The 115343-nt window shown below is 43.4% G+C and carries 90 protein-coding genes and 5 tRNA genes (1 of these 95 only partly in view); 61 read left to right on the forward strand and 34 right to left on the reverse strand.

Annotated elements, in window-relative coordinates; translation table 11 throughout:
• Window positions 1-137: 137 nt before the first annotated feature.
• From F0145_RS01530 to F0145_RS01580, 11 genes are all read right to left on the reverse strand, one after another.
• Window positions 138-776 carry an NADH-quinone oxidoreductase subunit B gene (locus F0145_RS01530; RefSeq protein WP_150086297.1) on the reverse strand — a complete coding sequence of 213 codons (639 nt, stop codon included), beginning with the start codon at window positions 774-776 and terminating at the stop codon, window positions 138-140.
• Window positions 757-1203 (reverse strand): NADH-quinone oxidoreductase subunit A, encoded by a 447-nt coding sequence (locus tag F0145_RS01535; RefSeq protein ID WP_150086298.1) that lies wholly within the window; start codon window positions 1201-1203, stop codon window positions 757-759. The genes F0145_RS01530 and F0145_RS01535 overlap by 20 nt, the downstream gene beginning before the upstream one ends.
• Before the next feature lie 89 nt (window positions 1204-1292).
• A complete protein-coding gene (locus F0145_RS01540; protein ID WP_150086299.1) occupies window positions 1293-1736 on the reverse strand; it encodes a CBS domain-containing protein in 444 nt (147 codons plus the stop codon).
• Window positions 1737-2186: 450 nt separating this feature from the next.
• On the reverse strand, window positions 2187-3095 hold the full coding sequence (locus F0145_RS01545; RefSeq protein WP_150086300.1) for a glycerophosphodiester phosphodiesterase: 909 nt from the start codon (window positions 3093-3095) through the stop codon (window positions 2187-2189).
• 199 nt (window positions 3096-3294) lie between these two features.
• Window positions 3295-4386: a hypothetical protein gene (locus F0145_RS01550; RefSeq protein WP_150086301.1), complete on the reverse strand. Its 1092-nt coding sequence runs from the start codon at window positions 4384-4386 to the stop codon at window positions 3295-3297.
• A 415-nt stretch (window positions 4387-4801) separates the two neighbouring features.
• Window positions 4802-5644 (reverse strand): glycerophosphodiester phosphodiesterase family protein, encoded by an 843-nt coding sequence (locus tag F0145_RS01555; RefSeq protein ID WP_150086302.1) that lies wholly within the window; start codon window positions 5642-5644, stop codon window positions 4802-4804.
• Between the two features lie 193 nt (window positions 5645-5837).
• Window positions 5838-6353 carry a GNAT family N-acetyltransferase gene (locus tag F0145_RS01560; RefSeq protein ID WP_150086303.1) on the reverse strand — a complete coding sequence of 172 codons (516 nt, stop codon included), beginning with the start codon at window positions 6351-6353 and terminating at the stop codon, window positions 5838-5840.
• 112 nt (window positions 6354-6465) lie between these two features.
• Window positions 6466-7158, reverse strand: coding sequence for a hypothetical protein (locus F0145_RS01565; RefSeq protein ID WP_150086304.1), 693 nt, complete (start codon window positions 7156-7158; stop codon window positions 6466-6468).
• A 207-nt stretch (window positions 7159-7365) separates the two neighbouring features.
• Complete coding sequence (locus F0145_RS01570) at window positions 7366-8097, reverse strand: MIP/aquaporin family protein (RefSeq protein ID WP_150086305.1); 732 nt, start codon at window positions 8095-8097, stop codon at window positions 7366-7368.
• A gap of 9 nt (window positions 8098-8106) precedes the next feature.
• Window positions 8107-9636: a glycerol kinase GlpK gene (gene glpK, locus F0145_RS01575; protein WP_150086306.1), complete on the reverse strand. Its 1530-nt coding sequence runs from the start codon at window positions 9634-9636 to the stop codon at window positions 8107-8109.
• 26 nt (window positions 9637-9662) lie between these two features.
• Entirely contained in the window at window positions 9663-11288 is a 1626-nt protein-coding gene (locus F0145_RS01580; protein WP_150086307.1) for a glycerol-3-phosphate dehydrogenase/oxidase, read from the reverse strand.
• A gap of 273 nt (window positions 11289-11561) precedes the next feature.
• Between F0145_RS01580 and F0145_RS01585 the strand changes: the two genes are divergently transcribed.
• The 3 genes from F0145_RS01585 to F0145_RS01595 all read left to right on the forward strand — a co-directional run bounded on the left by F0145_RS01585 (window position 11562) and on the right by F0145_RS01595 (window position 19639).
• The gene (locus F0145_RS01585) at window positions 11562-12326 is read left to right on the forward strand and encodes a DeoR/GlpR family DNA-binding transcription regulator (protein ID WP_150086308.1); all 765 of its coding nucleotides are present in this window, start codon (window positions 11562-11564) and stop codon (window positions 12324-12326) included.
• Window positions 12327-12562: 236 nt separating this feature from the next.
• Window positions 12563-15463, forward strand: coding sequence for a PVC-type heme-binding CxxCH protein (locus tag F0145_RS01590; RefSeq protein ID WP_150086309.1), 2901 nt, complete (start codon window positions 12563-12565; stop codon window positions 15461-15463).
• A 1422-nt stretch (window positions 15464-16885) separates the two neighbouring features.
• Window positions 16886-19639 (forward strand): nucleoside hydrolase-like domain-containing protein, encoded by a 2754-nt coding sequence (locus F0145_RS01595; RefSeq protein WP_150086310.1) that lies wholly within the window; start codon window positions 16886-16888, stop codon window positions 19637-19639.
• Window positions 19640-20096: 457 nt separating this feature from the next.
• Here F0145_RS01595 and F0145_RS01600 read toward each other — a convergent pair whose 3' ends face one another.
• Window positions 20097-20690 (reverse strand): dihydrofolate reductase family protein, encoded by a 594-nt coding sequence (locus F0145_RS01600; RefSeq protein ID WP_150086311.1) that lies wholly within the window; start codon window positions 20688-20690, stop codon window positions 20097-20099.
• 372 nt (window positions 20691-21062) lie between these two features.
• The gene (locus tag F0145_RS01605; RefSeq protein WP_150086312.1) at window positions 21063-21986 is read right to left on the reverse strand and encodes a glycoside hydrolase family 16 protein; all 924 of its coding nucleotides are present in this window, start codon (window positions 21984-21986) and stop codon (window positions 21063-21065) included.
• Window positions 21987-22647: 661 nt separating this feature from the next.
• On the opposite strand from F0145_RS01605, the gene F0145_RS01610 reads away from it, so the two are divergent.
• The 3 genes from F0145_RS01610 to F0145_RS01620 all read left to right on the forward strand — a co-directional run bounded on the left by F0145_RS01610 (window position 22648) and on the right by F0145_RS01620 (window position 24922).
• Entirely contained in the window at window positions 22648-23259 is a 612-nt protein-coding gene (locus tag F0145_RS01610) for a hypothetical protein (protein ID WP_150086313.1), read from the forward strand.
• A 289-nt stretch (window positions 23260-23548) separates the two neighbouring features.
• Window positions 23549-24064 carry a transposase gene (locus F0145_RS01615; RefSeq protein WP_150086314.1) on the forward strand — a complete coding sequence of 172 codons (516 nt, stop codon included), beginning with the start codon at window positions 23549-23551 and terminating at the stop codon, window positions 24062-24064.
• Window positions 24065-24136: 72 nt separating this feature from the next.
• Window positions 24137-24922: a DUF2971 domain-containing protein gene (locus F0145_RS01620; RefSeq protein WP_150086315.1), complete on the forward strand. Its 786-nt coding sequence runs from the start codon at window positions 24137-24139 to the stop codon at window positions 24920-24922.
• A gap of 214 nt (window positions 24923-25136) precedes the next feature.
• On the opposite strand, the gene F0145_RS01625 is transcribed toward F0145_RS01620, so the two are convergent.
• The 3 genes from F0145_RS01625 to F0145_RS01635 all read right to left on the reverse strand — a co-directional run bounded on the left by F0145_RS01625 (window position 25137) and on the right by F0145_RS01635 (window position 26846).
• Window positions 25137-25220, reverse strand: a tRNA-Leu gene (locus tag F0145_RS01625).
• 65 nt (window positions 25221-25285) lie between these two features.
• Window positions 25286-25822, reverse strand: coding sequence for an iron-sulfur cluster co-chaperone HscB C-terminal domain-containing protein (locus F0145_RS01630; RefSeq protein WP_150086316.1), 537 nt, complete (start codon window positions 25820-25822; stop codon window positions 25286-25288).
• 250 nt (window positions 25823-26072) lie between these two features.
• Window positions 26073-26846 (reverse strand): SAM hydrolase/SAM-dependent halogenase family protein, encoded by a 774-nt coding sequence (locus tag F0145_RS01635; RefSeq protein ID WP_150086317.1) that lies wholly within the window; start codon window positions 26844-26846, stop codon window positions 26073-26075.
• 97 nt (window positions 26847-26943) lie between these two features.
• Here F0145_RS01635 and F0145_RS01640 point away from each other — a divergent pair, with 97 nt between their 5' ends.
• The 26 genes from F0145_RS01640 (at window position 26944) to ftsZ (ending at window position 56012) form a co-directional block, all read left to right on the forward strand.
• The gene (locus F0145_RS01640; RefSeq protein WP_150086318.1) at window positions 26944-27984 is read left to right on the forward strand and encodes a PhoH family protein; all 1041 of its coding nucleotides are present in this window, start codon (window positions 26944-26946) and stop codon (window positions 27982-27984) included.
• 638 nt (window positions 27985-28622) lie between these two features.
• Window positions 28623-29060 carry a GNAT family N-acetyltransferase gene (locus F0145_RS01645; RefSeq protein ID WP_223815762.1) on the forward strand — a complete coding sequence of 146 codons (438 nt, stop codon included), beginning with the start codon at window positions 28623-28625 and terminating at the stop codon, window positions 29058-29060.
• Window positions 29053-31176, forward strand: coding sequence for a ComEC/Rec2 family competence protein (locus F0145_RS01650; RefSeq protein WP_150086319.1), 2124 nt, complete (start codon window positions 29053-29055; stop codon window positions 31174-31176). Before F0145_RS01645 ends, F0145_RS01650 begins: the two co-directional genes overlap by 8 nt.
• An 11-nt stretch (window positions 31177-31187) precedes the next feature.
• Window positions 31188-31961 (forward strand): enoyl-CoA hydratase/isomerase family protein, encoded by a 774-nt coding sequence (locus tag F0145_RS01655; RefSeq protein ID WP_150086320.1) that lies wholly within the window; start codon window positions 31188-31190, stop codon window positions 31959-31961.
• A 64-nt stretch (window positions 31962-32025) separates the two neighbouring features.
• Entirely contained in the window at window positions 32026-32490 is a 465-nt protein-coding gene (locus F0145_RS01660; RefSeq protein WP_150086321.1) for a sterol desaturase family protein, read from the forward strand.
• Between the two features lie 6 nt (window positions 32491-32496).
• On the forward strand, window positions 32497-33384 hold the full coding sequence (locus tag F0145_RS01665; protein WP_150086322.1) for a MerR family transcriptional regulator: 888 nt from the start codon (window positions 32497-32499) through the stop codon (window positions 33382-33384).
• 454 nt (window positions 33385-33838) lie between these two features.
• Window positions 33839-34354: an RNA polymerase sigma factor gene (locus F0145_RS01670; protein ID WP_150086323.1), complete on the forward strand. Its 516-nt coding sequence runs from the start codon at window positions 33839-33841 to the stop codon at window positions 34352-34354.
• Between the two features lie 88 nt (window positions 34355-34442).
• Window positions 34443-35921 (forward strand): phytoene desaturase family protein, encoded by a 1479-nt coding sequence (locus F0145_RS01675; protein ID WP_223815763.1) that lies wholly within the window; start codon window positions 34443-34445, stop codon window positions 35919-35921.
• 137 nt (window positions 35922-36058) lie between these two features.
• Entirely contained in the window at window positions 36059-36895 is an 837-nt protein-coding gene (locus tag F0145_RS01680; RefSeq protein ID WP_150086324.1) for a phytoene/squalene synthase family protein, read from the forward strand.
• Between the two features lie 7 nt (window positions 36896-36902).
• Entirely contained in the window at window positions 36903-37433 is a 531-nt protein-coding gene (locus tag F0145_RS01685) for a hypothetical protein (RefSeq protein WP_150086325.1), read from the forward strand.
• Window positions 37433-38128 carry a lycopene cyclase domain-containing protein gene (locus tag F0145_RS01690; protein WP_150086326.1) on the forward strand — a complete coding sequence of 232 codons (696 nt, stop codon included), beginning with the start codon at window positions 37433-37435 and terminating at the stop codon, window positions 38126-38128. Before F0145_RS01685 ends, F0145_RS01690 begins: the two co-directional genes overlap by 1 nt.
• 5 nt (window positions 38129-38133) lie before the next feature.
• Window positions 38134-38979, forward strand: a complete 846-nt coding sequence (locus tag F0145_RS01695; RefSeq protein WP_150086327.1) for a 4-hydroxy-3-methylbut-2-enyl diphosphate reductase — start codon at window positions 38134-38136, stop codon at window positions 38977-38979.
• A gap of 122 nt (window positions 38980-39101) precedes the next feature.
• Complete coding sequence (locus F0145_RS01700; protein ID WP_150086328.1) at window positions 39102-39782, forward strand: fatty acid desaturase; 681 nt, start codon at window positions 39102-39104, stop codon at window positions 39780-39782.
• 560 nt (window positions 39783-40342) lie between these two features.
• Window positions 40343-40810: a division/cell wall cluster transcriptional repressor MraZ gene (gene mraZ, locus F0145_RS01705; RefSeq protein ID WP_150086329.1), complete on the forward strand. Its 468-nt coding sequence runs from the start codon at window positions 40343-40345 to the stop codon at window positions 40808-40810.
• Window positions 40810-41712, forward strand: coding sequence for a 16S rRNA (cytosine(1402)-N(4))-methyltransferase RsmH (rsmH, locus tag F0145_RS01710; protein ID WP_223815764.1), 903 nt, complete (start codon window positions 40810-40812; stop codon window positions 41710-41712). Before mraZ ends, rsmH begins: the two co-directional genes overlap by 1 nt.
• Before the next feature lie 120 nt (window positions 41713-41832).
• The gene (locus F0145_RS01715; protein WP_150086330.1) at window positions 41833-42273 is read left to right on the forward strand and encodes an FtsL-like putative cell division protein; all 441 of its coding nucleotides are present in this window, start codon (window positions 41833-41835) and stop codon (window positions 42271-42273) included.
• A complete protein-coding gene (locus F0145_RS01720) occupies window positions 42257-44359 on the forward strand; it encodes a penicillin-binding protein (RefSeq protein ID WP_150086331.1) in 2103 nt (700 codons plus the stop codon). The genes F0145_RS01715 and F0145_RS01720 overlap by 17 nt, the downstream gene beginning before the upstream one ends.
• Window positions 44359-45822, forward strand: a complete 1464-nt coding sequence (locus F0145_RS01725; RefSeq protein ID WP_150086332.1) for a UDP-N-acetylmuramoyl-L-alanyl-D-glutamate--2,6-diaminopimelate ligase — start codon at window positions 44359-44361, stop codon at window positions 45820-45822. The genes F0145_RS01720 and F0145_RS01725 overlap by 1 nt, the downstream gene beginning before the upstream one ends.
• A gap of 101 nt (window positions 45823-45923) precedes the next feature.
• On the forward strand, window positions 45924-47147 hold the full coding sequence (gene mraY / locus F0145_RS01730) for a phospho-N-acetylmuramoyl-pentapeptide-transferase (protein ID WP_150086333.1): 1224 nt from the start codon (window positions 45924-45926) through the stop codon (window positions 47145-47147).
• A 110-nt stretch (window positions 47148-47257) separates the two neighbouring features.
• The gene (gene murD / locus F0145_RS01735; protein ID WP_317133163.1) at window positions 47258-48610 is read left to right on the forward strand and encodes a UDP-N-acetylmuramoyl-L-alanine--D-glutamate ligase; all 1353 of its coding nucleotides are present in this window, start codon (window positions 47258-47260) and stop codon (window positions 48608-48610) included.
• 49 nt (window positions 48611-48659) lie between these two features.
• Window positions 48660-49859, forward strand: a complete 1200-nt coding sequence (locus F0145_RS01740; RefSeq protein ID WP_150086335.1) for an FtsW/RodA/SpoVE family cell cycle protein — start codon at window positions 48660-48662, stop codon at window positions 49857-49859.
• Window positions 49843-50958, forward strand: coding sequence for an undecaprenyldiphospho-muramoylpentapeptide beta-N-acetylglucosaminyltransferase (gene murG / locus F0145_RS01745; protein WP_150086336.1), 1116 nt, complete (start codon window positions 49843-49845; stop codon window positions 50956-50958). The genes F0145_RS01740 and murG overlap by 17 nt, the downstream gene beginning before the upstream one ends.
• A complete protein-coding gene (gene murC, locus F0145_RS01750; protein WP_150086337.1) occupies window positions 50955-52367 on the forward strand; it encodes a UDP-N-acetylmuramate--L-alanine ligase in 1413 nt (470 codons plus the stop codon). The genes murG and murC overlap by 4 nt, the downstream gene beginning before the upstream one ends.
• Window positions 52351-53118: a cell division protein FtsQ/DivIB gene (locus tag F0145_RS01755; protein ID WP_150086338.1), complete on the forward strand. Its 768-nt coding sequence runs from the start codon at window positions 52351-52353 to the stop codon at window positions 53116-53118. The genes murC and F0145_RS01755 overlap by 17 nt, the downstream gene beginning before the upstream one ends.
• A gap of 9 nt (window positions 53119-53127) precedes the next feature.
• A complete protein-coding gene (ftsA, locus tag F0145_RS01760; protein ID WP_150086339.1) occupies window positions 53128-54456 on the forward strand; it encodes a cell division protein FtsA in 1329 nt (442 codons plus the stop codon).
• Window positions 54457-54479: 23 nt separating this feature from the next.
• Window positions 54480-56012: a cell division protein FtsZ gene (ftsZ, locus tag F0145_RS01765; RefSeq protein ID WP_150086340.1), complete on the forward strand. Its 1533-nt coding sequence runs from the start codon at window positions 54480-54482 to the stop codon at window positions 56010-56012.
• 74 nt (window positions 56013-56086) lie between these two features.
• Here ftsZ and F0145_RS01770 read toward each other — a convergent pair whose 3' ends face one another.
• The 4 genes from F0145_RS01770 to F0145_RS01785 all read right to left on the reverse strand — a co-directional run bounded on the left by F0145_RS01770 (window position 56087) and on the right by F0145_RS01785 (window position 60305).
• A complete protein-coding gene (locus F0145_RS01770) occupies window positions 56087-56611 on the reverse strand; it encodes an NADPH-dependent FMN reductase (protein WP_150086341.1) in 525 nt (174 codons plus the stop codon).
• 151 nt (window positions 56612-56762) lie between these two features.
• Window positions 56763-57518 carry a succinate dehydrogenase/fumarate reductase iron-sulfur subunit gene (locus tag F0145_RS01775; RefSeq protein WP_150086826.1) on the reverse strand — a complete coding sequence of 252 codons (756 nt, stop codon included), beginning with the start codon at window positions 57516-57518 and terminating at the stop codon, window positions 56763-56765.
• A 153-nt stretch (window positions 57519-57671) separates the two neighbouring features.
• Window positions 57672-59585: a fumarate reductase/succinate dehydrogenase flavoprotein subunit gene (locus tag F0145_RS01780; protein ID WP_150086828.1), complete on the reverse strand. Its 1914-nt coding sequence runs from the start codon at window positions 59583-59585 to the stop codon at window positions 57672-57674.
• Window positions 59586-59633: 48 nt separating this feature from the next.
• Window positions 59634-60305, reverse strand: coding sequence for a succinate dehydrogenase cytochrome b subunit (locus F0145_RS01785; protein ID WP_150086342.1), 672 nt, complete (start codon window positions 60303-60305; stop codon window positions 59634-59636).
• 229 nt (window positions 60306-60534) lie between these two features.
• Between F0145_RS01785 and F0145_RS01790 the strand changes: the two genes are divergently transcribed.
• Window positions 60535-63279, forward strand: coding sequence for a T9SS type B sorting domain-containing protein (locus tag F0145_RS01790; protein ID WP_150086343.1), 2745 nt, complete (start codon window positions 60535-60537; stop codon window positions 63277-63279).
• Window positions 63280-63485: 206 nt separating this feature from the next.
• A complete protein-coding gene (gene fabD, locus F0145_RS01795; RefSeq protein ID WP_150086344.1) occupies window positions 63486-64367 on the forward strand; it encodes an ACP S-malonyltransferase in 882 nt (293 codons plus the stop codon).
• Between the two features lie 243 nt (window positions 64368-64610).
• Here the strand turns inward: fabD and folK are convergent, their stop codons facing one another.
• Complete coding sequence (folK, locus tag F0145_RS01800; RefSeq protein ID WP_150086345.1) at window positions 64611-65099, reverse strand: 2-amino-4-hydroxy-6-hydroxymethyldihydropteridine diphosphokinase; 489 nt, start codon at window positions 65097-65099, stop codon at window positions 64611-64613.
• A complete protein-coding gene (locus F0145_RS01805) occupies window positions 65100-65954 on the reverse strand; it encodes an alpha/beta hydrolase family protein (protein WP_150086346.1) in 855 nt (284 codons plus the stop codon).
• 264 nt (window positions 65955-66218) lie between these two features.
• Between F0145_RS01805 and F0145_RS01810 the strand changes: the two genes are divergently transcribed.
• A complete protein-coding gene (locus F0145_RS01810) occupies window positions 66219-67196 on the forward strand; it encodes a polyprenyl synthetase family protein (protein WP_150086347.1) in 978 nt (325 codons plus the stop codon).
• A gap of 316 nt (window positions 67197-67512) precedes the next feature.
• On the forward strand, window positions 67513-67680 hold the full coding sequence (locus F0145_RS26050; RefSeq protein WP_190277443.1) for a hypothetical protein: 168 nt from the start codon (window positions 67513-67515) through the stop codon (window positions 67678-67680).
• A 39-nt stretch (window positions 67681-67719) separates the two neighbouring features.
• Here the strand turns inward: F0145_RS26050 and F0145_RS01815 are convergent, their stop codons facing one another.
• On the reverse strand, window positions 67720-68970 hold the full coding sequence (locus tag F0145_RS01815; RefSeq protein WP_150086348.1) for a peroxiredoxin family protein: 1251 nt from the start codon (window positions 68968-68970) through the stop codon (window positions 67720-67722).
• A 166-nt stretch (window positions 68971-69136) separates the two neighbouring features.
• Here F0145_RS01815 and F0145_RS01820 point away from each other — a divergent pair, with 166 nt between their 5' ends.
• Together F0145_RS01820 and F0145_RS01825 are read left to right on the forward strand one after the other, a co-directional pair.
• Window positions 69137-69364 (forward strand): hypothetical protein, encoded by a 228-nt coding sequence (locus tag F0145_RS01820; RefSeq protein ID WP_150086349.1) that lies wholly within the window; start codon window positions 69137-69139, stop codon window positions 69362-69364.
• Between the two features lie 178 nt (window positions 69365-69542).
• Complete coding sequence (locus F0145_RS01825; protein WP_150086350.1) at window positions 69543-71849, forward strand: aconitate hydratase; 2307 nt, start codon at window positions 69543-69545, stop codon at window positions 71847-71849.
• A 138-nt stretch (window positions 71850-71987) separates the two neighbouring features.
• Here the strand turns inward: F0145_RS01825 and F0145_RS01830 are convergent, their stop codons facing one another.
• Window positions 71988-75272 (reverse strand): S8 family serine peptidase, encoded by a 3285-nt coding sequence (locus tag F0145_RS01830; RefSeq protein ID WP_150086351.1) that lies wholly within the window; start codon window positions 75270-75272, stop codon window positions 71988-71990.
• 529 nt (window positions 75273-75801) lie between these two features.
• Here F0145_RS01830 and paaN point away from each other — a divergent pair.
• The gene (paaN, locus tag F0145_RS01835) at window positions 75802-77469 is read left to right on the forward strand and encodes a phenylacetic acid degradation protein PaaN (RefSeq protein ID WP_150086352.1); all 1668 of its coding nucleotides are present in this window, start codon (window positions 75802-75804) and stop codon (window positions 77467-77469) included.
• 78 nt (window positions 77470-77547) lie between these two features.
• On the opposite strand, the gene F0145_RS01840 is transcribed toward paaN, so the two are convergent.
• Window positions 77548-77850, reverse strand: coding sequence for a sll1863 family stress response protein (locus tag F0145_RS01840; protein ID WP_150086353.1), 303 nt, complete (start codon window positions 77848-77850; stop codon window positions 77548-77550).
• Window positions 77851-78155: 305 nt separating this feature from the next.
• The gene (locus tag F0145_RS01845) at window positions 78156-78974 is read right to left on the reverse strand and encodes a hypothetical protein (protein ID WP_150086354.1); all 819 of its coding nucleotides are present in this window, start codon (window positions 78972-78974) and stop codon (window positions 78156-78158) included.
• A gap of 633 nt (window positions 78975-79607) precedes the next feature.
• Between F0145_RS01845 and F0145_RS01850 the strand changes: the two genes are divergently transcribed.
• On the forward strand, window positions 79608-80024 hold the full coding sequence (locus tag F0145_RS01850; protein WP_150086355.1) for an organic hydroperoxide resistance protein: 417 nt from the start codon (window positions 79608-79610) through the stop codon (window positions 80022-80024).
• Between the two features lie 85 nt (window positions 80025-80109).
• On the opposite strand, the gene sucC is transcribed toward F0145_RS01850, so the two are convergent.
• From sucC to F0145_RS01870, 4 genes are all read right to left on the reverse strand, one after another.
• Window positions 80110-81300: an ADP-forming succinate--CoA ligase subunit beta gene (gene sucC, locus F0145_RS01855; protein ID WP_150086356.1), complete on the reverse strand. Its 1191-nt coding sequence runs from the start codon at window positions 81298-81300 to the stop codon at window positions 80110-80112.
• 238 nt (window positions 81301-81538) lie between these two features.
• Window positions 81539-82630 (reverse strand): glycoside hydrolase family 113, encoded by a 1092-nt coding sequence (locus tag F0145_RS01860; RefSeq protein WP_223815765.1) that lies wholly within the window; start codon window positions 82628-82630, stop codon window positions 81539-81541.
• Between the two features lie 255 nt (window positions 82631-82885).
• Window positions 82886-84802 carry a DUF3857 domain-containing protein gene (locus F0145_RS01865; protein WP_150086357.1) on the reverse strand — a complete coding sequence of 639 codons (1917 nt, stop codon included), beginning with the start codon at window positions 84800-84802 and terminating at the stop codon, window positions 82886-82888.
• On the reverse strand, window positions 84803-86779 hold the full coding sequence (locus F0145_RS01870) for a DUF3857 domain-containing protein (RefSeq protein ID WP_190277444.1): 1977 nt from the start codon (window positions 86777-86779) through the stop codon (window positions 84803-84805).
• Window positions 86780-87259: 480 nt separating this feature from the next.
• Between F0145_RS01870 and F0145_RS01875 the strand changes: the two genes are divergently transcribed.
• Entirely contained in the window at window positions 87260-88342 is a 1083-nt protein-coding gene (locus F0145_RS01875) for an SPL family radical SAM protein (RefSeq protein ID WP_150086359.1), read from the forward strand.
• 74 nt (window positions 88343-88416) lie between these two features.
• Here the strand turns inward: F0145_RS01875 and F0145_RS01880 are convergent, their stop codons facing one another.
• Complete coding sequence (locus F0145_RS01880) at window positions 88417-90438, reverse strand: alpha-amylase family glycosyl hydrolase (protein ID WP_150086360.1); 2022 nt, start codon at window positions 90436-90438, stop codon at window positions 88417-88419.
• A 564-nt stretch (window positions 90439-91002) separates the two neighbouring features.
• Here F0145_RS01880 and F0145_RS01885 point away from each other — a divergent pair.
• Together F0145_RS01885 and F0145_RS01890 are read left to right on the forward strand one after the other, a co-directional pair.
• Window positions 91003-93414 carry a TonB-dependent receptor gene (locus F0145_RS01885; RefSeq protein ID WP_150086361.1) on the forward strand — a complete coding sequence of 804 codons (2412 nt, stop codon included), beginning with the start codon at window positions 91003-91005 and terminating at the stop codon, window positions 93412-93414.
• Window positions 93415-93553: 139 nt separating this feature from the next.
• Window positions 93554-94813, forward strand: coding sequence for a PepSY-associated TM helix domain-containing protein (locus F0145_RS01890; protein WP_150086362.1), 1260 nt, complete (start codon window positions 93554-93556; stop codon window positions 94811-94813).
• 54 nt (window positions 94814-94867) lie between these two features.
• On the opposite strand, the gene frr is transcribed toward F0145_RS01890, so the two are convergent.
• The 3 genes from frr to F0145_RS01905 all read right to left on the reverse strand — a co-directional run bounded on the left by frr (window position 94868) and on the right by F0145_RS01905 (window position 96969).
• Entirely contained in the window at window positions 94868-95431 is a 564-nt protein-coding gene (gene frr / locus F0145_RS01895; RefSeq protein ID WP_150086363.1) for a ribosome recycling factor, read from the reverse strand.
• A 188-nt stretch (window positions 95432-95619) separates the two neighbouring features.
• The gene (gene pyrH, locus F0145_RS01900; protein ID WP_150086364.1) at window positions 95620-96327 is read right to left on the reverse strand and encodes a UMP kinase; all 708 of its coding nucleotides are present in this window, start codon (window positions 96325-96327) and stop codon (window positions 95620-95622) included.
• A gap of 138 nt (window positions 96328-96465) precedes the next feature.
• A complete protein-coding gene (locus F0145_RS01905; protein ID WP_150086832.1) occupies window positions 96466-96969 on the reverse strand; it encodes an acetyl-CoA carboxylase biotin carboxyl carrier protein subunit in 504 nt (167 codons plus the stop codon).
• 154 nt (window positions 96970-97123) lie between these two features.
• Here F0145_RS01905 and F0145_RS01910 point away from each other — a divergent pair, with 154 nt between their 5' ends.
• The 18 genes from F0145_RS01910 to fusA all read left to right on the forward strand — a co-directional run.
• Window positions 97124-99619: a M1 family metallopeptidase gene (locus F0145_RS01910; RefSeq protein WP_190277446.1), complete on the forward strand. Its 2496-nt coding sequence runs from the start codon at window positions 97124-97126 to the stop codon at window positions 99617-99619.
• 300 nt (window positions 99620-99919) lie between these two features.
• Window positions 99920-100002, forward strand: a tRNA-Tyr gene (locus F0145_RS01915).
• 95 nt (window positions 100003-100097) lie between these two features.
• Window positions 100098-100170 (forward strand) — tRNA-Gly (locus tag F0145_RS01920).
• 78 nt (window positions 100171-100248) lie between these two features.
• Window positions 100249-100320 (forward strand) — tRNA-Thr (locus tag F0145_RS01925).
• Between the two features lie 94 nt (window positions 100321-100414).
• Window positions 100415-101602, forward strand: coding sequence for an elongation factor Tu (gene tuf / locus F0145_RS01930; RefSeq protein ID WP_150086366.1), 1188 nt, complete (start codon window positions 100415-100417; stop codon window positions 101600-101602).
• Window positions 101603-101721: 119 nt separating this feature from the next.
• Window positions 101722-101794, forward strand: a tRNA-Trp gene (locus F0145_RS01935).
• Window positions 101795-101824: 30 nt separating this feature from the next.
• Complete coding sequence (gene secE, locus F0145_RS01940) at window positions 101825-102016, forward strand: preprotein translocase subunit SecE (RefSeq protein WP_150086367.1); 192 nt, start codon at window positions 101825-101827, stop codon at window positions 102014-102016.
• An 11-nt stretch (window positions 102017-102027) separates the two neighbouring features.
• The gene (gene nusG, locus F0145_RS01945) at window positions 102028-102585 is read left to right on the forward strand and encodes a transcription termination/antitermination protein NusG (RefSeq protein ID WP_150086368.1); all 558 of its coding nucleotides are present in this window, start codon (window positions 102028-102030) and stop codon (window positions 102583-102585) included.
• 108 nt (window positions 102586-102693) lie between these two features.
• On the forward strand, window positions 102694-103137 hold the full coding sequence (gene rplK, locus F0145_RS01950; protein WP_150086369.1) for a 50S ribosomal protein L11: 444 nt from the start codon (window positions 102694-102696) through the stop codon (window positions 103135-103137).
• A 15-nt stretch (window positions 103138-103152) separates the two neighbouring features.
• Window positions 103153-103842 carry a 50S ribosomal protein L1 gene (gene rplA, locus F0145_RS01955; RefSeq protein WP_150086370.1) on the forward strand — a complete coding sequence of 230 codons (690 nt, stop codon included), beginning with the start codon at window positions 103153-103155 and terminating at the stop codon, window positions 103840-103842.
• An 11-nt stretch (window positions 103843-103853) separates the two neighbouring features.
• Window positions 103854-104396, forward strand: a complete 543-nt coding sequence (gene rplJ / locus F0145_RS01960; RefSeq protein ID WP_150086371.1) for a 50S ribosomal protein L10 — start codon at window positions 103854-103856, stop codon at window positions 104394-104396.
• 39 nt (window positions 104397-104435) lie between these two features.
• A complete protein-coding gene (rplL, locus tag F0145_RS01965) occupies window positions 104436-104816 on the forward strand; it encodes a 50S ribosomal protein L7/L12 (protein ID WP_146894492.1) in 381 nt (126 codons plus the stop codon).
• 150 nt (window positions 104817-104966) lie between these two features.
• Window positions 104967-108839 carry a DNA-directed RNA polymerase subunit beta gene (gene rpoB / locus F0145_RS01970; protein WP_150086372.1) on the forward strand — a complete coding sequence of 1291 codons (3873 nt, stop codon included), beginning with the start codon at window positions 104967-104969 and terminating at the stop codon, window positions 108837-108839.
• Window positions 108840-108920: 81 nt separating this feature from the next.
• The gene (gene rpoC, locus F0145_RS01975; protein WP_150086373.1) at window positions 108921-113234 is read left to right on the forward strand and encodes a DNA-directed RNA polymerase subunit beta'; all 4314 of its coding nucleotides are present in this window, start codon (window positions 108921-108923) and stop codon (window positions 113232-113234) included.
• Window positions 113234-113554 carry a DUF3467 domain-containing protein gene (locus tag F0145_RS01980; protein ID WP_150086374.1) on the forward strand — a complete coding sequence of 107 codons (321 nt, stop codon included), beginning with the start codon at window positions 113234-113236 and terminating at the stop codon, window positions 113552-113554. Before rpoC ends, F0145_RS01980 begins: the two co-directional genes overlap by 1 nt.
• A gap of 96 nt (window positions 113555-113650) precedes the next feature.
• Window positions 113651-114073, forward strand: coding sequence for a 30S ribosomal protein S12 (gene rpsL, locus F0145_RS01985; protein WP_150086375.1), 423 nt, complete (start codon window positions 113651-113653; stop codon window positions 114071-114073).
• Between the two features lie 17 nt (window positions 114074-114090).
• Complete coding sequence (gene rpsG, locus F0145_RS01990; RefSeq protein WP_146894487.1) at window positions 114091-114558, forward strand: 30S ribosomal protein S7; 468 nt, start codon at window positions 114091-114093, stop codon at window positions 114556-114558.
• 6 nt (window positions 114559-114564) lie between these two features.
• Window positions 114565-115343, forward strand: partial view of an elongation factor G gene (gene fusA / locus F0145_RS01995; RefSeq protein ID WP_150086376.1) — the beginning only. Its footprint extends 1321 nt past the window's final position; only the first 779 of its 2100 coding nucleotides appear in the window; its start codon is at window positions 114565-114567; its stop codon lies off the right edge, out of view.

Consider the following 115343-nt stretch of genomic DNA (forward strand, 5'->3'; position numbering starts at 1 on the left):
TTATTATTAAGAAAAATTGTGTTCTGTCTGGTTAGTAATTAGTTAAATATTGGACATAACCAGGAGTCCTGCTCCGAAATATTGGAGCAGTTATATTTTAAAAGAATATTTATATTCAGGCTTGGTGAAAGCCGGGATTATACTTCGTCCGGCGAGCGGAATTCAGTCATTTGCTGCCTGCGTTCCTCTTTCCGGGCTTTTACATCTATTTTCTCCGGCCTGATAATTCCCTGTTCGCCTACAGTCCAGCTGAGCGGCCTTTTTTCTTTTCCCACCGATTCCGACAACAGCACCAATCCTTCCATAAATGCATCGGGGCGGGGTGGGCAGCCTGGTACGTACAAGTCAACTGGTAAGAATTTGTCTACGCCCTGCACCACACTATAAATATCGTACATGCCGCCAGAGTTGGCACAAGAACCCATCGAAATAACCCAGCGGGGCTCCATCATCTGCTCGTGCAGCCGTTTAATAATAGGCGCCATTTTTATAAAAACCGTACCCGCAATAATCATCACGTCGGCTTCCCGAGGCGTGCCCCGGATTACTTCGGCGCCAAAACGAGCTAAATCGTATTTAGGCGTCATGCTGGTGGCCATTTCTACAAAGCAGCAGGATAACCCAAAGTGGAAGGGCCACATGGAGTTTTTCCGGCCCCAGGCTACCAGACTCTGCACCGAACTCAGCATAATGCTTTGCTGAATTGTTTCCTCAAAAGACCCGGTACCTTTTACCGTATTAGCCGGAGTATCCGGTTTACTTAGCCACCATTTCATGCGGTTTGTCTTTAAGGGTTAGCTTTTTGTAGGCCTGCAATATTTTTTGGCCGTCCGGACCAAAATCCAGGGCTCCGTTGCGCCATTCGTAAATTAGCACTACTACCAGGATGGCAATAAATACCAGTACCCCAATGTAGCCGTACCAGCCCAGTTCCTGAAAAGCAATAGCCCAGGACAAGATAAATACGGTTTCGACATCGAAGATGACGAAGAGCATGGCTATGAGGTAAAACTGCGAGGAAAAACGGAGACGCGCCGAACCGGTACTGACAATGCCGCCCTCGTAGGGTTCGTTGGTGGCTCGTTCTTGGTGCCGGCCGCCCAGCACATAAGAAACGAGCAGAATAATGCCTACCAGGCTAAAGACAATAGCCGCGTATAATAATAAAGGCCAGAATAAAGGACTGCTTGTGGTGGTGCTCAAAACAGATTCCCCTCCCGGGAATCGTTTGGATTTTGGTTATATCATAAAAGTGAAAATATATGAAGACACACTGATTTATTATAAAATAATCAGCGACCGGAAATATAATGTTCTAAATCTTCAATAATAATTCTTTGCTCATCCATAATAAACCGCACCACATCGCCCATCGAAATAAGGCCCACCAGTTCGCCTTTTTCCAAAACCGGTAAATGCCGGATGGTGCTGCTGGTATTGGTGTTGGTCATTATTTTCATGCAATCTTCTATGGTGGTATCGAGCGTAACCGTGGCCGGGTGCTCGCTCATAATTTCTTTTACCAGCGTTTCTTTGGAGGCTTTGCCCCGCAATATTACCTTGCGGGCATAATCCCGTTCGGTAAATATCCCAATAAAATGGCCGTTATCTACTACCAGGAGGGCTCCCAGATTATTCTCAACCATGAGTTCCAACCCGTTGTACACGGTATCGTTGGGGCTGATAGAATAAACAATGTTGCCTTTTTTTTGTAAAATATTCCTAACCTTACCCATATTGCCTCTCCTCCTAGAGAGCTTAAATTATAAATATTAATGGAGTATCGTATTGCTGCGGTACAAATTCAGAGTTTAGGAACTGGTTAGTTCAAGATAGTATAATTTTTTTATTAAATGCAAATTTTTTAATAAATAAATATTTTGCAGCAGAAATATAGCTTATTATGCTGGCTACCATAAAACCCCTGCCATAAATAAGAACATAAAATTTTGCCTGCTTACCAGGCATTTTGAAAATCCTGGAATGCCGGAGAAATTTCCGGCCCCGAAGAGGTTACAGGCAAATAACAGCATTAAGTAATTACCTGTTTTTCTAACATAAAATAAACAACCTAGCCCGGAAGTTTAAACTTGCAATTACAGCTAATTTAATTATTTGCCTTACTGCAATACGCTAGCCCAACCACGTGCATATTCCTTTAATATTTATTGCTGCCGGCTTTATTTTTATTGGGCCGCTACCAGCAAATTCGGGTAGTCCGAAATAATGCCGTCTACGCCTAAGGCTTTTAGGTTGGCAATTTCTTCGGCGGTGTTGGCCGTCCAGGGCACTACTTTCATGCCCCGCTCGTGGCATTCTTTTACCAAATTGGCGTTTACCAGTTTTAGATTAGGGCTGTAAACTGTTGGTGTAAAACCTAGTTCCTGTAAATTTTCGGCTACCGATTTATTATGCTGCACCAGAAAAGAAGTTCTGACCTGCGGATATTTTTGGTGCAGTACCTGTAGCGTGCGCAAATCGAAAGATTGAATAATTACCCAAGGTGTAATTTTTTTCTCCTGAATAACCGCCATCAGCAATTTTACAAAATTCTCGGGGTCGGGGTGCAGGCGGTTATCGCCGGCTGGTTTACTTTTGGTTTCGATGTTGTAAAAAACCGGCGGTTTGTTTTTCGCTTTCAGGTAAGCTTGTACCGAATCAATTAATTCGGCCAGCCGTGGAATATAGGTTTTTAGTTTTTGCTGTTGCGGAAAGCCCGTATGAAATTTAGAACCGACATCAAAGCGGCGAATTTCAGCGTAATCCATTTGGTAGAGGGCCATGTTTTCGGCTTCTTCTTTACTTATCTCTTTCCCATCCGGGCTCAGCATAAACAAAGGGTTAATGTGGGCATCGTGGGCCAGCACTACTTCTTTGTCGCGGGTAATGTGGGCATCCATTTCGAGGGTAGTAACGCCCAGGTCAATGGCTTTGCGCATGGCCGGAATGGTGTTTTCGGGCATTAAGCCGCGGGCGCCCCGGTGGCCTTCGGTACTAAACTGGGGCCAGGAAGCTTGGTGCTTAGAGGTACTGGGGCCGTTTTTGCAAGCGGCGGTAAAAAGAATAATAAAAGCAAGGCTTATTATATTTTGCATATTAAATTTTCGGGTTGACTTTAGGCCTTCTTCAATTTTGCTATATACTTACTGTAGTTGGTTATAAAGGATAAAAAAAATTGAATTAAGATACAATTTAGCGAACCAAAATTTAATAAGAAGTAAGTTTAAGAAATTTAATCTTACTTAAGTACTGAGGGTTGCTTTTAATTGGATGTACGCTATTCAAAAAAACAACTTATTTGGTTTTGGCAGAGGTGTTGCCAAATGTAACGTTTAAAGCTGCCATTACGCCGGCTAAGCTAGGAAACCTGATTTCAAAATTTATTCTTTTAGCATAACTAACCCCTGCCCCTACTGTGTAACTTTTGGTCATGGGAGAATCAATGGAGGGCCAATGAAAACCAGCATGAGCAAAAGGTTGAATTTTTGATTTGCCAAAATAAGAACCGGCCAAAGCACTTAAATGATAGCCATTCGCCCTGTGTTCTGAACCTTTTTCCTGATTTTTATATCTATATTGATCCAACTGAATTAAAAAATACCTGTTAAAAAAGTGCCTGGGTAAAACTACTTTAAAACCAATACCAACTGTAGGCGTGAGATAATCTAAGGTTGTTCTTCTAAAAATGCCAGAATTAATTACAGCATTGTAAATTGGTTTTTCTGCTTTTGTTTCTTGCTTTATTGTTTCTCCTTTGCATCCATGGTATTTGGTGAGTAATTGTTTCAGCGCTGATTCTGTATAACTTAATGAGTTTCTGATTTCTAATGATTCACAATCGTTTAGTAAGGATTTCAATTGGTTGATATATTGTTTAACTTCTACCGTATATGAATTCCCGTCTCTGGAAGTGGAATAATCGTAATTTATTAATTCAGATAAAACCGAGTCTTTCTGAATAAAATAACGGGTTTTGCGCTCTTCATCCACCAGCATCAGAAGGGATAAAAGATTTCCTTTCTGTATTTCATGCAGGAAAAAGGTGCTGGAAACGGAACGGGCTATTCTATTTGTATTCTCAGTTAATATTTCTGAATAATAATTAAGGTAAATATTTTTGGAAAAGTACCATGAACCTTTTGAGGGTAAATAAAAAGAATGCACTTCGTTAGCCTGATAAGTATGCATTGTTGCACCTAACTCGGCTTTAAATTCAACTTCATTTGGGCTTCTATCTGTATCATAAAAGTTTATGTACCCATTTATTGTGTCACCTGGTGCTTTTACTATTCTGGCTGGAATTAATTCAGATTGAGCCTGTGCCTTGTAGCAATAGCAAAAAAAGAATACAAGTAAAACCACGTATGCTTGGTAGCAGTTTTTCATGTTTATTAAATATGTTATAAATTGATGTAAATTAGGAGTGGTATTTTTAACAAGTGCAAATATATTAATATTATAATATATAACAAATGATAAAAATAAAAAATGTACAATATAATTAATATATTTTAGCGAGGGAATATGATGGTAATAAGCTAGTAATTAATGATTAGAAAGGGAGGATGGCGAATTAAAATACTGCCGGGTAACCGCAGGGTTATAATTTATAAAATTGTTAAAGGGCGTGCTGAATGCCAGAGGTATACACCTAAATTTGTAAACCAACAATATAATGTAAAGCAGGAAATTGCAATTTAATATAAAGCCAGCAAGAGGAGGCTTTATAAACCTCCTCACTCAATAGTAATCATGGATATTATTGGTTACTGGTAATGACCCAATAATACGAATAAAAACTCTAGTAACTTAACTGGCTGAAATAATTGGGGTAGTCCGTAATAATGCCGTCTACACCTAAAGCCTGCAGGGCTTTCATTTCTGATACATCGTTTACCGTCCAGGGCACGCACTTAATGCCGCGGGCATGACATTTCTTTACCAACTCGGCAGTAACCATTTTGTAATGCGGGCTGTAAATGTGCGGCTGAAACCCAATTTGCTCCAGGTTTTGCTCAAACGTCATTTCTTTTTTATCGGTCAGGAAGCCAATAATTACCTCCGGGTAACTGCGGTGTACTTCTTGTATTTGCCGGATATCGAAAGACTGGATGTAAAAACGGCTGTTGGGTAGTTTGCGGCTGTTTACCACCTCCATTACGCGCTTTACCAGGGTAGCCGGGTCGGGCTGGTAAACCCCATCGTACTGCGGGTTGGCTTTTATTTCGATGTTATAAATAACTGGCTTTAATTTTTTACTGGCGGTATAATTATCTACCGAATCGATTAACTCACTCAAGAGCGGCATGTAGGTTTTTAAGTTCTGCTGCTGCGGAAAAGCCGGATAAGGTTTAGAACCCACGTCGAACTTTCTTATGTCAGCGTAATTCATCTGGTGCAGCACGTATTTTTTAGCTTCATCCTTCGGAATTTCTTCGCCGGTGGGCAGCAGCATATAATTGGGGTTTACATAAGGGTCGTGGGCAATTACTACCTGCTGGTCTTTGCTAATGTAAACATCCACTTCCAGAATATTGGCCCCGGCATCTACGGCTTTGCGCATACCCGGAATGGTGTTTTCAGGCATTAAGCCGCGGGCACCCCGATGGCCTTCTTTGTAAAACGCAGGAAAGCTTTTTTGCATAACTACAGCCGGCGATTGGGTTTTACAAGCAGTATTTAAAAGCAATAATAAACAAGGCACTAGTAATGGTAAGCAATTTTTTTTCATGATATTTTTAAGAACTAATTTTTGAATTTACATTTAATCGAAGCTAGTCAGGCGCTTATTGCTACTAGGGTGTAAGGAATATTTTTTCAACAGCAACTTAGCGTGTTTAGGCAGCTTTAGCCAATATTTTCTCATAGGCTTTTCTGGGGCTGCCTCTAAAATATACCTCGCCACAGTAAGTGTAGCCCGATTTTTCAAAAGTTTTCATCATGGCCAGGTTATCAAAATTGGTGTCGGCTTTAATGCTGTAGATGTCCTTACTTCGGGCATACGCCTCTATAAATTCTAAAATAATTTTAGCTAAACCTTTCCCTATATATTGTTCCGAAATGGCTACCCGGTGCACCACTACAAAATCATTATTGGTTAACCACTTGCCTTTAATTTCAGCGTAAGCGGGTTCGTCGTTAATTAACACGGCGCTATAGCCAATAATTGCGTCGCCATCGGTTAAAACAAAGCCGGTACCTTCTTCAATATCTTTTTGGATTACTTCCGGATTGGGATAGCCATCTTGCCATTGATTGCTACCTTCCGATTTTCTGCGAAGGATTGCGCTTTGCAATATTTCCCATATTTGAGGGATTTCAGCAATGGTAGCTTTTCTAAAGTGATAATTCATTATTGGGATTTATGGTATTTTAATTCTTTGTGATTAATGGTTACTAATTGGTCACTTGTATGTCGATCGTGCAGCGAAGCAAAGGTTTTGTATATAAATTTTGTATGCTATTTTATTGTTGGAAAATGATACCTACAATTTTTTTATCAGAATCTTTTGAATCAATTGTAACGCTGAAATCAGTATTTTGCTTTTCCCTAACAAGCACACCTGACATTCTTAATAACTCTGTAAATTTGTTTCCTGCTTTGCCTGGAGCAAGTGAATACCCTTGAATAACTAAATCTTGTACTTTTCCATATACAGAGTCAACCTCTAAACAAGATTTTCTAAATTTATCAATTTCAGTATCATAGCCTTTTAAGAATCTATTTTTAAGTAAATTAAATTTGCCTGTTTTTAGGATATTTGATGTTGATTTAAAAACCTCCATTGAGGATGTAACAATTTCTAATTCCTCAACGGGAAATTCATATTTTGATTCAGTGCCATTAAATTCAACTATTACTCTTATAAAATTATATTTACTTCTTTCCTCAGGAGTAATTGTTGAATAAAATAAATAAGCAATATTCGAAGCCGGGAAACTTAGATCATCATAATGCGACAAATCCGCATCGGAAAGTTTTACTTCAAAGAAACTTCCTTGTAGCTCTTCCTTATCAGTAGAGACATTCTTACCTATGCTCCACTCAACTTTCCCTCCATAAAAAGACAATATCTTATCAATCGATTCAGATTCTTTTTTTGACGTGCAAAATTGAAAAATTATAGTAAGAAGAATTATGGTTAATATTTTCTTCATATCAACATAGCGTACAACTTATGAAAATACGGAAATATTCTGTTAGCTCTCCAGAATCAAAAGATAATTGGAGCTAGGCTAACGAATATACCTTATATAAATAAGAATAGAGGAAAGAAGAAATATTTCATTCTTCTTTCCTTTCTGAATGCCAAAAAATACACCGACAAAATATTAGTTTACAGGTTTAGCTTGCTCCAACAGCCGTTAAGCTCTTAAAAATAAATATAGCACCGCTGCCAAGCCGGCACCTAAAATGGGACCAAAAATAGGCACCCAGGCATATTGCCAATCGCTGTGGCATTTATTTTTAATCGGGATAAGCGTATGCACGAGTCTTGGACCTATATCGCGGGCCGGGTTGATGGCATAACCGGTGGTGCCACCCAGCGACAAGCCAATTGCCCACACAATAAAGGTTACCGGCAAGGCTCCCAGCGAACCCATCCCAATCGGGGTTTTCTGATCGCCCATTTCGGGGGTGGTAACATAATAAATAGCAAAAATAAGGACAAAGGTGCCTATCATTTCGCTGAATAAATTGGCATACGGATGGCGAATGGCCGGACTGGTACAAAAAACTGCTAATTGCAAAGAGGAATCATCGGTGGTATCGAAGTGGGGTTTATAGAGCAACCAAACGATGAGCCCTCCCAGAATGGCGCCGCCCATTTGGGCCAGTATAAATAATGGTACCTGCGCCCACTCAAATTTACTGGTAAAGGCCAGACCTAAGGTAACGGCCGGGTTTAAATGCGCCCCACTGTAAGGCCCCGCAATTACTACGCCGGCGAAAACCGCCAAAGCCCAGCCGGTGGTAATTACCATCCAGCCGCCGCTGTTGCCTTTGGTGCCTTTGAGTACCACATTCGCGACCACCCCATTACCCAATAATATTAAAATAAATGTTCCTATAAATTCGGCTGTAAATGCGGACATGTCTGTTTCTTAGCTGATGGTGGCGGATGAAGATTCCAGTTCGGGTTCGTTGTCGCGGGCCCAGGCGCGGGCGGCTTTTACGGCTTTAAGCCAGCCTTTGGTATGGGTTTCTTTCGGGAAATTACCGTCCGGCTGGTATTGCTTACTTATTTGCCATTGCTCCTGAATTTCTTCGGTGCTTTGCCAGAAACCGGTGGCCAGGCCGGCGAGGTAAGCGGCCCCAATGGCGGTTACTTCGGTAATGGCTGGTTTTACCACCCTAGTCTGCAATAAATCGGCCTGAAACTGCATTAATAAATTATTAGCGGTCGCGCCGCCGTCAACCCGTAATTCTTCAATCTGCACCCCGGCATCGGCTTCCATGGCTTTTAATACTTCCATGGTTTGGTAGGCAATGCTTTCTAAAGAAGCGCGGGCAATGTGGGCAGCCGTAGTGCCGCGGGTTAAACCCACCATGGTGCCGCGGGCGTGCTGATCCCAATACGGAGCACCCAAACCTGCAAAAGCCGGAACCATGTAAACGCCGTCGCTGCTTTTTACTTTCTGCGCCAGTTCTTCTACTTCCGCCGAATGCGAAATAATGCCCAAGCCATCGCGCAGCCATTGTACTACCGCTCCGGCAATAAAAATACTGCCTTCCAGCGCGTACTGCACCTGCCCGTTTATTTTCCAGGCCACGGTGGTTACCAGTTGGTTATTCGATAAAATAGGCTTGTCGCCAATATTCATCAGCATAAAGCAACCGGTGCCGTAGGTGTTTTTTACCATACCGGGTTTGGTGCACATTTGCCCGAATAAAGCGGCCTGCTGGTCGCCGGCAATACCCGCAATAGGAATGCGGGTAGAGAATAAATTGGTGGAAGTTTCGGCCACTACTTCGCTCGATGATTTTACTTCGGGCAGCATACTAACCGGAATATCGAACAGCGCTAATAATTCCTCGTCCCAGGCCAGGGTATGAATATTAAATATTAAGGTGCGGGAGGCGTTGGTAACATCGGTTACGTGGGTTTTGCCATCGGTCATTTTCCAGATGAGCCAGGAATCGATGGTGCCAAAGGCCAGGTGGCCGGCTTCGGCTTTTTCGCGGGCACCCGGTATGTTTTCCAGCATCCACCGCACTTTGGTAGCCGAAAAATACGCATCTATTACCAGGCCGGTTTTTTCCTGAATCATGGTGTCGAGGCCTTGCGCCCGCAGGCTATCGCAATATTCAGCGGTGCGGCGGTCCTGCCACACAATGGCATTGCAAATGGCTTCGCCGGTGCGGCGGTCCCAAACTACGGTGGTTTCGCGCTGGTTAGTAATGCCAATGGCTTGTATATCGCTGGCGTGTAAATTAGCTTTCAGAATTGCTTCGGCGGCAACGCCTACCTGCGTCGACCAGATTTCGTTGGCATCGTGCTCTACCCAACCTGGTTGCGGATAAATCTGGGTAAATTCTTTTTGGGCCATCGAAACAATGGCTCCTTGCCGGTCGAAAACAATGGCCCGGGAACTGGTGGTGCCCTGGTCGAAAGCCAAAATATATTTGCTCATGCTGCTTAAGTTTTAAGTATTTTAATTTAGTAAGTGGTAGATAGCGGTTGTATGGGTATTTGGGGTTCAAGTAAATAATTTTCGGCCAATTGGGTAAATTCCAGCAATTGTTTTTCTTGCCAGGCTAGATCATAATCTAACTCACCAGCCATCAGGGCAGCTACCTGGGGTGCCATTTTCATAGCCGCCCGGGCATCTAAAAACAAAATGCGCAGCCGGCGGGCCAGCACATCTTCCACCGTCCGGGCCATCTCGTTCCGCACTGCCCAAACTACTTCGGCTTGTACCTGCGGAAAATCCGGGTGCAGGGTTTGGCCCAATGCCGGTTCGTAATTTATTAATTCCCGGATAAAAGCCCTATCGCTGCCGTAAATATTTAAAGAATCATTTTTTACCTTCTCCGTAAAATATCCATGAATTTTGAGGTTGGCGGTTGAGCAAGGTGTTTCGGGCAGGTGCGCTACGGTAATTGCTTCGTCTACGGTTTCTTCGGCCATTTTGCGGTAGGTCGTCCATTTGCCACCCGTAATGGTAATGAGCCCGGAATCGGCTACGATTAATTTATGGCTGCGCGATATTTCTTTGGTGCTGTTGGTATTTTTGGTAGGCGCGGCCAAGGGCCGGAGGCCGGCAAAAACGCTTTTTACGTCGGCTCGGGTGGGTTTCCGCACCAAATATTTACCGGCGGTATCCAGAATAAAATCAATTTCGGTTTCGAGGGCGGTAGGTTCCAGGCTGTTCTGGTTCAGGGGCGTATCGGTGGTACCTACTAATAAATGCTGATGCCAAGGTACCACAAATAATACCCGGCCGTCCGGGGTTTTGGGTATCATCAGGGCGTTTTCGCCGGGCAAAAAAGAGCTGTCCAGCACCACGTGTACACCCTGGCTGGGCCTTACCAGCGGTTTGGTAGCCGGAGCATTCATTTGCAAAATATCGTTTACAAACACCCCGGTCGCATTTACAACGGCTTTGGCCGGCAGATGATAAATTTCTCCGGATTCCAGTTCCTGGGCTTGTACGCCGGTTATTTTGCCGGTATTATCTTTCGTTAAACCTGTTACTTTGGTATAATTTAAAACTACCCCGCCTTGCTCGGCGCAGGTTTGGGCCAGGTTTATCGCCAGCCGCGCATCGTCAAACTGCCCGTCGTAATAACGCACGCCACCCTTCAGGCCCTCGGTATTAATATTAGGTAAGAGCTGTTTTACTTTTTTGCCCGAAAGTAAACCCGTTTTGTTTAAGCGGTATTTCCCGGCCATTAAATCGTACACGGTCAGGCCTACGCCGTAAAGCATTTCGTTCCACCAGGAATAATTAGGAATAACAAACGACTGAATATTTACCAGGTGCGGCGCATTCTGCAGCAATAAACCGCGTTCGTACAAGGCTTCGTAAACCAGTTTTATATCGCCTTGGGCCAGGTAACGCACACCACCGTGTACCAGTTTGGTGCTGCGGCTGGAAGTACCTTTCGCAAAATCGGATTGTTCCAGCAGCAACGTTTTAAAGCCGCGGGCCGCCGCATCTACCGCTACTCCCAAGCCGGTTGCGCCGCCGCCAATTACAATAATATCCCAAACCGGGGTGTTTTTTACTTCCTGCAGAAACAGTTCGCGCCGGAAATTTGCTAAACCTGATGCGGCTTTCATTTAATATTTAATTAATAATAATATTTTATTTCTTTTTATTTCGTTTTAAAGTAAACGGAATATTTTGCAAGAACAAAATGAAAGTTTAAATATTATCCGTTTTGCGTAATTATGGGTTTGTTGTTAGAAGATTAATAATTATGATTTAGGCGTTAGCCGGAACAAACTACTCCGGATTGATTATGTAGCTGATTTTTGTGTTTGAAAAATTATCTTTTCTCTTTATTAAATTATTTATTTCCTTTAAGTAAATTTAAGTTTAAACGGCCACTTATGATTAACCTTACAGAAAGGCACCAGCACATACTTACAATATTACAGCAAGAGGGGCAGGTTAATGTACTGGATTTGTGCGACGAGCTGAGTGTTTCGTCGGTAACCATCAGAAAGGATTTGAAACTGCTGGAAGATAAAGGGCTGCTGTTCCGAACCCACGGCGGCGCTACCCAGCATAATCCGTATACTATTGATAAATCGGTTAACGAAAAGGAAAGCATCCAGGCCACCGAGAAAGCCCGCATTGCCAGTGCGGCTGCCAAATTGGTAGAACCCAACGATTCTATATTAATTGCTTCGGGCACCACGGTACTGGCACTGGCTAAAAATATTAAACCCAAGAATAATTTAACGGTCATTACTTCGGCCCTGCCTGTAGCCCTGGAGTTAATTCGTCACCCCGAAATAGAAGTATTGCAGTTGGGTGGCTTGCTGCGCCGTAATTCCTCTTCGGTTACCGGTCCTTATTCCGAAATTATTCTGGCCGATTTTTCGTGCAGTAAGTTGTATTTAGGTGTGGATGGCATTGATCTGGAATTTGGCCTGACTACCACCAATGTAATGGAAGCGCATTTAAACCGGCAAATGATTAAAGTGTGCCAAAAAACCATTGTACTGGCCGATTCTTCTAAATTTGGCAAGCGCGGCTTTGGCCGCATCTGCGGTTTCGACGACATTGACCAGATTATAACGGATAAAGGCATTTCGGACCATATAATTCAGGCGCTGGAAGGAATGGGGGTGAAGGTAACCGTGGTATAACGATTATTTTTGGTTTTGCTTTATTATAAATATTAGCCTGGTAAAGAAACTGTTTTATAAGGTTGCTATTTTTCAGGCCAGCTAAAATAACGGCCCAAATAGCTAATTATTATGGTATTTATTATGGTATTTAATTTATCAGTTTGCTTTTGAGCAGGATTAATTAAAGAATCTTCATATTTTTACCCAGCAGCAATATTGTTATCGCATTATCCACCACAGCTAAATAAAATAAAATGAAAGTAAAATGGTTAGCGGCCGGCCTCTTATTTACGGGCATTACGGCATTCACGCTAAAAAACGATTATGAGTTAAAACTCGAAGAAAAGTATCTTTCGGAAGAAACTAATTTGTATTTACCCGAAGACCTGGAAGCTACTTTGTGGGCGGAATCGCCAAAGTTTTTTAACCCCACCAACATGGATGTGGATGCCAAGGGCCGCATCTGGATTACCGAAGCCGTAAATTACCGCCTCTATAACAACAAACCCAAAGGCCGTTTAACGCACCCCGAAGGCGACCGGGTGGTAATATTAGAAGATAAAGACGGCGACGGCAAAGCCGAAACTTCTAAAGTATTTGTGCAGGATAAAGATTTGGTAGCACCGCTGGGTATTTCGGTTATCGGCAACAAAACCATTGTATCGTGTGCGCCTTCGGTTATTGTGTACACCGACGAAAACGGCGACGATAAACCCGATAAAAAAGAAGTTTTCCTGACCGGTTTCGGTGGCCTGGACCACGACCACAGCTTGCACGCTATGTTTGCCGGACCCGATGGTAAATATTATTTCAACGCGGGTAATGCCGGTCCGCACGTAGTAACCGATAAAGCCGGCTGGACATTGCGCTCCGGTAGTAATTATACCGGCGGCTCGCCTTATAATAAAGAAAACAAAGGCAACATGGTAAGCGACGACGGTAAAGTTTGGGTGGGCGGCATTGCCATGCGCGTTAACCCAGATGGTACCGGTTTAACCGTGTTGGGCCATAACTTCCGAAATTCTTATGAACTCACCCTCGATTCGTTTGGCAACATGTGGCAGAACGACAACGATGATGACGGGAATAAAGGCGTACGGGTATCTTATTTAATGGAAGGCGGCAACATGGGCTACGCGAGTGCCGATGGTACCCGCCGCTGGCAAGCTGATCGCCGGCCCGATCAGGAAATCATCACTGCGCACTGGCACCAGGAAGATCCGGGTGTGTTGCCCTTAGGCGATAATACCGGCGCAGGTTCACCAACCGGGGTGGCCTTTAACGAAAGCGATTTACTCGGCGAAAAATACCGGGGCATGCTGCTGGCCTGCGAAGCCGGCCGCAACGTAGTGCTGGGCTATCGCCCCGAAGCCAAAGGCGCGGGCTATGCGTTGAACCGGCTTAACTTTATTACTTCTTTAAGAGAAGGAGATGTAGAAGATGCCAAAAGCCGGGCCAACGAAGACGAAAAAACCAAGTGGTTCCGCCCCAGCGATGTGGTAATTGGTACTGATGGCGCTATTTACGTAGCCGACTGGTACGACAGCATGGTAGGTGGTCACCGCATGACCGATACCACCGGTACCGGGCGTATTTACCGCATTGCCCCGAAAGGTAAAAAATTAACTTCGCCTAAAATTAACCTTAAAAATACTAAAGGGCAGCTAGCGGCCTTATTAAACCCGGCCGTAAACGTGCGCAATGCCGGTTTTGTATTACTGCAAGCCAAAGGCGATAAAGTGGTGAAAGACGTGCAAAAGCTTTTAGCAGACCGCAACCCTTACCACCGCGCCCGCGCTACCTGGTTATTGGCTAACTTAGGCCCCAAAGGCGTAGCCGCAGTAGAAAACTTGCTGAAAGACAATGACCCCAATATTCGGATGACTGCTTTCCGGGCTTTGCGCCAGGTTAAACCCGATATTTTACCGTATGCCCAGCAACTCAGCAAAGACCCATCGGCCACAGTACGCCGGGAGGTAGCGGTGGCCTTGCGCGATATGCCGCTGGAGAAAATTCAAAATATTGCCGTTGATTTAGCCAGCCAGTATGATGGCCAGGACCGGTATTACCTGGAAGCTGTAGGTTTAGCTTTAACCGGTAAAGAAGAAAAAATATACCCTGTACTACAAGCGCAGTTAGGCGGCGAACCATTGAGCTGGAACCCGCGTTTTGCTGACTTAGCCTGGCGCTTGCACCCCACCGCGGCAATACCAGCCTTAAAACAACGCGCCGGTGGTGCCAGCCTTACCGATGATCAACGGAAAAAAGCATTTGTAGCCTTAGGGTTTATTAAAGATCAGAAAGCCGTAGATGCCATGGCCGATTTAATGGCCAGCGATGTAAAAGGCGTAAAAGACCAGGCTATTTGGTGGCTGAATTATCGCAAGGCCAACGAATGGAGCAACTTTAATATGCCAGCCAACTTGCCGGCGCCTCCGGTAGCTATTAGCCCCGAAATGCAACGCCGGATGTTGTTTATGAAAACCCGGTTGCTGAACAACGAAACCGCAATGGCCGATAAAATTACCGCTGCTACCGCTATGGCTAAAGATAAAGTAGGCGGCGAAATGCTGATAGGTTTAGCTGCTGAAAAGAAGTTGTCGCCCGAAATAATTGCGGAAGTGAGCAAGGTAATATTTACGAACCCCGATCAGGCCGTTCGGGTATTAGCCAGCGATTACTTTAAGAAACCAGGTGGCAACACTCCTTTGTCTATTCCTAAAATTGCCAAAATGCCCGGCGAAGTTGTAAAAGGCAAAGCGGTGTTTCAGAGCAAATGTACTGCCTGCCACCGCGTAGGTAAAGATGGCAACGACATTGGCCCCGAGTTAACCGTAATTGGCAAAAAGTTTGAGAAAAACGGCTTGTTAGATGCCATTGTAAACCCCAGCGCCGGTATGGCTTTTGGCTACGAGTCGTGGCTGATTACGAAAAAAGACGGTACCACCGCCTCTGGCTTCTTACAAGCTGACGGCGAAACCGTGGTGCTGAAAGGCATGGGCGGCCAGACGTATAACATCAAAGCTGCCGATATTTCCTCGCGCAAACAATTCTCGACCAGTATTATGCCGGAACCAACGGCTTTGGGTTTAAACGAGAAAGATTTAGCTAATTTATCGGCTTATTTACTTACCCTAAAAACCGATCAGAATTAGTAAGTAAAGGCTGACTTATACAAGAACCGATCTGGCACCTGAATTAGCCAGAGCGGTTTTTTTATGCCCTAAGTTTAGGGGAAATACAGGCTGGTTTTCCGGCAAAAGTATAATAGCGGTTTGTCTGGGTTTGTGAATCAAAAAGTAATTAGGGAGTAATTTCTGAGTAGATTATTCCGATAATTTCCGGTTCTGTTTTTAAATAACTTTGCTTGAGCTTACTTGGGCTTTGGGGAAATTGGTTATGCTGTTAACCTCTAACTAATGGCAATATTTTTTTACTTTTCTGAGCGTTTACCAATCATTGGTAAATGCCTCCTTCTTAGTTTGTGTAAAGCTTAAAATACAAACCTGCCAATTGTAGTTGAACCCTGATTTATGGGAGATTTTAATAGGGTATAAAATTAACATTAGGTTTAACACTCAAAACGAAAGCCTTCAATTTATTACTAGCATCACTTCCGGCTGCTTTCTAAAAATAGCTAACAGAATTTTTTTCGGCTTGTCAATATTTTTCGGGGAAGTTCAGTCTTCTGACTGGGGAAATAATTAGCGTGATTTCCTGAGTAAGATAAATAAAGTACAATTTTGTTAACTTAGCTTGTTCAACTGAAATCCGTGTTCAGTATTTTATTATAATATAAATTTAATAAGCTGTTTCTTTTAAAAGGATTACTATGTGAGGCTTGTTCCTTAAGTTAATATTAAGGATAAAAATGTATCGTATATTGTATTATTCTAATTAGTATTTTGGCTTGGCTGAAACCTTAAGCTAATTATTCTTCTGATATTGATTTAGCTGTTGTAGCTACAATAATATAAAATGAAAAAAATTTAATAAAATCTGATATTATTAGGAATTAATATAAATTAAAGTTAATAATTTTAGTTATTTCAAAGTTGGGCCTTTATATTTGCTCGGCTAAAATGTTTAATATTATATATTAAAAATTTAATATTTATTGTTTGGCTTACTAAATAATTGTGTTTATTTGGTGATAGTTAAAGATAAGATGAGCTGAAATGGAGGTATTTCTACTTTATTAGAAAGGCATTAAAATGAATTGTAATTTAATTTTTTAATAAAGAGGAAATAATTGAAGGTAGATTAAAGTGAGTTGTACAATAGATTAAAAAATTTTAATACAATTTTAATACAATTTTAATCTCGCTTAAAAAGTTAACCTATGCCAATAATAGCTGAGTTTGCAAAAGTAATAAAGGGAAGTTTATCCGCCGCAAGGGGAAGGTTTTTAACCCTTACAGGAAGTTTTCGCACCAAAAACGCTGGCCTATTAAAATTCTCCTTAACAAGTTTATCCCTTCCGGATTTTCCGCCAAACTTTAAATATCGGGCCTTTAAGTACCCGAAACACTTAAACCATCAACTTAAATAAACTGAAAACCACACGCTAAATTACTATGAATAGAACCACTTTTACTTTACTGCTAGCTTTGCTGGTTACGTTATTGCCAGATTTGGCTTTAGCGAATAACGCTGGCCCCAGACCACGTACTATTGTAATGACCGATGGCGAGATTGATGATCATAGTTCGATGATTCGGTTTTTGCTGTATACCTGCGATGTTGATTTACAAGCTATAATTGAAACGAACTCGTTGTTTCAGCGCCACGGCCATAGCCGGGAAGATTGGCTGGAAAAACAAATATCGGCGTACGAGCGGGTTTACCCTAATTTAGTTAAACACAATCCTAATTACCCAACGGCCGATGAAATCCGGCGTAAGAGTTTTGTAGGCGATGAAGACCCGAACCACTTGGGGGGCTTATTGTATTTAGAAGAAAAGCCGGGCCATAAAGTGGTATACATGCCCGATAACTGGCCCAACACACCGGGCTCGGACCGGATTGTGGAGGTATTGTTAAACCCGGACCCCAGCCCAGTGTATATTCAGGCTTGGGGTGGTGGCAACACGGCGGCCAAAGCTTTTTACAAGCTAAAAAAAGAATATCCGGCTGAATACGACCGGGCTATCTCGAAAGTTGTTATGTATAATATATGGTACCAGGACGATGCCGGAAACTATATTGAAAGGCACCACCCCAAGGTTAAAATGGTATATAACAGCTCTTTTTTCGGGTCCTGGGATTACAACAGCTTACCGCATACGGCACAATTTATAGCCCACCACGTTAAAAATAATCATGGCCCGCTGGGCGCGCTTTACCCGCAATTGTACGTGAGCGAAGGCGATACGCCGGCTTTTTTATACATGGTAAATAATGGCTTGCGCAACCACGAAAATCCACTTTTTGGCGGCTGGGGTGGCCGGTTTACCAAAGTGCCTAATCTGGCCAATGTTTACGTTGATGCCCGCGAAGATGGCGACGAGAAAAGATCTTTAAAAAGATGGATTAACCAGGCCAATGCCGATTTTCAGGCCCGTATGGACTGGTGCGTGGCTTCCAGCTTTAAAGGCGCTAACCACACACCCACTATTAAGGTTAATGTAAGCGATAACCTGACCGTGAGAGGCGGACAAACCATTACCTTAAACGCCGACGGCACCACCGATCCGGATGGAAATAGCTTAAGTTACCGTTGGTGGCAATACCAGGAAGCCGGCACCTATCCCAACGCCGTAACTATTCAGCGGCATAACCAAAAAGCGGCCAGTTTGGTTGCGCCAACCGTTACTAGTCCGCAAACCGTGCATATTATTTTAGAAGTAACCGATAACGGATCGCCGGCTTTGGTATCTTATAAACGGATTGTGGTAACGCTTACGCCGGGTTCAGCACCCACGCCAGCCCCGGAACCAACTCCGGCACCTGCTCCCACGCCCGCTAACTGTTTGGCTACCGGTACCATCCTGCGCGAACAATGGAATAATATTTACGGTACAGCAATTGTAGCTATTCCGCTAAATAATGCCCCATCCAGCACCAGTCAGCTTACCTTGTTCGAAGGGCCTACGAATGTTGGCGATAATTATGGCAGCCGGATTCGCGGGTATATTTGCCCGCCGCAAACCGGTGATTATACTTTCTTTATTTCCGGCGACGATCACTCGGAATTATGGCTGAGCACCGATGAAAATCCAGCGAATAAACGGAAAATTGCCGATGTAACGGGCTGGACAGATCCACGGGAGTGGAATAAATATTCTTCGCAAAGATCAGCGGCTATTCGGTTAGAAGCCGGGAAACGCTACTACATAGAAGCTTTACAAAAAGATGGCTCCGGTGGGGATAACCTGGCTGTAGGCTGGCAATTGCCTAATGGTACCCAGGAGCGACCAATTGCCGGCAGCCGTTTAGCGCCGTTTGCGGTTACATCTACACCGCCGCCAGCGCCCACGCCACCACCTGCTCCTGCACCAGCCCCAGCCCCCGTAAATTGCACCGCTACCGGTACCATTTTGCGCGAACAGTGGAATAACATTGGTGGCAATGCGGTATCGTCTATTCCGGTAAATAAAACACCCAACAGCACTAGCCATTTAACTTTATTTGAAGGTCCTACGGATATTCAGGATTACTACGGCAGCCGCATACGGGGTTATGTTTGTCCGCCGCTAACCGGTAATTATATTTTCTTTATTTCCGGCGACGATAATGCAGAACTTTGGTTAAGCACGAATGAAAAACCAGAAAACAAGCGCAGGATTGCGGATATAAATGGCTGGACCGCGCCCCGGGAATGGAATAAATATTCCTCTCAAAAATCAATGGCTATCCGGTTAGAAGCTGGTAAACGCTACTACATTGAGGCTTTGCATAAAGAGGCTTATGCCGAAGATAACCTGGCAGTAGGCTGGCAATTGCCGGATGGCGCTTTAGAACGACCCATTGGCGGTAACCGCCTGGCACCCTTTGTACCTGTTAATTCTAATGTTGCATTGTCTGGTAAAAGCCCCGAAACTACGTTGCAGGATCAGGTAGCCGAAGTCAGTGAAACCTTTGATGCTTATCCAAATCCATTCGGGAAGGCAGTGAATCTGTCTTTTACCTTATCCACCGACCAAACCGCTATAGTGGAAATATACACCTTGCAAGGCGTTTTGCTCGAAACAATTTATAAAGCAGAAGTTAAAGCCGGAGGGTTAAACGAAGTGCTATGGGATGGCCGTAATTACGCCAACGGCGTTTACCTGGCCAAGCTCACGTACGGCAACCAGGTAATGCATAAACGATTGCTGTTACAACGCTAGCCTATTATTAAAATAGCTTATTAGCAGGCCAGTTAGAAGTAAAACTAACTGGCCTGTTTTTTTTAGCAGCGTAATATTGGTATTTATACCATTAGAAAACGAAACTTACGCTTAGGTGTTTACTACTGGGTCATCCTGAGCTTGTCGAAGGATCTAGCACAACCAAATAAAAGTAGTTTTAGCAAATTCGACAGATGCAACAAGACCGCTATATTTTAAACGCAGTACCTAAATAATAATGGTAATATAATGCTGTGATAGAACCTTCGACAAGCTCGGGATGACTGCAATATTTTAAGCGTAATACCCTGGTATTAATTTTATAAAAGAGAAGCTTCTTTTATCGTTAAAATATCAATCTCGGGTAGAACAAATATTGCTTCCTGCGTTATACAATCAATATTTTCTTTCGGGAAGTAAGTCTCGTTTTGAAGTTACTGCCAGTATATTATTTACCTTAAGCCCCAGCAGTACCCGTCTTTACTTTTCCGGCTCGCTGATAATTGGCAATAATTATCCCACTGGGAGTAATAGTACCTTCTGTTAAGGTAAATGCTGCCGGAATCGGGCCACCGTCGAACAATTTTTTCCCTTTCCCAAGAGTTAATGGGTAAGTTATGAGCCAGAGGTCATCTACCAGGTCATGTTTAAGTAGTAGCTGAATAAGCTTACTGCTGCCCCAAACCTGAATGGGAGCACCATCCGAGTTTTTAAGATTTTGAATAGCTGTCATGCTGTTAAGGAAAACTGAATTTTCCCAGTCCGATTTTTTTAGGGTGGTAGACAGGACGTATTTCGTGACCTTATTAATACTTGGCCAGCCACTTGCATGCGCCGTCCAATAGTTCGCCCAAATTTGGAAGGTTTTTCGGCCCAAAAGAAGATCCGCAGGTTGCATGAGCTTTGCCATAACCTTATCAGAAACTTCGTCTTCAAAAGGGGCAACCCAACCACCGTATTCGAAACCGCCGGATGTATCTTCCTCAGGACCTCCGGGCGCCTGCATTACGCCATCTAACGTAATCATGGATATGACAATTATTTTTCGCATATTATTTTACCTCCAATTATAATTTATATTGTAAAAGCTTACTCAAAATTGGTTTTGTGCTAACCCAAATTTCGCCAATATAAATTAGGTAAGTGCAGTACAAATGCGACAATATGAGGGCTAAATGCGAAAAGTATTTATTGGCTTGTGTAAACCAGTAGCGTGGTTGCTAGGGTACAGTGTTAATGTAAAATCACTTAAAGATGATATCTTAAAAGCTTAGGCAAGCCGGTATAAAAGCTTAACAGAGCTAAGTCCGTTATTCTGCAGAACTATTAAAATTTTACAGGATAACGGACTTAGCTTAATTTTTTATGAAATAGCTTTTATGCTATCAGGTAATTTAAATCAACCGGCCAGGTATTTATTGGTTTATTTAGAAGTAAAAACCTTTACCCAATCTACGTAGAGGGTGCCGGTAGCAATTTTAGATGGGTCGAGGTTGGAGAAAAATTCGCCGCCAACGGCCAGATTTAACGTAATTTTTTCTGATTTACCAAACAAGCTGGGAATGTAACCGCCGCTGGTTTTAACTTCTACTACTTTGCCATCCAGGTAAGAAGTAAGTTTATTTTGCTCCCAAACCATTTCGTAAACGTGGTAACAAGTAGTCAGGTCAGCGTCAGCGGTAATATAGCCGGTGGCATTCCGGACTAAATTGTGGTTGGCTGTTTTGCCGTAAAAATAATTTGTTTGGTATTTAGTAGGTTCTTGTCCGCGGGCTTCTACTATGTCAATTTCGCCTTGGGTGGGCCAGGGGTCGCCGTAGCTCCAGAAAGCCGGCCACAAGCCGTAACCACTAACTAATTTTAGCCGCGCCATTAGGCGTACTTTAGGGGTAGTGGCATTAGCCGATACGAGGGTTTTACTTTCTATGCGGCCGGAGGTATAGTTAAAGGTTTTGGGTGTGGCATCATAAGGTGTAGTAGCGCCGGTTACAGTTTCTTTTTTAGCCGTAATAGCCAGCACGCCGTTGGCCAAGGTTAAATTTTGGGGTTGGTAATATTGCAGCTCATTATTAAAAGCGCCGCCCGTCCAAATATTCCATTTAGAAAGGTCCGTATCAAAATTATCTTCAAAAATTAACGTCCAGCCGGAGTTGGTGAGTGTAGTATTGGCTACATCAAAATTGCAAACGGTGGGCGCTATTGCGGGAGGGGTAGTGCCGGGCTTGGCTTCGGCTACCGCGTCCCCAACTGGGGTTGCCTGAATTGCCGGTGAATCTTTTTTGCAGCCGACAGCAGCCAGCAGGCACAACAACAGAAAAGCAGTTTTTCCGGGTAATAAACAAGACATAAGTGGGTAGCTAAAAATTGTAGGATTTAAATATAAATGATATAAATTTTTAATGCAAGTCTGCTGGTTGCATACCGCTTTGTATTTTATACCAGAATGAATTATGGCGTTTAAAACACGAGAAAAGCGGATTTCGCAACTCCTTCGTTCCGAAATAATTTTATTTGTAGTGTGGTAATCAGTTACTTTTAAAATATTTCAGATTCTGCAACATACCCAGGTCTTGTTGTGTCAGGGGAATCTACCTTGTTATCTGGTTCTGTATTAAGCGCAGCGTTAACTTGAACCTAAAATATTTGCTGGTTTTTAACTGTCAGGCTGTCCAAAAATTCCTTTTACCTGTACCCACCAGCGCAAAGCTGACGAAAGGTGCTGTGAAATTTTCTATATTATTCCTTAGCCGGACGGCCACAATGATAACACCTGACACGGCAGAAATATTAAAACGGAAAGGCATTCACGCAGCTACACTTTTTACCATTCATATAATAACGTTCAGTTTTTGATTAATCGGGCTTAGATAATACTATTTTTAGAGGTAAATACTTAAACAGGTAAAGAAAAATACTTAAAATAATTAAATTTTATACAGCTCATTTGGTGAGTAAATTATACATTAAAATATTATAATTATATTAGAACCAATTTTAGCGGATTACAAATGAGAAAATATTTATCGGTTCTGATTATAGTTATAATAATTGGTTTTGCTTTAGGGTGTGAAAAACAAGAAAAAACAATTTATAACAGCACCGTAACTTACGAAGCAACATGCCTGGCTGGTTATGAGGGCAAGGCTGTAACCAAAACAGAAGAAGCAACATCAACCATAAGCCAGCAAGATGCAGAAGAAAAAGCGTTATTAGCTGCCAAAGAGGCCGCCGAAGCAGAATTGGTATGCAACCAAATTGTTGAAGAAAATACTACGGGGGCGGGAACTACTTCGGGTAGCACCACCGGAGGGTCCACATCTGGTACTACTGCGGGCACCACACCTGGTGGTAATAATAATGGCAATAACGGTAATGGTAACGGCAATGGAAATAATGGTAACGGGAATGGAACAACTTCTGGTAGTACTACCGGCGGAACAACATCGGGTACCACATCCGGAACAACCACTGGCGGAACAACCAGTGGTAATAATGGCAATGGTAATAGTGGGAACGGCAATAGCGGTAATAATGGCAATGGAGGTAATGGAAATGGCAATAATGGTAACGGTAATAGCGGGAATGGGAATAATGGTAATAACGGGAAGGGCAAAGGCTAAACATCTGATACTACTGTTGGAACAACAACTGTAAGTGCTTATGCCTCAACTCTGTTTATTATCTGTACTCCTAACCTTCAAAGTTGTAAATTATAACCATTAATTGCTATGGCAGGTGCTACCTCTAACCAAATTAAAAAAGCATAGTATATTAATTGCCCTTCACAACATCCAATCTCAATCTTTAAGCTAACCTTAATTCTTCGGCTATTTCTGCCGTGTCAGGTGTTATCGCCTGATACCAATCCTAACCGGCTGGCGTAATATTCTTAACTGAACTAAGTCTGCCATGATAACCGAACATCCGCAATTCTTCACGGCCACCATTCTGGAATGGAAGCATTTGTTAAAGCCGGATAAGTACAAGGATATTGTGATTGGCAGCCTGAAGTTTCTGGTACAGCACGAGCGTATTTTCTTGTATGGTTTTGTCTTGATGCCCAACCACATTCATGTAATTTGGCAGATGCGGGAGCATGTAAAGAGCGCCGATGTACAAAGAGATTTCCTGAAGTATACTGCCCAGCAAACTAAGTTCGATTTGCAGCAAAACCACCCTGCTGTGCTGGAGCGGTTCCGGGTTAAGGTGAAAGACCGCTCGTACCAGATATGGGAGCATCGGCCTTTGTCCGTTCCGTTGTGGTCAACTAAAGTACTGGAGCAGAAACTAGATTATATCCACCGGAATCCGGTGCAGGAAAAATGGCAGTTGGTGGACTTGCCGGAAAATTACTACTACTCTAGTGCGAGATTTTATTTATTAAATGTTGATGATTGGGGATTTATTACGCATTATGGCGAGTGAGTGTCAGGTGATAACACCTGACACGGCGGGAAAGTAATTTTCTAATTTAATTCTTGTTAAAACTAAAATTAGATGGATTTAAAGAGTGCGTATTTAGAGAATCTAGGAACACCTCCCAACAAGGTTTATAAGTTTTTTACATTAAATGAAAATTTTTATAAAACAATTTCAGGCCATTATTTTTGGTTGTCTAAACCTGCAGATTTTAATGATCCTTTCGATTGTAATCCACACCTTATAACTTTTAAACCTACTAAACAAGCAATAAAGCTTCTGTTTAAATCGCAACCTCTTGAAGGTACTAGGAGGCAAAGACGCAATACATTAAAAGGATATTTTGCACAGCCTGAAAAAATTAAAAAGATTCATGATGAGTTAAAGTTCGAAATGAATAATGTGTGGGGGATTTGTTGTTTTACCAAGACTTATAAAAATATACTGATGTGGTCGCATTATGCAAACAAGCACACTGGAGTTTGTTTGGGTTTTGAACCAGCTTTATCCCCAGATACATTTCTTATTTCTAATGTTAAATACACCAACCATTTTCAACCTATGGACTATGGTTCCCAAAGGCAAGTTGCTTTATTTAATATGTTTATCACAAAATCAGAGGATTGGAAGTATGAAGAAGAAATGAGGCTCGTGGGTCATCAAACTGGGAAATGGCCTTTCCCTAAGAAAGTTTTAAGAGAAGTAATATTTGGCTGCAAAACTTCTAAAGAAGACAAGAAGAAAGTATTAGAATTTTTGAAGGCAAATGGCTATGATAATGTAATTTATAAACAAGCCACAATGCGAGAAGATAGTTTTTTATTAGATTTTAAAGAACTAAACGATATTGATCAAATTAATTAGAATTATGGAAACTGCATACTTCTGCCGTGTCAGGTGTTATCACCTGACACTTAAAATGTTTGCTATTTATTCGTTAATATATTCTTTCCTATAATATCAACCAATCAAAAACTCAAATATTTAAATAAAGCTTTTTATAATACTGAGTTAATAGCTCCGGCAAATTTTCCTGAAAACAAAAAAGCCTTGCAAGTTATTAACTTACAAGGCTTTGTACCCAGAGCCGGGGTCGAACCGGCACATCCGTGAAGATATTGGTGTTTGAGACCAACGCGTCTACCGATTCCGCCATCTGGGCAGGTAGTCACTAATCCGAAAGTACCCAGAGCCGGGGTCGAACCTATTAGATTCTGCGACGCTGTTTTACGTTCGGGATGCAAACTTAGATAAACTTTCCTGAATTCGCAACAAGTATTTTTTCTTTAAATAGTAAGTTTTTATCTGTTGCAGGGCCTCGTCGCGCGTAAATCCCTCCAACATAGGGTATTGGTTCAGGGTAGGTAATATATCGGCATCTAAGGTAGCGGCAATGCCGGTGGCTTCCTGGCTTACTTTGTTAAAAGCAGCTTCGTCGTAGTCAAACTCCAGTTCCATGAGTTCTTCGTTCAGCTCCATCATTTCCATCAGGAAGTCGGAGGGAAGTTCGTTGTTTTTGCCTTCTTCCAACAGGCCGTGCTGCTCCAGCAAATATTTCATGCGCGCATCGGGGTTGCTCAGGGTGCGGTAAGCGTTGGTATTCAGCGTCGAGAGAGCCAATATTTCGCTTTGCTTTTCAGAAGTTTCGTTCGCGTGAAAGTCCGGGTGAAACTGCCGGCTCAGCTCGTAATATTTTTGTTTAATCAGTTTTTCGTCGGGCAAAAAGCTTTCCGGTATGCCGTAAAACTCGAAATAATTTTGCATGTTTTAGTCTTTAGTAATTAGCTGTTAGCTTCTGTAATGATTAAAACCGATAGTACGCAGAAGTTGGTAATATAAGTTTAAACCTAGTAACAGAAATTCATTTCTGTCATTCAGGAGGAACCTATTTAGCAGGCAGCCAAAAAGTTTGCTCCTGAATGACAGATGTGGTTTTTTAGCCTGAAAAACAAAATGTATGTAAATATAGCACGCCAGCAGTAACAACCAACAACTAACAACCAGCAACCAAATATTATTCGGCCGGGTAAAAGTTTATGTCTACGCGCGAATCGTAATGCAGGCCGAGCAATTCGGAGGCATTGCCTTTGTTGATGCCGATGGCCAAACGGCCGGCGCTGGTTAAAACGCATACGCAATCGCCTTCGTCTACGGTGTTGTAATTGGGGCTGATACGGTCTACGGTTTCGCGGCCAAACGTAATGGTAAGCTGGCGATCGTGGCCAATGGCATCAATGCTGTCCTGGGTAATATCGGTTATCAGGTTGCCATAGTGGTCTACGTGAATTACGTGGCCGGTAATGCTGTGGTCGCTGAGGCGGAGCTGCCGGTTTAAAAGTTCGCGCATGCCGCTGGTTTCCTGCCCCAACTCCCGAATATCGCCGCCCTGGGCCAGAAAAGCGGCTGCCGGGCCCAGCACGTCTTTGGCCGGGTGCGACAATACGCCGTTTACTTCCAACTCTACTACCAGGTCGGGCTGCGAATCAGTCAGTAATGACAAAATGCCATTATCGGCCGCGACAAAATAATGGTTTTTGTACTTAATGGCCTGGTACCGCCCGTCAACGCTGCCCTGCGAATCTACGGCTACCAGGTGCACCGTTCCTTCGGGTAAATCCTGGAAAACAGATTGTAGTACGTAGGTGCCGTGGGCAATATTAAAAGGCTCTATTTGGTGCGAAATGTCCAGAATTTGGGCGTGGGGGCTAATTTTAAGAATACTCGCCTTCACCGCTGCCACGTAGTGATCAGTATATCCAAAATCAGATAAAAACGTAATCAGAGGCATAAAGACGAATTAAATTTGCACAATATTTGTTAATTGCAAAAGTAGGAATATTTTAGAAGAATTAAATTCATTCATAAAGCTAACCACCTGAACTAATTTGGTAGAAAAAGTTATAACCCTGGAAAATATATCCCTGATAGACTTTCTGGGAATTGAGAATCAGAATATTAAGCAACTCGCCGCTGCTTTTCCGAGCAGCAAGATTATTTCGCGGGGCAACGAAATAAAAATTCAAGGCAAGACCCCCGAAATAACCAAGATTAACGAGATTCTTTCTTCGCTCATCGAGCATTATCATAAATTTGGCAAAATAACCCACACCAACGTGGATAAATATATATCGCCGGATCTGGATGCCCCAGACGAAATTCCGCATCCTACGGCACAGGATGTTTTGTTGTACGGCAGCAAAGGCGGTGTAATTAAGGCCAAAAGCCCGAACCAGCAGCGCCTGGTAGATGCTGTAGATAAAAACGATCTGGTGTTTGCACTAGGGCCGGCCGGTACGGGTAAAACTTATATTTCGGTGGCGTTGGCGGTGCGCGCGTTAAAAAACAAAGAGGTTAAGAAAATTATTATTTCGCGCCCCGTGGTAGAAGCCGGTGAAAACCTGGGCTTTTTGCCCGGCGACATGAAAGATAAAGTTGACCCGTATTTGCGCCCGATTTACGATGCCCTGGAAGACATGATTCCGGTAGAAAAGCTGAAATATTATTACGAAAACAAAATAATAGAAATAGCACCGCTGGCGTATATGCGCGGCCGTACTTTGAACAATGCGTTTGTGTTGCTCGATGAAGCCCAGAATACCACCCCAATGCAGATTAAGATGTTTCTGACCCGCATGGGCCCGAACTCGAAAGTAATGATAAACGGCGACCGCTCGCAGATAGATTTACCAACGAAGCAAAAATCGGGTTTAATAGAAGCCATACACATTCTGCGCGATGTAAAAGGCATTGTAATGGTAGAACTGAAGCCGGAAGATGTGGTGCGCCACCGTTTAGTACGCGAAATTATTGAAGCTTACACCAAAGCCGAAGAAAGTGCCCTGAGCAGCAATGGGAACCAGCGGGAAAAAGATTATCGTCCCCGCAACAGTTACCGCACCGCCGAGAGCGCCAATACCGGCGAATAAATTTTAATATTATTTAACCTGTCATTCCGGTCCGGAATTATTTTGCCTTCAGCAGAATATTCCCGGACCGGAATGTTTTTTTATGTAAATAGTACCAGCCAATATTTATAGTGTCAGGCAATATTTAAGAGTGTTGAGCAACTACTTAACTATTAAAAAAAAAAGAGGTTTAAGCAATCCACATTTGTTATTCAGAAGGAAAATTGTTCGCTACTTGCTAAATAGTTTCCTACTGAATGACAAATGTGGGAGGGGAGATCTCTATGCGAGAGGAAAGAACGCTAAATCAAACACTTTTATTCCTTGTGTACGCCAGTAAATATTAATACAGAATAGCAACAGCTACGAAGCAAACTACATCAGTTTGGGCAATGAGGGCCTTTCAGGTTTCCGGTGCGCAGCATTCCGACGGAGGAGGAAAGGAAAGATGAGCAGCCCGAATGACCAAACGGGGCCTCGCGGCCTTGAGCAAACTTAGGCTCATAAATACTGTAAGCACTTAAACATTGAAAGATGTAATCTTTCAAAAGATAAAACCTTTCAAAAATTAAAAATATTTCAAAAGACAAAACCTAAATCACTATTTCACAAAAGAAAATATTTTACGTACTCCAATCTTAAACAATTATTCAAACCAAGTGCAAAACTTAATCCTGGTAAGTAAAATAGAAGATATCCGCGACTTAGACGCTGCCTTTACCATTCGCGAAAAAGTTTTTGTAGAAGAACAAGGCGTGCCCACCGCAGACGAATACGACCAATACGAAAAAACAGCGCACCATTATTTAGCTACCAGCAATGGCGTACCCTGCGGCGCGGCGCGTTGGCGTCAAACCGAGAAAGGCATAAAACTGGAGCGATTTGCCGTATTGCCCGAATACCGGAACCAGGAAGTAGGTAGCCACTTGCTGCATAAAATTTTGCAAGATGTAAAAGCCGCACACCCTGATAAAGAAATATACCTGCACGCCCAATTGCCGGCTGTTTCGTTTTATGCCCGCCAGGGTTTCGAAACCGTTGGGGACTTATTTACCGAATGCGACATTGACCATTTTAAAATGATTTTGCGTGATTAGGTGGGGACCTTATCCTTTCTTACGCATTATTTTTTTCTTTAGCGCCGGCATCGTTATTTACCTGCAGGCCGATAAATATTCTTTTGCCACTAGTTTACTAGCCGGGCTTTTACTTTTTATTTATGTACTACTTTATTTCCTCTCCCGGCAAAAAAAATCAACCAACCTGAATAATCTGGTGGGTATTACGGGCATGTTGTTGCTTGTTACGGCGGGTTATGTGTTTACCCATGTTTTCACTTTTCGGCATCAGCCGGTAAATTTAAACCACCCGCCCGGCACCATCAGCCATTATGTGGGCGTGGTAGATGATTATATTACCCAAAAACCTGCCTCGGTTAGTTCTACCATTTTAGTAAAAGCTGTAAAACGGGCAGGGAACTGGCAACCGGCGGCGGGTAAAGTACGACTTACCATAAAGCGGGAGCAAGCAAATATTCCTTTAAGCTATGGCGCCGTATTGCTGATAAAAGGCCAGCCCGAACCTGTAAAACCACCCCTGAACCCCGCCCAATTCGATTACCGCCAATATTTAGCCAACAACCAGGTTTATTTCCAGTATTATTTATCAGGACCTTATTTCATGCAGATAGGTTACGAACCCGGTAATATTTTAATGGCCTGGAGCATTGCTGTCCGGAATAATATGGATGCGCGGTTGCGAGCCGCTATGCCTTCGGACCGCGAATACGGCGTAGCGGCGGCCCTGCTGCTGGGTATAAAAGATTATTTGCCCGAAGATATTAAAGCGGCTTATTCCCAGTCGGGTACCATGCACGTGTTGGCAGTTTCGGGTTTGCACGTTGGGGTAATATTTTATATTCTTAATTTTTTTCTGGGCCGCTGGAGCCGGCAACGTGGCTTTAAATGGTTCCGGTTTTTGGTGTTGCTGGGTATATTTGGCATGTACGCTTTTGTTACGGCTTTGTCGGCGTCGGTGCTGCGGGCGGTGGGCATGTTTTTATTGCTGGTAGCCGCCGAAACTTTCCGGCGACAAACCAATATTTACAACACGCTGGCGGCAGCCGCTTTTTTTCTGCTGCTCTACAACCCTTACTTTTTAGTCGATGTGGGTTTTCAGTTGTCGTTTCTGGCGGTGCTGGGTATTTTGTATTTCAGCCCGATACTGGAAAAACCGTTGGCTCCCGAAACTTACGTGGCCCGCTTTGTCTGGAAAATGCTTTGTGCTTCGGTGGCGGCCCAATTGACTACGTTGCCGCTCACGCTTTATTATTTTCACCAGTTCCCGGTTTATTTTCTGGCAGCAAACTTAGTAGCAATTACCCTTTCGAGTGTAGCCCTGGTGGTGGGTTTGGGTTTGCTGGCGCTTTCTTGGCTCCCTTTGGTGCCTATTTATTTGGGTAAAGCTTTGTCCTGGCTGCTCTGGCTGATGCACGAAAGTAATTCCTGGTTGTTGCAAGCGCCCTTTCCGGTAATAAATAATATTAATTTAACTACGGTACAAACGTGGCTGCTGTATTTATTGCTGGTTTTCCTGATTTTGTTTTTCGCCCGGAAACGTTTGGTCTATTTTGCTTTTTTCAGCGGCTTGCTGGTAGTTTTCTCCGGGTTAAAAATAATGGCGGCCGGTAAGCGCCAAAATAACCAATTGCTGGCAGTATACCAGGTGCCAAAAGCTACGGCCCTGGCTTTTATTTCCGGTGAACAAGGGCAATTGTTAGCCGACAGTACTTTCTATGCTAATCCTAAAAACCACCAATATATTATTCAGCCGCATTGGCAGGAACTGGGCATTACCAAGCAGCACACCAATACGCTCGGGAATAATTTACCTGGTTCTATTGCAACAATGCTGCTGCCCGATGGTAACCAGTTGCTGCAGTGGCAAGGTCTTAAAATATTGCGTTGTATTAAATCGCCGCGAGCTTTACTGGTGCAACAAGTTAAACCTGATTTTATAATATTGTCGCATCGGCCTTACCTGAACCTGGATGAACTAACACCTGTATTAAAAGGCACTGCTGTAATATTAGATGGCACGAACAGCCTGCGTTACCAGGAACAAATAGAACAGTTGTTAACCAAAGCCGGTGTTATTTGTTATAATGTAAATAAACGCGGCGCCCTGTTACAACCGGTACCGCTGAAATACTAAAATCAGGAATAATGGATTACGTACAGTACCGAACCGCCGAACGCATTGCTTACATTACTTTAAACCGGCCCGAAAAACGGAATGCCTTAAACTTTGAAGTAGTGCGCCAACTCAAGCATGCTTTTGACTTTGCCGAAAACGACGAAGCCTGTAAAGTAATTGTACTGCAGGCTACCGGCGAGGTGTTTTGTGCCGGCGTAGATTTAGCGTACATGCAAACCCTGGCCCAAAACACCTTCGACGAAAATTTGTACGATTCTTCGCACCTAATGCAATTGTTCCGGCAGATTTATACGCTTAAAAAAGTGGTTATTGCCAAAGTACACGGGCACGCCATAGCCGGAGGTTGTGGCCTGGCTTCTATTTGCGATTTGGTATTTTCGGTGCCAGAGGCCCGGTTTGGGTATACCGAGGTAAAAATAGGTTTTGTGCCGGCCATTGTAAGTGTTTTTCTGCTGCGCAAAATAGGCGAAGCCTGCACCAAACAATTATTATTAACCGGCGATTTGGTGTCGGCGGCCAAAGCCCAGGAAATTGGGTTAATTAATTACATAATACCAGCCCCCGACCTAAACCAGGCTGTAGACGACTTTGCCCGGAAACTTTGCCAGGAGAATTCGGCCCAGAGCATGGAAATGATAAAAGAAATGCTGTACCGGTTGCCCGATATGAAGCTGAACCGCAGCCTGGATTATGCCGCCGAGATGAATGCCCTGGCGCGCGGTACCGCCGATTGCCAGCGCGGCATGGCCGCCTTTTTACAAAAAGAAAAATTCTGGTGGTAGCATAGATTAAATTAAAATTAAATTAATATTAAAAACATATTAAATACTTAATGGTTGTATAAATATGCTTGCCAATATTTGCATTGTAGTTTTTACATTTTTGCTCATGGAGGGGGTGGCTTGGTTTACCCATAAATATATATTGCACGGTTTTCTGTGGTTTTTGCACCGGTCGCACCACGTGCGGCACAACCATGCGTTTGAGCGGAACGATTTATTTTTTTTATACTACGGCGTGCTGGCAATGCTTTTTTTTATTTACGGCAGCGAAAACATGGATTACCGCTTCTGGATTGGTACCGGTATTAGTTTGTATGGTTTAACTTATTTTCTGGTGCACGATATTTTTATTCACCGGCGGATTAAAATATTTAAAAATTCATCTAATACTTATTTAAGAGCGCTTAACATTGGCCACAAAGTACACCATAAAACTTCCGGGCGCGATGGCTCCGAGGTTTTTGGGATGTTATGGGTACCGGCAAAATATTTTGCACTAGCCCGCAAAAAGAAAACTAAGATTAAATAAAGAGCAGTGGCGCAATATTCGATTAGAGACCTGGAACATTTGTCTGGCATTAAGGCGCATACGCTCCGTATTTGGGAGCAGCGGTACAATATTTTGCAGCCTAAACGCACCGAAACCAATATCCGGTTCTACGACGATACCGACTTAAAACATATTCTGAATATTTCTTTCCTGAACGAACAAGGCTATAAAATTTCCAAAATAGCCAAAATGTCGGAGCAGGAGCTGGTAAACGAAGTGCTGGTGCTAACCCAGGCCAATGTGGCATTTCCGCAGCAGTTAAATGCTTTGTTGCTGGCCATGATAGAAATGGACGAGCAGAAATTTGACAAACTGCTGACCACTGCTATTCTGCAAAAAGGTCTGGAAAAAACCATGCTTGAGGTTATTTGCCCTTTTCTGGTAAAAACCGGGTTGTTGTGGCAAACGGGTAGCATTAATCCTTCCCACGAACATTTTATAAGTAATCTTATCCGTCAGAAATTATTTGTGGCGATTGACGGACAGGTAATTCCGGACCAGCAAGCGGCGCAGCGTTTTTTATTATACCTGCCCGAAGGCGAGCTGCACGAAATAGGCTTGTTGTTTAGTAATTATGTTATTCGCAACCGGGGCAATCATGTAATGTACCTGGGGCAGAATTTACCTTTCACCGACCTGGAAACCTGCGTACATTATTACAAACCACACTTTATATGCACCGCTTTTACCTATATGCCCGAACGCGACAAGGTACAGGAATATATAAATAACTTATCGGCCTTAGCTGATGAAATTATTGTATACCTGGCCGGAAGCCAGGTACAGTTCGGGCACATAAATTTCCCGTCTAATATTATTAAAATTTCTTCTTTACCAGAATTTATCGGGCATATTCAGGACGTTTCTAAGTAAGTTGCCGTTGGCAGATGGTTTAAGCACCTAACGCAATATTTTAGAGCGGTTGGTTATTGGCACATTTCTTCACTGGCTTTCGTAAATATTCTTTCGTAAGTAGCTAGCCTCAGCTATTGCCGTAATAAATTATATGCTAAAAATTAGCGGCAACTACCTTTAAGGTTTTGTACCTGTTCTACTTCTTCTAACTCTTTACTAATAATTTTTTCTGGTTCTGCTACCTGTTGTCTGGTACCAGCGTTAAGTAGTATAAATAATTTATTTGCTTAAAATTCAATAATTTACAGTTAAACATGCGTATAAACCCGTATGTAAATTCTTAGTAGCACGTGCTTAAAGCCACTTAAATAATAATCTGTTTAATTATTTAAAAATAAAGTTAAACAATAAGAAACTTATTCAGTTTATTTTAGTATAATTGTTTAACTATTGGCTATTAACCATAAACAGGATGACTGCAATTGAATTCACCAACCAGGTGCAAACCCTATCTTACTCCTTAAAGCCCGTTGCTCTTAATCTCACCCGCGATCTGGACGATGCCAAAGACCTCATCCAGGAAACACTGATGAAAGCCTTGTTGAATAAAGAGAAGTTTAAAGCCGGTACCAATTTAAAAGCCTGGCTTTATACTATTATGCGCAACTCTTTTATTAATAATTATAATAAAATTACCAAGCGCAGCACTACGCTCGATAACACCGATCAGATTACTTTTCTGAACACCGACGACCGGTTTGTGGCCCAGAACAGTGCTACCGGTAGCTTTGCCATGAACGATATAAACAAAGCCATTGAATATTTGAGCGAAGAATACCGGACGCCTTTTATGATGTATTACACGGGCTTTAAATACCTGGAGATTGCCGATAAATTGCAAATTCCGATTGGTACCGTAAAAAACCGTATACATATCGCCCGGAAAGAATTAAAAGAAATGCTGCGGGTGTATAATCCGGCGGTTTAAGGCTACTTTAGCCAAGTTTATATTTACCTGATTAACCTTTAGTGGGTAAGGTTGCGTAATCCGGTGTTCTTAAGATAAGATTTTTTATATGGCAGTGCAGAAAAAAGTAGTTGTAATTGGGGCCGGCTTCTCCGGCATGGCTGCAGCTACCAGTTTGGCACAACAAGGGTTTCGGGTTACGCTCCTCGAAAAGCACGATCGGCCGGGTGGCCGGGCGCGTTCTTTTACCGCCCAGGGTTTTACTTTCGATATGGGCCCAAGCTGGTATTGGATGCCCGATGTGTTTGAAAAATATTTCAATAAATTCAACAAAACTACCGCCGACTTTTACGCTCTCCAACGCCTGGACCCTTCCTACACCATTATTTTTGGGGAAGATGATTTTATGCCCATTCCGGCACAACTAACCCAGGTTTATAGTTTGTTCGAATCGCTGGAGCCCGGCAGCAGCCAACGGTTAAAAACTTTTCTGGACCAGGCTGCCTATAAATACGAGGTGGGCATTAATAAACTGGTATACAAGCCTGGCCGCTCCGTAACCGAATTCCTGGACTGGCAACTGCTGCTGGATGTTTTCCGGTTAGATGTTTTTCAATCGATGCACCAGCACGTGCGGAAATATTTCCGGCACGAAAAAATAATTAAGCTAATGGAGTTTCCGGTTTTGTTTCTGGGCGCATTGCCCCAAAACACGCCGGCCCTGTATAGCTTAATGAACTACGCCGATATTGCCCTGGGTACCTGGTACCCCAGAGGAGGCATGTACAAAATAGTAGAAGGCATGGAAGCGCTGGCTAAAGAACAAGGTGTTGATTTTTGCTATAACCAGGAAGTTACCTCTTTTAACTCTGAAGGCGGAAATATTAACCAGGTAATTACGGCCACCAACACTTTCGATACCGATATTGTGGTAGCCGGAGCCGATTATCATCACGTAGAAGAAAAGTTGCTGTTGCCGGCGCAGCGCAGTTATTCCGAAGCTTACTGGCAAAAGCGGGTGATGGCGCCTTCGTCGTTAATATTTTATTTGGGCATTAACAAACGCCTGGAAAATTTGCAGCACCACAACCTGTTTTTCGACGAAGATTTTGAGCCGCATGCCCGCGAAATATACGAGAACCCAAAGTGGCCTACCAACCCGTTATTTTACGTATCGGCGCCGTCGCAAACCGACCCCACGGTAGCGCCCGCCGGTTGCGAAAATTTATTTGTTTTAATTCCGGTAGCCCCCGATTTAGAAGATAACGAAACTACCCGCGAAAAATATTACGATTTGGTAATGCAGCGGCTGGAAAGGTTAACCAAGCAATCTATTCGGGAACATGTAATATTTAAACGCAGCTACGCGCACCAGGATTTTATCAGCGATTATCATGCTTTTAAAGGTAATGCTTACGGCTTGGCCAATACGCTAATGCAAACAGCTATTTTAAAGCCGGCGTTGCACAGCAAAAAGGTGAAAAACTTATATTATACGGGTCAGTTAACCGTGCCGGGGCCCGGGGTGCCGCCTTCGCTTATTTCGGGGCAGGTAGTAGCCCACGAAATTGGTTTGGCTTATTCTTAGGGCAGGGGTTAAGCTGTTTGGGTTAATAAATTCCCAAACCATTTAACTAAATAGCAGTTACTAGGTTTTAGGGTAGGCGTGTAAGCGGGCAGGGTAATATTTTAAATTTAATTAGTGTACTTAAATAATATTGGCCCATGATGGCGTTATTTGACGAGACGAGCTACAAATGCAGTAAGCTGATAACCCAGCAATACAGCACTTCTTTTACGTTGGGCATTAAAACCCTCGATAAAAAATTTCATTACCCCATTTACGGTATTTATGGTTTTGTGCGGTTCGCCGACGAAATTGTAGATACCTTTCATGCGCATAACAAAGCCGAACTGCTGGATGATTTTGAAGCCTGCACCTACGAGGCTATCCAAAAGCGAATCAGCCTGAATCCGGTACTGCATTCTTTCCAGGCGGTGGTACACGCGTATAATATCGACCTTTCTTATATTGATGCTTTTCTGAAGAGTATGCGCATGGATTTGCTGGACCAGCGCTACGACAAAGATTTATACGATGAATATATTTACGGCTCGGCCGAAGTAGTAGGTTTAATGTGTTTGCGGGTATTCTGCGAAGGCGACGAAGCTTTGTTCGATAAGTTAAAAGAACCGGCCCGCAGCCTGGGTGCCGCTTTCCAGAAAGTAAATTTTTTGCGCGACATGAAGAGCGATTACAAAGAACGGGGACGGGTATACTTTCCTAAAATAGATTTTGCTTCGTTCGATAACGATTGTAAAGCGGCCATTGAACAAGATATTCGCCACGATTTTGACGAAGCTTACAAAGGTATTTTGCAACTGCCTAAGTCGGCGCGCATGGGCGTTTACTTAGCTTATATTTATTATTTAAAGCTTTTTCGGAAAATTCAGCACCTGCCGGCAGCCCGAATTCTGTCGGAACGCGTAAGAGTACCCGATAACACCAAGCTGGCGTTATTGGTAGGTTCTTACCTGCGTTACCGTTTCAACACCATATAAATTTATCGTGCATTTATTACTACTTACGCTCAGCTTAACCTTTATCAGTTTTTTTTTACAAACCGAATATACGTACCGGGTACAGGATTTGCGCAAACTTTACGAGAAAGGAACCAAAGACAAAGCTACTTGCGAGAAGCTGGCCCATCACCTAAAGCAATATAAAGGCCAGGACCCAGTAGTGCTGGGTTTCGAGGCCGGCGTGCAGGGCATGATGGCCAAACACGCCTGGAGCCCTTATGCTAAAATTAAACACTTGCGTACTTCGGCCCAAATATTTGAAGAAGTTATAAACAAACATCCGCAGGTTGCCGAGGTGCGGTTTCTGCGATATTCGCTGGAGTTTTTTATACCGCGCTACTTAAACATGAGCGAACACCTGGACGAAGACAAGAAAATATTTCTGGATCAACTTTTCCGCTACCCCAACTCCAGTATAGATGCCGATGTTTACCGCAGCATCCGGGGATTTTTGTTGAAGCACCCCGACCAACTGACGGAACAGGAGAAAAAACAGCTCTATAACCTAAAAGCCTGATGTATATTTATTTGTACTTAAACTTATTTACCATTTTTTTCCCGTTGGTCTTGTCTTTCGATAAGCGGGTAGCCTTTTACAAAAATTGGCCTCACCTGTTTCCAGCCATAACCATAAACGCGCTGATATTTATTATCTGGGATATTTATTTTACCCACCTGGGCGTGTGGGACTTTAACCCTGAATATTTACTGGGCATTTATTTCTTTGGACTGCCCCTGGAAGAAATATTGTTTTTTATTACGGTGCCTTACGCCTGCGTATTTATTTACGAGTGCCTGAATGCCTATATTCCCAAAGATTTCTTTCGACCTTATGCCACCGGATTATCCGTTGCGTTGGTTTTAATGTTAATTCCTCTGGGTTTATTTTTTCTGCCGCGGCTGTATACTTCTATTACTTTTTTGGGCTTAAGTATAATGCAATTACTGCACTACCGGCTTTTAAAAAACCAGGTTTTAGGTAGATTTTACGTAGCATATTTCGTACATTTAATACCGTTCCTGCTGGTAAACGGGGTATTAACCGCGTTGCCGGTGGTGCTTTATAACAATAATTATAACCTGGGCGTGCGCCTCACAACCATCCCCATCGAAGACACCATGTATTCGATGCTAATGCTTTTAATTACCATTTCGATATACGAGTGGCTGCGGCGCCGGAAGGCTAAACAAAATAATGCTTTAGTGGTTTAAAAAATATGTATAACCTCAACGTCCAAATCGACCCAAATTCCGGCTTTTGTTTCGGTGTTATCTACGCCATTCAAATGGCCGAAGATATACTGGATGAGCAAGGCTATTTATATTGCCTGGGTGATATTGTGCACAACGACGAGGAAGTAGAGCGCCTGGAAAAACGGGGCCTGCGCATTATTGATTACGAAACGTACAAAAACTTACATAACGAACACGTACTTATCCGGGCGCACGGGGAACCACCTTCTACTTACCAGATTGCTCTGGAAAATAACTTAAACCTGATTGATGCTTCGTGCCCGGTAGTATTAAAGCTGCAAAACCGCATTAAAACTTCTTACGACAAGCAAGAGAAAATATACATTTACGGTAAGCACGGCCACGCTGAGGTAAAAGGCTTGCTGGGCCAAACCAATAACAATGCGGTGGTATTCGAAAATATTGACGAATTGCTGCAACACGAGCTACCCCAAAATATTACCCTGTATAGCCAGACCACTAAAAGTACCAATAGCTTTTACAACATTAAGAATTACCTCGAAGAAAAAGGCTACGTGGTAGATGCCAACGATACCATTTGCCGGCAGGTGTCTAACCGCGATAAAGATTTGCGCACCTTTGCCAACCGCTTCGATAAAATTGTGTTTGTGTCAGGTACCAAATCTTCTAATGGTAAGGTACTCTACCAGGTTTGCAAAGACACCAACCCCAACACGTATTTTGTTTCGAAGGTAGAAGAACTTTCGCCAAACATGTTCTCGCCCGGCGATTCGGTGGGAATTTGTGGCGCTACTTCTACACCCATGTGGCTAATGGAAAACGTGCGCGATGTGCTGCTGGCTTATTAAATATTTAATTTAAATAAGAGGAGCTTTTAATAAAACCCTCCGGAAAGCTGAAAATTGGCTTAGTAAGAATTAATAACGAACCAGATTTGTTGGTTGCTTAAGGCCTGTCTGGAATATTAAAAATGGATTATTTGCAAAAACATAAAGGTGCCGTAATTGCCACGCTGGTTATTTTAAGTTGGGGTTTAAGCCTCTGGTTTTTGCTGCATTTTCCGGTTAATATTTATTCGCCGGTGCCTTACCTGTTATTATTGGTGCAAACCCATTTGTATACCGGTTTATTTATTACGGCCCACGATGCCATGCACGGCGTAGTTTCCCGGAACAGAAAAGTAAATAAAACTATTGGTACGCTGGCCGCGGGTTTATTTGCTTACAATAATTTTAACCGGTTGCTGCCTCGCCACCACGCGCACCACCATCATGTAGCTACCGGCCAAGACCCGGATTATCACGGCGGTAATTTCTTTATCTGGTATTTCAGTTTTCTTAAAAATTACATTACCTGGCAGCAACTGGTGTTAATGGCCATCACTTTTAATGTACTTAAACTAATATTCCCGGCCGAAAACGTTATCTTGTTCTGGATGATACCGGCTATTCTGGCTACTTTCCAGTTGTTTTATTTTGGTACCTACCTGCCGCACCGCGGCGAACACGCTTCCGATAACAAACATAAATCGCATACCCTGGCCAAAAACCATACCTGGGCATTTATTAGTTGTTACTTTTTTGGCTACCATTACGAGCACCACGACAAGCCTTACATACCCTGGTGGCAGCTTTACAAAGAGAAAAAATAAGTACCTGTTGCCAACCAGTTTTTCTTCTTTCCTATCCTAATTATTCCCCTGATTAGTAATTATTTAATGCCCGATTTTGCCCATTATTCTTTTTCACTAAAGGCAGAATAATCCCTTAATATATCCGTAAATATACTTACGCGCCTCCTTTATTTCTGCTGGTTTATAATTGGTTTTAACCGGTAAATTTTATTCTTTTTTGTTGTTGTGGGCTGTTATTCCACAAACCGGTAATTTTCTTTCCACTTCCTCCACTTTGCCCCACTTTGGTATTGACAGATTAGATATTTCTGATTATAATATTGGTAAATATAATTAAAACATTGATAGTCAATTGTTTAACTTGATATAGCTTGTTTGTGGGTGTTTTTGCCAGTTGATTGCCCTTGGGAAAACTAGGGTAAAAGTGTGAGTGAAATTGTGGATAATGTGTATAAGTGGGGTTGATAACCATAATTTATCCACAAAGTGGTAAAAAGTGGGAGAACGAGGTTGACTTAATTTTTCTTATCCGTATTTTTGTTTACTCCGGAATCTACCCGGAAGACAAAAGGCCCTGTATGAACTTTCTTTCCGGCGAATACGAGTGTAAGCTAGACCCGAAAGGAAGATTGGTTTTACCTGCAAAGATAAAAGCCAATCTGCCCGAGGAATCTGGCAACCAGGTGGTGCTGACCCGGGGGTTTGAGCCGTGCCTGGTACTGTATCCGCAGGCGGCCTGGAAAGTGATTTACGACAAGGTGGCTAGTTTGAACGAGTTTAACGAAGAGTACCGGAATTTTCAGCGGAATTTTTTCCGGGGTAATACCGAAGTAGAACTGGACAGTGCCGGCCGGTTTATTTTGCCCCGTACCATGGTGCGCTACGCCGAAATAGAAAAAGAAGTAATTGTGGTAGGCTTGGGCAATCGCGTTGAAATCTGGAACCCCGACAAATACGAAGACTTCCTGATTAAAGATCAGCAAGGATTCTCGTCGTTGGCTCAGAAGTTTTTAGGCGATCAACCTTTAATTGAACCCGGAATATAATGGCGTATCACAAGCCGGTTATGTTGCAGGAGTCGGTAGAGGCCCTGGCCATAAAGCCCGAAGGGGTTTATGTAGATGTTACGTTTGGCGGTGGCGGCCATTCGGCCTTAATAGCGAGTAAGCTTACCACCGGTAAATTATTTGGTTTTGATCAGGACCCGGACGCGGAAAAAGAAGGCGAAAAGCTAGAAGCCAAGACTTTTACGTTTGTGAAAGCCAACTTCCGGTACCTGAAAAAATACCTGCGCCTGTACGGGGCCAAGCAGGTAGATGGCATTTTGGCAGATTTGGGCGTGTCGTCGTACCAGTTCGATACTTCCGAAAGAGGTTTTTCTACCCGTTTTGATGGGCCGCTGGATATGCGCATGGATAAAGCGGCTGATAAAACCGCCAAAGATATTTTAATGACTTACGCCGAAGAAGACTTGCACAAGTTGTTTGGGATTTACGGCGAAGTAAAAAATGCCCGGACGCTGGCCCGTACGATTGTTTTAAAAAGAGCCTCGCAGGAAATCGAAACCATTGGGCAGTTTAAAGAAGCCATTGCGGGCTGTATGCCCAAAGGCAAAGAAAATAAATATTTGGCGCAGGTATTTCAGGCGTTGCGCATGGAAGTAAACGACGAATTAAAAGCCCTGGAAGAAATGCTGCTGCAGACGGCAGAAGTATTAAAACCAGGAGGGCGCCTGGTCGTGATTTCCTACCACTCGCTCGAAGACCGGCTGGTGAAAAACTTTATCCGGCAAGGTAAATTCTTCGGCGAAGTAGAGAAAGATTTGTACGGCAACGAAATAAAGCCTTTTGCTTCGGTATTCCGCAAACCCTTAACTGCTTCGGCTTTAGAGCTGCAGGAAAATAACCGGTCGCGGAGTGCCAAATTGCGGGTAGCTGAAAAGTTATGAGTATGCTATAAAAAAGAATCTGGTAGCAGGTTATAAGTAATAAATTGAAGCAGGAGAACTGGAGAAAAGAGAATAATGGAAGACTTAGAACTTACCAAATACCAACTAAAACTGTAAATAATGGCGGCAAACACAGTACAAGAAAGACCCCGGGTACAGCGTAAAGTTAACACGCAGCGCCCAGTGCCCCAGGAAGAGCCGGCGCGGCAGCGCCCGGAGCGGCCAAAAGGGACGAGTATTTTTGAGTTGCTGGACCGGTATACCAAAATGGATGCCTTGTTTCAGTATGGCTTGCCGGTTAAATATTTACCTTACATTATTTATTTAATGATAGTTGCCTTGTTTTACATTGGCAACACCCACTACGCCGAAAAAACAATCCGGAAAATTGATAAAATAAAAAGCGAAGCCGAAGATTTACGCGCCGATTACACCACCCTGGCCGCCGATTACATGGAAGCCAGTAAGCAATCGGAAGTAGCTCGTAAGGTAATGCCCTTCGGAATTGTGGAAAGTTCTTCACCACCTTACCAGATAGAAGTGTATGGCGAAGAATATTAAGAAATCTATTGTTACCCGGGTGCGGGTAGCATTTTTGGCTATCTGCCTGTTTGCGGTGGCCATTGTAGCCAAAGTGGTGCACGTGCAGTTTTTCGAGGGTAAAAAGTGGGCGCAGCTGCAAAAAGAAAGTCGCATGATTTACCTGCCGGTGTATGCCACCCGGGGCAATGTGCTATCTGATAACGAGAGTATTATGGCCACTTCTTTGCCGTTCTACCGCGTTGCTTTTGACCCTACTATCTGCGACGAGAAGCATTTTAACAAAGGCATTGATTCCTTAGCCCTTCTATTATCCCGATTTTACAGAGACAAATCCGCCGAAGGTTACCGCCGCAAAATAAAAAACGCTCGCTTGGCTAAACGGCGTTACATCCGTATTCACAGCCGCCAGTTAAATTACCAGGAAAAAAAGATGATGGCCTCCTGGCCTATTTTCCGGGAAGGTAAAAACAAAGGCGGCGTTATATTCGAGAAGGTAGATAAGCGTTTTCGTCCGTTTGGCACCTTGGCTCAGCGTACCATTGGCCGCATTACCGAAGATAAAAAAGGCTCTGGTTTAGAATATACTTACAACAGCTACCTGGCGGGTAAAGACGGCGAAGCTTTATTTGAAAGAATGGCCGGCGGTAATAAACCAATTTACAATGCTACCGATGTAAAGCCGCTGCCAGGCTATGATTTAAAAACTACTATTGATATTAACCTGCAAGACGTAGCCGAAAATGCCTTGTACAAAGCGCTGGTAGCCAATAATGCCCAGTACGGTTGCGTGGTTTTAATGGAAGTAAAAACCGGTGAAATAAAAGCTATTGCCAACTTAGGCAAAGCCGGCGAAGGCGTTTATGTAGAAAACTACAACTACGCCGTTGGTAACCACGGCCGTACCGAGCCGGGCTCTACGTTTAAGCTGGCTTCTATGATGGCCCTTTTCGAAGAAACCAACCTTACACCATCCGATACCATAGATACCGGTCACGGCCGCCAGTTAATTGCCGGTAAAGCCATGGGCGAAGCAACCGGCGGTGGTTACGGCAAAATATCGGTTGGGCAGGTTTTCGAGAAGTCTTCGAACGTAGGTACGGCCAAACTTATTGAGCAGCATTTTGGTACGCAACCCCAAAAATTTGTAGATTATTTGCACGAATTTGGCTTGTCTAAGCCTTTGGGTTTCCAGATGCACGGCGAGGCTAAACCTTTTATCCGGACGCCGGCAGATGTAAGCTGGAGCCGGACTTCTTTGTCGCGGATGTCCATTGGCTACGGCCTGAAAATTTCGCCCTTACAAACCCTGGCTTTTTACAACGCAGTAGCAAATAACGGCATTAAAGTTACCCCCATTATTGTAAAGGAAATCCGGAAGGGCAGTACGGTAATCGAAAGTTTTGATGCGCAGGATTTTAACCCGACCCGCATTTGCTCCGAAGAAACCGTAAAAAAATTGCGCGTGTTAATGGAAGGCGTGGTAGAGCACGGTACCGGTAAACACGTGAAAAGCCAATATTACAAAGTGGCCGGTAAAACTGGTACTTCCTGGAAAATCAAAAATGGTAAATACATAAAAGATTATTCCACTTCGTTTGCTGGTTATTTTCCAGCCGATAATCCTAAATATTCCTGCATTGTAATTATTGATACGCCCAAAAGCGGCCGGATTTACGGTGGCGATGTGGCAGCGCCGGTTTTCCGGGAACTGGCCGATAAAGCCTATGCCCGCGATTTAAGCCTGCATAAACCTTTGGCCACCCGGGTAATTACCGACCGTCAGAAATTGCCACCGGTAAAAGCCGGCAACCAGGAAGAATTAACCTTAATCACGAATAAATTAGGTATCAGCACGCATAACAAATCAGAAGAAGAATGGGTGAAAGCCGATTCGCAGGGCCACTCGCTGATTTGGAAATCTAATAAACTCATGGTAGGGCGCGTGCCCGATGTTGCCGGCATGACCTTGCGCGATGCCCTTTTTGTACTGGGTAACCAAGGCTTAAAAGTGCAAACCGAGGGTAAAGGCCGGGTTCAGGCGCAATCGCTGGAGCCGGGTACCCCCATTAAGAAAGGAAGTATTATTACTATAAAATTAAGTTAATGCCGCTTTTATCCGCTCTGCTTGCAGAAGTAAAACCCATAGGGGTAGTTGGTTCCGAGGCGGTAGAAGTACTTGGCTTAACCTTCGATTCCCGCCAGGCTGCCGTCGGTATGGCTTTCTTTGCCATCCGGGGGGTACAAGCCGATGGACACGCGTACATGGCTAAAGCCGTGGAAGCCGGTACAGCTGCGGTTGTCTGCGAACAACTGCCCGAAATATTGGTGCCGGAAGTTACTTATGTGCAGGTGCGCGATAGTTCCGAAGCCATGGGCTATATGGCGGCGGCTTTTTACGGACATCCGGCTAAGCAACTAAAACTGGTAGGCGTAACCGGTACCAACGGCAAAACCACCTGCGTTACGCTGCTGCACAAATTATTCCGGGAGTTAGGTTACCAGGTGGGCATGTTATCAACGGTGCAAAACCAGATAAACGAAACCGTTATTCCGGCTACCCATACCACCCCCGATGCCATTAACCTGAATAGTTTGCTGGCCCAAATGGTAAAAGCGGGCTGTAGCTATTGTTTTATGGAGGTAAGTTCACATGCCTTGGTGCAGCACCGGGTAACGGGTTTGCAATTTGCCGGGGCTATTTTTACCAATATTACCCACGACCACCTCGACTACCACAAAACCTTTGAAGAATATATCCGGGCCAAGAAGTTGTTCTTCGATAACCTGACGAAAAACGCTTTTGCTTTGGTAAACGCCGATGATAAACGGAGCAGCGTAATGCTGCAGAATACCAAAGCCAAAACCTATACTTACGCACTCCGCACTTTTGCCGATTTTAAAGCTCGCATTCTCGATAATTCCATTCAGGGATTGCAACTCGAAGTAGACGGGAAAGAAGTTTGGTGCAAACTTATAGGTACGTTCAACGCCTATAATTTACTCGCGGTTTACGGGGCCGCGCATTTATTAGGCGAAGATCCGGATGAAGTGTTAACCGTACTTTCCAGCTTGTCTTCGGCGGCGGGCCGCTTCGATTATATTGTATCGGATACACAGATTACCGGCATTATTGATTACGCCCACACGCCCGATGCGCTGCAAAACGTGCTGAATACCATCCGGCAGATTCGCCGTCCCGAGCAACAGGTAATTACGGTAGTGGGTTGCGGCGGTAACCGCGACGCGGCCAAGCGGCCCATCATGGCCGATATTGCCTGCCAATACAGCGACCGCGTAATTTTAACTTCTGATAATCCGCGGTTCGAAGATCCGCAGGAAATATTAAACCAAATGCAGGCTGGCGTAAAACCTACCGATTTAAAAAAGACCTTAACCGTGGTAGACCGGAAAGAAGCGATAAAAACGGCCTGTGTACTGGCCCAAAACCAGGATATTATTCTGGTAGCCGGCAAAGGGCACGAAACTTACCAGGATATTAAAGGTGTAAAAACCGATTTTGACGATAAAAAAATATTAGCCCAACAGTTTCAGGTACTGGGGAAATAAAAACGGAAAACAGAATTGTTACAGGTTGATTTCTGAATAAACAAAAAAAGTGGGTAAGAGAATTTTCTTCCCAATCAGAGATTCAACATTAAACAGAATAGATGCTTTACTACTTATTTAATTACCTCGAAGAGAATTTTGATTTTTTTGGCGCCGGGGTATTTCAATATATATCTTTTCGGGCGGGCATGGCTACGTTGGTATCGTTGCTGATTGCCATGATATTTGGTGGCCGCCTGATTAAAATATTGCACCGCAAGCAAGTAGGCGAGAGTATCCGGGATTTAGGTTTAGCCGGACAAATGGAGAAAAAAGGTACCCCCACCATGGGCGGTATTATAATTTTGCTGGCTATTCTGGTGCCCACCTTGCTTTTTGCCCGCCTCGATAATATTTATATTATCCTGATGCTGGTTTCTACGGTTTGGCTTGGCATTATTGGTTTCCTGGATGATTATATTAAGGTATTCCGCAAAAACAAAGAAGGTTTAGCCGGTAAGTTTAAGGTTATCGGGCAAATTGGTTTAGGGCTGATTGTGGGCTATACCTTATTTGTGAGCGACGATGTGGTGGTAAGGCAGTACGTTAACGGGGCCACCGGTGCCTTGTCGGCGGTAGATGCTTCGCCTACTTACCTCGATGTAAAATCCATGATTACGAGTATACCGTTCCGGAAAAACAACGAATTGGATTACTGCACTATGTTCTCGTTTGCCGAACCCATATTCGGGCAATGGGCCTGTTTCCTGTATATTCCTTTTGTAATTGTAATTATTACGGCCGTTTCTAATGGTGCCAATATTACCGATGGTCTGGATGGTTTGGCGGCTGGCACTTCGGCTATTATTGGATTAACGCTGGCGGTTTTTGCCTGGATATCCGGTAACACCATTATTGCCGATTACCTGAATATTATGTTTATCCCGAACTCCGGCGAACTGGTAATATTTTGTACAGCCTTTGTGGGGGCTTGCATTGGTTTTTTGTGGTACAACTCGTACCCGGCGCAGGTTTTTATGGGCGATACCGGTAGTTTGGCCATTGGGGGCATTATTGCGGTGCTGGCTTTAATTGTCCGGAAAGAGCTGCTGATTCCGATTTTATGCGGCATTTTCCTTGTCGAAAATTTATCGGTGATGCTGCAGGTAAGCTACTTTAAATACACCAAAAAGAAATACGGCGAAGGCCGGCGTATTTTTAAAATGTCGCCGTTGCACCACCACTACCAAAAAGTAGGCTACCACGAATCCAAAATTGTTTCGCGGTTCTGGATTGTAGGCATCATGCTAGCGATTTTAAGCTTAGCTACATTAAAATTAAGATAATTAAGTTGTCTGTTGTTAGTTGTCGGTTATCAGTTTAAAAAGAATACTTGATACTGATTCATATAAAACCAACAACTGACAACCGATAACCAATAAACCAAAAACGAATTATGATTGCGATACTGGGAGCCGGCGAAAGTGGAGTAGGAGCGGCCCTTTTGGCAAAAGCCAAAGGGCTATCGGTTTTTGTATCGGATATGGGTACTATTAAGCCGGCTTATAAAGAACAACTGCAAAAAGAAAATATTCCTTTTGAAGAAGGAACGCATACGTTCGAGCAAATTTTAACGGCCGATGAAATAATTAAAAGCCCCGGTATTCCGGATAAAGCCGAAATTATCAAGCAGGCGAAAGCCAAAAATATTCCAGTTATTTCGGAGATTGAATTTGGCGCGCGTTACTCAAAAGCGAAATTTATTTGTATAACCGGCACCAACGGCAAAACTACGACCACGCTGTTAACTTACCATTTGCTAAAAACTGCTGGTTTTAACGTGGAGCTGGCTGGCAATATTGGCGAGAGCCTGGCGGAAAAAGTAATTGAAGATACCGCGGAATATTATATAGTAGAGTTAAGCAGCTTTCAACTGGATACCATGTTCGGGTTTAAAGCCCATATTGCTATGCTGCTGAATATTACCCCGGATCACCTGGACCGTTACGACTATAATATTGGCAATTATGCGCAATCGAAACTGCGCATAACCCAGAACATGGCGCCCACCGACTTTTTTATTTACAACCAGGAAGATGCTTTAATTCGGGAGCACTTGGCAAAAGTAAATACCCAGGCTACGCTGGTGCCATTTGCGCTGCAACCATCCGGCGAGGTTAAAGCAACTTATACCAACAGCAATATTGTAACCGAAGTAACCGGCAAGCCCGAAAGTATTGATGTTTCGGCTTCGCCTTTAATTGGTAAGCATAACCAGTACAATACCCTAGCAGCAGTTACGGCGGCTTTGCTGGCTGGTGCGGAAGCATTTCGCATAGAAGAAGGTTTAGCAACCTTTAAAAATGCGGAACACCGGCTGCAACCGGTAGGCGAAGCCAATGGGGTTACTTTTATCAACGATTCTAAGGCTACCAATGTGGAAGCTGTTTGGTACGCGCTCGAAGGAATTAAGCAGCCTATTATTTGGATTGCCGGCGGCACGGACAAAGGCAACGATTACGAACCTTTAAAGCCTTTGGCAAAAGAAAAAGTAAAGGCCTTGCTCTGCCTGGGTAAAGATAATACAAAGCTGCTCCGCGAATTTGAGGGAGTAGTTCCGGTTATCCAGGAAACGCAATCGGTAGACGAGGTGGTGGAGCAAGCCAAAGCCCTGGCCCAGCCCGGCGATGTGGTGCTGTTGTCGCCGGCTTGTGCCAGTTTCGATTTATTCCAGAATTATGAACACCGGGGCCGCAGTTTTGCCGAAGCCGTGCAGAAATGGGCTTTAAACCAAAACACGATGCAATAACAGGTAAGGCTGATTTAAAATAATAGTTTAACAACTACAGACTAAAGTTATGACAAAAGTAAAAGGCTGGTTGCAGGATAATCTGAAGGGAGATCCGATTTTGTGGGGAATTGTAATTGCTTTTTCACTCATTAGTATTCTGGTAGTGTATTCGGCCATTGGTACCCTAGCTTACCGCAAAGGGCAGGGCAATACCGAGTTCTTTTTATTTAAGCACACCGGGCTGATTGTAGTGGGTTTAATATTTATGTGGTTTGCGCATAAAATTAATTACCGCTATTATTCCCGCTTGTCTTTAATTGGGTTACTCTTATCGGTGCCTTTGCTGTTGTTTGCCTGGAAATTTGGTACTACCGTAAACGAAGCTTCCCGCTGGATTGTCATTCCGGTAATTAAGCAAACCTTTCAGCCTTCTGACTTAGCCAAACTGGCGCTTATTACGCATTTAGCGAGTATGCTCTCCAAGCGGCAATTGAATATTGATAATATTAAGGAAACTATTATCCCGATGCTTTTCTGGGTAGGGTTAATCTGCGGATTAATTGCCTTAATGAATATTTCTACCGGACTGTTGCTGTTCCTGACTTGTATGCTGTTGATGTTTATTGGCCGCGTACCGATGAAATATATCATGATGCAGATCTTGGTGGGGGCTATTGCGGGTTCGTTGTCGTTGGCATTGGGGCAACGGATGAACACAGCGATTAGCCGGATTGAGAATTTCATGGACAAAGACGAAACGGTGTTCCAGTTAGAGCAGTCCTACATTGCCATTGCTACCGGCGATATTTTTGGTAAAGGCCCGGGCAAAAGCGACCAACGCAACTTCTTGCCACTTCCTTACTCCGATTTTATTTATGCCATTATTATAGAAGAATACGGCTTAATTGGCGGGGTGCTTGTCGTCTTTCTGTATTTGGCCTTTCTCTATCGAGGCATGGTGGCAGTCTCCCGAAGTTACGGTGCCTTTGGAGGACTGCTTTCGGCGGGTTTAAGTTTTAGTTTGGTTATTCAGGCAATGGTAAATATGGGCGTGGCCGTTGGTTTAGGGCCCATTACGGGTTTGCCGTTGCCGTTGCTCAGTATGGGGGGGACCTCCCTGATATTTACCGGTATTTCAATTGGTATTATTCTCAGCGTTAGCCGCAGCGAGGCCGAATTAGCAGCTTCGTCTACCAAAGGCAATTCGCCGGGCAATATTAAAACCAATTTTTCGTCCAAAATGGTAGCCCATGTGTCCAGCAACTAAAAAGATTAACCGGGTTATCATTAGTGGTGGCGGCACGGGCGGGCATATATTTCCGGCGGTAGCCATTGCTAACGAAATTAAGCAGCGCAACCCGGCAGCCGAAATATTATTTGTGGGCGCTAAAGGCCGCATGGAAATGACCCGCGTGCCCGAAGCCGGCTACAAAATTGTGGGCTTAAATATTAGTGGTTTGCAGCGACGCATTACTTTAGAAAATTTGTCTTTCCCATTTAAGGTTTTTTCCAGTATCCGAGCCGCAAAGAAAATAATTAAAGATTTTAAACCCGATGCCGTGGTGGGGGTAGGTGGTTATGCCAGTGCGCCGGTTTTATTTGCCGGTACTTCGCTAAAAGTGCCCAGCTTAATTCAGGAGCAGAATTCTTACGCGGGCATTACAAATAAATTATTGGCCAAACGGGTCGATAAAATTTGTGTGGCTTACGAAGGCATGGAAAGTTTCTTCCCGGCTCAGAAGTTGGTTTTAACCGGCAACCCGGTGCGACAGGATATATTATCTAAAGAAGATAAGCGGGCCGAAGCCTTGACTTATTTTGATTTGAAGCCGGACCGCAAAAATATATTGGTTATTGGCGGCAGCTTAGGTGCCCGCACCATTAACCAGGCTACCGAAGCTAGTCTGACTCAAATCAAAGGGGCTGGTTATGGCTTAATCTGGCAAACTGGTAAATTTTATCATAACCAGGCGCAAACTGCTACTGATAATTTAGGTGATTCGGGCATAAAGGCATTTGATTTTATCCGGCGCATGGATTTGGCTTATGCCGCTGCCGATGTTGTTATTTCTAGGGCCGGAGCGCTATCTATTTCGGAGTTGTGCTTGGTAGGTAAGCCGGTTATTCTGGTACCATCGCCGAACGTAGCCGAAGACCACCAAACCAAAAATGCTTTGGCTTTGGTGAAAAAAGATGCGGCGGTGCTGATAAAAGATGATGAAGCTGGCGAAAAATTATACCCGGCGGCTTTAACCTTAATGGCCGATACTAGTCAGCAACAAAAGCTGAGCGCTAATATTTTAAAACTGGCCCAACCGCAGGCGGCTACGGCTATTGTAAACGAACTTTTAAATATTCTGCCTTGAAACTAGCAGCCTATAAATATATTTATTTCCTCGGGATTGGTGGTATTGGCATGAGTGCCATTGCCCGCTGGTTCCGGTCGCAGGGCTATCCGGTTTGGGGCTACGACAAAACCGAGACCCCGCTAACCCAAGCCCTATCGGCCGAAGGTATTCTGATTCATTACGACGACAATATCCAGAATATACCGGCCGAGGTAAAGGAAAACAAGGAAGCCACGCTGGTAATATTAACGCCGGCAATCCCGAAAGAACACCAGGAATGGCATTATTTACAAGCGGAAGGTTTTACTATTAAAAAACGCTCCGAAGTATTAGGCCTGATTACCCAAAGTGCTTATACTGTGGCGGTAGCCGGTACGCACGGCAAAACCACTACTTCTTCTATGGTGGCTCATTTGTTGCACCAGGCGGGCGTTAATGCTTCGGCTTTTCTGGGCGGCATTGCCGTTAATTTTAACTCTAACTTGGTACTGGCCCCGGATAATACCGCTCCCGAAACGGTAGTGGTAGAGGCCGATGAGTACGACCGGTCGTTTTTACGCTTGTTTCCGGATATCGCTATTGTAACTTCCTCCGATGCGGATCATTTAGATATTTATGGTGATAAAGAAGAACTAATCAAAAGCTTCGGGGACTTTATTAGCCAAATCCGGCCCAATGGCTATTTAATATTAAATGAGCAGGTAGATAGCCGGGTGGTGGCCAAAATTGATCCGTCGGTAAAAATAATCCGGTACGCTTTTGCGCAATCTGAGGTGAGTGCCACAGCAGTAACGGCAGCCGGTAGAACCTTTACCTTTTCTTTAAAAAGCAGTTTAGGCAATATTCCGGGTTTAGAACTGCGAGTGCCGGGTTTTCATAACGTAGAAAACATGTTGGCCGCAGCTACGGCCGCGCAATTAGTAAAAGTAACTGCCGAACAGATCAGAATGGGGGTAAACACCTACGAAGGGGTTCACCGCCGGTTCGAGTACATTGTAGATAAAGGTAAGCCTATTTATATCGATGACTATGCCCATCATCCCAGCGAAATAGATGCCTTTATCCGGTCGCTGAAAGCGCTCTATCCGGGCAAAAAACTAAAGGTAATATTTCAGCCCCACCTGTACACCCGCACCCGCGATTTTGCCGATGCGTTTGCACAAAGTTTGAGCCAAATTGATGAGGTTGCCTTACTGGAAATCTACCCGGCGCGCGAAAAACCCATTCCGGGCGTTACAGCGCAACTTATCCTGGAAAAAATAAATGGACCAAAAAAATATATTATTTCTAAGGAAGAAGTACTGAAAAGTATAAAAAATAATAACGATATTGATATTCTGGTAACTGTTGGCGCCGGCGATATTGATACGCTTGTGAAGCCCATAAAACAACTTTTAGAAGGCCAAAACTATGTATCGGAAGCGTAAACTTATTTTCTTGTTGTTTTGCATTTTTCTTCTTAGCCTGATTGGCGGCCTGGTGTTTTTTGTAAAGAAGCAACAGGAAAAAAGAATAGTTGAAAAGATATATATTACTATTGATAATGAATACAATAATTACTTTATTAGTGATAGAGAAGTTAAAAGTATTCTAACCCAGTACGGTACCAGTAAACTCGAAGGGTTAAATATTAAAGACATAAACCTGAAGCAACTGGAGTTGCGGATAAAATCGCACAAGTTTGTGCAGGATGCACAGGTATACCGCGATTTAGCCGGAAATATAAATATTAAAATTAAGCAAAACCGGCCTCTTGCCAGAATCGTACACCCCGATTCTGATAAAGATGTTTACATTGATGAGAACGGAAATATTCTGCCGCTGTCCGAAAGGTTTACGGCCCGGGTTATTCCCATCACTAAAGCTGAAAATTTACCAAGTTTAAATAAAGGTTTTTTTCAGGATTCAACGGGTAAGTCGTATCTTGCGCTCTTAAAATTTATCGAGCAGGATAACTTCTGGAAAGCGCAACTTGCCCAGATGCATATTGACGCAAAAGGTAAAATCTCTTTTCTGCCCCAGGTTGGTAACGAAACCATCGAATTTGGGAAGCCAGAAGACATTGAACAAAAATTTAAAAAGATTTTAATCTTTTACCGCAAAGTGCTCCCAGCTATGGGGTGGGATAGGTATCGGCGTGTGAACGTGGAGTTTAAAGACCAGATCATCTGTGAATAAAATATAGATATGCAAAACGACAAAATTGTAGTAGGCCTGGATATCGGAACAACCAAAATTTGTGTGTTGGTTGGCCGCAAAAACGAGTTTGGCAAACTTGAGATCCTAGGCATGGGTAAAGCGGTTTCCGAGGGTGTTGTCAGGGGCATTGTCAGCAACATCGATAAAACCGTCGATGCTATTAAAAAAGCCATTAAACAGGCAGAAGAGCAATCCGGCATTAACATCGGGATTGTTAACGTGGGTATTGCCGGTCAGCATATAAAAAGCTTACAACACAACGGCAGCATTACCCGCCTTTCTACCGATCAGGAAATTACCGTAGACGATGTAAACCGGCTAACGAATGACATGTACCGCCTGGTTACCCCGCCGGGCAGCGAGATTATTCACGTAATGCCGCAAGATTACAAAGTAGATTACGAAGAAGGTATTGTGGACCCGGTTGGTATGTCGGGTGTGCGGCTAGAAGGCAACTTCCATATCATCACGGCCCAGTCTAACGCCATCAACAATATTAACAAATGCGTAAACCGGGCTGGCTTAGAAATTGAAAACCTGATACTGGAACCTTTGGCTTCCAGCATGTCGGTTTTAAGCGAAGAAGAGAAAGAAGCTGGTGTAGCCCTAATTGATATTGGGGGCGGTACCACCGATTTAGCTATCTTTAAAGACAATATTATCCGGCATGCCGCAGTTCTTCCATTTGGTGGTAACATAATTACTTCCGATATTAAGCAGGGTTGTATGGTAATGCAGAACCAGGCCGAACAATTGAAAGTGAAATTTGGCCGGGCCATTGCTGATGAAGCTTCTGAAAACGAGATTGTTTCGATTCCGGGCCTGCGCGACCGGACCCCAAAAGAAATTTCTTTGAAAAATCTTGCCTATATTATTGAGGCAAGAATGGAAGAAATTATTGAACTAGTTTACTCAGAAATTGTTAGAAGCGGATACGCAAACAGCCTGACGGCGGGTATTGTTGTTACGGGTGGTGGTTCGCAATTACAGAATTTAGTGCAGTTGGTAGAATATTTAACCGGTTTGGATGCCCGTATTGGTTATCCGAATGAGCATTTGGGTAAAAGCAAAATTGATGCGGTAAAAAGCCCAATGTACGCTACCACCGTTGGGTTGGTATTGTCGGGTTACCGTTCTTTAGACGACCGCCTGACCCGCTATACGGAGATTAAACACAGCGAAACCCGCACCAATGAGCAGCGGATAGTACCAGCTAAAGATAAACAAAGCTCTGGTGGGGGCGATTTCTTTAAAAAGATTTTAGATCGTACCAAAGGTTTACTTATTGATGACTTTGACGATAAACAAAACTACTAATATTTAAAGCAGCAGATCAAGACATGGCTTTTTCAACCTATAAGTTTGATATACCTTCCCAATCTAAGTCCATCATTAAGGTGATTGGCGTTGGGGGAGGCGGCAGCAATGCGGTAAACCACATGTATAACCAAGGCATTAAAGATGTCGAGTTTGTGGTTTGTAATACCGATGCGCAAGCCCTTAAAAGCAGCAGCGTACCCAACAAGCTGCAGATTGGGGTAGACCTGACCGAAGGGTTAGGTGCCGGAGCCAATCCGGAGCGCGGAAAGCAAGCAGCCCTGGAAAGCAAAGAACAGATTCGGGAATTACTGGGTAATGATACCAAAATGGTATTTATTACGGCGGGTATGGGCGGAGGTACCGGAACGGGTGCGGCCCCGGTAATTGCCAAAGTAGCCAAGGATCTGGAAATATTAACCGTAGGTATTGTAACGGCGCCTTTTATGTTCGAAGGTCGCAAAAAGCGGGTACAAGCCGATAACGGTATTAAAGAATTAAGCGATAGCTGCGATACCGTATTGGTAATTCTAAATGATAAGCTGCGCGAAATGTTTGGCAACCTGCCTATTAGGCAAGCATTTGCCAAAGCCGATAATGTCTTGAGTACTGCTGCTAAAAGTATTGCCGAAATTATTACCGTAACCTCCGAAGTTAACGTTGACTTTGAAGATGTTAAAACAGTAATGAAAGATTCTGGTGCGGCCGTTATGGGCTCGGCTACCACCGAAGGCGAAAACCGCGCCTTACGCGCCGCCGAAGAAGCGTTATCTTCGCCGTTGCTGAACAACACCGATATTCACGGGGCTCAAAAAATATTGCTATCCATTATGTCCGGCGACCAGGCCGAACTGGAAATGGATGAACTGACCGAAATTACAGAATATATTCAGGATAAAGCCGGCGAAGAAGCCGAAGTAATATTTGGCCACGGCATTGATTCTTCTTTAGGCCAGAGCATACGGGTAACCGTTATTGCTACCGGTTTTGCCCGGGAAGGTACCAGCATTGTGCAACCGCAACCGGCTAAAAAAGTAGTTTCTTTAGATTCTGATCCGTTAGCTAATATTTTTGAGCCAGCGCCAATTGTGCGTCGGGAAGAACCAGTTGCGCCACCTGCACCCGCCCCGCGGGCTGTAGAGCCGCCAGTACAACCACAAGCGCAGCCGCAACCTGAACCTGTAAAGAAGCAGCCGGAGCCAACCCGGGTAGTAATGGATCTGGAATCTTCGCCGGGTAAAAACTTTAACCAGGATTACCAGGAGCCTTCGCGCCCGGTAGCTGAGCCTACCCGCATTGAAGTTGACCCATACGAAGCCGAGCGAATGAGCCTGGAGGCCAAAGCGGCCGAAAGAAGAAAGCGTTTACAACAACTAAGCAGCGAAGTTACCAGCGAAGCCATTAAAGAAAAGCTGGAAGTACCCGCTTACTTACGCCGCAATGTAGCTTTGGAAAATGTTGCCCCGTCATCGGCCCGCAATATTTCGCGGTTTAACTTAAGCGACGACAACGATATTTTAGGCGATAATAAATTTCTACACGACAACGTAGATTAATTTAATATAAGTAAAAAAGTAAAAGCCTGACCAGTTAATCTGGTCAGGCTTTTACTTTTTAAAGGAGGTATATTTTAGAAGGTTACAAATTGATCAATTTGTTGCTGCAATAAATCTAGGTACAAGTTATTTGTAACGCGGCCGTGCTCCATATTCCGGTGAATGTGCATCAGGCGAGGCTTGGCGGCTAATACGTGCATTCCCATATAATTCAGTACATCCGTCAGGTGGCTTAATGCCAGAGAGCCGCCCTGGGTACCCGTAGAAACACCCACCAAAGCGCCTTTTTTATTCCGGAAACTGTTGGGGTAACTTAAGCCATCGATAAAAGTTTTTAAGATTCCGGGGAACGAACCATTATATTCCGGCACGATAAATACAAATTTCTCTGAATTCTCGACCATGCTGATTAGTTTATTAAAAGCCGGGTTTTTGCCACTGTTGCTGTACAAGGCTGTGGTAATAAAATCAGCCGGAACTTCTAATAAATCGAGGATTTGGTGCGCAATGCCCATTTGCTGCAATAGCCCGGCGTAGATAGAAGAAATAACACGGGCGTTAGAGTTAGGACGATTGGTGCCGGATATGATGGTTATCATAGTTAAAGAAAGTACTTGTAAGCCTTACATAAAACTGATCCGGGTAGATAATGTTGCAATTTTAACCAGAAGCCAGTATTATTTGCGTTGCAGAAAAAAGAAAAGCGAGCTGATTGGCCCGCTTTTCTCAGATAGTATAAACAATTAATAGTTATCCAATATTATCGGAGGTGGCCTTCGCCATAATATATTCGCGGTTAAGCATAGCAATATTTTCTAGCGAAATACCTACCGGACATTCAGCGGCACACGAACCAATATTGGTACAAGAACCAAAACCTTCAGCATCGTGCTGGGCCAGCATGTTTTCTACGCGGGTTTTGCGCTCTACCTTACCTTGCGGCAACATAGCTAATTGCGAAACTTTGGCACTTAAGAACAACATGGCCGAAGCATTTTTACAAGCCGCCACACAGGCACCACACTGGATACAAGTAGCCGCATCAAAGGCTTTATCAGCAATAGATTTCGGAATCGGAATTTCATTGGCATCAGGAACGCCGCCGGTATTAACCGAAACATAACCGCCTGCCTGCTGAATCCGGTCCAAAGCTGAGCGATCTACGCTTAAATCTTTGTGTACGGTAAAGGCATTGGCCCGCCAGGGTTCTACCACAATGGTATCGCCGTCTTTAAATTTGCGCATGTGCAATTGGCAGGTAGTAGTACCTTTTTCCGGCCCATGAGCCCGGCCATTAATGTACATGCTACACATGCCGCAAATGCCTTCCCGGCAGTCGTGGTCAAAAGCGATTGGCTCCTGGCCTTGCCGTAACAAATCTTCGTTTAAAACATCAAACATCTCCAGGAAAGACATATCCGGAGAAATTTCATTTACTTTATAAGTTACCAGCTGGCCCGGCGTGTTCGCGTTCTTCTGTCTCCAAACTTTCAGAGTCAGGTTCATGGGCGTGCTGTTTGGGTTATTACCTGCCATATATTTAATTAGAAATTATGAATTATGAATTAGAAATTGGTCAGAAATGAAAGATGCCCGGAAAAAACCCAAAGCCTGTTATTCATTTCTAATTTTGAATTTCTAATTTTTAATTATTAAACCTTATTTATAACTACGTTGCGTTAACTTCACGTTTTCGAAGGCCAGCGGCTCTTTGTTTAACTTGGCTTCTGATTCTGGTCCGGTATATTCCCAGGCCGCTACATAGGCAAAGTTTGCATCGTCGCGTAAAGCTTCGTTTTCCGGGGTCTGGTATTCTTCGCGGAAGTGACCGCCGCACGATTCATTGCGGTGTAAAGCATCGGTTACCATTAATTCGCCCAGCTCTATAAAGTCTGCCACCCGGCCAGCTTTCTCAATGGTCTGATTCATGTCTTCGTTTACACCGTACAGTTTAACGTTGCTCCAGAATTCTTTGCGCAAGGCTTGTATTTTTCCTTTGGCATACTGTAAACCTTCGGCATTACGGGCCATACCGCAATAATCCCACATCAGCAAACCAAGCTCTTTGTGAAACTCATCTACGGTTTTAGTACCGTTTATTGATAACAGTTTCTGGATGGTTGCCCGAACTGTGGTTTCGGCTTCTTTAAAAGCAGGATGGTCAACGGGTACTTTGGCAGCCGGCATTTGGGCCAGGTAATCGCCAATGGTATAAGGCAGTACAAAATACCCATCGGCTAAACCTTGCATCAGCGCCGAAGCACCCAAGCGGTTGGCACCGTGGTCGGAGAAGTTGGCCTCACCGGCCGCGTATAAGCCGGGGATGGTTGTCATTAAATTATAATCTACCCACAAACCACCCATGGTATAGTGTACGGCTGGGTAAATGCGCATGGGCGTTTGGTAAGGATCTTCGCCGGTAATTTTGGCGTACATCTCAAACAAGTTACCGTATTTCTGACTTACTTTATCTAATCCGTCGCGTTTAATGGCATCGGAAAAATCGAGGTAAACGGCTAAACCGGTTGAACCCACGCCGCGGCCTTCGTCGCAGGCTAGTTTAGCGTTACGAGACGCCACATCGCGCGGCACCAGGTTACCAAAAGCCGGATATTTGCGCTCTAAGAAATAATCGCGTTCGTCTTCCGGAATATCTTTAGCTAATCGTTTATCGCCTTTGGCTTTAGGTACCCAAACCCGGCCATCGTTTCGCAACGATTCGGACATTAACGTTAATTTAGATTGATACTCGCCGGAAACCGGAATACAGGTAGGGTGAATTTGGGTAAAGCAAGGATTACCAAAGAAAGCCCCTTTTTTATAAGCCCGCCAGATAGCCGTGGTGTTAGAACCCATAGCATTGGTAGACAAATAAAATACGTTGCCGTAACCACCGGTAGCCAGTACCACTGCGTGGGCACTATGCGATTCGATGTGGCCGGTTACCAAATGGCGGGTTACAATGCCGCGGGCTTTGCCATCTACCATTACTAAATCCAGCATTTCGGTGCGCGGGAACATTTGCACTTTGCCGTAAGCAATCTGGCGATTCAAGGCACTGTAAGCCCCTAATAATAATTGCTGACCGGTTTGGCCCCGGGCGTAGAACGTACGCGAAACCTGCGCTCCACCAAAAGATCGGTTAGCCAATAACCCACCGTATTCACGGGCAAATGGTACGCCCTGGGCAACGCATTGGTCAATAATATTAACACTTACTTGAGCCAGGCGGTAAACGTTGGCTTCGCGGGCGCGGTAGTCACCGCCTTTAATGGTATCGTAAAACAAACGGTAAACGCTGTCGCCGTCGTTCTGGTAGTTTTTAGCGGCATTTATACCGCCCTGCGCGGCAATACTGTGGGCGCGGCGGGCGCTATCCTGAAAGCAAAAAACTTTTACATTGTAACCCAGTTCGGCCAGGGTAGCCGCCGCCGAAGCACCCGCTAACCCCGAACCTACTATAATAATATCGTATTTACGCTTGTTGGCCGGGTTAACCAGCTTTACATTGAATTTATGTTTTTCCCACTTCTCTGCTAAAGGGCCAGCAGGAATTTTGGCATCTAATGTCACCACCTCAGGAATCTTGGCATCTAATATCATACAGTAAAACCAAAAGGATTAATATAAAAAGAAGAAATAAAGCGGCATGGCGGCAAAACCAGCACAAACTACAATGGAGAAGAAATAACCAAATGCTTTTATAGCCGGGGTATATTTCTTATGGTTTAAACCCAACGTCTGGAAAGCACTCTGGAAACCATGAATCAGGTGGAGCGCCAAGGCTATCATAGAGATAACATAAAGGGCTACGTACCACCAATGGCTAAAAGCCTCAATGGTTATTGCATATAAGTTTTTATTGCCGGCCGCATCTAAACCCAGCTCCCCAAACTTTAACTTAAAGTAAAAATTATAAAGGTGAACTAATAAAAATATGAATATCACGGTGCCTAATAACCCCATATTCCGCGACGACCAGGCGCTGTTTTCTTCCAGCTTATTTACCGCGTATTTAACGGAACGGGCACTCTGGTTACGACGGGAGAGCGTCCAGGCCTCGTAAATATGGAGCACAAAACCTATTAATAAAATTATTTCCATAGCCCGGATTAACGGGTTATGCGTCATGAAATAAGTATAAGCGTTAAAGGCTACACCTTCATCGTTAGAAAATAATTGTAAATTACCAATCAGGTGAACAACCAGGAAGGAACAAAGAAACAAACCGGTAATGGCTACCAGCAATTTTCGGCCGATGGTACTAGATAGTGCTTTTGTAAACCAACTCATTTGTTATTAAAAATAAATCTGAAAAAATACACTTTTATGAAAGCCAAAGGTAATTCCCGACCTTTTATAAAACAATATTAAAAACCTATTTTTAAACAATCTAAATTACATATCGTTATGAAAATATTCCTACCTTAATAACCGCTAAAACCGTAAACTTGTTTGCCAGATAGGTGATATTGAATAATAAGGAAATACTATTTCCGTTATTGGTACATAACTGTTTTCTATGCACGTACATATACCTTTTAAGAGTTTTTTTCTTTTCTGTGTTTTCTGTGTTTTGCTGTTAGGTTTAAATCAGAAGGCCCAGGCTACCCACATCCGGGCCGGTGAGATTATTGCCAAATCCATGGCCGATTCGTTAGGCGATCCTTTTTTGTATCGGTTTAAATTAATAACCTTTACCGACTTTGCTTTAACCAACGCCGATAACCCCACGGCTACTATGTTTTTTGGCACCGGCGACAAACAAACCGTTGACCGGCACGAACGGCGGCAGGTGCGCTCCGATACCTACCGGAGCGTTTATTATTTCTTTTACCGGTTTCCAGGGCCGGGCAGTTACACGGTAACGTACACCGAGGTAAACCGGGCCATTCGGGTTATGAATATTGGTAACTCCGAGAACCAAAGCGAATTATTGCGTACTACCATTACCATCGACCCTTTTATCGGGCAAAATACATCGCCGGAATTAAAAGTACCGCCGCTCGATTATGCTTCCTGTAACCAGCCTTTTGTGCATAACCCCGGCGCTTACGATCGCGACGGCGATAAACTAATTTTTAAATTTGTTCCGCCACAGCGCAACACCTCCGGCGACCAAAATAACCCGGTAGCGGGGCCGGTGGCCGATTACCGGGTATTAAATGATCCGTCTTTTGGATGTTCAGCGGCGCCAAACGGCGGCCCCTCTACCTTAACCATCGACCCCAATACCGGCCAGATTACCTGGAACTCACCTTGCCAGCAAGGCGACTATAACGTAGCTTTTGTGGTGGAAGAATACCGCAATGGCCGGAAAATAGGCGAAACCCTGCGGGATATGCAGATTCGGGTACGGTGCGGCCAAAACAAGCGGCCTATTTTACAGGTACCCCGCGATACTTGCGTTATTGCCGGTAGCAGTGTAACTGGTATTGTGCGGGCTTCCGACCCCGATAATAATCCTTTAACCTTGGAAGCTTTCAGCGGTATTTTGCCGCCGGCTACCTTTAGGGTTAACGGCAATACCGGTACTTTTAACTGGAATACCGTTTGCGGCGATGTACAGGCCGAACCTTACCAGGTTGTATTTAAAGTAACCGATAACCCCGGACCCAATGAATTGCCTTTAACCGATTTGCAACCCTGGAATATTCGGGTAATTGGGCCGGCCCCGGAGAATTTTGAAGTAACACCAATAGGCCGTAATATTACTTTAAACTGGGATTCTTATACTTGCCAGAATGCTTCTAAAATATATATCTATCGCCGCGAAGGGAACTCTAACTTTGTGCCGGGGCCATGCGAAACCGGTGTACCGGAATCGGCGGGTTTTACCAAAATTGGAGAGGTTAATGCCAACGTTACTACCTACACCGATAACGGTGGCGCTACCGGTTTAAAGCGCGGAGTAACTTATTGCTATGTTATTTATGCGGTTTTCCCATCGCCGAAGGGTGGCGAGAGTATTGCTACTTTGCCGGTATGTACCATGCTGGAAAATAACATGCCGGTACTTACGCATGTAACCGTACAAACCACCGACCCTACCAATGGTAGTATATTGGTGAAATGGGTAAAACCGATTGAAGGCCTGCAAAACCTGGTGCGGCCGCTGCAATACCGCTTATTGCGGGCAGCTGGTGGCTCCGATAATTTTACCGAAGTTTTCCGCACCAATAATATTGATGAAACCAGTTTTCTGGATACCAATATTAGTACCTCGGCCGGTGCCGGCGATGTAAAATGGATTTACAAACTGGAGTTTTACCACAATCCGGGCGGAACGTCCGAAATGGTAGATACGGCTGTTACGGCTACCAGTGTGCAGCTAAAAGCCACTACCCAAACCTCTACGGTTTCGCTGGCCTGGACCTATACGGTGCCTTGGGACAATAGCAAGCGGCCGCATTATATTTACCGGAAAATGGCCAACGGTGCTTACGAGCTAATTGACAGTACCAGCGCTACAACCACGCGGGGCGAATACGTTGACCGGGGAACCTTTAAAAATACCCCGCTAAAACAAGGCGTGCAGTATTGTTACTATGTTACTACCAATGGTACGTACAACAACCCGCGGCTACCCGATCCGCTCCTGAACAACAGCCAGGAGTTTTGTGTAACCTTACGCGATACCATTCCGCCTTGTCCGCCGGTACTCAGTATTGATCCGCTGGATTGTGATGCTTTTGTAAAGAACCCAACCACACCACCTTACCAGAATGTGTTAACGTGGGTGCCTAATACCAGTCCGGAATGTGCGCAGGATATTAAATATTACACGGTTTATTTCCGCTCGCAGGATACCGAAGAAGCGCAGTTCGATTCTATTAACTTTACACCTAATAATATTACCACTTTTACCCACAGTAACTTACAATCGTTTGCGGGTTGTTATATGGTAACGGCTACCGATTCGGCCGGCAATGAGAGCAAGCCTAGTAATATTGTTTGTAAAGAAAACTGCTTCTTCTTCCAACTGCCTAATATTTTTACGCCTAACAACGATGGCAAAAACGATACTTTCCAGCCAGATCCGCGTTCGTTGTTTATCCGGTCTATTAAGTTTACGGCCTTTAGCCGCTGGGGCGAAAAAGTGTACGAAGGCGCCGACGACCCACGTATAAACTGGCAAGGCGTAAATAATGCCGGTAAAAAACTGGCCGATGGCGTTTATTATTATTTGGCCGAAGTAGAATTTATTACTTCTAATCCGCAGAATGCGAAGAAAACCTACAAAGGCTGGGTAGAAATAGTGCGCTAGGGCCTCTATGGTATAAAAATTAATAAATTACTTAAAAGCCGGTGCTAGTACAGCGCCGGCTTTTTATTTGTTCATCTTAAGTATTATCTATTATTTTGTTCTGGTAATTTCGGAAGCTGGCAAATGCTGATATTCCCGTTTTAAAAGAATACCCCGACAATTTCTTCTGCTAACCGTACAGTTAACCTAAAATTTAAGCATAAACTATGAAAGCATATATTTTCCCCGGACAGGGCTCTCAGTTTCCGGGTATGGGTCAGGAATTATTCCTGCAACATCCGGAGGCCAAACAATTATTTGAATTAGCCAACGAAATATTAGGTTTTTCTTTAACCGATGTAATGTTTGCCGGCACCGAAGTAGACCTGAAGCAAACCAACGTTACCCAACCGGCAATATTCGTGCATTCGGTGGCGCAGGCTGCAGTTTTACAAAATTTTAAACCCGATATGGTAGCGGGCCATTCGTTGGGCGAATTTTCGGCATTGGTAGTAAATAAAGTGCTGCGCTTTGAAGATGCATTGCAACTGGTTTCCAAAAGAGCCCAGGCCATGCAAGCCGCCTGCGAAAAAGAACCTTCTACCATGGCCGCCGTGCTGGGCCTGGATGATGCAACCGTAGAAAGAGTTTGTGCTGAAATTACAGACGAAATAGTAGTACCGGCCAATTATAATTGTCCGGGGCAGTTGGTAATATCGGGTAGTATTAAAGGAATAGAAATTGCCTGTGAAAAATTAAAAGCAGCCGGTGCCAAGCGGGCTTTGGTGTTACCGGTAGGCGGAGCCTTTCACTCGCCGCTGATGCAACCCGCCGAAGAAGAACTGGCTAAGGCTATTTACGCGACTACTTTTGCCACGGGAATTTGCCCGGTTTACCAAAACGTAGATGCCCTTCCTTACACCGATCCGGAGCAGATTAAAGAAAACCTGATAAAACAACTTACCGCACCGGTTCGCTGGACCCAAACCATCCAGAATATGCTGCAGGATGGCGCTACTGAATTTATTGAGTGCGGACCCGGTAAGGTATTGCAAGGGTTGGTGAAAAAAATAAACAAAGAAGCGGAAGTAAGCAGCGCCGGTGCTTAGTTTTGCTTACTAAGAGTCTTTTCTAAAGAATATAAATAGTCAAAAAGAGTAGCCTTATTTAATAATTATATCTGTTGTTAGGCAAATATTATATGTAAGGAGTTTAAGCAACCCAATCTTGTCATTCAGGAGGAACCTATTTAGCAGATAACCAAATAGGTTCCTCCTGAATGACAGAGATGAGTTCCTTTGCCTAACACATCGCTTATAAGAATATATTTATTATAGAAATCATAAAATAGGCTACTCTTTTTTATAGATTACCACAGGCAAATTATCCGGGCATTCGGCTAGTAAAACTTTGTTGGTTTTATTTAATGCCGGATGAACAAAGTCAGGCGCTAATTCTACTAAAGGCATTAAGGCGAAGCGCCTGTCTTGTAACCGCGGGTGCGGAATAATTAAATAAGGTAAGTTTAGTGCCAGGTGGTCGTAGTACAAAATATCAATATCAATTACCCGCGCGCCCCACTTTATTTTCCGTTCCCGGCCTAATAATTTTTCAATTAAATTAATTTGGGTTAAAAGCTCCTCGGGCGTTAATGCGGTAGAAATTTGCAGTAATTGGTTTAAAAAAGCAGGCTGATCTTCCAGGCCCCAGGCGGCCGTTTCGTATAGCTGCGATTTTGCCTTAACTGCGCCAACAGATAATGCTAATTGCGTAGTGGCAGCCGTTAAAAAATATTCCCGATCGCCTTGGTTGCTGCCGAGTAATAAATAAGTAATTGGCATTTAAAAAGCTTTAAAAAAAGAAATGGTTTTATCGGCGGCGTGTTGGGCAGCGGCAGGTAAGGTTGTATGCGGATAAGGATGGGAACCCCCGAAGCTATGATCGCATTTAGTAATTATTTCCAGCGCAGCATCTGGTTTGTTGGTTTTTAAATCGTAAGCCATTTGCAAAGGGAGCGTTTCGTCGTGGGTACCGTGGATTAACAGCAGCGGTTGGGTCATATGGCGGGCGGCGGCCGGAATACTTAACTTTTCTTTGTTCGCCAGAAAATCTTCTACTAATTGGTAATACAGCGGCAATAGTTGTTTGGTGCGCATATTTTCTACGTGTAGCACGCCCTCTTCTTTCCACTTGGCTATTACCTGCGCCGGCCAGCGGTTTTCGAGGTCGCTAATGGCGGCCCAGGTAGCGGTGGCTTTAATTCGAATATCCTGTGCCGAGGCCAAAATAGCTAACCCGCCGCCGCGGCTATGCCCGATTATAAATAGCTGGTTTAAGTTTATTTCATTCGCCGGTACAGCACTTTTATTGGTGTATAAATAATCTATTAAGGTGCTAACATCGGTTAATTCTTTCGAAAAGTTGTTTTGCGCAAATGCTTCCAGGTCTAGTACATCGTCTTCGGTAAGAGTGCTGCCGTTATGCGATAAATTTAATTTAATGAAAACAAACCCAGCTTCGGCAAAATAATCGGCTAGTAAGTTAAAGTAACCCCATTCTTTAAACCCTTTAAAACCATGAATAAATATGACCACCGGCTTAGGTAAATTATTGGGCTGCAAACGGGCATCGGCCCGTGTAGCCCGGCCGTGAGTTGGCGTTATCGTAAAATCTAGACGTTGGAGCGGTGCTGGCATATTTAAGCAAAATAATTTATTACCTGACTTAATATTAAGATTTTTGGGTAAAGATAAAAATATTAAGGTTGCGGTTTTTTGGGATTATTAGTACAATTTTAAATAAGTAACCAGGTAAATGCAGCTAACGGATAAGGTTAATATTTAGCTAAAGAAAATTTATGCAGGAATTAAAAGAGCAGCCTGCTTGCCTAAACAATAAACTTAGTGCATAAAAAACTGTTTGGATTCGAGGTGCCTACCTAGTAATATTGTGCCCCGGACATGCGCGTAACCCTAAAAGATATCCAAGCCCCTATTGCAACGGAAATGGCGGAATTTGAAAAAAAATTCCGGAGTTCGATGCAATCGCGGGTATTGCTGCTGGATAAGATTATGGGCTATATTGTAAAGCGCAAAGGCAAGCAAATGCGCCCCATGTTTGTTTTCTTTTCGGCCAAGCTTTTTGGCAGCGATATATCCGAAGCTACTTACCGCGGCGCCGCCTTAATAGAATTATTACATACGGCCACGCTGGTGCACGACGATGTAGTAGACGATGCCAATTACCGCCGCGGTTTTTTCTCTGTAAATGCGCTCTGGAAAAACAAAATTGCCGTTTTAGTGGGCGATTACCTATTATCGAAAGGCTTGCTGTTGTCGTTGCAAAACGATGATTTTGATTTGCTGAAGATTGTATCGAATGCGGTAAAAGAAATGAGTGAGGGCGAGCTGTTGCAGATTGAAAAAGCCCGCCGGCTGGATATTACTGAAAGTATTTATTTTGATATTATTCGTCAGAAAACTGCTTCTTTAATTGCTTCGTGTTGTGCAGTGGGTGCTTCTTCAGCGGGTGCCGATGCCGAAACGGTGGAAAAAGCCCGGCTCTTCGGCGAAAAAGTGGGCATTGCCTTCCAGATTAAAGACGACTTGTTTGATTACGGCACTGCTGAAATTGGTAAGCCCGTAGGCATTGATATTAAAGAAAAGAAAATGACGCTGCCGCTTATTTATGCGTTGCAGCAAGCCGATTGGTTTACCAAGCGCCAAATGATTTATCATGTTAAAAACAACAATGGTAAAAATGAAGTGGTAGCCAAGGTTATTCAATTTGTAAAACAATCAGGAGGCTTAGATTACGCCATTAGCCAAATGAATAAATACGCCGAAGAAGCGCTGCAAATATTGCACTCGTTCGCGCCTTCTCCTTCGCGCACTTCTCTGGAGCAACTTATTTCTTATACCATCGAACGCGAGAAATAATAACTATTTATTCACTGCCATTCGTTGTTATTTAATCCCCGGCTAGCTCCATCTTCTTTAAATCTTAAGTAACCTTTTCTTAAATTTTAAGTAGCGCAGCTATCAATTATTTGTTACATAATTAGCAATAATACCCTTGTTTAAAAGCAGTTAATCTGTTAAAAGCTTATTAAACAGTATATTGAAGATGTTTATTTAAACAAATACTATGTTACTTTTAAGTAAACACTGTCCTTTTTGTGCAATATATTTCTTAGTAAGTTTATACTATCAAAATATTCAAACAGAATAGTTTGGATGGTAATTTTAGTTTAGCATGTTCATTAAAAGAGTTATATCCTTCATTTTAATTTTCCTGATAGTTTTTACCTTACAGGTAAAAGACAAGGAAGTAAAGGGTATTGATTCTTTTGCAGTAATAAAAATTCAGAATGCCATGAAGGTGGCCGAAGAAGAAACAAAGCTCCCCAATATGCTGTATTAATTTCTTTAGTTGAAATATTCTGCGAGTTTCGGCAAGTGTTTATTCCTGTAGCAATTTCTGAATGGTTTTTTCAAAATCCTGCACAAATTCTTCGTAGTAGTGGCCGGTGCCCGGTCCCGAAAATCCTGTATGAATCTTCCTGACAGCACCTTTTTTATCCAGAATAATGGTGGTAGGAAAAGCCATTACGTGGTTTAGCATCGGGAGCGTTTTGGCCGCCGATTCTTTGTCGCGCGTGCCGGCTACTAACAACGGGTAATTAATCCCAAACCGGCTTTTTAGTTTCTCTAACCGTTTTTTTGCTTTCTCAAACTCGGGGTTTTGTTCGTAAGCCAGGCCAATAATTTCGAGCCCTTTATTTTTATTTTGGTTATAAAAAGGAGCTAGGTAAGCTGTTTCGTCCATGCAGTTGGGGCACCAAGAGCCCATGAGTTGCAACACCACTACTTTGCCTTTAAACTGAGGGTCTGCGAGTGAAACCTTAGTGCCGTTTAAATCCGGGAATGTAAAATCCAGTTTGGAGTAGCCAGGTTTCAGGTAGGTTAAGGTGTCGGCAGCGGGTAAAACAGCATTTTCGTTGCGCATAGCAAGCCAGGTACTGCGGCCGGTTTTGCCGGAAAAAAAATTACCTTGCAGTTTACCTTCACCATTGGGCGAGGCTTTAAATAAATAAGCGTGGGAACCATCGAACGTAGATAAACGCAGTTCGTCGCCGCTCACTTCGCCATCGAGGTAGCGGTAATCGCCGGTAGCGCTCAGAAAAGTGCCCGATAAATGATTGCCCTGCTGCGTAAATACCCCAATGGCTTTTTCTTCAATTCCTTCTTCATCTTTAAAAACTACATCCCATTTACCAGTATAATTTTGCGTGGGGGCAGCGGGGTTGCGCGAAAAGCGGTATTGCTGATCGTGCTTCGCGCTAAATTCCACTTCATAAGGTTCGTCTAGGTTATATCTAATCCATTGGCCTTTCAGGCCATCTTCCTGGTTGTTGATATGGGCTTTTAGGTCTGCATCAAAAATATGCAACGGTATTTTTACGGAGTCGCCGGTTACGGTAATTTCATCGAGTAATATTTTTTCGGAGCCGTTTACCAGGTACGCAATGGTTTTACCGGTCTGGTTTTTAGTTACTTCCAATAAAAAAGGTAATTCCTGATTCGAAATAGTGAGCACACCGCGCCAGGTACCGGGTTTTAAGGTTTTATTTTTTGGCTGACACGCCGCCGCAAATAATATTAACAGGCCAAGATTAACACCAGCGCTTATATATTTAAATAAGTTGTTCATGTATCAGAAAAATAGATTAGTAGGACTAAGCGAACAAATTGTGGCCGCAAAAGTAAAAGAATACTACTTTATTTAGAAATTAATAGCTGCCGCGCCCGTGCTATTAGATTCGGCTTTAATTCTTAATTGTACGTAAAACCTAACACTTATACATAAATGAGAAATTATGAATCCTGATACAACTCCAAACCCGATTGAGCCGGATAAAATAACCAACGCTGATGAAAGCAAAGAACTGCCCGGCAATAATTCTGAAATACAAGCTCCCCGGCAAACCGACGAACTGGATACCCATTACGAAGGCGTACGGGAAGCGGGCAATGTAGCCGCCGAAGACGAAAAGGAAACCGATAAACTGGATGGCAGTAATGTAAACAACCTGCGCACCAAGTAAGTACGGCTAAGCAGGGGGTTACAATGTAATACTTATTTGTTTTTATTTTAAATAAGAAAATAGGATTACATTAAATAGCACTTTTATATCTGGTTATATATATTTGCGCAAATTTAAATGGGCATGTACTGGTTTTTAGTTGCTTGCCCAACAGTACAAACCTTCAAAACCAATAATTATGGCATTTGATATAGAAATGATAAAGACGGTGTATGCCGGACTTGGCGCGCGTATAGCGGCTGCCCGGACAGCAGTAGGCCGTCCGCTTACCCAAACCGAAAAAATTCTTTACGCACATTTATATAATGGCAACGCTACCCAGGCGTTTGAGCGCGGCAAGTCTTACGTAGATTTTGCCCCGGACCGGGTTGCCATGCAGGATGCTACCGCGCAGATGGCATTGCTGCAATTTATGCAGGCGGGTAAACCGCAGGCAGCAGTTCCGTCTACGGTACACTGCGACCACTTAATTCAGGCCCGCGACGGCGCCAACGAAGATTTAGAAGTAGCCGTTACCGAAAACAAAGAAGTTTACGATTTCCTGGCTTCGGTTTCAAATAAATATGGTATTGGCTTCTGGAAACCAGGGGCCGGTATTATTCACCAGGTAGTATTGGAGAACTATGCTTTCCCGGGTGGTATGATGATTGGTACCGACTCGCATACGCCTAATGCCGGTGGCTTGGGTATGATTGCCATTGGGGTAGGCGGTGCCGATGCCGTAGACGTAATGGCCGGTATGGCCTGGGAGTTAAAATTCCCGAAAGTAATTGGGGTTAAGTTAACCGGCCGCATGAGTGGTTGGACTTCGCCGAAAGATGTAATTCTGAAAGTGGCAGGTATTTTAACTGTAAAAGGTGGTACCGGCGCTATTGTAGAATATTTTGGCGAAGGTGCCAACAGTATGTCTTGTACTGGTAAAGCTACCATCTGTAACATGGGTGCCGAAATTGGCGCTACCACTTCGGTATTTGCTTACGACGGCAAAATGCGCGATTACCTGGTAGGAACTGAGCGGGCCGATATTGCGGACTTAGCCGACCAAGTGGCCGAGCACCTGCGGGCTGATGATGAAGTTTACGCCGATCCGGCCGCTTTCTACGATCAGTTAATTGAAATTAATTTATCGGAGTTGGAGCCGCACGTAAACGGACCATTTACGCCGGATGCCGCGTGGCCAATTTCCCAATTTGCCGCGGCGGTTAAAGAACACGATTGGCCGGCTAAGTTAGAAGTAGGTTTAATTGGTTCTTGTACCAACTCTTCTTACGAAGATATTACCCGGGCAGCTTCTATTGCTAGCCAGGCTGTTGAAAAAGGCTTAGCGGTTAATGCCGAGTTTACCGTAACGCCCGGTTCTGAACTGGTGCGGTATACTGTGCAACGCGATGGCTTGTTAGATACTTTTGCCGAAATGGGTGGTGTAGTATTGGCGAATGCCTGCGGACCATGTATTGGCCAATGGGCGCGTCATACCGATGATCCTAAACGCAGAAATTCTATTATTACTTCTTTTAACCGGAATTTCGCTAAGCGGAACGATGGCAACCCCAATACCCACGCTTTTGTGGCTTCGCCCGAAATTGTAACCGCGTTTGCGATTGCCGGTGATTTAACCTTTAATCCTTTAACTGATACATTGGTAAATAAAAACGGTGAAGCCGTTAAGCTGGATGAGCCAAGAGGCGTTGAACTACCGGTTAATGGTTTTGCGGTTGAAGATGCTGGTTATGTTGCGCCGGCCGAAGAAGGTAGCCAGGTTAATGTGATTGTAGATCCGCAATCAGACCGTCTGCAATTGCTCGAAGGTTTCCAGCCCTGGAATGGTAACGATTATAAAGGCTTACGTCTGTTAATTAAGGCCCAAGGTAAATGTACCACCGACCATATTTCAATGGCTGGTCCTTGGTTAAAATACCGCGGACACCTGGATAATATTTCGAATAACATGCTGATTGGTGCTACCAATGCTTTTAATGGCGAAACCAATAGCGTGAAAAACCACACGGTACAAGGTACGCCTTACCAGGAAGTCCCAACCGTAGCCCGGGCCCTTAAAGCAGCCGGTATTGGTTCTATTGTGGTCGGCGACGAAAACTACGGCGAAGGTTCATCGCGTGAGCATGCGGCCATGGAGCCTCGCCATTTAGGTGTTAAAGTGGTACTGGTAAAATCTTTTGCCCGTATTCACGAAACCAACCTGAAAAAGCAAGGTATGCTGGCTTTAACTTTTGCAAATAAAGCCGATTATGATGCAATTCAGGAAGATGACCTGATTGACGTAGTTGGATTGTCCGGGTTCGCTCCAGGCAAATCTTTGCAAGTAGTATTGCACCACGCCGATGGCAGCACCCATACTTTCGAGGTTAACCATACTTACAACGAAGGTCAGATTGGCTGGTTCAGAGCCGGTTCGGCGCTTAACCTTATCCGGATACAAGGTGCCGCTACCCAAGCCAACCAGGTTTCCGGTCAGAAAGCTTAATAATTAATAATATTGGTTAAATAAAAAGGCCCTCCGCAAGAGGGCCTTTTTATTTAACCAATTTCCTGATTTCAATTAGAATATTTTGCACGCCACCAGTAACATGCCAACAGCCAGCGTTTATAGTAGTTAGGCTAATTACAAATACTGAAACTTTTGGCGATAAATACCATCTTTACCTCTAATTTGAAGCACATACATACCTTTAGCCAAGCCAGCTAGCTTTAAGCTATGCAAACCGGTTCTGGTTATGGCTTGTTGTTTCACTACGGTACCCATCAGGTTAATTACTTCCAACGTAACATTGTTGCTCGTAGCTATATTGGCAGGTATCTGAATAAATAATTGATCTTGGGTCGGGTTAGGATACACCACAAAATCGGCGGCTTGCCAATTATTACTGAAATCCAGGTATTTAATCTGAATATTTTGCGTGAGCGAATCAACACAACCTTTATTATCTGTTACCACCAGTTTAACGTTATAGCTGCCAGGTTGCTGATATTGAATAGTTGGCTCTTTTGACCGGCTCTCGCCTTTGTCGCCAAAGTACCAGTGCCAGCTAACGGCCTCGGGTGTTTGGTCTTTAAAATTTACCAGGCCATTAAGCGCCAAAGTTTCTGGATTAGGATTGTAGGTAAACGCCACACTGGGCTTTTGTACCTGAATTTTTACGGGTACTAACGGACTTTCGTAAAGCGAATCGGCATTACTCACGTAAAGAACTGTGTTGCTGTTGAGGCGAGGTGTCTTATAGCTAACCCCAGAACCCAACACCGTTTTCCGGTCTGCATCGGCATAAAATTTAAATTTGGAGCCATTTTCCGGGGATATAACCGAGGGAGTGCCCGGGCAAATAGTATCGTTTTGCAGCACGGGAGTAGGACTGATTTTTACCTCTATGTAGCGGGCTTTAGCTGCGGTAGCGCTTTTTTGCAGATCTTCTAAATTATCCCCGGCTAATATGGCAAAGGCTACCGTTACGGTTTCACCGGAGGCTAAGTACGGGATTCGGGCGCCGGTTACATCCGATACATCGTTGCCTTGGCCGTTTAAACCGGCGCTACGGTTTTTATCTGGGGTGTTAGACAAAGCCCGGTATTTTTTTACATCACTAAAACCGTCCGAAAGGCTAATATTATCGGTTGGGCCGTACAGGTTATCGATGGCATAGTGGGTAGCCGGTAAATCCGACAGTAATTTAACCCCGGCATAAACATTGCGGCGGTCTACGTTATACACATAGCCCATTTGGTGGTCTGGGTCCCAATCGGCTGCATTCCGGAAAGCCCCATCAATATCCCAATCGGTGTACATGCCGGCATACAAGTTCTGAAACGGCTCCAGGGTGTTATTCGTGATCTTGTATTCCAGCACAACAAATTTATGATTAGGGGCATTTTTCCAGGCATAGGCCCGGTAAGATACGCGTACGCCAGCCGTATTAGTAGACGGAAATGAATCTTGAATGGCTCCTTGCGCGGCTATATCGGCAAACTTTGGATTAGGAATAAACCGAACGCCTGCTACTTTCGAAAAATTATTATCTGATTCGAACAAATCGTTACGAATATTATCCGATACGCGGCCCGGTGTAGTACCAATCATAATACCCCCTTCGGCTAACAGCGGATTACCTTTTTTGTAAAATATGCCGTCGCCTTGCTGGTAATCTAACCCGTTGTAGCCAATATTACCTTTACTGGTTATACTTACGCCCAGGTTATTAATATTAATGGTAACAAAATCGGGGTTAGCGGCAATTTTAAAATATTGATAATCTGTGTAACTGCCATCGGCATAACCGTACCGGAAATTCAGAACCGAATTTAGCGGTATATCGGGGTTTATATAAATAACAAAAGGATTGCTGGCATTGGTAACAGAAGCGCCACTCGCAATTGCCCCGCCCGCAAAACTATTTTGCAGAATAGTTACGTACGGCGAAGTACAGGTTAAAGTAACCTGCAGGTTTGCTGTAGCCGCTAACACGTTCTGGAAAGTGCCGGTAATTTTTAAAGTATCGCCGGCCATCAGGCTATTTCCTTTGTTAAACTTGTTCTCTATATTCCGGACCGATTTGGTGTTGGTTTCGGATAAAGCCCGGTATAAATTAAGCCGGCCACGGCCCAGTCTTTCCTGAAAAGGCGCATTTGTTTGTATGTGGTAAATATCATCGGTGGTTAGGCGAATTTGCTCGGCAACCTGCATAGGCGTATAATGCGGAAATTGCTTGCTGACCAAAGCCGCGGCCGCGGCCACAATAGGAGCAGCAAACGATGTGCCGTGGCCATAGGTGTATTCATTATTTTTGGCACCTGTGGTCGTAACGGATAGGCCCGGCGCCATCAGATCTACTTTATTGCTGTAAGTATGGAAAGATACCCGGTTATCGCTCGGATCGACGGATGTTACTGAAATAACGTTATCGTAAGAGGCTGGGTAAAAATCAAAATCGCCGTTGGTGTTACCAGCTGCCGCTACCACAATTGCTTTTTTATTGATAACCGCATAGTTAATTATGTCCTGCTCATAAGCCGAACTAAATCCTGGTGAGCCCCAGGATAAATTAATTACTTTACAGCCGTGGTCGGCGGCATACACAATGGCTTCGTAGCCCGCAAAATTGCCTTTGGCTTTAGAGTTGAAAACTTTTATAGGTAATACTTTACAATTATAGGCTACGCCAGCCAAGCCTTTACCATTATTTGCTTCCGCCGCAACAATTCCAGTTACAAAAATACCGTGTGCATTGGCATCAGCCGTTGGGTCATTGTCGTTATCGCCCAAATCCCAGCCATGAAAATTATCAACGTACCCGTCGTTATCGTCATCTATGCCGTTAATCGGGTCAGCGTAGTTATACTTTATTTGCTTCTTTAAATCTTCGTGGTTTAAATTAATGCCCGTATCCAGCACCCCAATTACCACCGTTGAATCGCCCGTTTGAATATCCCAGCCTTTATAAGCTTTTATGGTTTTAAGATAATACTGTTTTCCCTTCAGCGAATCGGCCAAGGGGTCATTCGGCATTTTGAGTAGTTCGGGAATATTTACCGGCTCTACGTAACTTACCACCCCAGTACTTAGGAGCAAAGCCTTAAGTTTATTAAAAGTAACCCCCGGATTGTATTCCAGTTCATAAAGCAGGGTTAAGTCTATTTCGCCGGGTTTAAGAAATGGCTGCGGCAAAGCTCTCGGAAACTTTTGCTTTAACGTATGCGGCTGAATAGGCGAGAGCAGTTTTTTTACTTCCTGTAAAAAATAGCTCTGTAGCTCATAGTCTGATTTTAACTTAAAAATAAGGGTATTAGGCTTTGTTTTAGGTGCTGGTGCCACTGGTACCTGAGCCGAACAAAGCAAAACCGAAAATGTAAAAGCAATAAGTAAAAGTGTTCTGGTAAAAAAGAAATGGGTAAACATTATATCATACCTGCTAACTATAAAAATCAATTTTTAAATTATTCTTTTCGCCGGCTTTAATCCGGAGAAGCGTTAATTAAGATTACACCGTCTACACAAATTTGTTACATTAGCCAAGCACAATATTTAGATTAAATATATTAAAATGCTAATATACTAAAGTGTTACATACTTTCCCAATAAAATTTAATTTAATAATAAAATACTAGAATTTATTTAAATATTCTACAGACCGCAATACTTTATCAGTAAAATATTGAGGCGTTTGTTAATCAGGTAGTTTTGGTTTTTATTTTGCTGCTGCTACTAGGCAGATAGTCGTTTAACTAAAGCTGCGTTTTATCCTGTTTTGCAGGCACTTGCTAGTTCTATTTGTTTTCTTTGGTAAATATTCTTTATCAAAATTCCGGAAAATTCGTTTACTATAATATTCCTATTTTACCTGTGCAACAAAAAATATGAATGCAGCTAACACATTTTTCGCGGGCATTATTTTTTGGCTTTCCTCTAAATTAATTTAGCATGTTGTATGATAGCGTTACAAGACCAAGAGAAAACCCTGAAAGAAGCAATTAATGCTTTGCATCACCGGACTTTTTTTTCTTATTTCCCGGAAAACCCTTCGCCGGATGTTTACGGACCGGAAGCAGATGCAAAAGGACGAGAAAAATTCAACAATTTATTAGGGCAACGGTATAAAGAATTAAAACAAGCAGAGCCGGAGGCCTGGGTAGGGCAGGAAGAATCGCCGTATACGCAGGAAGCTTTGGGTATAAAATATCCATATTTTAGCCCGGCTACGCTGGTAAATAATGCGCAGGAAGCTTTTCATCAATGGCGTAAGGTGCCAGCCGATACCCGGGTAACCGTTTTATTAGATTCGCTGAGCGGTCTGCAAAATCGTTTTTTCGAATTAGCTTATGCTACCATGCACACCACCGGGCAAGCTTTTATGATGGCGTTTCAGGCATCGGGACCGCACGCCGCCGACCGGGCACTGGAAGCAATTGCCACCGGCTACGAAGAACTAAATCGCTTTCCAGAAGAGGCCGATTGGGAGAAACCTATGGGTAAGTATAACCTGAAATTGCAAAAATCCTGGCGGGCGGTGCCCAAAGGGGTAGCGTTGGCCATCGGTTGCTCTACTTTCCCGACCTGGAATACGGTGCCAGGTATGTTTGCCAGCCTGGTAACCGGTAATCCGGTAATTGTAAAGCCCCATCCGAAAAGTGTTTTGCCCATGGCCTTGGTAGTAGCCGAAGTACAGCAAGCATTAATTAATCATAACCTGAACCCGCTTATCTGCCAGTTGGCCGCTGACCCCGACGACCGACTAATTACCCAAGAATTAGCAGAGCATCTGGCTGTGAAAGTAATAGATTATACGGGTAGTACCGCCTTTGGCAATTACCTGGAAAGTTTGCCCGGAAAAATAGTTTTTACGGAAAAAGCAGGGGTTAATTCTGTTATTCTGGAATCGGTGGTAGATTTGGACAAAGTAATGCAAAACCTGGCTTTTTCCATTTCGCTTTACTCGGGCCAAATGTGTACCGCGCCGCAAAACTTTTTTATTCCCGCAACGGGCATTAACGTAAACGGAGAACAAGTGCCTTATGAGCAGGTTGTACAAAAATTTGCCGATGCGGTAAGTTCGCTCATTAATAACCCGAAGGTAGGGCCGCACGTGTTAGGAGCCATTCAGAACCCCGGTACCGTAGCGCGCGTGCAAGCAATAGAAAAAATGCCGGGTAAACCAATATTAACTACCTGCGATGTCGCCAATCCGCAGTTTGCCCAGGCCCGGTTATGCTCGCCGGTAATTTACGAAGTGGCCGCCGCCGATAAAGAAGTGTACAACCGCGAATTATTCGGGCCAATAGCGTTGGTTATTAAAACCCATAATACGCAACAATCCATAGCGTTGGCCAAAGAAATGGCACTGAACCACGGGGCAATCTCTTGTGGCGCTTACACTACCAATCCGGAATTAAAAGAACAGATTAAAGACGAAATGAGCCTGTCCGGAACTCCGGTTAGCTTTAATTTAACCGGCAATATTTACTTAAACCAGCATGCTAGCTTCTCCGATTTTCACGTAACTGGCGGTAACCCGGCGGGTAATGCGTCTTTTACTAACCCTGAATTTGTAGTAAAGCGATTTACCTGGGTAGGATTCCGGGAACTGGTTTCGGAATAAATTAATCTGGAACACTATTTAATTACAAAGCAAAAGCCAGCTTTTTAGCTGGCTTTTGCTTTGTAATACGCTTAAGTATTACTCCCATATTTTTTTTATATCGTTGGCTAAGCCTTCAATTCCATTTTTTATGTCAGTCCAGGTGTTGGTGCTGGTGTCGTTGGCCGAGGCATTTAATTTTTCGGCAATCAAACTCCGCTTTCGTTCTAAGGCTGCAATGTGCTCATGATAAGTATGGTTTGAGTCGGCGGCGGTAGCATGAGCCCGGCCCTGCAATATTTTTATCTTGCCATCTAGCTCTTCCAGACTTTTTTTGATTTCGTCATGGCTCAAATTTTCCGGTGCCCGTACACTTTCTGGTTTTGGCGGATATGATGTCATATGTATGCTACTTTTAGTTTAGTTAACTTTAAAATAGAGCTGCTTCTGTGTTGTAATAGCAGAACCAGCAATTATAGTTATTACTTACATTCCGGAAAAAAGATTTATGAAGTAGTTAAAATAACGCTTTACTGGCACGTTAAAAAAGTTGCAGCACCATATTAGCCACCTAAATTACTGGTTTTAGTTAGCTAAAATAATTTTACCGGCTGCATAAAAAAATAACCTGTAATATGTTTACAGGTTATTTTTTTAACTAATTAAGAATATTGCTGGCTAGGTAATTTACAGTTCCCCGGAAAAACTTATCGGCAGGTTGGGTATTCGGTTTCTACAACAGTGGTAACCGGAGTGCTGTTTGTAGAAGCTGTGGTTACAACTTTGGTTTGTTTGCCGGAAGCATTGTAGTTGCGGCTAACGGTATAGGTTGTTTTAACACTGCCATCGGGGTTATAAACTTTATAAGCCGTTGCATTATTTTTACTAAAATTTAAGCCCGCAGAAGATCGGCTAACATTCTGCGAGATTTGCAAATTTTTTAAAGTGTTGGTTAATAATTTGTCATCGTAGCTAGTGTACTCTTCTTCTAAATATTCATTACCGCCAGCCGGCTGAAAATAAGTTTTGGTTACGTTATCGTTCTCGTTATACTCATAACGCCAGTGCACGCCAAAGCTGGAAACAATTTTAGAAACCTTTTCATTGTCGTAGTAATAAAGACGGGTTTGAATTAAGTTGTGATTCCCGTCTTCCACTTTGTAATTATCGGTCTGGTATAATTTGCCATCGTTGTAATAAGTAAAAGTAGTTTCGTACTGCGCTACAGGCGTATTATTTTCTCCGGTTACTTTCTCAAATATTTTTAATAATCTGCCTTTGCTGTCGTATTCCGGTAAGCTCTCGGTTTTCTTTCCATCAAAGTCGTAGTGCGTTAATTTGGCAAATTCGTCGCCTTTAAAAGCGTATTCATTTAATAAAACGCGCTTGCCTTGGTAGTTCGTCCATTCTTTTTGAGTAGCGCAATCTGGTCCGGGCGTTAGGTTATTAAAATTATTATCCTGGCAAGAAGTAAAAAATAAAGTTGCCAAAAATATGGCAACCATGAGCGTAGTATTTTTTTGCATAATATTAATTAGTTAAAGTTATTAGGGTTACTGGGTAAATTAGGTTATTTAAAAAAGAGTTAAATTTTGGCATTGATTATTTTCCAAATTTTGGAAAGTATGTTTATAAGTTTTATTATAGTGGGTTGCTCTAATATAAACAGTATTTAAGTTTTGTACTCACAAATTTAAATATATTATTTCTCGGGGCATTATTATTTTATAATGATTCTGTTATATATGTATGGTACTTAGTAACCGAAAAGATTAATAGAGCAATTTTGCTTATTTAAAGATAACTGCTGCAAGTAAGTCAAACAATAGTTTATTTCATATACTTATTTATACGTATATTTATATGTAATGTTTGCTTTTTAGAATATTTCTGCAAAAAATAGTTCTAATAAAAGTGAGTAGCTGTGGTTGTAGGCTTATAAACTAAGAGCAACAGTTGTGAAATATTAATGCAGTGCTAACGTAAGTTTTGGGTAGCAGTATTACTTCATTCTAAAGTCTTTAGTTGTTTTCGTTCCTTTACTGGGTAACCATTTTCTGGCGAAAGCAAATGCTGCTTTAAACCGAAATTCCTGCGGTGCGGTAAACAAAATATCCGGAATAGAGTTAAGCTATAACATTTAACTTAAATAAATTGCTATGAAAACGTTATATACGGCAGAAGTAACGGCCACCGGTGGCCGCAGCGGCCATGTTGTTTCATCAGATGGTGTAATAGATATGCCGGTTACCGTACCCGAAGGGTTAGGAGGGAAAGGCGGTAGTACCAATCCGGAGCAATTATTTGCTGCTGGTTATGCGGCTTGCTTCCAGAGTGCTTTATTATTAGTAGCTGGCAAAGATCGTATTCGGTTAGAAAAAGAATCTACTGTAACGGCCCGGGTAAGCCTGAACCAACTAGATACCGGCAATTATGGATTGAGTGTAATCCTGGATGTGGATTTAAAAGGCTTGGATAAAGAGCAAGCTAAGCAACTGGTACACCAGGCGCACGAAGTATGTCCTTATTCGGTAGGTACCCGCGGCAATATTAATGTAGAACTGAACGTAGTATAAGAAGAAATAATTTTAGTACTGAACCTAAATAAAAAACCTCTCCAGTTGCCTGAAGAGGTTTTTTATTTATGAGAATAAATATAGGTTAAGCTAATACTTCTTTAACCCGGTCGGCAGCATCTTTTAATAATACCGCTGAGTAAACTTTCAGGCCAGATTCATCTATAATGCGGGCGCCTTCTTCGGCATTGGTGCCTTGCAACCGCACAATAATAGGAACCTGAATATCGCCAATATTTTTGTAAGCTTCCACAACGCCGCTAGCCACCCGGTCGCAACGTACAATACCACCAAAAATATTAATCAGGATAGCTTTTACATTCGGGTCTTTTAAAATAATTCGGAAACCGGCTTCTACGGTTTGGGCATTAGCGCTACCGCCTACATCCAGGAAGTTGGCCGGCTCGCCACCCGAAAGCTTAATAATATCCATGGTAGCCATAGCCAGACCGGCGCCGTTAACCATACAACCTACGTTGCCATCGAGCTTTACGTAGTTCAGGTTATGGGCACTCGCTTCTACCTCCAAAGGATCTTCTTCGTTAAAATCGCGCAGATCTTCAAAGGTCTTGTGCCGGTACAAGGCGTTATCGTCTAAATTAACTTTAGCATCAACGGCTAATATTTTGTTGTCCGAAGTTTTTAATACCGGGTTAATTTCAAACTGCGAGGCATCGGTATCTTCGTAAGCGCGGTACAGGGCCTGAATAAATTTCACCATTTCCTTAAAAGCTTCGCCTTCTAACCCTAAGTTAAAAGCTACTTTGCGCGCCTGGAAAGGCTGCAGACCAACCCGCGGGTCGATCCATTCTTTCAATATTTTTTCCGGAGAGTGTTCGGCAACTTCTTCAATGTCCATACCGCCTTCGGTACTAGCCATTATTACGTTGCGGCCTTTCGCCCGATCCAGCAGAATACTCAGGTAATATTCTTTAGGCTCCGACGGACCTGGATAATAAACATCCTGGGCAATTAAAACTTTATGTACGGTGCGGCCTTCCGGGCCAGTCTGGTGTGTTACCAGGTTCATGCCCAAAATAGCGTTGGCGTGTTCCCGCACTTGGTCCAGGTTTTTGGCCAGCTTAACACCACCACCTTTACCGCGACCACCCGCGTGTATCTGCGCTTTAACTACGTGCCAGCCCGTGCCAGTTTCGGCGGTTAGGCGTTTGGCGGCTTCTACTGCCTGGTCCGGATTGCGAACCACAATGCCCTCCTGTATACGTACGCCGTAGTTTTTTAATATTTCTTTACCTTGATATTCGTGTATGTTCATAGGTTCAGGTTTTATCCGGCACGAATGTAAAATATATTCCCTTTAAATTCAAACAGTAGTTCGTTATTCGTTAGCCGTTAATCGTTATTCGTTGTCCGATATATTTTGGTTTACTGTTTTCGTCTACTAGTATTCTGTATCAAACTTTAACTAATTTTCCATTGGTTCAGAAAAGAAAAATCAGTTTAATCTCCAAAACCGGATAACGAACAACGATTAACGGCTAACGAATAACGAACTACTGTTTTCCGTACCACTGCGCTAATATTTGCGCGGCTGGTTTATTTTGCGGGGTAAAATCACCGTGATATTGGCGGTTTTCGCGGAGGCGCGGGTACCATTTCCAGATGTACATGCCCCTAAACCAAGGCTGGTGCCATACCGTCTGGAACATGGCTTCGTAGCAGGCAGCCTGGGTACTAGCGGCTTGGGGTAGTTCGGGTTGGGCGCCGCGTTCCGGCCATTTCCAAGGCTCTATACCGGCATCCGGGGTGCTTTTGTAACCGGCTTCGGTAAAAACAATGGGCTTCTGGTAGCGCCTGGCTATTTTGGCCAAGTCTGGTAAATGCTGTTCCCAGCCTTTTTTTAATTCTTTTAGCGTCGGATTATTTTTCTTAGTAAGCGGAAAATAAGCTTGTACGCCAATAAAATCCAGCTCATCCCAGAATTTTATTTGCTCATACTCCAGGTACCAGTTAGCGGCATACGTCAGTTGGCCGCTATATACCTTCCGGATATCTTTAATTAAATCGCGCCAGGCTTGCTCATGCGTAACTGCCGGTTTGTGTAGTTCGGTGCCAATGCAAAAGGCTTCAATTTGTTCTTGCTGGGCTAGTTGCGCGTAGTGCAAAATAAAGGTCCGGTAATTGCGGAACCAGTCCTGCCACTCCGCTTCACTATTCATCTCAATATCGCCGAGCCATTTGCCAGTGCGGTCGTGTAACCAGATGTGCGGCTTGAGCAACGTTTTAATACCTAATTTTTTGGCTTGGCGGGTTGTATTAATAAGTCCCAAATCGCTTTCGCCCCAATAAGCCCGGTTAGCACGGGTGTTTAATCTAACTTCCGGAGAATTATAGGCCGCTTGCCAGCCAAATGGTGTCTGGGAAATCCACTCGATATTATTTTGTTTCAGCGCTTGTAATTGCTCCAGGGTTACCGAGTCGGCGGCTACCCAACTTACGCCGCGCATTAATTCTGGTCGGTTAGGTAGGGCAAATGCTGTCTGCTGATTACTCATAGGGGCATCCGCAGCAAAGTACTTTTTGCAAATAAAAGCAAAACTCAGCAGGGCTAAGCCAATCAGCAGAAAGCTGCTTTTCCGGATCATTTATTTCAACTATTTTGAGCTGTCTAATATATAAAATATTGAGGCTTCGTGCTAATAGTTCTTATATTTTCAGGTTTTGCTTTCAGCAATTTGAAGCATTTATTTACAAGCGCCGCAAAATATAAAGAGAGCTTGACGGAATTGGAGGTAAGTAGCGGTAGCATAAAAATGCCATTCCTTTAATATTTACTCCGAGAATTATTGATTAAATATTAAAGGAATGGCACGGATAAGATGATTGAATATTATTTCTATTTATTTCTTTACTAAAACAAATTTTTGTGTGTCCGTATCCACCACTTTTTTAAGCATGCTGTGTAGTTTGTCGTATGCTTCGGGCGTAAATTCACCTTCTTTTAGTAATAATTTGCGGGAATAAATTAATTGCCCACTAGAAACCTGAACCGAAGTGGAAAAAGAACCCAGTTCGTTTTGCAGGGTAACGGGCTCCGGAATATAATCGGGCTTGAAACCAGCCGGCAGGTTAAAAGTAAAAACGTCTTCGTCGTAAAAGCCGCGGGTAATGCTCACTTTCTGTTTCCGGTTCCGGACTTCTTTGGGTACATTTAAATTGCGGGTAAGGTGGTAAACCGGTACCACCAGCATATTATTATCAATATTCCCGTACCCGGCAGCTTTTATTTCCATTTTTTCGGTCAGGTGGGGTTTGCTGGTTTTTTGCGGCTCCAGGGTATATTTAATTATTTCCAGGTTGTTGATGGGGTATATTTCTTTGAGTAAATCCGTACGCTCTTTACCAGCTTTCAGAAGCAAGTGGTCGCGGTTGTCGTACTGCGAGCCTTCGTAACGGGTTTCCAATTGCCCTTGCAGCAAACCTTTTTCGTCGAGGGTGAAAGTAGCTTGCCGTATTTGCCGGTTTTGTTCCGGGGCGTAGCCGCTGGTGCGGGCAATTACCCCGCCATTTTCGGTATAAAGTAAAACCCGGCGCTTATCGGTAAAAGTGCCCATATAACCCATCGGCGCCTCCCGACTGGTACACTCCAGCCAAATAGTATCTTGCGCTACCGGTACGCACAAAATGGCATGGTTGCCCTGGAAAGCACTCGCAAAATCGGGTAAATAACTTTTCCGGTCCGGGCCGGCATTAACCTCGGCATAATGCGCTTTTATACCAGCCGCACTAAGCAAACTACGGGTGTAATTAGTCAGGGCTTTGCAGTCGCCGTAACCCAGCCGATCTACTTCTTCGGCTTTCATGGGCTGCAAACCGCCAATGCCTATTTGCACACTTATGTACCGGTTCTTTTGCTGCGTATATTCGTATATTTTCCGGATTTTCTCTTCCGGGGATTTAATATTTTGCACCAAAGCAGTAACAGCGGCAACCGTTGCCGGCGACAATTTATCGCGGCCCTGAAGCAAATTATCGTAAGCCCATTTGCCGTATTCCTGCCAATTGGTAAATTTACCCGTTATGCCTTCGTACGAAAAAGTAACCGGGGCAATCTCTACCATGGTCATATATTCCTGGGCCGGCGGGCTAAACGGTTCGCTTTTAATAGCCGGTAAGTTTTGGGTGTTCCATTCCAGCGTTCTAGCATCCGCCGTGCTGGTTTCTTTCCGGGGTGTTTTTAAATTAAATTCTTTGAGCCGGGTTTCGAAGCTGGGTTTCGAAATAAATTTATAACTGCTGTTTTCTACCGCAATATCCAAAGCTTTTTGCGGGTGCCAGTCCGGGAAATAGAAGGTATGCTTAAAACGCAACTCGTATTCGTACTCGATGGTGTACGGGTAGAAGTTTAACCGCGGCGTGTAATGCTTTACCCGGTCATCTTCAAACAACGAAATATCGCTGATAGCGCTTACATCCTGAAAATCCGAAGCTGCTAATTTCTTAATAAGCTTACCGGTATTATCATAAACGGCACCCTTCAGGTTTTTGAGCTGCCGCGATTTATCGTAGAAAACAGCAATATTGGCGTATTCGGCCCCATTGCTGTTGAGGATGGTAATGGCTTCTTTGTACCGAAATATTACCTGATCTAAATCTTTTACCTCGGTAACGCTTTCCTGCACCCGCACTACCGCATTGGCATACGCTTGTAAAGATTTAGGTATTGCGGCTGCATCGTAAGATATTGGCGGGGTGGCAGCTGTAAGGTTAAAGCAAACAACTCCGCAAATCAGCAGAAAAAGAAATAATTTACGCATTTAAGCTTTTTTATTAAAAACCAGATTTGTTTTATAAGACTGCACAATTTTATTGAAGAGTTCTTTCAGGTAAATATATTCTTCGGAACTGTAAACCGGTTTGCTCAACGAAATCATACTGGTTACCACCACCTTGTTGCCAATATTTTGTACACTAAAAATAAAGCGTCCGCCACCATTGGGCAAGGCCAGGGTTACCGGAGTAGGTAAAATGGCCAATTCAAATTCGTTGGGGTATTGCAGATTTATGGTTAAGGTTGTTTCAATGGGGGCACCTAAGTCAACGGGGTAGGTTCGTTCCTTTGCAGTAAACGGGTTCTTTTCCCAGCTTTCCATAAAGAAAGGATTCAGAAACAGCTTGTTCTTGTTTAAATTATCGAAACCTTCTATGCTTACTTCAAAGGTCTGCGATAAAGCTTTGTCTAACGTTTCGAGGTTATTAATATCGTATTTTACTATTTTAATTTTACTCCATTTTTCATCCAGCGACTCAATGTACTCGTCGTGGTTGTTAAAGGAATTAATGTGTTTCCGATCCTGCAGGGCATCGTAACCGGCCGAAGAGTTAACAACTTTGCCTTTAAAGCTGCCATCCGTTTGTAAACTCAGGTCCATGTAAATGGTTTGTTTTTGCTTTTCGGTAGGCAGAATGTCCAGCCAATACGAAGCACCTTTTTCCGGAAAAGCCCGGCCTTTGCCGTTGAGGCAGCGGATGGGCAACATGCCAAACGAAACAAACGGATCGGTCGCATCGAGCAGGTAGCTTTTGCCCCCAATAGCAACCCGGGCCACTACATAATTAAAATCACTAATTACCGGGTGAATATCAATAGGCAAGCCGTTTTCGCGGGTCGATAAAATAACTGGTTCGGTTTTAAAACCGCCCATATTTAAAGCTGCTATGAGCGATAAATTTATATCGCCTACGTTGCCGGTTTTGCTCTCGTAAGCTTTTTTAATGCCAAACTCAGAATATTTGCCGTAAGTATCGTTCCAGCGGTACCAGCCTTTAATAAAATCGAATATTTTCTGGGCTTTTTTGAGCGAGTCGGTTTCGGCAGCAATTAAAGCTGTTAGGTTCTCGCGGAAAACATCTTTGCCCTTGCGGAGTTGGCCGCCAAATTTGGCATCGTTACGCAGTTCCAGGTCTACGTCTTTCCATTCCTTGGTTATTTTTTCTTTGCGGCCATCAAAATATTGCAGTTCTTTCAACTCAAAATATACCGCCGATAAGAAGTTGCTTTTGGCCGTCATGTACTCTTCTTCTACGAAAGCAGGAATATTGGCCATAGCAAATTTGTACAAAGCGCAATCGGCTTTGTGGCCGCCACCGGGCGTAAAGCAATCTTTTAATAATTCGGAATCTTGCTTGTCGAGTTTTCTGGCACCGCGCAGCGTAATATTGTATAAATAATTACCCGGAATTTTCGCCCAATATTCGCTGTGCATTTTAGGAATATCCGACTGAAACTCCCACGACCGAAAGTTGAAGACAAACGGCGACTCCAGGGTATATTTTACTTCTATTACGCAGCCCTCCTGAATATTAGGTAAAGTAAACTTTACCAGGTCCAGGTATTTAGATTTGTTTTCGGTGAAGGTTTTGCGGCTATCTAGCTTAGTTTCTTCTACCTTGCCGTTTACCAGGTTATAAGTAGAAGCCTGAATTTTATTAACTTTTTCGCTTTTGCCATTTTGTTTAAACAGCGGGATGGTAATATTGGCTTGGTCGAAAGCTTTGCTATTCAGGATTTTAATTTTGACGTGGTAATTATGCAATAAATTATGATCGTTGCTATTGTCGATGTATGATTCGCCGAACTCCTGCAATACCACCGCATTGGACGTAGTATCTTTATCATACTCCTTCATCTGAAGCTGAAATAATGCAATTTGGCCAAACTGATAGCCACTTTCCTGAGCCTGCGCCGTTAAGAACAAAAGAAGTAATAAGGGAGTGAGTAGCAGTTTAGCCATGCCGAACATTTTAGGGTGAAATTTTAAAAGGAAGTGGTTGTGTTCTAAAGAATATTCAATTATCAGGAATACAAATTTCGGAAAAGATCTATATATAACAATACCTATTAATAGGTATATTATTAAAAATTTAAACTGCAGAATAGGAATATACCTTTGCCCAGGAAAAGGTATATTTTGGAGAAACTCTAGTTTAAGAACCTAAAAAAATTAAATTTTAGCTTTAATAAAGAGCAAAATGTTTAGCTGGTTTTATTTAAATGGCTGATGGTAAATAGTTTATAAACTGCTAAGTTGCCAGTCAAAAATAATTTAAAAATATTGTTAACCTTTTGAATATCAAATACATACAAAGTAGTTGTGATTGAGCAATTCCGAATTATATAGGGCTGGTGTTTGTTAATTCTGTAGCTGCTCGGTAGCCTTTTTTACAGGTTTTTACCGGGGCAAGAAAACAGATTTGCAACGAAAAAGATTAGGATGATAGCTACTTCCGAGAAGGTAAATATTGCAACAGAGCCCCATTCGGCTAAATTGTGGATGCCCAAACAAGTACTGATAACCCCGGCGGCGCTGGATGAACCCTGGGGCCAGCAAATATACAACCGGGTGAAAGCCTTAAACCTGCCGGTGCAAGAACTAAAGCAAAACCGTTTAATAAATTTACGCGGCGAAGACGAGCGGGAAACTTACCGCAAAGCCAAAAGTACGCTGGCTATTGTTACGGCCCCGGCTAGTGCCTTAAAGCTACAACCAATACCGCCCTCCGCTGATTACCAGTTTCATTTGGCCGAGGGTTGTCCGGCGCATTGCCAATATTGTTATTTGGCGGGCAGTTTGCAAGGGCCGCCGGTTATTCGGGTATTTGCCAATTTACCCACTATTTTAAATAATTTACCCTATTACAAAAAGCCCGGTCAGGTAACTTCTTTTGAAGCTAGTTGTTATACCGACCCACTGGGAATTGAGCATTTAACTGGCTACCTGGCCCAAACCATTAAATTTTTTGGCGAACAGGAAAATATGCACCTGCGTTGGGTAACCAAGTACAGCCAGGTAGATAGTCTGCTGAATTTGCCGCATAACAACCACGTTCGGCCCCGTTTTAGTTTAAATACCGATTTTGTTTCGCGGCGGATGGAAGGCGGGACGGCTGCGATAGACGAGCGCTTGGCGGCTGTGCGCAAAATGGCTCTACCTAAGGCGCTGGGTGGCGGTGGTTACAAGGTAGGTTTGGTAATTGCGCCCATTATGCCCTTACCCGATTGGGAAGAACAATATACCCAATTGCTGGATAAGTTGGAGCAAACGCTGGATTTTGATTGTGATATAACTTTTGAATTAATAAGCCACCGGTTTACGCCGGGCTCCAAAGCTATTTTGCAGGAGTGGTACCCCAATACCAGCATCGATTTCGACGAAAGTACCCGCTCACTAAAGTTTAATAAGTTTGGCGGGAAAAAGTTTGTGTACAATGCCGTTACCATGAACAGCTTGCGCAGCTTCTTTTACAGCGAATTAAAGCGACGGTTTCCGGAAGCGCCAATTTTGTATTGGACGTAAACCTTGGATTTGGATAGCGTAAAAAAGAAATGCAGGCCAAGCCTGCATTTCTTTTTTAGAACAAATATTAAATATTAATTCTGTCGCTTTAATACCAAAGCCGTGCGGTTGGTAATATATAAGCGCAGTTTATTTGCTTTATCCTCGCTGAAAGATTCGTAGGCAATATCGTCGGCTATCCGGTTAAAGCCACCAAATTCCGGCCGATCCGAATTTAAAATAATGCGGTAAGAACCGGCGGCTGGTACCCAGAGTTTATAATCCGGAATAGAGTTAGTCGGGCTAAAATTGAAAATGAAAATCAGGCCGCCCCGTTCAAAAATTACTACTTTGTTCCGGGTATCCATGTTTAACTGCCAGGCTGCCGGCGCAGATAATACTTTGTTTTCGCGTATAACCTGGGTCATGACCTGGTCGAAAGCACCAAAATATTTATACTTCAGGTCCGGGTTATCTATCAGGCTCCACTGCCGGCGGGCGTGTTTATAGCTCCAATTATTGCCTAAACGCGGAAAATCAATCCATTCAGGATGGCCAAACTCGTTGCCCATAAAGTTCAGGTAAGCTTCGCCGCCTAACGTTATGGTAAATAACCGGATTAATTTGTGGATGGCAATGCCCCGATCAATAACCAGGTTCGGGTCGTCTACGCTCATGTGGTAATACATTTCCTTATCCATGAGCCAGAAGGCTAAGGTTTTATCGCCTACCATGGCTTGGTCGTGCGATTCGGCGTAGGCTACGGTTTTTTCTTTGTACCGGCGGTTGGTAAGTACGCCCCACATTTCGTAAATATTCCAGTCTTCGTCGCGCTGGTGTTTCAGCAGTTTTATCCAGTAATCCGGAATGCCCATGCCCAAGCGGTAATCAAAGCCAACGCCGCCATCTTCAATGGTACGGCAAAGGCCCGGCATACCGCTCATATCTTCGGCAATGCAAATGGCGCCGGGTTTTATCTGGTGCACCATGGTAGTAGCCAATTGCAGGTAAGTAATGGCGTGTTTATCTACCCCGGCCCGGAAATACCGGTCATAATGGTCGAAAGAAACACCTTCGCCGTGGTGCTGGTACAACATAGAAGTAACACCATCGAACCGGAAGCCGTCGAAATGAAATTCTTCGAGCCAATAGCGAATATTCGAAAGCAAAAATTGCCGTACTTCTTTTTTACCGTAATCAAATACCCGCGAGTCCCAGGCGGGGTGGAAACCCTGCGGTCCCGGATGAAAATATTGGTGCCCCGAGCCGTCGAAATTTACCAATCCTTCGGCTACGTTTTTAACGGCGTGCGAATGCACCACGTCCATAATAACCGCTATGCCCAGCTTGTGCGCTTCGTTTACCAGGTGCTTTAAATCTTCGGGAGTGCCAAAGCGCGACGAAACCGCAAAAAAGTTAGAAACGTGGTAACCGAAAGAGCCATAATACGGATGTTCCATTACGGCCATTAACTGAATGCAGTTATAACCATTGGCATGAATGCGGGGCAAAGTATTTTGGGTAAATTCCTGAAAGGTGCCAATGCCTTCTTTTTCCTGGGCCATGCCCACATGGGCCTCGTAAATAATGGGCTCCGTAATACTAGCTACGTTAAAGTTTTCGTCTTGCCAGGTAAAAGGTTCCATTAACCAAACCTGGCCGGCAAAATCATAGGTATCGGGGTTTTGCACAGCCCTTCTAATGTAAGGCGGAATGCGATCGAGGTTACCGTTAGCCGCTTTTATGTGTACCTTCACCCAGGAGCCGGATGTAAGCGTGTTAGCATATTCGGCATCGGGCAAAAATATTTCCCAGTAGCCCCGGGCGTTTACATTTAAGGGGTGCGACTCCCGGTTCCAATTATTAAAATCACCAATTAAATATAAGGCATAAGCCGCCGGCGCCCACTCGCGGTACCACCAGCCTTTTAGTTCCGGGTCATAATTCAGTCCTAAATATTTATGGGCCTGGGCATATTGCTCCAGCGAGCCGTATTCCTGTTCAATATTTCTCTTAACCTGCTTATAAGCTGCCTGACGTTCGAGCAAATCCGGTTCGTAGGGTGTAAGCCAGGGATCGTCTTTAACCAATTGCAGGGCCGGTGATACTTTTTCCATAGTTGTGTTGCTTGTAAAAGAACTTGCTTGAATAAACGAATTATTTCCGGAACAAGATAAGTTTTTATCCGGATTAGCTTGTTTTATACCGGAAAAATAAGAAAAGCCTGTTCGGTTTAAAACCTGGTGAATAAATGAATATTAAGTATTTGATTAAAAGTGCATCTGGTTACAAGGATCAAGTAAGTTTAACAACTTAAGTATAAAACTTGAGCTTCGGACTAGAAGCAATTGGCTTGTATAGCTACAAATTTACGCCGCTGCCCTAATTATCATTTATTCATAGCATTAGCCTTGAAATACGAAGCGCTTATTGCTGCAACTGATGAATATTGGTGATTAAGGCTTTTGGTTTAACCACTTCTTAAAGGCATCAACAGCTACAGGGTATCTAAAAATAAAGAAGATATATTTGAACTTTTTATTTGGATTAATTCTAAATAGGGATTTACTTTGTCGCAGTTTATAATTAATCTAAATAAAATTAACTAACCGCTGCCAACTATGGAATGCACTAGTACCCCTAATCGCATAACCTATTTTATAAATTTAATAATCTTATTTATGGCCTTTGGAATTACTGCCAAAGCCCAAACTTTTGCCATGAACGATGGCAATATTTTAACCGGTACTATTGCGGGCGAAGTTAAGACCAACGACAACAGCCCGGTAGGATTTGTGAATGTAATGGTAAAGGGTACTACCAAAGGCAGTATTACAACTGAAGACGGTAAATTTCAGATAAGAAATATTAAAGAAGGTACTTATACTTTAATTGCTACTTACGTGGGTTTGCAGGCCCAGCAAATGGAAGTAACCGTAATAGCCGGCCAAACCAGCCAAATAAACTTTGTTTTGCCGCATAGTTCGCAGCAGTTAAACGAGGTGGTGATAACTGAAAAACGGAGTATGAATAAAAGGCCGGTGAGTGTAGGCAAAATTGCTATTAACCCTTTAGATATGCCGCAGAGTATGGCGATAGTGGGCAGCGAAATTATTGCCGAACAGCAGGCTTCTAAACTAAGCGATGTAATTAAAAACGTGAATGGCGTGGCTTTGGGTACTACCCGGGGTTCTACGTCCGAAACATTTTTTGCACGCGGCTATAATTTAGGCGCCAACAATATTTTTAAGAACGGTGCCCGTTCCAATTCGGCGGTAATACCAGAAGCCAGTACTTTAGAAAGGGTAGAAGTATTAAAAGGTAGTGCGGCTTTGCTTTATGGCAACGTAAGCGGCGGCGCGGTAATAAACATGGTTACCAAACAGCCTAAATTTGAATACGGCGGCGAAGTATCTATGCGGGCGGGTAGCTTTAATTTATACAAGCCCATTGCCGATGTTTACGGCCCGATTACCCAAAACCTGGCCTTCCGGTTAATAGGTACTTACGAAACTGCTGAAAGCTACCGCAAAGGTGTAGAATCGGAGCGTTTTTATGTAAACCCTTCGTTGCTATATAAATTAGGTTCTAAAACCGAGATTTTAGTACAAGGCGATTATTTAAAAAATGATTTTACTCCGGATTTCGGGATTGGCTCTGTAGGTAGCCGCATCCCAACTAATATTTCCCGGTCTGCTTTTTTTAACACGCCCTGGGCTTATAACAAAGTAGAGCAAACCACCGCTTCGGTTAATGTAAACCACCAGCTTAACCAAAACTGGAAACTGAACTTTGTCGGCTCGCGCCAAATATTCAACCGTAATTATTTTTCTACAGAACGCATCCAGGCCAATGCCAAAGGCGACTGGGGCCGGAACTTGACCCGTTCTAAAATTGCCGAAGATTATTATACCGGCCAGCTTAACTTAACCGGTACAGCTAAAACCGGTTCTATCAGCCATACTTTATTAGTAGGTGCCGATGCCGAAAGTTATTTAAATACATCTCATACTTTTAATTTAAAAACGGCTTACGACTCTATTAATATTCTGGACCCAACTAAATTTATTCCCCGCACCGACGAACCAGATAGCCCGATTAAATCGCGCACCGAAACCCCAACTTACCGCTTTGGTACTTATATCCAGGATTTAATTAGCTTATCTAATAAATTTAAAGTGCTGGCCGGTTTGCGATGGTCTTACCAGAAAGTTGCCGTAGCTAAAATATACGATGTTACCTCCAACGAAGTAACCAAAAGCACCACCGCCCTTACCCGCTACGACCGCGCGTTTTCTCCCCGCATTGGAGTAGTTTATCAGCCGCTTACCAATACTTCATTTTTTGCCAGCTACTCTAACAACTTTACGCCCAATACCGGCAAAGATGTGTACGAGCAAAACTTAAGACCATCTATTATCGACCAATACGAAATAGGGGTTAAAAACGACCTGCTGAAAGATAAGTTATCGGTAAACGTAACCTTGTACAAAGTAATAAATAACAACCTGGCGCAGCAGGCGCAGTTTTTGGCCGATGGCGTTACCATCAACACCGATGCTACCATTAAGGAAATGACCGGCCAAACCACCAGCGATGGAGTAGAAGTTGATTTAAACGGTTCTATTGTTTCGGGACTTAATTTCCTGGCTGGTTATAGCTATAACTTTATGCGGTATACCAAAACTTCCGGCGAGAATGGCAGCTATTTAGAAGGCGAACGGTTAGTAAGCAATCCGGCGCACACTGCTAATGCTACCTTGTTTTACACGCTTCAGCAAACGGCGCTTAAAGGTTTAAAAGTGGGCGTATCGGGTTTTTATACCGGCGAACGTAATGCCGGCTGGAATACTGCGCACGTAGTAAAATACCAGAACGATGGTACGGTTGCCAGATCTTTAAATTATCGTTTAATTCCGGTAACCGGGTTCACCACGTTTGATGTGTCTTTGGGTTATTCTTACAAGCAACTCTCATTAATTGGTAAATTATCTAACATTACCAACGAGCTTAATTATTTGGTTCACGAGAATTACAGCGTAAATCCAATACCACCTCGCCAGTTTGTAACCACGGTTTCTTACCGGTTTTAAATTAGGCAGCAATTTAATTTACATGGTTTCCGGTATTGTATGAAAATGCAATACCGGAAATTTCGCATTTATAATAATTCACTTAGAGCATGTAAAATAATCCTTTAAACAGTTTTAATTTTTATTATTTAAGGCGCACATGAAAAAGTTTTTCCGGGTTATACACCTTTACCTGAGCCTGGCGGCGGGTATTGTTATTGCAATTGCTTGCTTTACGGGGGCAGTGCTGGTGTTCGAAAAAGAGCTACAGGAAGCATTTAACCACGACCGTTATTACGTTAACCCAACCGGGCAGCGCCTGCCGCTGGAGAAATTGGTGGCAGTGGTAAAAGAAGAAGTACCCACCGGGAAAGTCGCCTCTGTTAAAGTATATACCAATCCGGCCCGGACAGTAGAAGTTGGGTTGATAATGCCCGAGAAAAATGAGGAAGGCGCGCGTGGGCACGGACCGGAACAGGCGAAAGCAGAAAAACAAAGTGGTGAAGGTAAAAAAGATAAAGGCGCTCCGGGTGGGGGAGAAGCTAAAAAAGGCGGTGGCGGCCGACCCAGCCATACCGCGTTTATTGATCCGTATACCGGCCAGGTACAAGAGCTTTATACTTACCGCGAAACTTTCTTTTATACCATGTTCTCGTTGCACCGGTGGTTACTGGGAGGCCAGGATAGTATAGGAAAATTAATTGTGGGGGTATCTACTTTTATATTTCTGTTTATTTTAATTACCGGTATTATTTTGTGGTGGCCTAAAACCCAGAAGATACTGGCGCAACGCTTAAATGTTAAACTAGATGGTGGCTGGAAACGCCTGAACCACGATTTTCATATTGTGCTGGGTTTTTATTCGGCAATATTTCTTTTTGTTTTTGCATTTACGGGCTTGGCCTGGTCGTTTAAGTGGTTTAACGATGGCATTTACAAAGTAACCAACTCCGACATGAAGCCCCCTGAACCTCCCGTATCGCAATTTCAGACTGGTTTGGCCCCGGTAAATTTTGATGCGGTATTACAAGCTGCCACGCAAAAAATCAAGAATACGGAGTTCTATAATATTGCGGCGCCTAAAGATTCTGCGGGTATTTATTCGGTTACAGTACACCAGCCCGGCCGCCAGGAATCCGCTACCGATAATTATTACATCGATCAGTACAGCGGGCAGGTAATTGGGGCTTTAAAGTTTAACGATAAAAACTTGGGGCAGCGGGTACGATCTACTTTTAAACCGGTGCATACAGGAGCAATATTTGGCCTGCCTTCCAAAATTATTGCTTTTATTACTTGTTTACTGGGTGTTACTTTCCCGGTAACCGGGGTAATATTGTGGCTAAACCGGTTGCAGAAAAACCGCAGGAAAAAGCAGAAATTTATGGCTCCGGCCCGCAGCAAAACCGCCAGGTTATAATAAAAAAAGCCTCCTGTTGTAAAACAGGAGGCTTTTTTTATTATTGGCAATTAATCAGATGGTCATAATTTCTGATTCTTTTTTACTTAATAGGTCGTCTACTTTTACAATGTAGCTATCGGTTAGTTTTTGCACCTTGGCTTCGGCATCTTTAACAGAGTCTTCGGCAGCGCCTTCTTTCATGAGTTTACGCAACGAGTCGTTTACGTCTTTCCGGATGTTGCGCACGCGTACTTTACCGCTCTCACCTTCCGATTTGGCTTGTTTTACCAGGTCGCGGCGGCGTTGTTCGGTTAGGGCCGGAATATTTAACCGCACGCCATCGGCTTCCTGTAAAGGCTGAATGCCTAAGTCGCTGTTTTTAATGGCTTTATTAACTTCCCCAATCATGTTTTTTTCCCAGGGCTTAATAAAAATGGTGCGGGCATCGGGCGTACTGATGTTGGCAATTTGCGATAAAGGAGTAGCGGTACCGTAATAATCTACCCGAATATCGTTTACCATAGCCGGAGAGGCTTTGCCCGCTCTGATTTTACTTAATTCGGCGCTGGTATGCTGCAACGCTTTCTGCATCGATTCTTCGGCTTCGCTCAGGTAAAACTGAATTTCTTCTTCCATATATATTTAGTTGTCCGTTCGTTTCTGATGTTGGCGACCCTTTAACAATAGCTTTTATTACTTGGTTGGGCCTAAGTTGTTTTCAAAAAAACAATATTTTATTTTAAAAGAAAAGTAACTCCTAAAGAACTCTTCTTTGGGTAAGTTAATTGGTACTGAACCGGTTTTTATTAAAGTTCGGAAATTATTTAAATCGAAACCAGGGTGCCTACGCTTTCGCCGTTGGTTACCCGCCGCAAATTACCGGTTTTGTTCATGTCGAAAACAATAATAGGTAATTCGTTTTCGCGGCATAAAGTAAAGGCCGTCATATCCATTACATTGAGGTTTTTCTCAAACACATCCTGGAAAGTAAGGTTATCGTAGCGTACGGCGGTTGGGTCTTTTTCCGGGTCGGCGGAATAAATGCCATCTACGCGGGTACCTTTTAATACCACATCGGCTTCAATTTCGATGGCGCGTAAGCTAGCGGCCGAGTCAGTGGTAAAATAAGGGCTGCCAATACCGGCCCCAAAAATAACTACCCGGCCTTTTTCTAAATGGCGCATGGCCCGCCGCCTGATATAAGGCTCGCATACCTGCTGAATATTTATACCCGAAAGTAAACGGGTATGCACCCCGGATTTTTCCAAAGCACTTTGTAAAGCCATGCTGTTAATTACAGTAGCCAGCATACCCATATAATCGCCTTGTACGCGGTCTAAGCCCATTTGCTCGGCCTGCGAACCCCGGTAAATATTGCCGCCGCCTATTACCACCGCCAGTTCTACACCCGTATCTACTACGTTTTTAATGTCTTCGGCGTATTGCAGAAGCCGATTGGTATCAATGCCGTATTGTTGGTCGCCCATTAAGGCCTCACCGCTAAGCTTTAAAAGAATCCGTTTGTATTTCACGCTTATATATTAGAAGTTATTTTTAACGTTTAATTTCAAGTTGTTTTAACTTAATATTTTAAATGGCCGCACCTGCCAGCACGTTAAGGCTTAATAGCGTTTCGGTTTCATACGGAAGTCCGCCATTATTGGTGCCATTTACGCTTGAAACAGAATAAGTACCTGGTTTTTTTCAACATTATCGCGCAGGTTTACTTTTATTGTTTTTACAACACCATCGCCCGGCGATTTTAAAATATTCTCCATCTTCATGGCTTCCAGCACCAGCAGCGGATCGCCTTTTTTTACTTCCTGGCCCGGTTCTACTTTAATAGCCACAATCAGGCCCGGCATAGGTGCTTTTATTTCGTTTACTTTGTGCACGTTGGTCTGGGTCATGCCCATTTGGTCCAGCAGCAAATCAAACCTGTCTTTTACCGTAAGGCTGTGCAGGTGGCCATTTATTTTAATTAAAAAGGTTTTGGTTTGGTAATCGGCCTGCACTAACTCTGCGTTGTACGAAATATTATCTTTAATAATATGAAAAACGCCGGGCCGGATTACGGTTATATCCCACGCAAAAGGAGTAGCATTTACAAGTATTTCGGATTTATTAAAATCAATCTGCCATTTTTTATCGTTAGCAGTTATTACTTGTAGCATACCCATGGAATATTTTTCGGGTTTAAAGTTAGTTTAAATCTAAAAGTAATTTTACAAATTGGAGGCAAATATAAAATATTACTTTATGAATTATAAGCTTTTTGGGTTAGTAGGGTATATTACCGTGGTTGGGCTTTTTATTAGTTGTAAAAGTATGAGAGCCCCAATGCCCAGTGTTGCCGCCGTGGCGCCCTTGGGTGTAAATACTGCCCCAAAACCTGACTCTGTACCCGGTGGCGTACCGGTTTGGGTTGCTAAAAAAGGAGCCTATAATCCATCGGCCCGGCAGTTACACGATTTAATTCATACTTCTTTAGCTATCCGGTTCGATTGGCAAAAGCAATATGCCTACGGCCAGGCTACCCTTACCTTAAAACCTTATTTTTATCCGCAACAAACCCTGGTGCTCGATGCCAAAGGTATGGATATTCAGGCGGTGCAACTAATAACTTGTGGCAACCCCAAAAATCTGAAATATACTTACAACAAGGCCCAACTTAATATTACGCTGGATAAAACCTATACCCGGGCCGAAACTTATAAAATATTAATTAAATATACCGCTAAACCCAACGAACTGGAAGTTAAAGGCAGTGCGGCCATCACTTCCGACAAAGGCTTGTACTTTATTAATCCGCTGGGTACCGACCCAAACCGGCCGCGCCAAATCTGGACGCAAGGCGAAACCGAAGCCAACTCGGTTTGGATGCCTACCATCGACAAGCCAAATCAGCGCATGACCCAGGAGTTTTTTATTACCGTAGATTCTAAATATACGACACTCTCGAACGGGCTGCTGGTTAGTTCTAAAAATAATACCGATGGTACCCGCACCGATCACTGGAAACTAAATAAACCGCACGCGCCTTACCTGGCCATGCTGGCGGTAGGGGAGTTTACCGTGGTACCCGATAAATGGCAGGGCAAAGAAATAAATTATTATGTAGAGCCGCAGTACCGGAATACGGCCAAAGCCATATTCGGAAATACACCGGCCATGCTCGATTTTTTTAGTAAAAAGCTGGGTGTTGATTTTCCGTGGGAAAAATATGCCCAGATTGTGGTACGCGATTATGTATCGGGCGCCATGGAAAATACCACGGCTTCGGTGTTTATGGAAGACTTGCAGGTAAACCGGCGGGGCTTACTCGATGCCAACTGGGATTATATAATTGCACACGAGTTATTTCACCAATGGTTCGGCGATATGGTTACCCTGGAATCGTGGGCCAATCTGCCACTGAACGAATCTTTTGCCAACTACAGCGAATATTTGTGGGAAGAACATAAAAACGGGAAGATGGCCGCCGATGTGGCTGGTTTAAAAGAATTAGACCAATATTTAGCTGAATCCAAAACAAAGCAAGAACCTTTAATCCGGTACCATTACCAGGATAAAGAAGATATGTTCGACAGCCACTCGTACGCAAAAGGTGGCCGGGTATTGCACATGTTGCGGAACTACGTAGGCGATGACGCCTTTTTTACGGCGCTCAAAAATTATTTAACAACGCACCAATTTACAAGTGTTGAAGTAGCCGAATTGCGCATGGCCTTTGAAGATGTTACCGGCGAAGATTTAAACTGGTTTTTCGACCAATGGTTTTTAGCTCCCGGGCATCCGCAGCTAAGCGTGCAGCATACCTACCAAAATGGCAAGTTAACCGTAGGTGTGCAGCAATTACAGGACTCAGCGTATACGCCTATTTACCGTTTACCCCTCAATATTTCGGTTTGGAATAAAAATAAACGCACCGATTACCCGGTAGAAATAAACAAAGCTTACCAGACTTTTACCTTCGATGTAGCCGCTGCTCCCGAGTTAGTATTGTTCGACGGCGACCAGCAACTCTTGGGGCAGGTAGCCCACCCCAAAACCAATGCCGAATTAATATACCAGTTTAGCAACGTAAAGCAGTATGTGCCCAAGCGGGAAGCTTTACAAGGGTTAAAAACCAAAGTTAACGATCCTAAAGTGCTGGCTTTGTTTAAAACGGCTTTGCAGGATGAGTTCTGGCAAATTCGCAGCGATGCCTTATTGGCTTTAGAAAAATATGCCGGCACCGACGAAAGTTTAATAAAACAGGTGCAGCAGCTAGCCCTGAAGGATGCCAAAAGTACCGTACGCACCGATGCACTAACCATGTTGGCCACGCTGGAAAAAGCTGATAACATAAATATTTACAACCAAGCTTTAACCGATAGTTCTTATGCTGTGGTGGCGGCGGCTATCGATGGGTTGGTTGCAGCCAAAGCAGGTAATCAGGCAGAACGTTTAGCTGCTTTTGAAAAAGAAGATTCGCGCAAACTGATGCGGGCGCTCTCTGGTTATTACGCTTATTTTGGCGGCCCTGAGAAATATGACTGGTACCTGCAAACTTTAGACATTATGCGGGGCGAAGAAATGTTCTTCTTTCTACAGAATTTTGGCGGATTCTTAATGAAAATAGCGCCGGCCGAACAGAAAAAAGCCATTGCCAAACTAGAAAATATTGCCCGCCACCATGATACTTATTACGTGCGGTTAGGGGCTTACCAGGCACTTACGCTGGCTTCCGACTCCCCCGAGATGAAAGCGTTGAAGCAGGATATAAAAGCGAAAGAAAAAGATCCGAAGCTATTGGACATTTATAAAAATATTAATTATTAAGTGCCTGATTGGTTTATTAATGGGCGGAGGCAATTGATTATAGCCATCAAATTATTATTACGGGTAAGATTCACCTAAAATAAGAAAGCTTTTGATTTAGGAGAATAAAATATTTAACGGCTAAAGAATTAAGAAAGAGTTACATATGCCCAATAACTAAAATTGTTAAAGATTTTTTTGGTAAAATATTTGACAAAGAAAAAAAAGCCCCTAATTTTGCAACTCCTTAAAGAAAGCAGCTAGCTAAAACTAAGTAATTCTGAAAGGTAGTTCTTTAGAAATAAGGATGTTTAAAAGTTTGGGGAGATTCCAGAGTGGCCAAATGGGACGGACTGTAACTCCGTTAGAGTAATCTTTCGAAGGTTCGAATCCTTCTCTCCCCACACCAAGTGTAATGCATAAACGAGTGATTTATTTAATGAGTGAATGAAAATAATCGCGCATTCATTAAATAAATTACTTATTTATTAAGTTACAAGCGGGAGTAGCTCAGTTGGTAGAGCGACAGCCTTCCAAGCTGTAGGTCGCGGGTTCGAACCTCGTCTCCCGCTCAAACGCGTAATTATAACTTAGTTACTGGTATCAATTTTTAGACTAAGTGCTAAAAGTAAAATATTAATAACTATAAAGCCGACGTAGCTCAGGGGTAGAGTACTTCCTTGGTAAGGAAGGGGTCGTGGGTTCAATTCCCATCGTTGGCTCAAACTTAATCCGATAAAAGCAGGGCAGATTGCCTATGCTTTTTTTGTGTTAAAGGTTTAAACGAAAATTTAACAATTCAACAATTCTAATAAAATGGCTAAAGAAAGTTTTGATCGCTCCAAACCGCACGTAAACATCGGTACTATCGGTCACGTTGACCACGGTAAGACAACTTTGACTGCTGCTATTACTCAGGTTTTAGCGAACAAAGGTCTTGCCCAGAAAAGAGACTTTTCTTCAATCGACAACGCTCCTGAAGAAAAAGAACGCGGTATTACTATTAATACTTCTCACGTTGAGTATGCTACAGAAAACCGTCACTATGCGCACGTTGACTGCCCGGGTCACGCTGACTATGTGAAAAACATGGTTACTGGTGCTGCTCAGATGGACGGTGCTATTCTGGTAGTAGCTGCTACAGATGGTCCAATGCCACAAACCCGTGAGCACATCCTGTTAGCTCGTCAGGTAGGTGTGCCTCAGCTGGTAGTGTTCATGAACAAAGTGGACATGGTTGATGACCCAGAATTGTTAGAATTAGTTGAAATGGAAATCCGTGAATTATTATCGTTCTACGATTTCGATGGCGATAACATTCCGGTAATCCAAGGTTCTGCTTTGGGTGGTCTGAATGGCGAACCAAAATGGGTTGCTACCATTGAAGAATTAATGGCTGCCGTTGATTCATATATTCCGCTTCCTGAGCGTTTAGTTGACCTGCCGTTCCTGATGCCAGTTGAAGACGTGTTCTCTATTACTGGTCGTGGTACTGTAGCTACTGGCCGTATCGAGCGTGGTATCATTAACTCTGGTGAGCAAGTTGATATCCTGGGTATGGGTGCAGAAGGCTTAAAATCTACTGTAACTGGTGTGGAAATGTTCCGCAAAATATTAGACAGAGGTGAAGCTGGTGACAACGTAGGTTTATTGTTACGTGGTATCGACAAAGACCAAATCCGTCGGGGTATGGTAATTTGTAAGCCAGGTTCTGTAACGCCGCACGCTAAATTTAAGGCTGAGGTTTACGTACTGTCAAAAGAAGAAGGTGGTCGTCACACGCCATTCTTTAACAACTATCGTCCGCAATTCTACCTGCGTACTACTGACGTAACCGGTGTTATTTCTTTACCAGAAGGTGTAGAAATGGTTATGCCAGGCGATAACATTACTATTACTGTTGACTTGATTAACAAAGTAGCAATGGAAAAAGGTCTGCGTTTTGCGATTCGGGAAGGTGGCCGTACTGTAGGTGCTGGTCAGGTTACTGAAATTTTAGACTAATATTACATAAATTTAATCCGTCCTGGAAGTAATATCTGGGACGGATTTTGTTTATCTAAATTAAATGACTAAATTTGCACTCCCGAATCTGAAAAAATATTCGTGGTGTGCATTTTTTTACGGGTGTAGCTCAATTGGTAGAGTAGTGGTCTCCAAAACCATTGGCTGGGAGTTCGAGTCTCTCCACCCGTGCTAATAAGAATAAAGTCTATCTCCAACATAATGGACAAAGTAAAAAATTACATTAACGACACAATAGAGGAAATGAGATTTAAAGTCTCATGGCCTAAGTTTGCTGAGTTGCAAAAAAGCTCTGTTTTAGTTTTGGTAGGGTCTGTTGTGTTTGCTATTGTAGTAGGTGCAATGGACTTTGTTTATGATACTGCTCTTAGTTGGTTTTACAGCCAGTTTTAAACAGGAGGGGTATGGCAGATTTAAAGTGGTACGTTGTTAGAGCAGTTAGTGGGCAGGAGAAAAAAGCTAAAGCCTATTTAGAAAACGAAATTACCCGGCAAAAGCTGGAAGAATACGTGCCGCAAGTGCTTATTCCGTCGGAGAAAGTTTACGAAATGCGGAATGGCAAAAAACGGGTACGGGAACGTAGTTTTTTTCCAGGCTATATTCTAATACACGCTGATTTAACACACGGTGAAGCTGAACATATAATTGTAAGTACACCAGGGGTAATTGGGTTTTTAGGAGCCAACGAAGGTGCGACTTCAAAGAAACCGGTTCCACTTCGTTTATCGGAAGTAAACCGGATATTAGGTAAAGTAGACGAAACCGACGAACAGGAAGAAACTTTAGATACGCCGTTTATTGTTGGAGAAACCATTAAAGTAATGGATGGTCCTTTTAACGGATTCTCTGGCACGGTAGAAGAAGTATTTGAAGAACGCAAGAAGTTGAATGTAATGGTTAAGATATTCGGCAGAAATACGCCGGTTGAACTTAACTACATGCAGGTAGAAAAAGAATCATAATAGTAAAAGTATTCTCTAAAGAGCCTCAGGAGAATACTTCATATAAAAGAGGCAAATTTATAAATATAGTTTACCGCAACGGGTAAAAGGCCCGAAGCTTAAAAGAAAATGGCAAAAGAAATAAGAGGTTATCTGAAACTTCAGGTAAAGGGAGGCGCCGCGAATCCATCGCCGCCGATTGGACCTGCGCTTGGCTCAAAAGGCTTAAACATTATGGAGTTCTGTAAGCAGTTTAATGCCAGAACCCAGGATAAAGCTGGCCAAGTTTGTCCGGTATTAATTACTATCTACACCGATAAATCATTCGATTTTGTGGTGAAAACTCCTCCGGCTCCAGTATTGTTAATGGATGCTGCCAAAATCAAAAGTGGTTCCAAAGAGCCTAACCGGAATAAAGTAGGTTCGGTTACCTGGGATCAGATCCGAGAAATTGCAGAAATTAAAATGCCAGATTTAAATGCTTTTAAAGTAGAATCAGCAATGAAGTTAGTTGCCGGTACTGCACGTAGCATGGGAATCACAGTTTCAGGTAAAGCTCCCTGGAGCGAATAAGCAGGAGGACAAGAAATGGCAAAATTAACCAAAAAAAGAAAAGCTGCTCTCGCTAAAGTAGATCAGAATAAAGAATACACATTGGTAGATGCAGCAGGTCTGGTAAAAGAAATTACCTATACCAAATTTGATGCCTCTGTAGATATTGATGTACGCTTAGGTGTTGACCCTCGTAAGGCCGACCAAATGGTACGCGGTATTGCTACTTTACCGCACGGTACTGGTAAGCAGGTTCGCGTTTTAGTTTTATGTACGCCCGATAAGGAGCAAGAAGCTAAAGATGCCGGTGCTGATTACGTAGGTTTAGACGAATACATCCAAAAGATTGAAAAAGGCTGGACTGATATAGATGTAATTATTACCATGCCTTCAGTTATGGCAAAAGTAGGTCGTTTAGGTCGTATTTTAGGCCCGCGTAACTTAATGCCAAACCCAAAATCAGGAACTGTAACACCTGATGTTGCGAAAGCAGTTAAAGAAGTAAAAGCTGGTAAAATCGACTTTAAAGTAGATAAAACCGGTATTATTCATACCAGCATTGGTAAAGTTTCTTTCTCTCCGGATCAGATTGCTGAAAATGCTGCTGAAATAATTGCTACGTTGAACCGGTTAAAGCCAGCTTCAGCAAAAGGTACTTATATCAGAAGCGTTACCTTGTCTAGCACCATGAGCCCTGCCGTAACTGTAGATAAAAATTTAATTTAAGCGAATTTAAAATGACCAGGGAAGAAAAGCAAGCGATCGTAGATGAGTTGACCCAGAAATTCGCTACGTACAATTTTTTCTATATAACTGATGCGGCTGGTTTAAGCGTAGCCTCCATCAACCGTTTCCGGAAGCTTTGCTTCGATCAGGGAATGGAATACAAAGTATACAAAAATACCTTAATCCGGAAAGCACTAGATACTTTAGATGCTGATACCACTGCAATGGATGAAGCATTGAAAGGCCAATCCGGCATCTTGTTCTCTCAAGATTCAGGAAGTGCACCTGCTAAATTATTGCAGCGTTTCTATAAAGCTGAGGCTTACGGAAAAGGCGTAACACCAAAACCAACATTAAAAGGTGCTTATATCGATACCGATGTATTTACAGGTAGTGAAAATTTAGAATTCCTGTCAAATATTAAATCGAAGAACGATTTAATCGGCGAAATTGTTGGCCTGTTACAATCTCCTGCGAAGAATGTTATTTCTGCCTTACAAGGTGGTGGCAACAAACTGGCCGGAATATTAAAAACATTATCAGAAAAAGAATAAACTAAAAACAATAACTAAATAACAATTAATTTTAATAAAATGGCAGATTTAAAAGCATTCGCTGAGCAGTTAGTAAATTTAACTGTAAAAGAGGTAAATGAACTAGCTACTATCCTGAAGGATGAATATGGTATCGAGCCTGCAGCTGCTGCTCCTGTTATGGTAGCCGGTGGTGGCGCTGGTGCTGATGCTCCTGCAGCAGAAGAAAAAACATCTTTTGATGTAATATTGAAAGCAGCCGGTGCTTCTAAACTGGCGGTAGTTAAATTAGTAAAAGATCTTACTGGCCTTGGACTGAAAGAAGCTAAAGAATTAGTAGACGGCGCTCCAAAACCATTAAAAGAAGGTGTAGCTAAAGACGAAGCAGAATCTTTAAAGAAATCTTTAGAAGAAGCTGGTGCTGAAGTGGAGGTTAAGTAATCTCTCTTTCTTTAAATATCTTACGGATTAGACCTGGCAATATAGTCAGGTCTTTTCCTGTTTGTACTGAAAAAGAAATTTCAGTCTTTTTTCTCTTTCTCCGGGAAGAGAATGTTAAAGTTGAGTTGTAAACTTTAAACTATAAAAGTTTTGGCTAAAAATAAAAATTCGGAGCGGATTAATTTCGCTTCTATTATCCCGGTTATTGATTACCCGGATTTTCTGGATGTTCAGTTACAATCGTTCCGCGACTTCTTTCAGTTAGAAACTGCTGCCGAAAATAGAACAGAAGAAGGTCTTTTCAAAGTTTTTGCTGAAAATTTCCCAATATCTGATTCGCGCGAAAACTTTGTTCTGGAATTTATAGATTATCACGTAGACCCACCAAAATATTCTGTTGACGAATGTATTGATCGGGGCTTAACCTATTCTGTTCCTTTAAAAGCAAAATTACGTCTGGTTTGTAACGACGACGATAACGAAGATTTCGAAACCATTGAGCAGGAAGTTTTCTTAGGAAATATTCCGTACATGACCGAAAAAGGTTCTTTTGTAATTAATGGAGCCGAGCGGGTTATTGTATCGCAGTTACACCGTTCGCCAGGGGTGTTCTTTGCCCAAAGCAAACACACCAATGGTACTAAATTATATTCTGCCCGGATTATTCCTTTTAAAGGTTCCTGGATAGAGTTTGCGACCGACGTTAACAATGTGATGTATGCGTACATAGATCGGAAAAAGAAATTTCCGGTAACAACGTTGTTACGGGCGATTGGTTACGGAACAGATAAGGATATATTAGATTTATTTGGTTTATCTGAAGAAATTAAAGCAGACCGCAAAGGGTTGAAAGAAGCCGTAGGCCGCAAATTAGCCGCGCGGGTATTAAGAACCTGGACCGAGGATTTTGTGGATGAAGATACCGGCGAGGTAGTTTCTATCGATCGGAATGAAGTGCTGCTGGAAAGAGACTCGGTGGTTTCGGAAGAAGATATAGATACCATTCTGGAATCTGGTGCTAAATCTATTATTCTGCACCGGGAAAACATAAATATTGCGGATTATACCATTATATATAATACGCTGCAAAAAGATAACTCGAACTCGGAGCAAGAAGCGGTAGAACAAATCTATCGTCAGTTGCGGAACACCGAAGCGCCTGATGTTGAAACTGCCCGCGATATTATTCAAAAGTTATTCTTCAGCGATAAGCGTTATGATTTAGGTGATGTAGGGCGTTACCGGATCAACAAAAAATTAGGTCTGGATTCTAATTGGGATGCCAAAGTTTTAACCAATGAGGATATTGTCCTTATTGTTAAGTACCTGATTGGTTTAATTAACTCTAAAGCTGTAGTTGATGATATTGACCACTTAAGTAACCGTCGGGTAAGAACCGTAGGTGAACAATTATATGCTCAGTTTGGAGTAGGTCTGGCTCGTATGGCCCGGACCATTAAAGAGCGGATGAACGTTCGGGATAATGAAGAATTTAAGCCGGTTGACTTGATCAATGCGCGTACACTTTCTTCGGTTATCAACTCTTTCTTTGGAACCAACCAGCTTTCTCAGTTTATGGACCAAACCAACCCATTAGCCGAGATTACCCACAAACGTCGGGTATCAGCGCTAGGGCCAGGAGGTTTATCACGGGAAAGAGCCGGTTTCGAGGTTCGGGACGTTCACTATACCCACTATGGTCGCTTGTGTACCATCGAAACGCCGGAAGGACCAAATATTGGTTTGATTTCGTCATTATGCGTTCACGCTCGCGTAAACAGCATGGGCTTTATTGAAACGCCTTACCGTAAAGTATCAGACGGACGGGTGGAAGTTGAGTCGGATGTTAAATATTTAACCGCCGAAGAAGAAGATACTCACCACATTGCCCAGGCCAACGCCCGGATTGATGAGCAAGGTAACTTCATTAACGATAAAGTAAAAGGCCGCTTTGAAGGTGACTTCCCAGTTACCGATCCAGGTACTTATACTTACATGGATATTGCGCCTAACCAGATTGTATCGGTTGCGGCGTCTTTAATTCCGTTCCTGGAGCACGATGATGCTAACCGGGCCTTGATGGGTTCGAACATGCAACGTCAGGCGGTGCCTTTGTTAAAGCCACAAGCCCCAATTGTAGGTACTGGTCTGGAAGCCCGCGCGGCCATAGATTCAAGAGCCTTGGTAGTAGCCGAAGGTTCTGGTATAATTGATTACGTAGATGCAAATAAGGTAGTAGTAAGATACGACCTGAGCGAAGAAGATAAACTGGTTAGTTTTGATGCCGAGTTTGTAACCTACGATCTAATTAAATTCCGGAGAACCAACCAGGATACCTGTATAAACTTAACGCCAATTGTTAAGAAAGGTGAGTTAGTTAATAGAGGCCAGGCTTTGTGCGAAGGTTACGCGACCAACGATGGTGAACTGGCCTTAGGCCGTAACTTACAAGTAGCGTTCATGCCTTGGCAGGGATATAACTTTGAGGATGCGATTGTAATATCGGAGAAAGTAGTACGCGACGACGTATTTACTTCTATTCACATTGAGGAGTTTGAACTGGAAGTACGCGAAACTAAGCGGGGTGAAGAAGAATTAACTTCTGAAATTCCGAACGTGAGTGAAGAAGCCGTTCGTAACCTCGATGAAAATGGTATTATCCGCGAAGGTGCCGAAGTAAAAGAAGGCGATATTCTGATTGGTAAGATTACGCCAAAAGGGGAAACCGACCCAACTCCGGAAGAAAAACTATTACGTGCCATCTTTGGTGACAAAGCCGGCGATGTGAAAGATGCTTCGCTTAAAGCACCGCCATCCTTAAATGGTGTGGTTATTGATACCAAATTATTCTCTCGTCCTAAAAAAGATAAAAACCTGCGGGCCAAGTCTAAGAAGGAAGTGGAAGACCTGAAATCGAAATACAACGACGAGTTAAAAGTTGTAAAAGCGGTAATGGTTGATAAACTGGTTGCCTTATTGGATGGCAAAACCTCGCAAGGCGTTAAACATAAGTTCGGCGACGAGATTATGTCGAAAGGCGTGAAGTTCACCCGGAGAAATATTGTTGAGAATTTATTCCCGGATAAAAATCCTTATAAGGATGAAAGCAATTATGCCGTTCCGGAAGAGGTGAATTTATTCAAGGATTTAATTCTGGAAAACTGGACGACCGAAGATCAAGCGAATACCATGCTGGTAGAGTTGGTGAAAAACTACAACAAACGCCGTAACATGATTTCGGCCCGGTTTAAGCGGGAAAGATTTACCCTGGAAGTAGGGGACGAATTACCAGCCGGCATTGTGCAGTTGGCTAAAGTTTACATTGCGAAAAAGCGTAAACTGAAAGTTGGTGATAAAATGGCGGGTCGTCACGGTAACAAAGGGGTAGTAGCCCGGATTGTACGCGAAGAAGATATGCCGTTCCTGGAAGACGGAACACCAATGGATATTGTACTGAACCCGCTGGGGGTACCTTCGCGGATGAACATTGGTCAGATCTACGAAACAGTATTAGGTTGGGCTGGTCTGAAATTAGGTAGAAAATATTCTACGCCTATTTTCGACGGTGCTTCCGAAGAACAAGTTTCGGCTGAACTGGCTGAAGCAGGTGTGCCAAGATACGGCCGTACTTACCTGTACGATGGGTTAACCGGTGATAAATTTGATCAGCCGGTAACCGTTGGGGTAATTTACATGCTGAAACTGGGTCACTTGGTAGATGATAAAATGCACGCCCGTTCTATCGGACCTTACTCGCTTATTACGCAGCAACCTTTGGGTGGTAAAGCCCAGTTTGGTGGTCAGCGTTTTGGTGAGATGGAGGTGTGGGCACTCGAAGCATTCGGTGCATCGCACGTGTTGCAGGAAATCCTGACCGTAAAATCGGATGACGTAATTGGTAGAGCCAAGGCGTACGAAGCCATTGTAAAAGGCGACGTGCTACCGAAACCAAATATCCCGGAATCATTCAACGTATTGATTCACGAGTTAAGAGGCCTGGCACTGGAGATTACTTTAGATTAATAATGAATTTTGAGTAGCAACGGAATGTTGCTACCCTTTTATTCGTTACAGATAAAATTTTGGAATTATTAAATCTGAAAGATGGCATTTGCAAAAAATAAAAAATTAAACCAGGACTTCTCCAAAGTTACCATCAGCTTAGCGTCGCCGGAATCTATTCTGGAGCGCTCTAACGGTGAAGTAACCAAGCCAGAGACCATTAACTACCGGACTTACAAGCCTGAAATGGGCGGTTTGTTCTGTGAGCGTATTTTTGGTCCGGTTAAAGATTGGGAATGTCACTGCGGTAAATATAAGCGAATCCGATATAAAGGCATTATTTGCGACCGTTGCGGCGTTGAAGTTACAGAGAAGAAAGTACGTCGCGAGCGCATGGGCCACATTGAGTTGGTAGTACCGGTGGCACACATCTGGTATTTCAAATCGTTGCCAAATAAAATTGGTTACCTGTTAGGTTTACCAACCAAAAAATTAGACCAAATTATTTATTACGAGCGGTACGTAGTAGTACAGCCGGGTATTCTGGCCGAGGATGGTGTAAACCAACTCGACTTCTTAACGGAAGATGAGTACCTGGATATGATCGATAAGTTGCCTCGTGAAAACCAGATGCTGGATAACAGTGATCCGAATAAATTCATCGCCAAGATGGGTGCGGATGCGTTGGAATTATTGTTACAGCGCATTAACCTGGACGAGTTATCTTACGAGCTGCGTTACTCAGCTGCTCACGAAACCTCCCAGCAACGGAAAGGTGAAGCTTTGAAACGCCTGCGGGTAGTTGAAGCTTTCCGGGATGCCGCTACTCGTATCGAAAACCGCCCTGAGTGGATGGTAATCCGGATGGTGCCGGTTATTCCGCCAGAATTACGTCCATTGGTGCCATTGGATGGTGGCCGTTTCGCTACTTCCGACTTAAATGACCTATATCGTCGCGTTATCATCCGGAACAACCGTCTGAAGCGTCTGATTGAAATTAAAGCACCGGAAGTAATCTTACGGAACGAGAAGCGTATGTTACAGGAAGCGGTTGACTCCTTGTTCGACAACTCCCGTAAAGTTAACGCCGTTCGCGCCGAAGGTAACCGGGCTTTAAAATCACTTTCGGATATGCTGAAAGGTAAGCAAGGTCGTTTCCGTCAGAACTTATTAGGTAAGCGGGTTGACTATTCTGGTCGTTCGGTTATTGTGGTAGGTCCTGAATTGAAATTGCATGAGTGCGGTCTGCCGAAAAATATGGCAGCTGAGCTTTTCAAACCATTCATTATCCGGAAACTGATTGAGCGGGGTATTGTTAAAACCGTAAAATCAGCTAAGAAAATAGTAGATCGGAAAGATGCGGTAGTTTGGGATATTTTGGAGAATGTTCTGAAAGGTCACCCAGTACTGCTGAACCGGGCTCCTACGCTACACCGTTTAGGTATTCAGGCTTTCCAGCCGCGCTTGATCGAAGGTAAAGCAATTCAGTTGCACCCGTTAGTGTGTACGGCATTCAACGCCGACTTTGACGGTGACCAGATGGCAGTACACGTTCCTCTGGGACCAGCTGCAATTCTGGAAGCCTCTATGCTGATGCTCGCTTCACATAACATTCTGAACCCAGCCAATGGTGCACCAATTGCGGTACCATCGCAGGACATGGTTTTAGGATTATACTATGTAACCAAAGGCAAACGCTCTACTGAAAACGAGAAGATTGCCGGTGAAGGCATGGCTTTCTACAGTGCAGAAGAAGTAGTTATTGCCATTAACGAAGGCCGTTTATCTAAACACGCCTTTATAAAAGTAAGAACCAAAATACAAGACGAAAACGAGCAACTGGTTACCAAAGTAATCGAAACCGTTGCCGGTCGGGTATTATTTAATCAATTCGTGCCGGAGGAAGTTGGCTTCGTGGATGAGCTGTTAACGAAGAAAAAGTTACAGCAAATTATTTCCCGCGTGTTCAAAGTAACTGGAATGGCGCGTACCGCTCAATTCCTGGATGATATTAAAACCTTAGGCTTCCAGTCTGCTTACAAAGGCGGTCTGTCGATGGGTCTGGGTGATATTGTTATCCCTAAAGAAAAGGATATTCTGGTAGAGCAGGCCAAAAAAGATGTAGACGCTGTTTGGGCAAACTACTCTATGGGTCTGATTACCGATAATGAGCGTTACAACCAGGTTATTGATATCTGGACGCGTATTAACAACCAGATTACCGAAACCCTGATGGGCCGTCTGGAAAAAGACGATCAAGGCTTCAACTCTATCTATATGATGATGCACTCCGGCGCCCGTGGTTCCCGTGAGCAGATTCGTCAGTTAGGTGGTATGCGGGGTCTGATGGCTAAGCCGCAGAAATCGTTGCAAGGTTCAGTAGGTGAGATTATCGAGAACCCAATCCTTTCTAACTTTAAAGAAGGGCTGGATGTAATTGAGTACTTTATCTCTACCCACGGTGCCCGTAAAGGTCTGGCCGATACAGCATTGAAAACAGCGGATGCTGGTTACTTAACCCGTCGTCTGGTAGACGTTTCGCAGGACGTAATTGTAAACGAGGTAGACTGCGGTACTTTACGTGGTCTGGAAGTAAGTGCTCTGAAAGATAACGAAGATATTGTTGAGTCACTTTCTGAAAGAATATTGGGTCGGGTGAACGTTCACGATATTATTGACCCACTAACAAATGAAATCATTCTGGAGGCTGGTACCGAAATTACAGAGGAAATCACCAAGCGCATTGATGCTACCAGCATTGAAACCGTAGAAATTCGTTCGGTATTAACCTGCGAAAGCAAACGTGGAATTTGTGCTAAATGCTATGGCCGTAACTTGGCTTCTGGTAGAATGGTACAAAAAGGAGAAGCTGTTGGGGTTATTGCTGCGCAGTCTATTGGTGAGCCAGGTACCCAGTTAACCCTGCGTACGTTCCACGTGGGTGGTACTGCTTCCAACATTGCCGTAGATGCTGCTATTCGGGCGAAATTTGGTGGTAACATCGAATTTGAAGATGTTAGGACCATAGAAACAGTGAACAACGAAGGAACCCCGGTTAAAGTAGTAATGGGTCGTTCCGGTGAAGTTCGGGTAGTTGAGCCAGGTACAGGCAAAATCTTAATCAGTAACCACGTTCCTTATGGTTCGTTCCTGATGGTTGATGAAGGCCAGACAGTTACCAAAGGTGATGAAATCTGCGTGTGGGATCCATACAATGCGGTAATTCTATCGGAATACGACGGAGCCGTTGAATATGAAGCATTAATTGAAGGTATTACTTACCGCGAAGAATCGGATGAACAAACTGGTCACCGTGAAAAAGTAATTATCGAAACCAAAGATAAAACCCAAAACCCTGCTATTGGTATACGAGCCCGGAATGATGAGTATAAGGCTTATAACATTCCGGTAGGAGCTCACTTAACGGTAGAAGATGCTGAGCCTATTCGGGCCGGACAAATATTGGCTAAAATTCCGCGTGCCATTGGTAAAACCCGCGATATTACGGGTGGTCTGCCGAGGGTAACGGAATTATTCGAAGCTCGGAATCCATCTAACCCAGCAGTAGTAAGCGAAATAGACGGGGTTGTTACTTATGGTGGTATTAAGCGTGGTAACCGTGAAATTTTCATCGAGTCGAAAGATGGCGTGAAAAAGAAATACATGGTGCCATTGTCGAAACACATTCTGGTACAAGATAATGACTTTATCCGGGCCGGTATGCCGTTATCAGATGGTGCTATTACGCCAACCGATATTCTGAATATTCAGGGACCTGGTGCGGTGCAGGAATATTTAGTGAACGAGATTCAGGAAGTATACCGCTTACAAGGTGTAAAAATTAACGACAAGCACATTGAGGTGGTAGTTCGCCAAATGATGCAGAAAGTTGCCGTTATTGATCCGGGTGATACATCGTTCCTGGAAAACCAGGTAGTTGACAAAGTTACTTTCATGGAAGAGAATGATATGATCATCGACATGAAAGTAGTAGAGGATGCGGGCGATTCAACCAACCTGAAACCAGGCCAGATTGTAACTGCCAGAAGACTAAGGGACGAAAACTCCAGCCTGAAACGTCGCGATATGCGAATTGTATCGGTTAGAGATGCGCAGCCGGCAGTTTCTAGACCAACGTTACAAGGTATTACTCAAGCTTCACTAGGTACGCAAAGCTTTATCTCGGCAGCTTCCTTCCAGGAAACAACCAAAGTATTAAGCGAAGCAGCTATCAGAGGTAAGGCCGATGAGTTATTAGGCTTAAAAGAAAACGTTATTGTAGGTCACCTGATCCCAGCCGGTACCGGTCTGCGGGAGTATTCTAAATTAATTGTAGGATCACAGGAAGAATACGATAGCTTATTATCTTCTAAAGCAGCTACTAAAGCTCGTCAGACAGAGTTACAGAATAAATAATGGCGAAAGAACCAGCAGCCCAGGAAAACCAGATAAACATAGAACTGACCGAAGAGATTGCGGAAGGTGAATATGCAAATTTGGCAATGATAGCCCACTCCAGCAGTGAGTTTGTAATTGATTTTATCCGGTTAATGCCGGGTATTCCGAAAGCGAAAGTTAAAGCCAGAATAGTTATCACGCCAGAGCACGCTAAACGTTTGTTGGCGGCTCTGGCCGATAATATCCGCCGGTTTGAAGAAAGCTACGGAGATATTAAGCAAGTTCACCAGGAGCCAAGTTTTCCCATGAATTTTGGGGGTAATATAGGTGAAGCTTAATTATTTATATAAAATTAATATTGAATTTGCAAAATTTATTTTATACCTTTGCAGACCAAAATTTTGAGAAGAAGAATTCCTATAAAAATTTAGTAAATGCCTACTATACAACAATTAGTACGAAAAGGTAGAGAGAAACTGACCACTAAATCAAAATCTCCAGCCTTAGATTCTTGTCCACAGAGACGAGGGGTGTGCACCAGGGTTTATACAACAACCCCTAAGAAACCTAATTCCGCAATGCGTAAAGTTGCCCGTGTGCGCTTAACAAATGGGAAAGAGGTAAACGCTTACATACCGGGTGAAGGTCACAACTTACAAGAGCACTCAATTGTGCTTATCAGAGGTGGCAGAGTAAAAGATTTACCAGGAGTTCGTTACCACATTATTCGTGGTGCGTTGGATACTGCCGGGGTAAATGGCAGATTGCAGCGCAGATCTAAATACGGAGCAAAACGTCCGAAACCAGGACAACCAGCTGCTAAAGGTGGTAAACCAACTCCAGGTAAGAAGAAATAATAAGAAGTAGTAATACAATGAGAAAAGCAAAACCTAAAAATAGAATTCTTCTTCCAGATCCAAAGTATAAAGAAACTTTGGTAACCCGTTTTGTAAACTACCTGATGTACGATGGTAAAAAAAGTATTGCATACAATATTTTTTACGATGCGTGCGAAGCAGTAGAAAAACGGACAAAAGAAAATGGTTTGGAGCAGTGGAGAAAAGCTTTGAACAACATCATGCCAAGCGTAGAGGTTAAAAGCCGTCGCGTGGGTGGAGCTACTTTCCAGGTTCCAACCGAGGTAAGACCAGATCGTAAAATTTCATTAGGTATCAAATGGATGATTCTGTACGCTAGAAAGCGTGGAGAAAAAACCATGACCGACAAATTAGCTGGTGAAATTATTGCCGCAGCCAAAGGTGAAGGAGCAGCAGTGAAGAAAAAAGATGATACACATAGAATGGCAGAGGCCAATAAAGCCTTCTCACATTTTAGATTCTAATTATAAATGGCACGCGATTTAAAATATACAAGAAATATTGGTATAGCTGCGCACATTGATGCTGGTAAAACCACAACCACAGAACGTATTCTTTATTATACTGGTGCAAGCCATAAAATAGGGGAAGTTCATGATGGCGCTGCAACCACCGACTGGATGGAACAGGAGCAGGAGCGTGGTATTACCATTACTTCAGCTGCAGTAACCGTAGATTGGAAATATAGAAACAATACTTACCACATTAATATTATTGATACCCCGGGTCACGTGGATTTTACCGTTGAGGTAAACCGCTCCTTACGGGTATTAGATGGTTTAGTATTTTTATTTAGTGCAGTTGATGGCGTTGAGCCGCAATCCGAAACTAACTGGCGCTTAGCAAATAATTATAACGTTGCCCGAATTGGTTTTGTAAATAAAATGGACCGTTCTGGTGCAGATTTCTTAGCTGTTGTAAAACAAGTAAAAGAAATGTTAGGCAGCAATGCGGTTGCTTTGCAGTTGCCAATAGGAGCAGAAGATGATTTTAAAGGGGTAGTTGATTTAGTAAACTTCCGGGGTATTGTTTGGAATGAACACGATAAAGGGATGACCTTTACCGAAGTGCCTATTCCGGATGATATGTTAGAGGAAGCTACTGAGTACCGCGAAAAATTACTGGAAGCAGTAGCTGATTACGATGAGTCATTAATGGAGAAATACTTCGATGATCCGGAAACGATTACCGAAGATGAAATCATGAATGCTTTACGTAAGGCAACAATTGATATGGCTATTGTACCCAT

Origin of the sequence: Adhaeribacter rhizoryzae (assembly GCF_008629685.1) — a bacterium.
Taxonomy (GTDB): domain Bacteria; phylum Bacteroidota; class Bacteroidia; order Cytophagales; family Hymenobacteraceae; genus Adhaeribacter; species Adhaeribacter rhizoryzae.

Bases quoted from the DNA above. Each gene is read 5' to 3' on its own strand.
- F0145_RS01655 (WP_150086320.1), top strand. From the start codon at position 31,188: ATGGATTACGTACAGTACCGAACCGCCGAACGCATTGCTTACATTACT.
- F0145_RS01890 (WP_150086362.1), top strand. From the start codon at position 93,554: ATGAAAAAGTTTTTCCGGGTTATACACCTTTACCTGAGCCTGGCGGCG.
- F0145_RS01870 (WP_190277444.1), bottom strand. From the start codon at position 86,779: ATGGCTAAACTGCTACTCACTCCCTTATTACTTCTTTTGTTCTTAACG.
- F0145_RS01570 (WP_150086305.1), bottom strand. From the start codon at position 8,097: ATGTCCGCATTTACAGCCGAATTTATAGGAACATTTATTTTAATATTA.
- F0145_RS01615 (WP_150086314.1), top strand. From the start codon at position 23,549: ATGATAACCGAACATCCGCAATTCTTCACGGCCACCATTCTGGAATGG.
- rplA (WP_150086370.1), top strand. From the start codon at position 103,153: ATGGCAAAATTAACCAAAAAAAGAAAAGCTGCTCTCGCTAAAGTAGAT.
- F0145_RS01720 (WP_150086331.1), top strand. From the start codon at position 42,257: ATGGCGAAGAATATTAAGAAATCTATTGTTACCCGGGTGCGGGTAGCA.
- F0145_RS01860 (WP_223815765.1), bottom strand. From the start codon at position 82,630: ATGATCCGGAAAAGCAGCTTTCTGCTGATTGGCTTAGCCCTGCTGAGT.
- F0145_RS01540 (WP_150086299.1), bottom strand. From the start codon at position 1,736: ATGGGTAAGGTTAGGAATATTTTACAAAAAAAAGGCAACATTGTTTAT.
- nusG (WP_150086368.1), top strand. From the start codon at position 102,028: ATGGCAGATTTAAAGTGGTACGTTGTTAGAGCAGTTAGTGGGCAGGAG.
- F0145_RS01830 (WP_150086351.1), bottom strand. From the start codon at position 75,272: ATGTTTACCCATTTCTTTTTTACCAGAACACTTTTACTTATTGCTTTT.
- F0145_RS01790 (WP_150086343.1), top strand. From the start codon at position 60,535: ATGCACGTACATATACCTTTTAAGAGTTTTTTTCTTTTCTGTGTTTTC.
- glpK (WP_150086306.1), bottom strand. From the start codon at position 9,636: ATGAGCAAATATATTTTGGCTTTCGACCAGGGCACCACCAGTTCCCGG.
- F0145_RS01725 (WP_150086332.1), top strand. From the start codon at position 44,359: ATGCCGCTTTTATCCGCTCTGCTTGCAGAAGTAAAACCCATAGGGGTA.
- F0145_RS01680 (WP_150086324.1), top strand. From the start codon at position 36,059: ATGATGGCGTTATTTGACGAGACGAGCTACAAATGCAGTAAGCTGATA.
- paaN (WP_150086352.1), top strand. From the start codon at position 75,802: ATGATAGCGTTACAAGACCAAGAGAAAACCCTGAAAGAAGCAATTAAT.
- F0145_RS01845 (WP_150086354.1), bottom strand. From the start codon at position 78,974: ATGCAAAAAAATACTACGCTCATGGTTGCCATATTTTTGGCAACTTTA.
- F0145_RS01560 (WP_150086303.1), bottom strand. From the start codon at position 6,353: ATGAATTATCACTTTAGAAAAGCTACCATTGCTGAAATCCCTCAAATA.
- mraY (WP_150086333.1), top strand. From the start codon at position 45,924: ATGCTTTACTACTTATTTAATTACCTCGAAGAGAATTTTGATTTTTTT.
- rpsL (WP_150086375.1), top strand. From the start codon at position 113,651: ATGCCTACTATACAACAATTAGTACGAAAAGGTAGAGAGAAACTGACC.
- F0145_RS01590 (WP_150086309.1), top strand. From the start codon at position 12,563: ATGAAAGTAAAATGGTTAGCGGCCGGCCTCTTATTTACGGGCATTACG.
- F0145_RS01585 (WP_150086308.1), top strand. From the start codon at position 11,562: ATGATTAACCTTACAGAAAGGCACCAGCACATACTTACAATATTACAG.
- F0145_RS01670 (WP_150086323.1), top strand. From the start codon at position 33,839: ATGACTGCAATTGAATTCACCAACCAGGTGCAAACCCTATCTTACTCC.
- F0145_RS01755 (WP_150086338.1), top strand. From the start codon at position 52,351: ATGTATCGGAAGCGTAAACTTATTTTCTTGTTGTTTTGCATTTTTCTT.
- rpoC (WP_150086373.1), top strand. From the start codon at position 108,921: ATGGCATTTGCAAAAAATAAAAAATTAAACCAGGACTTCTCCAAAGTT.
- F0145_RS01885 (WP_150086361.1), top strand. From the start codon at position 91,003: ATGGCCTTTGGAATTACTGCCAAAGCCCAAACTTTTGCCATGAACGAT.
- F0145_RS01905 (WP_150086832.1), bottom strand. From the start codon at position 96,969: ATGCTACAAGTAATAACTGCTAACGATAAAAAATGGCAGATTGATTTT.
- F0145_RS01605 (WP_150086312.1), bottom strand. From the start codon at position 21,986: ATGTCTTGTTTATTACCCGGAAAAACTGCTTTTCTGTTGTTGTGCCTG.
- F0145_RS01675 (WP_223815763.1), top strand. From the start codon at position 34,443: ATGGCAGTGCAGAAAAAAGTAGTTGTAATTGGGGCCGGCTTCTCCGGC.
- F0145_RS01775 (WP_150086826.1), bottom strand. From the start codon at position 57,518: ATGAACCTGACTCTGAAAGTTTGGAGACAGAAGAACGCGAACACGCCG.
- F0145_RS01635 (WP_150086317.1), bottom strand. From the start codon at position 26,846: ATGCCTCTGATTACGTTTTTATCTGATTTTGGATATACTGATCACTAC.
- F0145_RS01610 (WP_150086313.1), top strand. From the start codon at position 22,648: ATGAGAAAATATTTATCGGTTCTGATTATAGTTATAATAATTGGTTTT.
- secE (WP_150086367.1), top strand. From the start codon at position 101,825: ATGGACAAAGTAAAAAATTACATTAACGACACAATAGAGGAAATGAGA.
- ftsA (WP_150086339.1), top strand. From the start codon at position 53,128: ATGCAAAACGACAAAATTGTAGTAGGCCTGGATATCGGAACAACCAAA.
- F0145_RS01815 (WP_150086348.1), bottom strand. From the start codon at position 68,970: ATGAACAACTTATTTAAATATATAAGCGCTGGTGTTAATCTTGGCCTG.
- rplJ (WP_150086371.1), top strand. From the start codon at position 103,854: ATGACCAGGGAAGAAAAGCAAGCGATCGTAGATGAGTTGACCCAGAAA.
- F0145_RS01620 (WP_150086315.1), top strand. From the start codon at position 24,137: ATGGATTTAAAGAGTGCGTATTTAGAGAATCTAGGAACACCTCCCAAC.
- F0145_RS01850 (WP_150086355.1), top strand. From the start codon at position 79,608: ATGAAAACGTTATATACGGCAGAAGTAACGGCCACCGGTGGCCGCAGC.
- F0145_RS01530 (WP_150086297.1), bottom strand. From the start codon at position 776: ATGAAATGGTGGCTAAGTAAACCGGATACTCCGGCTAATACGGTAAAA.
- F0145_RS01580 (WP_150086307.1), bottom strand. From the start codon at position 11,288: ATGAAAGCCGCATCAGGTTTAGCAAATTTCCGGCGCGAACTGTTTCTG.
- F0145_RS01740 (WP_150086335.1), top strand. From the start codon at position 48,660: ATGACAAAAGTAAAAGGCTGGTTGCAGGATAATCTGAAGGGAGATCCG.
- rsmH (WP_223815764.1), top strand. From the start codon at position 40,810: ATGGCGTATCACAAGCCGGTTATGTTGCAGGAGTCGGTAGAGGCCCTG.
- mraZ (WP_150086329.1), top strand. From the start codon at position 40,343: ATGAACTTTCTTTCCGGCGAATACGAGTGTAAGCTAGACCCGAAAGGA.
- F0145_RS01785 (WP_150086342.1), bottom strand. From the start codon at position 60,305: ATGAGTTGGTTTACAAAAGCACTATCTAGTACCATCGGCCGAAAATTG.
- F0145_RS01865 (WP_150086357.1), bottom strand. From the start codon at position 84,802: ATGCGTAAATTATTTCTTTTTCTGCTGATTTGCGGAGTTGTTTGCTTT.
- frr (WP_150086363.1), bottom strand. From the start codon at position 95,431: ATGGAAGAAGAAATTCAGTTTTACCTGAGCGAAGCCGAAGAATCGATG.
- F0145_RS01595 (WP_150086310.1), top strand. From the start codon at position 16,886: ATGAATAGAACCACTTTTACTTTACTGCTAGCTTTGCTGGTTACGTTA.
- F0145_RS01555 (WP_150086302.1), bottom strand. From the start codon at position 5,644: ATGCAAAAAAGCTTTCCTGCGTTTTACAAAGAAGGCCATCGGGGTGCC.
- F0145_RS01810 (WP_150086347.1), top strand. From the start codon at position 66,219: ATGCGCGTAACCCTAAAAGATATCCAAGCCCCTATTGCAACGGAAATG.
- F0145_RS01875 (WP_150086359.1), top strand. From the start codon at position 87,260: ATGATAGCTACTTCCGAGAAGGTAAATATTGCAACAGAGCCCCATTCG.
- F0145_RS01690 (WP_150086326.1), top strand. From the start codon at position 37,433: ATGTATATTTATTTGTACTTAAACTTATTTACCATTTTTTTCCCGTTG.
- F0145_RS01600 (WP_150086311.1), bottom strand. From the start codon at position 20,690: ATGCGAAAAATAATTGTCATATCCATGATTACGTTAGATGGCGTAATG.
- F0145_RS01715 (WP_150086330.1), top strand. From the start codon at position 41,833: ATGGCGGCAAACACAGTACAAGAAAGACCCCGGGTACAGCGTAAAGTT.
- F0145_RS01840 (WP_150086353.1), bottom strand. From the start codon at position 77,850: ATGACATCATATCCGCCAAAACCAGAAAGTGTACGGGCACCGGAAAAT.
- F0145_RS01770 (WP_150086341.1), bottom strand. From the start codon at position 56,611: ATGATAACCATCATATCCGGCACCAATCGTCCTAACTCTAACGCCCGT.
- tuf (WP_150086366.1), top strand. From the start codon at position 100,415: ATGGCTAAAGAAAGTTTTGATCGCTCCAAACCGCACGTAAACATCGGT.
- rplL (WP_146894492.1), top strand. From the start codon at position 104,436: ATGGCAGATTTAAAAGCATTCGCTGAGCAGTTAGTAAATTTAACTGTA.
- rpsG (WP_146894487.1), top strand. From the start codon at position 114,091: ATGAGAAAAGCAAAACCTAAAAATAGAATTCTTCTTCCAGATCCAAAG.
- murG (WP_150086336.1), top strand. From the start codon at position 49,843: ATGTGTCCAGCAACTAAAAAGATTAACCGGGTTATCATTAGTGGTGGC.
- F0145_RS26050 (WP_190277443.1), top strand. From the start codon at position 67,513: ATGTTCATTAAAAGAGTTATATCCTTCATTTTAATTTTCCTGATAGTT.
- sucC (WP_150086356.1), bottom strand. From the start codon at position 81,300: ATGAACATACACGAATATCAAGGTAAAGAAATATTAAAAAACTACGGC.
- F0145_RS01820 (WP_150086349.1), top strand. From the start codon at position 69,137: ATGAATCCTGATACAACTCCAAACCCGATTGAGCCGGATAAAATAACC.
- F0145_RS01545 (WP_150086300.1), bottom strand. From the start codon at position 3,095: ATGCAAAATATAATAAGCCTTGCTTTTATTATTCTTTTTACCGCCGCT.
- F0145_RS01630 (WP_150086316.1), bottom strand. From the start codon at position 25,822: ATGCAAAATTATTTCGAGTTTTACGGCATACCGGAAAGCTTTTTGCCC.
- fabD (WP_150086344.1), top strand. From the start codon at position 63,486: ATGAAAGCATATATTTTCCCCGGACAGGGCTCTCAGTTTCCGGGTATG.
- F0145_RS01805 (WP_150086346.1), bottom strand. From the start codon at position 65,954: ATGCCAGCACCGCTCCAACGTCTAGATTTTACGATAACGCCAACTCAC.
- F0145_RS01910 (WP_190277446.1), top strand. From the start codon at position 97,124: ATGAGAGCCCCAATGCCCAGTGTTGCCGCCGTGGCGCCCTTGGGTGTA.
- F0145_RS01825 (WP_150086350.1), top strand. From the start codon at position 69,543: ATGGCATTTGATATAGAAATGATAAAGACGGTGTATGCCGGACTTGGC.
- ftsZ (WP_150086340.1), top strand. From the start codon at position 54,480: ATGGCTTTTTCAACCTATAAGTTTGATATACCTTCCCAATCTAAGTCC.
- F0145_RS01980 (WP_150086374.1), top strand. From the start codon at position 113,234: ATGGCGAAAGAACCAGCAGCCCAGGAAAACCAGATAAACATAGAACTG.
- F0145_RS01700 (WP_150086328.1), top strand. From the start codon at position 39,102: ATGGATTATTTGCAAAAACATAAAGGTGCCGTAATTGCCACGCTGGTT.
- murD (WP_317133163.1), top strand. From the start codon at position 47,258: ATGATTGCGATACTGGGAGCCGGCGAAAGTGGAGTAGGAGCGGCCCTT.
- F0145_RS01660 (WP_150086321.1), top strand. From the start codon at position 32,026: ATGCTTGCCAATATTTGCATTGTAGTTTTTACATTTTTGCTCATGGAG.
- rplK (WP_150086369.1), top strand. From the start codon at position 102,694: ATGGCAAAAGAAATAAGAGGTTATCTGAAACTTCAGGTAAAGGGAGGC.
- F0145_RS01695 (WP_150086327.1), top strand. From the start codon at position 38,134: ATGTATAACCTCAACGTCCAAATCGACCCAAATTCCGGCTTTTGTTTC.
- F0145_RS01880 (WP_150086360.1), bottom strand. From the start codon at position 90,438: ATGGAAAAAGTATCACCGGCCCTGCAATTGGTTAAAGACGATCCCTGG.
- F0145_RS01550 (WP_150086301.1), bottom strand. From the start codon at position 4,386: ATGAAAAACTGCTACCAAGCATACGTGGTTTTACTTGTATTCTTTTTT.
- folK (WP_150086345.1), bottom strand. From the start codon at position 65,099: ATGCCAATTACTTATTTATTACTCGGCAGCAACCAAGGCGATCGGGAA.
- F0145_RS01565 (WP_150086304.1), bottom strand. From the start codon at position 7,158: ATGAAGAAAATATTAACCATAATTCTTCTTACTATAATTTTTCAATTT.